General features: G+C 71.4%; 98 protein-coding genes, 1 tRNA gene and 1 pseudogene (2 of these 100 running past the window's edge). 48 read left to right on the forward strand and 52 right to left on the reverse strand.

Annotated features, from left to right (window positions below; translation table 11 throughout):
* The 6 genes from QEZ54_RS17690 to QEZ54_RS17715 all read right to left on the reverse strand — a co-directional run.
* Positions 1–677, reverse strand: partial view of a DUF3488 and transglutaminase-like domain-containing protein gene (locus QEZ54_RS17690; protein ID WP_281305734.1) — the 5' portion only. It extends 1,558 nt beyond the left edge of the window; the window shows 677 of its 2,235 coding nt (coding positions 1–677); the start codon lies at positions 675–677; the stop codon falls past the left edge of the window.
* Entirely contained in the window at positions 671–1,861 is a 1,191-nt protein-coding gene (locus tag QEZ54_RS17695) for a DUF58 domain-containing protein (protein WP_281305735.1), read from the reverse strand. The genes QEZ54_RS17690 and QEZ54_RS17695 overlap by 7 nt, the downstream gene beginning before the upstream one ends.
* Positions 1,861–2,886, reverse strand: a complete 1,026-nt coding sequence (locus tag QEZ54_RS17700; protein ID WP_281305736.1) for a MoxR family ATPase — start codon at positions 2,884–2,886, stop codon at positions 1,861–1,863. Before QEZ54_RS17700 ends, QEZ54_RS17695 begins: the two co-directional genes overlap by 1 nt.
* 22 nt (positions 2,887–2,908) lie before the next feature.
* Positions 2,909–5,554 (reverse strand): fibronectin type III domain-containing protein, encoded by a 2,646-nt coding sequence (locus QEZ54_RS17705; RefSeq protein ID WP_281305737.1) that lies wholly within the window; start codon positions 5,552–5,554, stop codon positions 2,909–2,911.
* 120 nt (positions 5,555–5,674) lie between these two features.
* Entirely contained in the window at positions 5,675–7,324 is a 1,650-nt protein-coding gene (locus tag QEZ54_RS17710) for a tetratricopeptide repeat protein (protein ID WP_281305738.1), read from the reverse strand.
* Positions 7,325–7,385: 61 nt separating this feature from the next.
* A complete protein-coding gene (locus QEZ54_RS17715; RefSeq protein ID WP_281305739.1) occupies positions 7,386–7,655 on the reverse strand; it encodes a Smr/MutS family protein in 270 nt (89 codons plus the stop codon).
* Between the two features lie 181 nt (positions 7,656–7,836).
* On the opposite strand from QEZ54_RS17715, the pseudogene QEZ54_RS17720 reads away from it, so the two are divergent.
* From QEZ54_RS17720 to QEZ54_RS17740, 5 genes and pseudogenes are all read left to right on the forward strand, one after another.
* Positions 7,837–9,114, forward strand: a pseudogene (locus QEZ54_RS17720) (M14 family metallopeptidase); the annotation flags it as partial.
* Positions 9,115–9,340: 226 nt separating this feature from the next.
* On the forward strand, positions 9,341–9,757 hold the full coding sequence (locus QEZ54_RS17725) for a helix-turn-helix transcriptional regulator (RefSeq protein ID WP_281305741.1): 417 nt from the start codon (positions 9,341–9,343) through the stop codon (positions 9,755–9,757).
* 132 nt (positions 9,758–9,889) lie between these two features.
* Complete coding sequence (locus QEZ54_RS17730; protein WP_281305742.1) at positions 9,890–11,350, forward strand: APC family permease; 1,461 nt, start codon at positions 9,890–9,892, stop codon at positions 11,348–11,350.
* Positions 11,347–12,351, forward strand: coding sequence for an acetamidase/formamidase family protein (locus QEZ54_RS17735; protein WP_281305743.1), 1,005 nt, complete (start codon positions 11,347–11,349; stop codon positions 12,349–12,351). The genes QEZ54_RS17730 and QEZ54_RS17735 overlap by 4 nt, the downstream gene beginning before the upstream one ends.
* Before the next feature lie 64 nt (positions 12,352–12,415).
* Positions 12,416–13,054, forward strand: a complete 639-nt coding sequence (locus QEZ54_RS17740) for a GPP34 family phosphoprotein (RefSeq protein ID WP_281305744.1) — start codon at positions 12,416–12,418, stop codon at positions 13,052–13,054.
* Here the strand turns inward: QEZ54_RS17740 and QEZ54_RS17745 are convergent.
* On the reverse strand, positions 13,002–14,228 hold the full coding sequence (locus QEZ54_RS17745) for a cation:proton antiporter (protein ID WP_281305745.1): 1,227 nt from the start codon (positions 14,226–14,228) through the stop codon (positions 13,002–13,004). The genes QEZ54_RS17740 and QEZ54_RS17745 overlap by 53 nt on opposite strands.
* A 177-nt stretch (positions 14,229–14,405) precedes the next feature.
* Between QEZ54_RS17745 and QEZ54_RS17750 the strand changes: the two genes are divergently transcribed.
* The 3 genes from QEZ54_RS17750 (at position 14,406) to QEZ54_RS17760 (ending at position 18,191) form a co-directional block, all read left to right on the forward strand.
* Positions 14,406–15,992 carry an NAD(P)/FAD-dependent oxidoreductase gene (locus QEZ54_RS17750; protein ID WP_281305746.1) on the forward strand — a complete coding sequence of 529 codons (1,587 nt, stop codon included), beginning with the start codon at positions 14,406–14,408 and terminating at the stop codon, positions 15,990–15,992.
* Positions 15,989–17,131 carry an aromatic ring-hydroxylating dioxygenase subunit alpha gene (locus tag QEZ54_RS17755; protein WP_281305747.1) on the forward strand — a complete coding sequence of 381 codons (1,143 nt, stop codon included), beginning with the start codon at positions 15,989–15,991 and terminating at the stop codon, positions 17,129–17,131. The genes QEZ54_RS17750 and QEZ54_RS17755 overlap by 4 nt, the downstream gene beginning before the upstream one ends.
* An 88-nt stretch (positions 17,132–17,219) precedes the next feature.
* The gene (locus tag QEZ54_RS17760; RefSeq protein ID WP_281305748.1) at positions 17,220–18,191 is read left to right on the forward strand and encodes a hypothetical protein; all 972 of its coding nucleotides are present in this window, start codon (positions 17,220–17,222) and stop codon (positions 18,189–18,191) included.
* A gap of 77 nt (positions 18,192–18,268) precedes the next feature.
* On the opposite strand, the gene QEZ54_RS17765 is transcribed toward QEZ54_RS17760, so the two are convergent.
* Positions 18,269–18,877, reverse strand: a complete 609-nt coding sequence (locus QEZ54_RS17765; RefSeq protein WP_281305749.1) for a glyoxalase — start codon at positions 18,875–18,877, stop codon at positions 18,269–18,271.
* Between the two features lie 126 nt (positions 18,878–19,003).
* Here QEZ54_RS17765 and QEZ54_RS17770 point away from each other — a divergent pair, with 126 nt between their 5' ends.
* From QEZ54_RS17770 to QEZ54_RS17780, 3 genes are all read left to right on the forward strand, one after another.
* Positions 19,004–19,126 (forward strand): hypothetical protein, encoded by a 123-nt coding sequence (locus QEZ54_RS17770; RefSeq protein WP_281305750.1) that lies wholly within the window; start codon positions 19,004–19,006, stop codon positions 19,124–19,126.
* A 114-nt stretch (positions 19,127–19,240) separates the two neighbouring features.
* Positions 19,241–21,145, forward strand: coding sequence for a DNA/RNA helicase domain-containing protein (locus QEZ54_RS17775; protein WP_281305751.1), 1,905 nt, complete (start codon positions 19,241–19,243; stop codon positions 21,143–21,145).
* A gap of 54 nt (positions 21,146–21,199) precedes the next feature.
* Positions 21,200–21,694, forward strand: a complete 495-nt coding sequence (locus QEZ54_RS17780; RefSeq protein WP_281305752.1) for a hypothetical protein — start codon at positions 21,200–21,202, stop codon at positions 21,692–21,694.
* 177 nt (positions 21,695–21,871) lie between these two features.
* Here QEZ54_RS17780 and QEZ54_RS17785 read toward each other — a convergent pair whose 3' ends face one another.
* Complete coding sequence (locus tag QEZ54_RS17785; protein ID WP_281305753.1) at positions 21,872–22,432, reverse strand: AAA family ATPase; 561 nt, start codon at positions 22,430–22,432, stop codon at positions 21,872–21,874.
* Positions 22,433–22,564: 132 nt separating this feature from the next.
* On the opposite strand from QEZ54_RS17785, the gene QEZ54_RS17790 reads away from it, so the two are divergent.
* Positions 22,565–22,651, forward strand: a tRNA-Leu gene (locus QEZ54_RS17790).
* 826 nt (positions 22,652–23,477) lie between these two features.
* Here the strand turns inward: QEZ54_RS17790 and QEZ54_RS17795 are convergent.
* From QEZ54_RS17795 to QEZ54_RS17810, 4 genes are read right to left on the reverse strand one after another with little or no spacing between them, the layout of a single operon-like run.
* Entirely contained in the window at positions 23,478–24,146 is a 669-nt protein-coding gene (locus QEZ54_RS17795) for a 4Fe-4S single cluster domain-containing protein (RefSeq protein ID WP_281305754.1), read from the reverse strand.
* Positions 24,143–25,573, reverse strand: coding sequence for a hypothetical protein (locus QEZ54_RS17800; protein WP_281305755.1), 1,431 nt, complete (start codon positions 25,571–25,573; stop codon positions 24,143–24,145). Before QEZ54_RS17800 ends, QEZ54_RS17795 begins: the two co-directional genes overlap by 4 nt.
* Complete coding sequence (locus QEZ54_RS17805) at positions 25,570–26,328, reverse strand: hypothetical protein (RefSeq protein WP_281305756.1); 759 nt, start codon at positions 26,326–26,328, stop codon at positions 25,570–25,572. The genes QEZ54_RS17800 and QEZ54_RS17805 overlap by 4 nt, the downstream gene beginning before the upstream one ends.
* Positions 26,329–26,330: 2 nt before the next feature.
* On the reverse strand, positions 26,331–27,032 hold the full coding sequence (locus tag QEZ54_RS17810; RefSeq protein WP_281305757.1) for a hypothetical protein: 702 nt from the start codon (positions 27,030–27,032) through the stop codon (positions 26,331–26,333).
* Between the two features lie 136 nt (positions 27,033–27,168).
* Here QEZ54_RS17810 and QEZ54_RS17815 point away from each other — a divergent pair, with 136 nt between their 5' ends.
* Genes QEZ54_RS17815 through QEZ54_RS17850 form a run of 8 tightly spaced genes read left to right on the forward strand, consistent with a single transcriptional unit; the run spans position 27,169 to position 38,871 of the window.
* Complete coding sequence (locus QEZ54_RS17815) at positions 27,169–27,408, forward strand: hypothetical protein (RefSeq protein WP_281305758.1); 240 nt, start codon at positions 27,169–27,171, stop codon at positions 27,406–27,408.
* Positions 27,405–29,954 (forward strand): protein kinase, encoded by a 2,550-nt coding sequence (locus QEZ54_RS17820; RefSeq protein WP_281305759.1) that lies wholly within the window; start codon positions 27,405–27,407, stop codon positions 29,952–29,954. Before QEZ54_RS17815 ends, QEZ54_RS17820 begins: the two co-directional genes overlap by 4 nt.
* A gap of 50 nt (positions 29,955–30,004) precedes the next feature.
* Positions 30,005–31,369 carry a hypothetical protein gene (locus QEZ54_RS17825; protein ID WP_281305760.1) on the forward strand — a complete coding sequence of 455 codons (1,365 nt, stop codon included), beginning with the start codon at positions 30,005–30,007 and terminating at the stop codon, positions 31,367–31,369.
* Entirely contained in the window at positions 31,366–33,348 is a 1,983-nt protein-coding gene (locus QEZ54_RS17830; RefSeq protein WP_281305761.1) for an AAA family ATPase, read from the forward strand. Before QEZ54_RS17825 ends, QEZ54_RS17830 begins: the two co-directional genes overlap by 4 nt.
* Positions 33,345–33,926, forward strand: coding sequence for an FHA domain-containing protein (locus QEZ54_RS17835; RefSeq protein WP_281305762.1), 582 nt, complete (start codon positions 33,345–33,347; stop codon positions 33,924–33,926). Before QEZ54_RS17830 ends, QEZ54_RS17835 begins: the two co-directional genes overlap by 4 nt.
* On the forward strand, positions 33,923–37,558 hold the full coding sequence (locus QEZ54_RS17840) for a CHAT domain-containing protein (RefSeq protein WP_281305763.1): 3,636 nt from the start codon (positions 33,923–33,925) through the stop codon (positions 37,556–37,558). The genes QEZ54_RS17835 and QEZ54_RS17840 overlap by 4 nt, the downstream gene beginning before the upstream one ends.
* Positions 37,559–37,571: 13 nt before the next feature.
* The gene (locus QEZ54_RS17845) at positions 37,572–38,219 is read left to right on the forward strand and encodes a hypothetical protein (RefSeq protein ID WP_281305764.1); all 648 of its coding nucleotides are present in this window, start codon (positions 37,572–37,574) and stop codon (positions 38,217–38,219) included.
* A gap of 1 nt (position 38,220) precedes the next feature.
* Positions 38,221–38,871: an RES family NAD+ phosphorylase gene (locus QEZ54_RS17850; RefSeq protein ID WP_281305765.1), complete on the forward strand. Its 651-nt coding sequence runs from the start codon at positions 38,221–38,223 to the stop codon at positions 38,869–38,871.
* Positions 38,872–38,892: 21 nt separating this feature from the next.
* Here QEZ54_RS17850 and QEZ54_RS17855 read toward each other — a convergent pair whose 3' ends face one another.
* The 4 genes from QEZ54_RS17855 to QEZ54_RS17870 all read right to left on the reverse strand — a co-directional run bounded on the left by QEZ54_RS17855 (position 38,893) and on the right by QEZ54_RS17870 (position 43,111).
* Positions 38,893–39,705 carry a hypothetical protein gene (locus tag QEZ54_RS17855; RefSeq protein WP_281305766.1) on the reverse strand — a complete coding sequence of 271 codons (813 nt, stop codon included), beginning with the start codon at positions 39,703–39,705 and terminating at the stop codon, positions 38,893–38,895.
* A gap of 29 nt (positions 39,706–39,734) precedes the next feature.
* Positions 39,735–40,565: a hypothetical protein gene (locus tag QEZ54_RS17860; protein WP_281305767.1), complete on the reverse strand. Its 831-nt coding sequence runs from the start codon at positions 40,563–40,565 to the stop codon at positions 39,735–39,737.
* 411 nt (positions 40,566–40,976) lie between these two features.
* Positions 40,977–41,957, reverse strand: a complete 981-nt coding sequence (locus QEZ54_RS17865) for a hypothetical protein (RefSeq protein ID WP_281305768.1) — start codon at positions 41,955–41,957, stop codon at positions 40,977–40,979.
* Between the two features lie 95 nt (positions 41,958–42,052).
* The gene (locus tag QEZ54_RS17870; RefSeq protein WP_281305769.1) at positions 42,053–43,111 is read right to left on the reverse strand and encodes a hypothetical protein; all 1,059 of its coding nucleotides are present in this window, start codon (positions 43,109–43,111) and stop codon (positions 42,053–42,055) included.
* 653 nt (positions 43,112–43,764) lie between these two features.
* Between QEZ54_RS17870 and QEZ54_RS17875 the strand changes: the two genes are divergently transcribed.
* The 4 genes from QEZ54_RS17875 to QEZ54_RS17890 all read left to right on the forward strand — a co-directional run bounded on the left by QEZ54_RS17875 (position 43,765) and on the right by QEZ54_RS17890 (position 46,456).
* Entirely contained in the window at positions 43,765–44,049 is a 285-nt protein-coding gene (locus QEZ54_RS17875) for a hypothetical protein (RefSeq protein WP_281305770.1), read from the forward strand.
* Positions 44,050–44,294: 245 nt separating this feature from the next.
* Positions 44,295–44,825 carry a hypothetical protein gene (locus tag QEZ54_RS17880; RefSeq protein WP_281305771.1) on the forward strand — a complete coding sequence of 177 codons (531 nt, stop codon included), beginning with the start codon at positions 44,295–44,297 and terminating at the stop codon, positions 44,823–44,825.
* Positions 44,826–44,908: 83 nt separating this feature from the next.
* Positions 44,909–45,571, forward strand: coding sequence for a hypothetical protein (locus QEZ54_RS17885; protein WP_281305772.1), 663 nt, complete (start codon positions 44,909–44,911; stop codon positions 45,569–45,571).
* 207 nt (positions 45,572–45,778) lie between these two features.
* Positions 45,779–46,456: a hypothetical protein gene (locus tag QEZ54_RS17890; RefSeq protein WP_281305773.1), complete on the forward strand. Its 678-nt coding sequence runs from the start codon at positions 45,779–45,781 to the stop codon at positions 46,454–46,456.
* Between the two features lie 217 nt (positions 46,457–46,673).
* Here QEZ54_RS17890 and QEZ54_RS17895 read toward each other — a convergent pair whose 3' ends face one another.
* Entirely contained in the window at positions 46,674–49,499 is a 2,826-nt protein-coding gene (locus QEZ54_RS17895) for a LuxR family transcriptional regulator (protein ID WP_281305774.1), read from the reverse strand.
* A gap of 178 nt (positions 49,500–49,677) precedes the next feature.
* Here QEZ54_RS17895 and QEZ54_RS36390 point away from each other — a divergent pair, with 178 nt between their 5' ends.
* The 5 genes from QEZ54_RS36390 (at position 49,678) to QEZ54_RS17915 (ending at position 53,790) form a co-directional block, all read left to right on the forward strand.
* Entirely contained in the window at positions 49,678–49,971 is a 294-nt protein-coding gene (locus QEZ54_RS36390; RefSeq protein ID WP_348650552.1) for a hypothetical protein, read from the forward strand.
* Positions 49,968–51,905 (forward strand): M4 family metallopeptidase, encoded by a 1,938-nt coding sequence (locus QEZ54_RS17900; protein ID WP_348650553.1) that lies wholly within the window; start codon positions 49,968–49,970, stop codon positions 51,903–51,905. Before QEZ54_RS36390 ends, QEZ54_RS17900 begins: the two co-directional genes overlap by 4 nt.
* A 126-nt stretch (positions 51,906–52,031) precedes the next feature.
* Complete coding sequence (locus tag QEZ54_RS17905; protein WP_281305775.1) at positions 52,032–52,949, forward strand: hypothetical protein; 918 nt, start codon at positions 52,032–52,034, stop codon at positions 52,947–52,949.
* Between the two features lie 173 nt (positions 52,950–53,122).
* Positions 53,123–53,539, forward strand: coding sequence for a phage holin family protein (locus tag QEZ54_RS17910; protein ID WP_281305776.1), 417 nt, complete (start codon positions 53,123–53,125; stop codon positions 53,537–53,539).
* Positions 53,540–53,541: 2 nt separating this feature from the next.
* Positions 53,542–53,790: a DUF3618 domain-containing protein gene (locus QEZ54_RS17915; RefSeq protein ID WP_281305777.1), complete on the forward strand. Its 249-nt coding sequence runs from the start codon at positions 53,542–53,544 to the stop codon at positions 53,788–53,790.
* Between the two features lie 80 nt (positions 53,791–53,870).
* On the opposite strand, the gene QEZ54_RS17920 is transcribed toward QEZ54_RS17915, so the two are convergent.
* The 6 genes from QEZ54_RS17920 to QEZ54_RS17945 all read right to left on the reverse strand — a co-directional run bounded on the left by QEZ54_RS17920 (position 53,871) and on the right by QEZ54_RS17945 (position 57,666).
* Positions 53,871–54,563: an LPXTG cell wall anchor domain-containing protein gene (locus QEZ54_RS17920; RefSeq protein ID WP_281305778.1), complete on the reverse strand. Its 693-nt coding sequence runs from the start codon at positions 54,561–54,563 to the stop codon at positions 53,871–53,873.
* A 287-nt stretch (positions 54,564–54,850) separates the two neighbouring features.
* Positions 54,851–56,059 (reverse strand): cell wall anchor protein, encoded by a 1,209-nt coding sequence (locus tag QEZ54_RS17925; protein ID WP_281305779.1) that lies wholly within the window; start codon positions 56,057–56,059, stop codon positions 54,851–54,853.
* A gap of 194 nt (positions 56,060–56,253) precedes the next feature.
* Positions 56,254–56,592: a YnfA family protein gene (locus tag QEZ54_RS17930; protein WP_281305780.1), complete on the reverse strand. Its 339-nt coding sequence runs from the start codon at positions 56,590–56,592 to the stop codon at positions 56,254–56,256.
* A gap of 26 nt (positions 56,593–56,618) precedes the next feature.
* Positions 56,619–56,882: a hypothetical protein gene (locus QEZ54_RS17935; protein WP_281305781.1), complete on the reverse strand. Its 264-nt coding sequence runs from the start codon at positions 56,880–56,882 to the stop codon at positions 56,619–56,621.
* A complete protein-coding gene (locus QEZ54_RS17940) occupies positions 56,879–57,316 on the reverse strand; it encodes a MerR family transcriptional regulator (protein ID WP_281305782.1) in 438 nt (145 codons plus the stop codon). Before QEZ54_RS17940 ends, QEZ54_RS17935 begins: the two co-directional genes overlap by 4 nt.
* On the reverse strand, positions 57,313–57,666 hold the full coding sequence (locus QEZ54_RS17945) for a hypothetical protein (RefSeq protein ID WP_281305783.1): 354 nt from the start codon (positions 57,664–57,666) through the stop codon (positions 57,313–57,315). Before QEZ54_RS17945 ends, QEZ54_RS17940 begins: the two co-directional genes overlap by 4 nt.
* Positions 57,667–57,966: 300 nt before the next feature.
* On the opposite strand from QEZ54_RS17945, the gene QEZ54_RS17950 reads away from it, so the two are divergent.
* Positions 57,967–58,743, forward strand: a complete 777-nt coding sequence (locus tag QEZ54_RS17950) for a M15 family metallopeptidase (protein WP_281305784.1) — start codon at positions 57,967–57,969, stop codon at positions 58,741–58,743.
* Between the two features lie 54 nt (positions 58,744–58,797).
* Here QEZ54_RS17950 and QEZ54_RS17955 read toward each other — a convergent pair whose 3' ends face one another.
* The 6 genes from QEZ54_RS17955 to QEZ54_RS17980 all read right to left on the reverse strand — a co-directional run bounded on the left by QEZ54_RS17955 (position 58,798) and on the right by QEZ54_RS17980 (position 64,031).
* On the reverse strand, positions 58,798–59,472 hold the full coding sequence (locus QEZ54_RS17955) for a cytidylate kinase family protein (RefSeq protein ID WP_281305920.1): 675 nt from the start codon (positions 59,470–59,472) through the stop codon (positions 58,798–58,800).
* A gap of 51 nt (positions 59,473–59,523) precedes the next feature.
* Positions 59,524–60,465, reverse strand: coding sequence for a hypothetical protein (locus QEZ54_RS17960; RefSeq protein WP_281305785.1), 942 nt, complete (start codon positions 60,463–60,465; stop codon positions 59,524–59,526).
* Positions 60,466–60,582: 117 nt separating this feature from the next.
* Positions 60,583–61,005 (reverse strand): DUF4259 domain-containing protein, encoded by a 423-nt coding sequence (locus QEZ54_RS17965; RefSeq protein ID WP_281305786.1) that lies wholly within the window; start codon positions 61,003–61,005, stop codon positions 60,583–60,585.
* A 144-nt stretch (positions 61,006–61,149) separates the two neighbouring features.
* Positions 61,150–62,460: a Dyp-type peroxidase gene (locus QEZ54_RS17970; RefSeq protein ID WP_281305787.1), complete on the reverse strand. Its 1,311-nt coding sequence runs from the start codon at positions 62,458–62,460 to the stop codon at positions 61,150–61,152.
* A 12-nt stretch (positions 62,461–62,472) separates the two neighbouring features.
* Positions 62,473–63,486 carry a hypothetical protein gene (locus tag QEZ54_RS17975; protein WP_281305788.1) on the reverse strand — a complete coding sequence of 338 codons (1,014 nt, stop codon included), beginning with the start codon at positions 63,484–63,486 and terminating at the stop codon, positions 62,473–62,475.
* Between the two features lie 11 nt (positions 63,487–63,497).
* Entirely contained in the window at positions 63,498–64,031 is a 534-nt protein-coding gene (locus QEZ54_RS17980; RefSeq protein ID WP_281305789.1) for a hypothetical protein, read from the reverse strand.
* 220 nt (positions 64,032–64,251) lie between these two features.
* Between QEZ54_RS17980 and QEZ54_RS17985 the strand changes: the two genes are divergently transcribed.
* From QEZ54_RS17985 to QEZ54_RS17995, 3 genes are all read left to right on the forward strand, one after another.
* The gene (locus QEZ54_RS17985) at positions 64,252–64,554 is read left to right on the forward strand and encodes a hypothetical protein (protein ID WP_281305790.1); all 303 of its coding nucleotides are present in this window, start codon (positions 64,252–64,254) and stop codon (positions 64,552–64,554) included.
* A 145-nt stretch (positions 64,555–64,699) separates the two neighbouring features.
* Positions 64,700–67,840: a DEAD/DEAH box helicase gene (locus tag QEZ54_RS17990; protein ID WP_281305791.1), complete on the forward strand. Its 3,141-nt coding sequence runs from the start codon at positions 64,700–64,702 to the stop codon at positions 67,838–67,840.
* 10 nt (positions 67,841–67,850) lie between these two features.
* Positions 67,851–68,681: an SWIM zinc finger family protein gene (locus QEZ54_RS17995; protein ID WP_281305792.1), complete on the forward strand. Its 831-nt coding sequence runs from the start codon at positions 67,851–67,853 to the stop codon at positions 68,679–68,681.
* 27 nt (positions 68,682–68,708) lie between these two features.
* Here the strand turns inward: QEZ54_RS17995 and QEZ54_RS18000 are convergent, their stop codons facing one another.
* The 4 genes from QEZ54_RS18000 to QEZ54_RS18015 form a co-directional block, all read right to left on the reverse strand.
* Entirely contained in the window at positions 68,709–70,961 is a 2,253-nt protein-coding gene (locus QEZ54_RS18000) for a heavy metal translocating P-type ATPase (protein WP_281305793.1), read from the reverse strand.
* Positions 70,961–71,911, reverse strand: coding sequence for a hypothetical protein (locus QEZ54_RS18005; RefSeq protein WP_281305794.1), 951 nt, complete (start codon positions 71,909–71,911; stop codon positions 70,961–70,963). Before QEZ54_RS18005 ends, QEZ54_RS18000 begins: the two co-directional genes overlap by 1 nt.
* The gene (locus tag QEZ54_RS18010) at positions 71,908–72,120 is read right to left on the reverse strand and encodes a copper ion binding protein (protein ID WP_281305795.1); all 213 of its coding nucleotides are present in this window, start codon (positions 72,118–72,120) and stop codon (positions 71,908–71,910) included. Before QEZ54_RS18010 ends, QEZ54_RS18005 begins: the two co-directional genes overlap by 4 nt.
* A gap of 102 nt (positions 72,121–72,222) precedes the next feature.
* Complete coding sequence (locus QEZ54_RS18015; RefSeq protein ID WP_281305796.1) at positions 72,223–72,540, reverse strand: metal-sensitive transcriptional regulator; 318 nt, start codon at positions 72,538–72,540, stop codon at positions 72,223–72,225.
* A 159-nt stretch (positions 72,541–72,699) separates the two neighbouring features.
* On the opposite strand from QEZ54_RS18015, the gene QEZ54_RS18020 reads away from it, so the two are divergent.
* The gene (locus tag QEZ54_RS18020) at positions 72,700–75,090 is read left to right on the forward strand and encodes a copper-translocating P-type ATPase (protein WP_281305797.1); all 2,391 of its coding nucleotides are present in this window, start codon (positions 72,700–72,702) and stop codon (positions 75,088–75,090) included.
* Positions 75,091–75,104: 14 nt separating this feature from the next.
* On the opposite strand, the gene QEZ54_RS18025 is transcribed toward QEZ54_RS18020, so the two are convergent.
* A complete protein-coding gene (locus QEZ54_RS18025) occupies positions 75,105–75,878 on the reverse strand; it encodes a methyltransferase domain-containing protein (protein ID WP_281305798.1) in 774 nt (257 codons plus the stop codon).
* Positions 75,879–76,010: 132 nt separating this feature from the next.
* Positions 76,011–76,709: a methyltransferase domain-containing protein gene (locus tag QEZ54_RS18030; protein ID WP_281305799.1), complete on the reverse strand. Its 699-nt coding sequence runs from the start codon at positions 76,707–76,709 to the stop codon at positions 76,011–76,013.
* Positions 76,710–76,935: 226 nt separating this feature from the next.
* Between QEZ54_RS18030 and QEZ54_RS18035 the strand changes: the two genes are divergently transcribed.
* The gene (locus QEZ54_RS18035; protein WP_281305800.1) at positions 76,936–78,444 is read left to right on the forward strand and encodes a hypothetical protein; all 1,509 of its coding nucleotides are present in this window, start codon (positions 76,936–76,938) and stop codon (positions 78,442–78,444) included.
* A gap of 245 nt (positions 78,445–78,689) precedes the next feature.
* Here the strand turns inward: QEZ54_RS18035 and QEZ54_RS18040 are convergent, their stop codons facing one another.
* Positions 78,690–79,355, reverse strand: coding sequence for a Tat pathway signal sequence domain protein (locus tag QEZ54_RS18040; protein WP_281305801.1), 666 nt, complete (start codon positions 79,353–79,355; stop codon positions 78,690–78,692).
* An 80-nt stretch (positions 79,356–79,435) separates the two neighbouring features.
* On the reverse strand, positions 79,436–80,344 hold the full coding sequence (locus tag QEZ54_RS18045) for a hypothetical protein (RefSeq protein WP_281305802.1): 909 nt from the start codon (positions 80,342–80,344) through the stop codon (positions 79,436–79,438).
* A 264-nt stretch (positions 80,345–80,608) separates the two neighbouring features.
* Between QEZ54_RS18045 and QEZ54_RS18050 the strand changes: the two genes are divergently transcribed.
* The 4 genes from QEZ54_RS18050 to QEZ54_RS18065 all read left to right on the forward strand — a co-directional run bounded on the left by QEZ54_RS18050 (position 80,609) and on the right by QEZ54_RS18065 (position 83,953).
* Positions 80,609–81,370 (forward strand): TetR/AcrR family transcriptional regulator, encoded by a 762-nt coding sequence (locus tag QEZ54_RS18050; protein WP_281305803.1) that lies wholly within the window; start codon positions 80,609–80,611, stop codon positions 81,368–81,370.
* Positions 81,371–81,549: 179 nt separating this feature from the next.
* Entirely contained in the window at positions 81,550–82,185 is a 636-nt protein-coding gene (locus tag QEZ54_RS18055; protein WP_281305804.1) for a DUF6230 family protein, read from the forward strand.
* Between the two features lie 2 nt (positions 82,186–82,187).
* Positions 82,188–82,634 carry a DUF6114 domain-containing protein gene (locus QEZ54_RS18060; RefSeq protein ID WP_281305805.1) on the forward strand — a complete coding sequence of 149 codons (447 nt, stop codon included), beginning with the start codon at positions 82,188–82,190 and terminating at the stop codon, positions 82,632–82,634.
* A gap of 188 nt (positions 82,635–82,822) precedes the next feature.
* The gene (locus tag QEZ54_RS18065; RefSeq protein WP_281305921.1) at positions 82,823–83,953 is read left to right on the forward strand and encodes a YncE family protein; all 1,131 of its coding nucleotides are present in this window, start codon (positions 82,823–82,825) and stop codon (positions 83,951–83,953) included.
* A 27-nt stretch (positions 83,954–83,980) separates the two neighbouring features.
* Here the strand turns inward: QEZ54_RS18065 and QEZ54_RS18070 are convergent, their stop codons facing one another.
* Entirely contained in the window at positions 83,981–85,159 is a 1,179-nt protein-coding gene (locus tag QEZ54_RS18070) for a serine hydrolase domain-containing protein (protein ID WP_281305806.1), read from the reverse strand.
* A gap of 282 nt (positions 85,160–85,441) precedes the next feature.
* On the opposite strand from QEZ54_RS18070, the gene QEZ54_RS18075 reads away from it, so the two are divergent.
* A complete protein-coding gene (locus tag QEZ54_RS18075; protein ID WP_281305807.1) occupies positions 85,442–85,783 on the forward strand; it encodes a metalloregulator ArsR/SmtB family transcription factor in 342 nt (113 codons plus the stop codon).
* A gap of 3 nt (positions 85,784–85,786) precedes the next feature.
* On the forward strand, positions 85,787–86,269 hold the full coding sequence (locus tag QEZ54_RS18080) for an SRPBCC domain-containing protein (RefSeq protein ID WP_281305808.1): 483 nt from the start codon (positions 85,787–85,789) through the stop codon (positions 86,267–86,269).
* Positions 86,270–86,372: 103 nt separating this feature from the next.
* On the opposite strand, the gene QEZ54_RS18085 is transcribed toward QEZ54_RS18080, so the two are convergent.
* The gene (locus QEZ54_RS18085; protein ID WP_281305809.1) at positions 86,373–89,453 is read right to left on the reverse strand and encodes a DUF3427 domain-containing protein; all 3,081 of its coding nucleotides are present in this window, start codon (positions 89,451–89,453) and stop codon (positions 86,373–86,375) included.
* A 195-nt stretch (positions 89,454–89,648) separates the two neighbouring features.
* Between QEZ54_RS18085 and QEZ54_RS18090 the strand changes: the two genes are divergently transcribed.
* The 3 genes from QEZ54_RS18090 (at position 89,649) to QEZ54_RS18100 (ending at position 93,748) form a co-directional block, all read left to right on the forward strand.
* The gene (locus QEZ54_RS18090; RefSeq protein WP_281305810.1) at positions 89,649–90,173 is read left to right on the forward strand and encodes a GAF domain-containing protein; all 525 of its coding nucleotides are present in this window, start codon (positions 89,649–89,651) and stop codon (positions 90,171–90,173) included.
* A gap of 36 nt (positions 90,174–90,209) precedes the next feature.
* Complete coding sequence (locus tag QEZ54_RS18095) at positions 90,210–92,279, forward strand: GGDEF domain-containing phosphodiesterase (protein ID WP_281305811.1); 2,070 nt, start codon at positions 90,210–90,212, stop codon at positions 92,277–92,279.
* Between the two features lie 95 nt (positions 92,280–92,374).
* Positions 92,375–93,748 carry an FAD-dependent monooxygenase gene (locus tag QEZ54_RS18100; RefSeq protein WP_281305812.1) on the forward strand — a complete coding sequence of 458 codons (1,374 nt, stop codon included), beginning with the start codon at positions 92,375–92,377 and terminating at the stop codon, positions 93,746–93,748.
* 93 nt (positions 93,749–93,841) lie between these two features.
* On the opposite strand, the gene QEZ54_RS18105 is transcribed toward QEZ54_RS18100, so the two are convergent.
* The 3 genes from QEZ54_RS18105 to QEZ54_RS18115 all read right to left on the reverse strand — a co-directional run bounded on the left by QEZ54_RS18105 (position 93,842) and on the right by QEZ54_RS18115 (position 96,030).
* A complete protein-coding gene (locus tag QEZ54_RS18105) occupies positions 93,842–94,663 on the reverse strand; it encodes a DUF1295 domain-containing protein (RefSeq protein WP_281305813.1) in 822 nt (273 codons plus the stop codon).
* A gap of 90 nt (positions 94,664–94,753) precedes the next feature.
* Positions 94,754–95,623 (reverse strand): permease prefix domain 1-containing protein, encoded by an 870-nt coding sequence (locus QEZ54_RS18110; protein ID WP_281305814.1) that lies wholly within the window; start codon positions 95,621–95,623, stop codon positions 94,754–94,756.
* Complete coding sequence (locus tag QEZ54_RS18115) at positions 95,623–96,030, reverse strand: PadR family transcriptional regulator (protein ID WP_281305815.1); 408 nt, start codon at positions 96,028–96,030, stop codon at positions 95,623–95,625. Before QEZ54_RS18115 ends, QEZ54_RS18110 begins: the two co-directional genes overlap by 1 nt.
* 198 nt (positions 96,031–96,228) lie before the next feature.
* On the opposite strand from QEZ54_RS18115, the gene QEZ54_RS18120 reads away from it, so the two are divergent.
* Complete coding sequence (locus QEZ54_RS18120; RefSeq protein ID WP_281305816.1) at positions 96,229–98,538, forward strand: immune inhibitor A domain-containing protein; 2,310 nt, start codon at positions 96,229–96,231, stop codon at positions 98,536–98,538.
* Between the two features lie 89 nt (positions 98,539–98,627).
* Here QEZ54_RS18120 and QEZ54_RS18125 read toward each other — a convergent pair whose 3' ends face one another.
* The 3 genes from QEZ54_RS18125 to QEZ54_RS18135 form a co-directional block, all read right to left on the reverse strand.
* Positions 98,628–99,149 (reverse strand): M15 family metallopeptidase, encoded by a 522-nt coding sequence (locus QEZ54_RS18125; protein ID WP_281305817.1) that lies wholly within the window; start codon positions 99,147–99,149, stop codon positions 98,628–98,630.
* A gap of 92 nt (positions 99,150–99,241) precedes the next feature.
* The gene (locus QEZ54_RS18130) at positions 99,242–100,831 is read right to left on the reverse strand and encodes a CHAP domain-containing protein (RefSeq protein WP_281305818.1); all 1,590 of its coding nucleotides are present in this window, start codon (positions 100,829–100,831) and stop codon (positions 99,242–99,244) included.
* 57 nt (positions 100,832–100,888) lie between these two features.
* Positions 100,889–103,897, reverse strand: a complete 3,009-nt coding sequence (locus QEZ54_RS18135) for a BTAD domain-containing putative transcriptional regulator (RefSeq protein ID WP_281305819.1) — start codon at positions 103,895–103,897, stop codon at positions 100,889–100,891.
* Positions 103,898–104,069: 172 nt separating this feature from the next.
* On the opposite strand from QEZ54_RS18135, the gene QEZ54_RS18140 reads away from it, so the two are divergent.
* Positions 104,070–104,288, forward strand: coding sequence for a hypothetical protein (locus tag QEZ54_RS18140; RefSeq protein ID WP_281305820.1), 219 nt, complete (start codon positions 104,070–104,072; stop codon positions 104,286–104,288).
* A 42-nt stretch (positions 104,289–104,330) separates the two neighbouring features.
* On the opposite strand, the gene QEZ54_RS18145 is transcribed toward QEZ54_RS18140, so the two are convergent.
* Positions 104,331–106,073 carry an ABC transporter ATP-binding protein gene (locus QEZ54_RS18145; protein ID WP_281305922.1) on the reverse strand — a complete coding sequence of 581 codons (1,743 nt, stop codon included), beginning with the start codon at positions 106,071–106,073 and terminating at the stop codon, positions 104,331–104,333.
* Between the two features lie 35 nt (positions 106,074–106,108).
* On the reverse strand, positions 106,109–107,794 hold the full coding sequence (locus QEZ54_RS18150; RefSeq protein ID WP_348650554.1) for an ABC transporter ATP-binding protein: 1,686 nt from the start codon (positions 107,792–107,794) through the stop codon (positions 106,109–106,111).
* Between the two features lie 217 nt (positions 107,795–108,011).
* Here QEZ54_RS18150 and QEZ54_RS18155 point away from each other — a divergent pair, with 217 nt between their 5' ends.
* On the forward strand, positions 108,012–109,019 hold the full coding sequence (locus tag QEZ54_RS18155) for a cellulose binding domain-containing protein (RefSeq protein WP_281305821.1): 1,008 nt from the start codon (positions 108,012–108,014) through the stop codon (positions 109,017–109,019).
* A 26-nt stretch (positions 109,020–109,045) separates the two neighbouring features.
* On the opposite strand, the gene QEZ54_RS18160 is transcribed toward QEZ54_RS18155, so the two are convergent.
* The 4 genes from QEZ54_RS18160 to QEZ54_RS18175 are packed head-to-tail and all read right to left on the reverse strand — an operon-like array spanning position 109,046 to position 112,486.
* A complete protein-coding gene (locus tag QEZ54_RS18160; protein WP_281305822.1) occupies positions 109,046–109,663 on the reverse strand; it encodes a response regulator transcription factor in 618 nt (205 codons plus the stop codon).
* Positions 109,660–110,829, reverse strand: coding sequence for a sensor histidine kinase (locus tag QEZ54_RS18165; RefSeq protein ID WP_281305823.1), 1,170 nt, complete (start codon positions 110,827–110,829; stop codon positions 109,660–109,662). The genes QEZ54_RS18160 and QEZ54_RS18165 overlap by 4 nt, the downstream gene beginning before the upstream one ends.
* A complete protein-coding gene (locus QEZ54_RS18170; protein ID WP_281305824.1) occupies positions 110,826–111,638 on the reverse strand; it encodes an ABC transporter permease in 813 nt (270 codons plus the stop codon). The genes QEZ54_RS18165 and QEZ54_RS18170 overlap by 4 nt, the downstream gene beginning before the upstream one ends.
* Complete coding sequence (locus tag QEZ54_RS18175; RefSeq protein ID WP_281305825.1) at positions 111,635–112,486, reverse strand: ABC transporter ATP-binding protein; 852 nt, start codon at positions 112,484–112,486, stop codon at positions 111,635–111,637. The genes QEZ54_RS18170 and QEZ54_RS18175 overlap by 4 nt, the downstream gene beginning before the upstream one ends.
* A 212-nt stretch (positions 112,487–112,698) precedes the next feature.
* Between QEZ54_RS18175 and QEZ54_RS18180 the strand changes: the two genes are divergently transcribed.
* Positions 112,699–113,952: the 5' portion of a hypothetical protein gene (locus QEZ54_RS18180; protein WP_281305826.1), read on the forward strand. Its footprint extends 147 nt past the window's final position; the window shows 1,254 of its 1,401 coding nt (coding positions 1–1,254); the start codon lies at positions 112,699–112,701; its stop codon lies beyond the right edge, outside the window.

Below are 113,952 nucleotides of genomic sequence, written 5' to 3' on the forward strand. Positions count from 1 at the left end.
AGGGCGGCGGTCAGGCCGACGATCAGGAGCAGGCCGACGGCGCCGGCCAGGGCGGTGCGTACCCGCAGGGCGCGGCGGGTGGCGGTGTCGATGCCGGTGTCGGGGGTGCGTACCCGGCCGGTGAAGACCAGGGCGGCGACGGCCAGGCTCGCGAAGGCGAGCACGGGCCAGGTCAGGCGGGGTGCGGCGGGGCCGACCAGCCACAGGGCGGCGGCGAACAGCAGCACCGGCGGGGCGAGTCCGATGAGGGTGCGGCGGGTGCGGGTGGCGAGTTCGGTGGCGGCGAGTCCGGCCAGCCACGTGGCCACGACGGGCACGGCGATGGTGTCGGGCTGCGGTTCGACCGGCAGCAGTACGGCGATGAGCCGGGGGATCCCGTCGCGCAGCGCGTCGGCGGCCAGCTGCGCCAGCGGGCCGTCGACCCCGGCCCGCTGGGCGGACAGGTGCAGCGCGTAGGCGAGGTAGCCGGCCAGGGCCAGCACGGACAGGGGTGCGACCAGCCAGGCCCGCAGCCGGGTGCAGGCGACGCTGACCAGGACCGAGCCCGCGGCGGCGCCGGCGACCAGCTGCAGGAACAGGGTGCCGGAGTAGATGCGCCCGGCGACGGTCCCGGCGAGCACCAGCATGGCCAGGATCAGCAGCGGCAGGGTCAGTGCCCGTAGCGCTCGGATCACCACCGGGTCACTCCATCCCATACGGCGGCGAAGTCCTCGCCGTCGTGTGCGCGCAGCAGCAGCACTCCGGCGGCCTGGGGCTCCTCCAGGACGCGGGGGCCGAGCAGGCCGACCACGACCGACGGGAACGGGCCGCGCAGGCCGCTGACCAGGCCCAGGTCGGCGGCGCCGCCGAGGCCGGTGAGGTAGACGAGGGTGTCGCCGGGGCGGTGCTGGCGCAGCCGCCGGGTGGCGTCGAGCAGCCGGGTGTCCTCGCCGCCGGTGGCGGGGGCGGGTTCGGCTTCGGCGAGCAGGTCGAGCAGGGCGCGGGCGGCGCCGCGGATGCGGCCGCCCCCGGCGGCGGTGCCGCTGGCCAGTTGCAGGGTGATGGGCAGGTCTTCGCGGGTGGCGGCGGCGACGATGGAGGCGGCGGCCTCGCAGGCGGCTTCGAACGCCTCGGACCGGGTGCCGGCGCGGTCGGGCCACGAGTCGGCGCGGTCGTCGAGCAGGACGACGAGCTGCGGCAGGCTGGTGTCGAGGTGTTCGCGGACCATCAGCTCGCCGACTTTGGCGCTCGTACGCCAGTGGACGTGGCGCAGCTCGTCGCCGATGACGTATTCGCGCAGGGTGTCGAAGGTGATGGCGCCGTGGGGGACCCGGTCAAGGCGGCCGTCGAGGCTGCGGGAGACGCCGGCGGGGACGGCGCGGATGGGGTGCGTGCGGGGGTAGACCCAGATGCGGCTGGTGTCGCCGTGGCTGCGGGCGGCGGTGATCAGGCCGAGGGGGTCGCGGCGGACGACCTGCAGGGGGCCGACCTCGATGACGCCGCGCCGGTCGGTGGGCACGGGGTAGCTGACGTCGGTGTCGCGGCCGGGGCGCAGCCGCAGCAGCGGCACGGGGACGGTGCGGGCGGGCTCGTCGGCGCGGCCGCAGCGGTCGTGGGCGATGAACGTGGCGGCGCCCAGGCGGCTGGTGTTGCGTACGGTCAGGGTGACGGTGCTGCTCTCGCCCCGGGCGAGGCGGTCGGGTTCGACGGTGCGGGTGACGGCCAGGCGCGGGCGCAGCGCGGCGTGCCCGAGGGCGTAGCCGAGTGCGGCCAGCGCGGTCGAGCCGAGCACGGCCAGGTCGGGGTAGCCGAACCGGTACCCCGCGCCGAGCAGTGCCGCACCGCCGATTCCGAGACCGGCCCCCCGCAGTGTGATGCGCATCAGGCGGGCCGCGCGCCGACCGGCCGCTTGGTGTCGTCGACCGGTCCGGCCTGGCCCGGCAGGGGCACGGGGACCGTTTCGACGGCGTCGCGCAGCACCTCGTGGGCGGTGACGCCGCGCAGCTGGGCGTCGGGGGTGAGCAGGATGCGGTGGGCGAACACCGGCTCCAGCAGCACCTTGACGTCCTCGGGCAGCACGTGGCCGCGGCCTTCGGTCAGCGCGTAGGCGCTGGCGGCGCGGGTGAGGGCGATGACGCCGCGGGGGCTGACGCCGACGCGGACGTGCTTGTGCTCGCGGGTGGCGGCGGCCAGGCGCACGGCGTACGTGTAGAGCGGGTCGGCGATGTGGACCCGGTTGGCCAGGGCGATGGCCTCGCCGATGGTGGTGACGTCGGTGACGGGGGTGATCGCCTCGGGGGAGCGCAGGGCGGCGCCGCGCAGCACTTCGATCTCGACGGCCTCGTCGGGGTAGCCGACGGACAGTTTCATCAGGAACCGGTCGAGCTGGGCTTCGGGCAGCCGGTAGGTGCCGTCCATCTCGACGGGGTTCTGGGTGGCCACGACGAGGAACGGCCGGGGGACGGCGTGGCGTACGCCGTCGACGGTGACGTACCGCTCCTCCATGACCTCCAGCAGCGCCGACTGGGTCTTGGGCGAGGCCCGGTTGATCTCATCGGCGATGACGATGTTGGCGAAGATCGGGCCGGGGTGGAACTCGAAGCCGCGGTTGGCCTGGTTGAAGATCGTTACGCCGCTGACGTCGGAGGGCAGCAGGTCCGGGGTGAACTGGATGCGCCGCCAGGCGCCCTGCACGGACGCGGCGATGGCGCGGGCCAGGGTGGTCTTGCCCACCCCGGGCACATCCTCGAGCAGGATGTGGCCCTGGGCGAACATGGCGACCAGCCCCAGCCGCACCACCTCGGGCTTGCCGAGCACGACGGTGCTGATCACGCCGCTGAGCTTGGCGGTCAGGTCGGCGAAGGCGCGGACCTGCGCCGGGGTGAGCGGCGGCTGGGGCTGGTTCACTTACTGCGTCCTTTGTGCTCGGTCAGCATTGCGGGAGGAGGTCGTAGTTGTTGCTGGTGTTGCCCGAACTCTCCAGGTTCACGAAGGCGAACGGCAGGTAGTTGGTGCTGCTGACCTTAATCCACTTGTCGCTCTTCTTGTTGCCGTTGTTGCCGGCCGAGTTGAGGGTGGCCGACCGGTTCTGCGAGTTGGCGGTGACGCCGCCCTGGTACCAGCAGATCGGCGTGACCTGGGTGTTGTGGCTGTAGTACTTGTTCATCGCGCAGCAGCCGTTGTCCTGCGCCAGCACCCCGGAGCCGTTGGGCTTGTACGCCCACACGCCGTCGCCGCAGCCGCTGCAGCGCGCCCACGCGCCCAGGTCGGGCGTGCTGGGCCGCTGCGCGGCGGTGCTGGCGTTGCCGGCGTCATTGGTGATGGTGACGGTCCAGGTGTAGGCGTTGCCGGGGGACAGGCCGCTGACGGTGTAGCCGCCGGAGCCGGTGTTGCAGCCGATGCCGCGGTCGGCGCCGTTGACGGTCAGGGTGCAGGTGGCGCTGCCGCCGCCGTCGTCGTAGGCGAAGTGGACGACCAGCGAGTTGTAGGTGATGTCGCTGGTGCTGGGGTTGGAAACGGCCGGCGCGGCGATGGTCTTGGCGCTGGTGGTGTCCTTGGCGCCGGTGCCGGCCTCGTTGACCGCGGCGACCTCGACGGTGACGACCTCGCCGTCGCCGAAGCCGTTGAGGTTGACGCTGGTGCCGGTGACGGTCTGCGTCTTGCCGCCCGCGGTGACCTTGTAGCCCTCGATGGGGCGGCCGTTCTCGGCGGGGGCGCCCCAGGTGACGCGGATGGTGCCCTTGGCGGTACCGACGGTGCTCGCCGAAAGCGATCCGACCTTGCCGGGCTTGTTGAACGGCACGACCGTGTCGCTGGCCGGGGACGGCTGCGAGCCGGCGCCCTTGTCGTTGACGGCCACGACGGTGAACGCGTACTGCGTGCCGTAGTCGAGTTCGCCGTCGGCGATGGTGAGTTTGACCGCGCCGGTGGTGGTGCCGATGGCGACTGATGATCCACCGGAGACGGCGGTGACCTCGTACCGGGTGATCTTCCGGCCTTGGCCGTTGGCGGCGGGCCAGCTCACGTCGACCGTGCCGTCGTTGCGCGCCTCGGCGGTGACGGCGGTCGGGGCGTCGGGGACCTCACCGGTCGGCATGACCGCGTTGCTGCGCCGGTCCGGGCCCGCGCCCTTGCCGTTGACCGCGTGCACGCTGAACGTGTACGTCTGCCCGTTGACCAGCCCGGTCGCGACGTACGTACGCTGGTTGGCGCCGACGGTGACGGGCGTGGCCAGCCCCGGCCACGAGATCACGTACTTGGTGATCTTCGAACCGTTCTCGGGGGCCTTGCCCCAGCTGAGCCGGACCTGCTTGTCACCGGCGGCGGCCGTGACGTTGCGGGGCGAGCCGGGCTTGCCGATGGTGGGCTTGGGCGGCGGCGGGGTCACCGGCGCGGGCGGCGGCTCGGCGCCGAGCACGTCGCGGGCGAACTTCTCCACCACCTTGATCTGGTTGTGCTCGTCGACCACTCGCGCGGTGGAGGAGCCCGGTGCGTTGATGAACAGGTGGTTCTCGCGCACCTCCAGCTCCAGCGGGCCGCCGGGCTGCTTGAAGGTGATGGTCTCCACGGGGTTGCCGTTGCCGTCCAGGACGTATACGGCACCGGCGAGGTCGTCGGCGACGTAGAAGCGGCCCGCCCACGGCACGGCCGCGCGGAGCCTGTCGCCGGTGCCCGGCACGGTGAACTCGCGGACCTGGTCACCGGTGATGACGTAGACGTGGCGCCCCTCGCCGACGGTGACCGGGATGTCCGGACCGGTCGAGGCGCCCGGCACGATGCCGCCGCTGGCCTGGTCGACGGTGACCGTGCGCAGGTCCTCGGTGCCGCGCACCGTGGTCAGCGTGCCGGTGGTCTGGTCGAGCACCGCCACGCCGTTGTCCAGCACCGACAGCGCCAGGTCGTGCGACGGGGAGGCGACGGCCTCGGTGCGCACCAGCGACGGGCTGCCGCCGCCGGCGCCGCCCGCCCCGGCGGTGCCCAGCGACTTCGCGGGCGTGATCGCCGAGACGGTGCCCTGGCTCGGCACGGCGATCCACAGCCGGCCCTCGCCGTCGAAGACGCCGCCGGTGATGCCCGGCGGGTAGTGCAGCTCCTCGCCGATCGGCTGCAGCGTCGCCGGGTCGAGCTGGCTCACCACGCCCTGCACCGGGTCGATGATGAACGCGTACGGCCCCTGCAGCGCGATGGTCACCCCCAGCCCCTGCTGCGACTCCTGCTGCGCCGTGATCTGCAGCGTGGCCGGGTCGATGGCGCTGATGCGGCCGGTCGACTCGTCGCGCACGATCAGGTACCGGTCGGACTGGTTGACCTGCACGAAGTGGCCCTGCGCGGCGGTCAGCGCCTGCGAGCGGGTGTCCACTTTGCCGGTCAGGCCGTTGACCCGGGCGAGTTCGCCCTTGGTCAGGCTCCACAGCCACGCGCTGGCGTCGTAGTTCGCCGACACCTGGTCGTTGGCGCTCAGCCCGAACCAGGTCAGCCCCATCGCCGCCACGAGCGAAAGCACCGTCACGATGGTGACGATGCCGCCCTTGGTCCGTGCTTTACGTGTGATCGCGCCTGGTGACAGATCCGCCATGGATCGGCCCCTCCCCCTAGAGCGCGGGGCGCTGGAGACCCCGCAGAAATGGCGTTCCTCCGTGAAGCCGTCGCTCATCCTAGGCGGTGTATGTGACAGGCGAAAGTTCGGTGGGGCTGGTCAACTGCTCGCCGAGGGCGCGACCGTCCGTTCTGTACACTTCTCCTTCGACCGAATGCCGTCTTTGGACGAGTAGATGGTCATCACGGCGAAGCAGTAGTCGTACTTCGGGTTGAGGCCGTCGAAGGTGAACTCGGTCACCCCGTTCTGGGGCGAGGCCCAGCGCTGCAGCTCCTCGCCGGGGCGGCCGACCAGGATCCACTGCGCCGCGACGCCGCGCGACGGGTCGTGCCAGCTCAGCGTGATCTTGTCGCCGTGCTCGGTGAGCAGCAGATCGGTGGCGGCGCCCTGGATCTCGACGCCGGGCTGCTGCGGGTCGTCCTCCTGCTGCGGCAGCACGACCATCACCAGCGTCACCGCGGCGGCCAGTACGGCCACGACGGCGGCGGTGACGGCCGCGATGACCGGGCCGCGGCCGCGCGGCGCGGGCGGTGCGGGCACGGGCCCGGCGGGCGCGACGACCACCGGTGCGGGCAGCGCCGGGAGCTGCTGCTGCACGTGGCGTACGGAAGCCTCCGGCGGCGCCGGCACCGGGGCGACGGCGGGCTGCTTGGGCACGGGGTCGGCGTGCACCCGCGAGGGCGCCACGGACTGCTGCGTCGGTATCGGCTGCATCGGCGCCGGCATGGGCACGGGCGGGAACGGTGCGGGCGGCTGAGGGCTCGTCCGCGGCAGGGCCTCCGGCTGCGGCAGGGCTTCCGGCTGCGGCGCGGCCTCGTACGCGGCGGGCCGGTACGGCGGGGGCGCGGCCGGGTCGGGTGCCTCGGCCGGGGCGTGGCCGCCGGGCCGGTGCAGGTGCGGCAGGTCCAGTTCGGGCAGCGGCTGCAGCAGGCGGGCGGGCAGCGGCGGGTCCTCCGATGCGGCCTCGTGCTGGTGGCTCGGCGGGGCGGGCTCCTGCGGCGCGGCGGGCAGCTGCGACATCGGGGTGAACCGCTGCGCCAGGGTGGGCCGCTCGGCTTCGGGGCGGTGCTCTAGTTCGGGGCGGTGCTCGGGTTCGGGGCAGTGCTCGGCGGCGGGCAGCGGCGGCCACGGCGGCAGCGCGCCCGGACCATCGGGCGCGAGTTGCGGTGCGGCGTGCGCACCACCAGGCAGAGGCTGCGGTGCGGCGGGCGAGGGCTGCGGTGCGGCGGGCAGGGGCTGCGGTTCGGCCGGGGTGGCGGGCAGCGGCGTGAGCTGCTGCGGCGCGACCGGTTGGGGCCGGTCGGAGGTGGCGGGCGCGGGGGTCGGGGCGGGGCCGAGCCAGGCCTGGGCGGCCGCGACGCGCTGCGGGTCGAAGCCCGCGTTCGGACCGTACGACGCGACGCGGGCGTAGTGGCGGCGGGCCTCGTGCCGGTTGCCGAGCTCGTCGGCGATCTCGGCGAGGTCGTAGGACATCGCCAGCAGCATCGGGTGGTCGTCGCCGTGCCGGTTCGCCCCGGCGTAGAGGGCGTTCTCCAGGACCCGGCGGGCGGCGGACAGGTCGCCGGACTGGCGGTGCAGCCCGGCGAGCAGGTGGCCGGTGACCAGCACCTCGGGGTGGTCCTCGCCCGCGCTCATGGTGGCGGCGTCCAGGGCCTGCTCCAGCAGGGCGCGGGCGCTGCTCAGGTCGCCGCGGTCGCGGCGGGCGAGTGCTTCGGCGCGGATGTCGGACAGCGAAGTGGGCGAGGGCACGCGCCCCATGCTGCCGTACGCCCGCCGCCGACGCCACCCCGCAAGATCGCGCCGGGAGGGGCTACTTGCGGCCGGGCTTGGTGTGCTTGAAGTGCACGAACAGGCGGCCGAAGTTCTTGGAGTCCTTCTCCACCCGGTGGTACATGGCCTTGATCTCCTTCTGCTCCAGGAAGCGCAGCACGGTCTTCTTGAGCGCGCCGGAGCCCTTGCCGGGGATGATCTCGACCAGCGGCGCCTTCTTGGCCACCGCCTCGTTCATGATGTCGTTGAGGGCGCGCTCGATGTCGCGCCCCTTGTTGAAGATCTCGTGCAGGTCCAGTACTAGTTTCATCGCCGCCGAGCCTACCCGCTGCGCCTGGCCGCCGCTGGGCGGATTTCCCCTTTTGGCCCGCTCAAGCCTGCCGGGTCCGGGCAACCATCAGTGATCATTATGATAAATTGACATATTGCAATGACCATGTTCCTGATGGTCTGCTGAGTGCCTCCTCAACACCCCCGTATAGGAGGCATTCATGCGACGACGGTTGACCGTCCTCGTATCCGCTGCCGCGCTGCTCGGCGCGCTGGTCCTGACCGGACCGGCCGACGGCGCCCCGTTCACCGGAGAGGCGATCAGCAGCTCCGCGCAGTACCTGGTCAACGGCCCCAAGACGTTCGCCGACCGCGACGCCATCGCCCGCACCGGTGCGGCGATCGACGCGATCGCCGACGGCAAGATCGAGATCACGGCCACCGCGGCCGAGGCCAAGGCGATCAAGGCGCTGGGCTTCACGCTGACCTCGCTGGCGGCGCAGCCCACCGCGCCGGACGCGCAGGCCCAGGCGTTCCCGTCGGCCGACTCGAACTACCACGACTACAACGAGATGGTCGCCGAGATCAACGCGCTGGTCGCGGCGAAGCCGGCGATCATGTCGAAGTCGACCATCGGCAACTCGTACCAGGGCCGGGCGATGCCGCTGATCAAGATCTCGGACAACGTCGGCACCGACGAGAACGAGCCCGAGATCCTGATCAACGCGCACCAGCACGCGCGCGAGCACCTCACCGTCGAGATGGCGCTGTACGTGCTGCACCTGTTCGCCGACAACTACGGCACCGACTCGCGGATCACCAGCATCGTCAACAGCCGCGAGATCTGGATCGTGCCGGACATGAACCCCGACGGCGGCGAGTACGACATCGCCACCGGCTCGTACCGCTCGTGGCGCAAGAACCGCCAGCCCAACAGCGGTTCGAGCTACGTCGGCACCGACCTCAACCGCAACTGGTCCTACCAGTGGGGCTGCTGCGGCGGCTCCAGCGGCTCGACGTCGAGTGAGACCTACCGCGGCCCGTCGTCGTTCTCGGCGCCGGAGACGACGAACCTGCGCAACTTCGTCAACAGCCGGGTGATCGGCGGCGTGCAGCAGATCAAGGCCAACATCGACTTCCACACGTACTCGCAGCTGGTGCTGTGGCCGTTCGGGTACACCACGGCCAACACCGGCAGCGGCATGACGGCCGACCAGTACAACACGTTCGCCACGCTGGGGCAGCAGATGGCGGCGACGAACGGGTACACCCCGGAGCAGTCCAGCGACCTCTACATCGCCGACGGCACCTCGATCGACTGGATGTGGGGTCAGCACAAGATCTTCGCGTACACGTTCGAGATGTACCCGGGGTCGTCCGGCGGCGGCGGCTTCTACCCGCCCGACGAGGTCATCCCGGCGCAGACCAGCCGCAACCGCGAGGCGGTGCTGATGCTGGCCGAGGCGGCCGACTGCGTGTACAAGGTGATCGGCAAGCAGTCGACGTACTGCCCGTAGGCCGGGGGCCGCGCGCGGTCACGATGTGACCATCCGGCGGCAGCCTGCTGTTGAGCAGATCAGGGCACCTGGTTCACCCAGGTGCCCTGATCTTTGTGTCTCGGTCGCCTTGGCCGTGGTCCGGTGGATGTTGTTTACTGTCAGACGATTCTCGGATTGATCACGTGGGGCCCGAGTTGTCTGCTCTGGACATGGCCTTGGAGGAACAGTGACCCAGACCTCCGCCCGCGTGGAGACCGTCTCCGCGGCGCGCGACTTCGCCGACCAGCTGCGCTGGTGGCGCGGTGTGCGCGGGCTGTCGCAGGGCAAGCTGGCGCTGGCGATGCCGCACAGCGAGGCGATGATCGCCAAGGTCGAGTCGGGGGAGCGGTGGCCGACGGAGGATCTGGCACGCCGCTGCGACGAGGTGCTGCAGACCGGCGGGGTGCTGGCGGTGCTGTGGCCGCGGGTGCGGGCCGAGCAGCAGGCCAGTGACGGGCGGCGGCGCAGGCGCAAGGACGCCGATGGACTTCCACCGGCGGACGCGCGGCAGTTGCTGGCCATGGTGTTGGCCGACGCCTCAGCGGCGCAGACTCATCCGTTCGTACGTGATGCTTTGGCCGCTTTGGATGCCACGGACAACTAGCCGTACCGGATAGTTGTCCGGATCGGAGATCTACCCGACCAGCCAGACGTACTTGCAAATGGGATCGCAGGCGTGCGCGCCGCGCCACACTACGTCGAACATCAGACACAACCGATTCCAGGAGGCACTGCCATGTCTGTCCTGACGCCGCAGGCGGAGGGGTCGTTCGCGGCCACGCCGCCCGGCGACCCTGAGCTCAGCAAGTTCGGGTACACCCCGCAGCTGCGCCGGTCGCTGACCTTCACCGACCTGCTGTTCTACGGCCTGATCTACATGGTGCCGATCGCCCCGTTCGCCATCTTCGGCCAGGTCTTCCAGGCCTCGGGCGGCATGGTCGCGCTGGCGTACCTGGCGGGCCTGGTGGTCATGCTGTTCACCGCCTCCTCGTACGCGCAGATGGTCAAGGCGTTCCCGATCGCGGGCTCGGTGTACAACTACGCCGGGCGCGGCATCCACCCGTCGGCGGGCTTCCTGGCGGGTTGGGCGATCATGCTCGACTACTTCCTGGTGCCGGGCCTGCTGTACCTGGTCGCCTCGGTGACCATGCAGGGTGCCATCCCGTCGGTGTCGCCGTGGGTGTGGCTGGTCGCGTTCGTGGCCATCAACGCGATCATCAACTACTTCGGCATCCGGCTGACCGCCGTCGCGATCAACATCATGATCGCCGGTGAGCTGATCGTGCTGGGCATCTTCCTCGTCATGGGCATCACGGGCCTGGCCTCCGGCCGCGGCAACGGCGACTGGACCAGCGCGTTCTTCAACGGCGACAACTTCAGCCTCTCGCTCGTGCTGGGCGCGGTGTCGGTGGCGGCGCTGAGCTTCCTGGGCTTCGACGGCATCTCGATGCTGTCGGAGGAGAGCAAGGGCGGCTCGCGCAGCGTCGGCCGGGCCATGTCGGTCGTGCTGATGCTGGCCGGTCTCATCTTCATCGCCCAGACCTGGGTCGCCTCGCTGTTCACCGACTCCAAGGCGCTGCTGGAGACCACCGACGCCGGCGTCATCGGCTCGGCGTTCTACGACGCCGCCGCGGCGGCCGCCGACGCGCCGTGGCTGGCCACGCTGTGCCTGGCCGCGACCGCGATCGCGTGGGGCCTGCCGGACTCGATGGTGGCCCAGACCGCGCTGTCGCGCCTGCTGTTCGCCATGGCCCGGGACAGGCAGCTGCCGAAGTTCCTGGCGAAGGTCTCCACCAAGCACGCCTCGCCGGTCAACGCGGTGCTGCTGACCGCCGTGGTGTCGCTGGCCATCTCCGGCACCGCCCTCTACGCGCTGACCGAGAACGAGTACGACAGCATCACCCTGCTCGGCACCATGGTCAACTTCGGTGCCATGTTCGCCTGGCTGCTGCTGCACGCCTCGGTGATCTGGCACTACGTCGTCCGCAACGGCAGCAAGAACTACCTGCTGCACCTGGTCGTGCCGATCGTCGGCATCGCCCTGCTGGTCGCGGTCCTGATCAACATGAAGGTGTACACGCAGGTCTGGGGCAGCATCTGGGTGCTGGTCGGCCTCATCGTGCTGGTGGGCCTGTACCTGGTCGGCCGCCGTCCGAAGCTGTCCGGCCTGGGCGGCAGCGAAGGCGACGCCGCGTGAGCGAGTTCTACGAGGTGAACCCGACCCCGGAGCAGTACGCGTACACCTTCGGCCCGAACAAGCCGCTGGCGCACGTACGCCCCGGGGACGTGCTGAAGATCCGCACCGAGGACTGCTTCGGCGGCCTGGTGCGGGGCTTCGGCGACCTCCCCTCGCAGGTGTGCACCTTTCCGTACCTCAACCCGGTCACCGGGCCGTTCTACGTGGAGGGGGCGCAGCCGGGCGACACGCTCGCGCTGCACTTCGCCTCCATCACCCCGGCCCGCGACTGGGCGGTGTCCAGCACCTTCCCGCACTTCGGGGCGCTGACCGCCACGTCGCACACGGCCATGCTGCACCCGCCCCTGGAGGAGCGGGTCTGGCTGTACGAGATCGACAAGGCCGCCGGGACCGTGCGCTACTCGGCGCGCAACTCCGACTTCACCGTGGACCTGCCGCTGGACCCGATGCACGGGACCGTCGGCGTGGCCCCGGGGGCGTTCGAGTCCCGGATGACGATCACGCCCGACGCCCACGGCGGCAACATGGACACCCCGGAGCTGCGGGCCGGCACGACCGTGTACTTCGGCGTCAACGTCGAGGGCGCCCTGTTCGCCGTCGGTGACGGCCACGCCCGCCAGGGCCAGGGCGAGGTCTCCGGCGTCGCGGTCGAGGCCGCGATGGAGACCGTCGTCGCCGTCGAGCTGATCAAGGGCGTGGCCACGCCGTGGCCGCGCATCGAGTCCGACACGCACCTGATCTCGACCGGGTCGGCGCGGCCGCTGGAGGACGCGTACCGCATCAGCCAGCACGACCTGGTGACCTGGGTGTCGGAGCTGACCGGGCTGGACCTGCTGGACTCGCTGCAGCTGGTCTCCCAGGCCGGGGAGGCGCCGGTCGGCAACGTGGTGGACACCAACTACACGATGGTCGCCAAGCTGGCCAAGCAGTACCTCGGGCGGACCAGCGTGTACGACGGCGTGCACGCGCGGCTGAAGGCGCTGGGCGCCGGCTACCGCTGACAACCTCACCGTGGTGTGGCCGGGTCTGACCCGGCCACACCACACCCGTTTTCGGAGGACAGCCATGGAACTCGCGCTCGCCGACGAGCTCTTCCTCATCGGGCACGACGAGTACAGCGGCAAGACGAAGATCAACAATGACGTGCTGTCCTGCGGGCTGGCCGCCGCGGCGCTCGGTGAGCTGATGCTCGCCGGGACCCTGGTGGTCGAGTCGGGCCGGGTCGCGGCGTGGTCGGCGCGGCAGAATGGCGACGCGGTCAACGACCAGGTGGTGGCGGAGCTGCAGAAGGTCGGCACGGGGCATCCGGTGCAGAACTGGATCCAGCATCTGCGTACCGACATCAAGGAGGTCGTGGCGCACCGCCTGGGCCTGCGCGGGATCGTGCGCCGCGAGACCTCGCGCAGCCTGACCGGCCGCACCCAGGTCCGCTACCCGGCGGCCGACCCGACCGAGGCGACGCGCTCGGTGGTGCGGCTGGGGTTCCTGCTGGGCCGCCCGAGTGAGGCGCTGGACCTGCCGGCGGCGCTGCTGTCGTCGCTGTCGACCGCGGTCGGGGTGGCGATCGTGGTGCCGATGCTGAACAACGGGCAGACCCGCGACCGGCTGGAGCAGGTGCGCCTGGGGCTGCCGCAGGAGCTGCGGGAGCTGGTCAAGGGCGTCGAGTCGGCGATCGCGACGGTGGCCCTGCAGGCGCGGGGCTGAGCACGGCCCCCTCCCGGCGGGCCCACCGGTCGGCGAACAGCCGGGTGCTCAGCCCGTGTACGACGATGCTCAGCCCGACCACGACGACGACCATGTCGGCGACCCAGTCGGCGTCCAGCCCGCGCAGCTGCTCCAGGGCGATGATGCCGAGCACCATGCTGTCCAGGCCGCGCGGCCCCCAGTAGCCCAGGGCGAGCACTTCGCGCCGGGGCAGGCGGGTGCCGATGAGGGCGAGGGCGACGGGCACCATACGGATGACGGTGAGGCTGGCGAAGGCGTAGAGGAACACGCGCCAGTCCAGGCCGTCGGTGAACGACGGCACGACCAGGGACCCGAAGACGAACCAGACCGCGGCCGACAGGACGGCCACGGCGTCCTCGCAGGTCTGCAGTGCGGTGCGGGGCAGTTCGGGTGCGGTGGCGCGGCAGGTGAGCCCGGCGGCGAACGCTGCGACGAAGCCGTTGCCGTGCAGGGTGTAGGCGGCGGCGAAGGTGGCGATGGCCAGGGCGAGCAGGCCGACGCGTTCGGCGTCGGCGGTGCTCCAGCCGCGGTGGCGGGCCAGGCGCAGCAGGCGGGCGCCGGTGTAGCCCAGGGCGATGCCGACGGCGACGGCGATGAGCAGTTCGAGCAGCACTTCGGGGATGGTCTCGCCGCCGACGGCTCCGGCGAGCACGATGAGCAGCAGCGGTGCGGCCAGACCGTCGTCGAGGCCGCTGGTGACGGTGATGGTCTGGCGCAGGTCGGCGGGCAGGCGCTGGTCGTGCAGCAGCGGGGTGATCGGGGTGGAGTCGGTGGCGGCGAGGATGACGGCGGTGATGGCGCAGACCCACCAGCCGGCGCCGGCCAGCAGCGGGACGGCGGCGAGGAACCCGAAGAGCACGGTGAGCGGGAACGCGATGAGCAGCATGCGCAGGGTGACGCCGGTGTGGGTGCGCAGCCACGGTATGCCGATGTCGGTGGCGTCGGTGAACAGGACCACGGCGAGGGTGAGTTCGACGAGGTGGCGGACGGTGTCGCCGGTGAGTTCGACGTCGACGAGGGGGTGGGTGCCGCTGGTGAGGATCATGCCGGAGGCGGCCATGGCGATGGGGACGGTGACGCTGTAGCGCTGGGCTGGCCGGGCGATGACGGCCCAGGCGACCAGGACCAGGCCGAGCATCAGTACGGCGAGCACGGGCGGTTCCTCACCCTGTCCATTCAACCGGGCGGGGGGTGGTGCCGGGGTGCAAAGCGGTGATCCGGTGAGGGCGGAGATTGTTGCCGGGTGCGCCATATTAACTGATCGGCGTAAATATTGCGCATGTCGAACGTGCTCTTCCCAACTGAGTGATCAGTCAGGCACACTCTTCGGGTGACGTACGACGTGATCATCGTCGGGGGCGGGCACAACGGACTGGTGGCCGCCGCCTACCTCGCCCGCGCCGGGCGCCGGGTGCTGGTGCTGGAGCGCCGCGAGATCGTCGGCGGGGCCGCCGTCTCCGAACGCCCGTTCGGCCCGGACTTCCTGGTGACCTCCCTGTCCTATGTGGTGAGCCTGCTCCCACCCGACATGGTCCGAGATCTGCGGCTGGCCGAGCACGGCTACCACGTCTACCCCCAGGGCCCCTACTTCGCGCCGCGCCGCGACGGCCGCTACCTGCACCTGGTCAGCGAACCGGGCCGGCGCTGGGCCGAGATCGCCAAGTTCGCCAAGGCCGACGCCGACGCCTACACCCGCTGGGAGCAGTGGCTGGGCGCGCTCGGTGCCAAGGTCGGGCCGTTGCTGGACGCCATACCCCCGAAGCTCGGCTCGAAGCGGCCCGGCGACCTGCTCGCGCAGGCGGCGCTGCTGGGCAGGGTCCGCGGCGTGGACACCCGCGCCGCGTTCGACCTGACCCGGCTGTTCACCGCCAGCATCGCCGACCTGGTCGAGCAGCGGTTCGAATCCGACGCGATGCGCGGCCTGCTGTCGGTCTCGGGCGTGATCGGCACCTGGGGCGGGCCCCGCAGCGCCGGGACCGCGTTCGTCACCCTGCACCACCACCTCGACCAGACCGGCGGCCAGGCGGCCGCCTGGGGCTTCCCGCGCGGCGGCATGGGCGCGGTCACCGCCGCCATGGCCGCCTCGGCGCGGGCGTTCGGCGCCGAGATCCGCACGCAGGCCCCCGTGGCCCGCATCGACGTGCGCGACGGCCGCGTCACCGGCGTCACCCTGCAGTCCGGTGAGGAGCTGACCGCGGCCACGGTCATCACCACCGCGCACCCGAAGACCTCGTTCCTGGACCTGGTCGACCGGGCCGAGCTGCCCGCCGACTTCGTCGAGGACATCCAGGCGTGGCAGACCCGCTCGGGCACCGTCAAAGTCAACTTCGCCGTCGACCGGCTGCCCGTGTTCACCAGCCACCCCGACTTCGACCCCGACGTGCACGGCGGCACCATCGTGCTGTCGGAGTCCCTCGACGACGTCGAGACCGCGTTCCAGGAGGCCGCCGCCGGGCGGGCGTCGACCCTGCCCTTCGCCGACATCTGCATCCCGTCGGTGCTCGACCCGACCCTCGCCCCCGAGGGCAAGCACGTGGTCAGCATGTTCACCCAGTACGTGCCGCACACCTGGGCCGCCGCCCCGCACGCCGCCGAACTGCACGCCTACGCCGACCGGCTCACCGCCCGGATGGAGGCCGTCGCCCCCGGCTTCACCGACTCCGTCATCGGCAGGCAGGTCATCGGCCCCCACCAGATGGAGACCGAGTACGGCCTGATCGGCGGCAACATCTTCCACGGCGAACTCACGCCGGGCCAGATGTTCCACTGCCGCCCGGCCGCCGGCTACGCCGACCTGCGCACCCCGATCCGGGGCCTCTACCAGGCCGGATCGGCCACGCACGGCGGCGGCGGCGTCACCGGCATACCCGGACGCAACGTCGTCCGGCAGGTCCTGCGCGACCGGGGACGCCGATGAGCGCCGCACCGCTGGACGACGAGGGCCTGGCCGCCGCGCTGCGCCCGTTCGGACAGTCGCGGATGCTGCCCGTCGCCGCGTACACCGACGAGCGGGTCCTGGCGTGGGAGCGGCGGCACCTGTTCGCCGGATCGTGGACGTGCCTGGGGCGGCGCGGCCAGCTCGCCGCCGAGGGCAACCAGCAGGAGGTCACCGTCGGCGACGTGTCGGTGGTGCTGACGCTGGGCGAGCAGGTGCGGGCGTTCGCCAACGCGTGCCGCCACCGCGGGCACGAGCTGCTCGGGACGGGGGAGCGGTGCGCGCGCCGGGCCATCGTGTGCCCGTACCACGGCTGGTCCTACGACCTGGACGGGGCGCTGAAGGCCGCGCCGCGGATGGGCGAGGAGTTCGAGGCGCGCGCGTTCGGGCTGTTCGAACTGCCCGCCGTCGACTGGCACGGATGGGTGTTCGTCAACGCCGGCGCCTCGGCGATGCCGTTCGAGCAGCACCTCGGCACCCTCGACGACCTCGTCGCGCCGTACGCGGCCGAGCAGCTGACGGTCAAGGCCGTGCACCGGTACGAGGTCGCCGCCAACTGGAAGATCATCGCCGAGAACTACCACGAGTGCTACCACTGCCCCCTGATCCACCCGGAGCTGTGCGCGGTCACCCCGCCCACCTCCGGCGACAACTGGCACGAGCCCGGCCACTGGCTCGGCGGCTCCATGCGGCTGCGCGAGCACGCCGAGACCATGTCGCTGGACGGGCGCTCGCGCGGGATCATGCTGCCCGGCGTCGACCCGCGCGAGGTCCGCTACCTGGGCCTGTTCCCGAACGTGCTGCTGTCGCTGCACCCCGACTACGTGATGGCGCACCGGATGGTGCCGCTGGCGGCCGACCGGACGTTCGTGGAGTGCAGCTGGCTCTTCGACGACAAGGTCACCGACCCGTCGTACGCGGTCGACTTCTGGGACGTGACCAACCGGCAGGACTGGGCGGCGTGCGAGTCGGTGCAGCGGGGCATGTCCTCGCCCCACTACACCCCGGGGCCCCTGGCTCCGAACGAGACCGCGATCTACGACTGGGTGACGCTGCTGGCCCGCGCCTACCGCGACCCGGCCGCTGTCTTCGGCCGGCAGATGGCGGAAAACCGGATATAACGCCTCGCTGGTGCTGCTAAGCCCTATATGGTGCGAAACGGCGCGTGCCGGACGGTCGGCGCGCACGACACCACCACGGGGGCAGCTCATGGCAGGTTTCACGGGGGCAACACGGCGGCGGGCGGCAGCCTGGTCGACCGCGGGAGCGGCGCTGGCCGCGATGCTGGCACTGACCGGACCGGCGGCCGCCCACCAGGCCCCCGACGCGGACGCCGCCGGCGCCGCGCAGACGCCGTGCGAACCGCTGACCAAGTTCCGCCCCAGGAACTTCCGCGACAGCGCCGAGATCACCAACCGGTTCTACCCGCTGGTCTCCGGCTACGAGTACACCCTGCAGGGCTTCTCCGACACCGGCGGCGGCCTCCAGCCGCACACCGTGGTCCTGTTCGTGACCGACTTCGTCAAGGACGTCGCGGGCGTCACCACCCGCGTGCTGTGGGACGTCGACACCAACGACGGGGTGCTCGCCGAGTCCGAACTGGCGTTCCAGGCCCAGGACAAGGACCGCAACGTGTGGGTGCTGGGCGAGTACCCGGAGGAGTTCGACGAGAACGGCCAGTTCACCGGCGCCCCCAGCACCTGGATCACCGGGCAGGAGGACGCCAGGGGCGGCGTGCTGGTGCCCGGCAAGCCCAAGAAGGGCAAGGAGTTCCTCGAAGGGTACGCCCCGGAGATCGACTTCCTGGACTGCGGCGAGGTGCACCGCACCCACCAGGACAACGTCTGCACCCCCAACGGCTGCTACGACGGCGTCCTCGTCATCGACGAGACCAGCCCCCTGGACGAGGAGGGCGGCGTCCAGCGCAAGTTCTACGCCCCCGGCGTCGGCAACGTGAAGATCACCGCGATCGACGACCCCGAGGGCGAGACGCTGGTGCTGGTCAGCAAGCGCAAGCTGCCGCTGGCCGAGCGGCTGCGGGCCGACCTGGAGGCGCTGAAACTGGAGAAGCGGGCGTACGAGATCAGCGAGGTCTACCGCAGCACCGACCCGATGCAGCTCGACCCGAGCAGCCCCGACGTCGTCAAGCAGAAGATCGTCGCAGCACCCTCGGCGCACTGAGCCGCCCGGCACAGGGATGGTTAAGCGAGGGGTCCGGAACCCGGGCCCCTCGCTCTGTTGTGATCCGCTGGCCGTACCTAGGCGGCCGCGGCCTCCCAGCGGAAGCCGTCGAGGTCGACGAAGCCTCCGGCGTCGCTGCCCACGGTGATGCGGTGCGAGCCGGAGCCCTCGGGCGACACACCCGAGTCCTTGGCGGCGAACTTGCGGCTGTAGAGCGCCATCTTGATGGTCGAGGTGCCGAACTCGACGTACTTGCTGCCGAAGCTCTTGGCCACCGGCAGGCCGCGGTCGGTGTAGAACTGCTTGGTCGCCTTGACGTTGTCGACGCCCAGCAGCAGCACGAGATCGTTCACCTGCCGCGTGGCCGGGCCGGAGTTCTTCTTCTCCGCCGACGCCAGCTTCCAGATGGTGCCGAACGGGTCCTGCAGCGTGCCGCCGTACCCCCAGAAGCTCCTGCTCGCCGGCTTGAGCGTCGTCGCCCCGGCGGCCAGGGCGGTGGCGAAGAAGCTGTCCACGTCGCACGGCTGCGGCACGACCAGCGAGATCGCGTAGCCGCGGAACCCGGCCGACGGTTCGTCGGCGGCCCGCACGCGGATGCGCTCGCCCAGCCCGAAGGCCGCGGTGTAGAACGAGGCGGCGGCGGCCGGGTCGGTGACTTCGAGGGTGAGGTGGTCGATGGAGGTCATGGGGTGCTCCTTCGGGAGGCTGTCGTGGCTCGCTGTGTCTGAGAACAGCCTCGCCTTTGAGGCCGTCCGCCCACATCCGTGGTGACCACGGAAGCCGCCACGGAGCCCGCGTACGGAGACACACGCGTGGGTGAACATCGACCTCGCCAGCACGGCATCGGCAGCCGCTCCTGCGGCCCCGACACCCTGCCCCGGTACGAACTCCACCCCGCGCCCGTGGCGCTGACCGTCCTGCTGCGACCGCGCTGAGCCGTCACCACCGGGCGGCGGCCGCGGTCGCCGCCCGGTAACCTGTTCGGGCGGCCCGCCGGGCACCGCTTCCACGCGTAGAGCCCCCACCCGCACGTGATGACACGTGCCCAGGTGGGAGAACGTTCGGTGGCGCTGGTCCGTAGATCCGCCGCGGCATTGCTCGACGACGCCCGCGCGGGCACCCTCATCTCCGTGCTCGAAGAGCAGGCCCGCATCGCCCTCAACAGCGGCATCTCCGTCGCCGAGGTGCGCTCGTGGGACCGCAGCCTGCCCGCCTTCCTCGGCGACCTGGTCGACGCCGGGCTCGGGCACGTCGAGGTGCTGCTGGAGCACCAGCTGCCGTACAGCCCCAAGCGGGCCGACGTGATCCTGTGCGGCACCCACCCGCGCACCGCCCGGCCGTCGTACGTCGTGGTCGAGCTCAAGCAGTGGAGCAAGGCCGAACCCGCCGGCGAGGACCTGGTGCGGATCGACCACTACGCCCAGCCGGTGCTGCACCCCGTCGAGCAGGTACGCCGCTACTGCCAGCAGCTCGTCGACTTCACGCCGATGCTCGCCGAGCAGCCCGACAGCGTCCACGGCATCGCCTACCTGCACAACGCGCTGGACACCGGGGTGTGGAGCATCCGCCAGTACCGGATGGACGAGTACGGGACGCTGTACACCCTCGGCACGAAGGACGCGCTGGTCGAGCGGCTGCGGGCCCGGCTCGATCCGGACGCGGACCGCGACCGGGCGCGCAAGGCCGCGGAGGAGCTGCTGGCGGCGGAGGTGGCGCCGTCGCGGAAGCTGCTCGCGGTCGCGGCGAAGGAGATCCGGGACCGGGAGCAGTTCGTGCTGCTGGACGAGCAGCAGGTCGCGTTCAGCACCGTGAAGGCGGCGGTGGAGCGGTCGCGGACGGCGCGGCAGCAGACCGTGGTGATCGTGCTGGGCGGCCCGGGGTCGGGCAAGAGCGTCATCGCGCTGAGCCTGCTGGGGGAGCTGAGCCGGCAGGGGCACCGGGTGCTGCACGCCACCGGGTCGAGCGCGTTCACCAACACCATGCGCAAGGTCGCGGGGACGCGCAGTACGCAGGTGCAGGGCCTGTTCAAGTACTTCAACAACTTCATCGACGCGCCGCCCAGGTCACTGGACGTGGTCATCTGCGACGAGGCGCACCGGCTGCGGGAGACCAGCGTCAACCGGTACACGCCGAAGGACAAGCGGCTCGCGGCCCGGCGGCAGATCGAAGAGCTGATCGACGTGGCGCGGGTGCCGGTGTTCCTGCTCGACGAGAAGCAGATCGTGCGGCCGGGGGAGATGGGGTCGGAGTCGGCGATCCGGCACGCGGCCGAGGGGCTGGGCTGCCGGGTCGAGGTGGTGCGGCTCGACGGGCAGTACCGGTGCGGCGGGTCGGAGTTCTACGACGCGTGGGTGGCGCGGCTGCTCGGGCTGCGGCGGGATCCGCCGATGCCCTGGTCGAAGCTGGTGACGCGGGACGACGAGCACTTCGTGGTGCGTACGGCGCGGACGCCGGCGGAGCTGGAGGCGTGGCTGGTGGCGCGGCGGGAGGAGCACTCGGGGACGGCGCGGATCGCGGCCGGGTACTGCTGGCCGTGGAGTGATCCGCGGCAGGTGGGGGACCGGAAGGTGCTGGTCGACGACGTGGTGGTCGGGGACTGGGCGCGGCCGTGGAACGTCAAGCCGGAGCAGCGGGTGCCGGATGCGCCGGAGTCGTACTTCTGGGCCTCTGACGAGCGCGGGTTCGGGCAGGTGGGGTGCGTCTACACGGCGCAGGGGTTCGAGTACGACTGGGCCGGGGTGATCTTCGGGCCGGACTTCGTGCGGCGGGGGGACGGGTGGGTGGCCCGGCCGCAGTACTGCAAGGACCCGGCGGTGAAGAAGGCGGACGGGAGCCGGTTCACGGAGCTGATCCGCAACACGTACCGGGTACTGCTGACCCGGGGCATGCGCGGGGTGATCATGTACTCGACCGATGCGGAGACGCAGGCGTACCTGGAGCGGATGGCTGCCTAGCCGGTGCGTCGACGGCCGTCGCCTCCCGCGGACGGGTGCCGGCGAGGTGAGGCCGTGCCGTACCGTGGCCAGGTCCGTCACCCCGATCAACCGGAGCAGTCGATGCGCATCCGTGCCGCCGTCCTCGCCTTGGCCGTGCTCGTCGGTCTGGCCGCCTGCAGCAGTACGTCCGACGGAGACAAGGCGGGAGTACCGCCGAAGACGTACGACACCGCTGCCGCGCTCATCGACGACATCCGCGCAGCCGGTATCGCCTGCGCCGGGTACGAGATGATCGCCGTCGAGGATTACGACGTACGGGCGCGGGAGAGTGCCTTCTGCAGGACGCCGGACGAGTTCGAGCTGAACGTGTCGGTGTATGCCAGTGGTGAGGATGCGAAGTCGTCTGTCCAGCGGATCTTCGACAGGCCCGCGCAGAGTACGTACGGCTCGAACGGCGTGGTCGGGGCGAACTGGTCGGTGATGGGCCCGGCAGAGGGCCGGGCCTGGCTGGTGAAGGTGCGGGACGCGCTCGGCGGCGAGCTGATCGAGATCCCGGCTGTTCCGTAGGTGTTTCGGCCTCGGCGCTACGGGTTGTCGCGGCGGTGGGATCAGAGGGGCGCGTTGCGCAGAATCGGACAAAAGCTAACTTCACACTTTGCCTGATCGGCGCGTAGTCACTTCTCCTGGTTGACCGATGCTGCGGCTCGCGGCGCTGTGGCTGGCGTCGGCAGGTAGCGGACCTCTTCAGCCGAGCAGGTTCGCTAACTGTTGGTCGAGCGGAGGCGCGCCGAGGCGGTTGTCGATGGTCAGGTGGGGGACAAGGGGTTCGACGCCTGCGCGGATGTTGGTGAGGTAGGTGTCGAACTCGGCGAGCTTCTTGGCGTCGCGGGGGAGGGCGCGGGCGGTTATCCGGGCGTGCAGGGTGGCGGGGTCGGTGCGTACCCAGACCAGGTGGACGGGGTCGCCGCCGAGGTCCTTTACCCAGGTGGTCCAGTGGTCGGGGTTGTGGATCTGGCCGGTGAAGGGGCCGTCGAGGAGGACGGGGCAGCCGTGGGAGCGGATGGCTCGGGCGGTGGCGGTCATGCCGGCGTACTCGTGGATCTTGATGTGGGCGTCGTACCAGGGGCCTTCGCGCTCGCTGAAGGGGCGGCCTGCCGCCTCGAGGGTGGCGGCCACGAAGCCGCCGTAGAGGACGTCCTTGTCCAGGTGGGCGGGGGTGGGGGTGAGGGCCTTGAGGAGCAGGTCGGCGATGGTGGACTTGCCTGCGCCGGGTGGGCCGGCGACTACCCAGATGTCGGCTGTCACGGGTGGGACGATAGCCGGGTGGTAACCCGATGTGCGTGATCAACCCTGGCCGTGTACAGTTATGGCTCGTGCGGCTGACGCCGGACACCAGCGGAAATGCGGGCTGGTGGACGGGGAGGTCGGACACCACCGGTCCGGGTGGCGGAATGGCAGACGCGCTAGCTTGAGGTGCTAGTGCCCGTATAGGGCGTGGGGGTTCAAGTCCCCCCTCGGACACCACAGAATCGCACAGGTGCGCATTCTCGCGTAACGATGTTCAAGTACACTTGAACATCGTTAACACTCCTCTGTAGTTGCGACGTCGCGGTAAGTTGCCGTCTTCCGGCCTGTCGCCTGCTGATTGCCGATCTCTGTTGGTAACTGCCTGTAGTTGCGGGCTGTTCACCACAACGGCAGTTCATTACGCGACCTTGCGTTTCTTTCGTTTTGCCGAGGTGGGCTGCGTTTGGAGGTGGCCACCATGACGGTAGTGCCAATGAGTGGCGATGTTTCAGATGCGGCGGAGCTACGTCGTTTTGCGCGGAGAACGCTACGCGGCCGCCGTCTGCGCCTGGTTGTTGACGACGAGGCTCCGGTCGACGTGCCGGAGGCAGTCGGCGATGCCCTCGCCTTTGCCTGCGAGGGTCGGTCAATGAACTTTGCGAGAACGCTGACGGAAGCATCTTTATTGCCTCGTATTATGGTGACGGATCGGACATGCCGATCGCGGTCGGCCGTCTGTCGCTCGCACTGATTGGTCGACCGACCGCGTCTACTCTGGTAGCCCAAACTGACTCGCTAGCTTTGGGCGGAGAAGCGTTACCCGGTCACGCGCCTGATGGATCGGTCCAACTGCAGATGTCCTTCGATGTTGCGGCGGGTCAACCCGGATCGTTCGCGTCTGGATCGTCAATGATGGCTACGAGTGCGAATCCAAGACGCGCGGCCATCGGCAATGTCGTTGGCTCAATGCAATCCACAAGCTCGCATCTCACTGTGGTTGACCTGTTCTCCGGTAGTGGTGGCCTCGCGGTAGCGGACGGTCACCGCCGCCGCGAGGCCGCACTCACGACCAGTTCCGCCAGCTGGCTGCCTCGACTGTCATGCCACTGGCGCGCAACCAGCGCTCTAGCCTTGCCAGGTCTCGATGGCGCGGCACCCCGATCAGCCAAACTCGACCGTCGTCCTCCACCGTCACCTGTAGCGGGGTCTGCTCCGGCGCCGCGTCCACGAAGGCCGCGAACCGCTCCCGCCCGAGATCTGTCCGCAGCCAGAACGTCTGGTTCGACGAACCACGCCAGATCAGGCGGGTCGGCTTCGCGGCGTCGTACCGGCCGGTGACCACGACGTCGGCGTGGCGCAGGGCGGCCAGCTGCACCTCGGAAAGATCGTCGCGCTCATAGCCGGTGTAGACCATGATGTCGGCGACCGGCTGCCGGGCGGGGTCGCGCAGTGCGGCGACCCCGCTCAGGAACTCCCCGAGGCTCTCCGGCTGGGCGAGTGGCTCTCCACCGCTGACGGTCAAGCCACAGGCACCGTCTGCCAGCCGTCGGCGCCACACCTCGACCAGGTCGGCTACGGCTACCTCGGTGCCCGAAGTGGGGTCCCAGGTGTCGCGGGCCATGCAGCCGTGGCAGGACAGCGGACAGCCCTGGACCCAGACACCCAGCCTTCGGCCAGGTCCCAGCACCTCCACCGGGTAGCGGACCCGACTGACCCGCAGCACGTGAGTCATACCAGCTCCTCCTGGGGATTCTCACGCTGGTTGGCGACCTGGTCCGACAACCGCGCGATGGACTCGGTCGCCGCCGGATTGCCCAGGGCGCGTGCAAGCCTGCCCAGGTAGGCATGCTCGGCTGCCGCATAGCCGGCCTCGATGGCCTCGCATCGACGGTCCGCGCGCTCCCGCAGCTCCTCATCACTAGGCGGCTGCCCAGTGGCGATCACAGGGCGGATCCGTGCCAGCCTGCGTTCCAGTCGGTGCCGTTCCCGGTTGGCCCGCCCGAACGCGTCCTGCAGCGGATGGGTACGAGCCAGGCCGAGTAGCAGCCCCAGCCCGCCGGTGATGAACATCATCGAGATGAAGATCGCGGCGATGGTCGATTCGCCGACGCCCATTCGCTCGATGACAGTCGGGTAATGTACCTGGCCGGGAGCAGGAGGCATCGCGATGATGGCGGCCCGAAGGCTACCCAGCCACCAGGCCACGACCGCCCACGGAACAATGAGTACAGCGCACAGCGAGATGGCGAACCATTCCCGGCCAGTCGCATGCCGATAGCGGTAGAACCGGCCCGTGAAATGCGGCAGCAGGATCATGGCACACGCGACCGGCAATGCGATCATCGCGGTCATGACCAGGTCGATGCCGGTTCTTCCATGGAACTGCTGGAATACCCGGAAGGTGATGGGCAGCTCTACCAGTATGAGACCGAGCAGGGTTAGCGCCCGGAAGGCCTTGCCGATGACCGGAGCCTGCGCACCCTCCCAAGGCACCCTCTCCGGCATGGGATCAAGGCCTAGCCGGCCGATCGTGCCTTCAACCGGCTCCGGGTTCAGGTCCCGATCTGCCAGCACCCGCGCTGTGCTCGGGTCCTGACGGGACCGCCCGAAGAAGCGGAAGACCTCGCGTCGCCAGGCCTGGCGGTTGGCTAGCCGGTCCAGTCGTACGATGGCACGCCGCGACATCGTCGCGGACTCGTCGCGCAGCTGCGTGACGAGTTCCAGCCGGCTCCGCAACACCGCCTCGTCTGAAGTCCGGACGTGGAAGTGGTCCCGCTCGAACTGCGCCAGATCGGCCAGCGCCAGCCGGGCGGCCGCCACGTCCTGTGCGGCGAACCGCCGCAGTGTCTTGAGGTGCGGCGGCAGTGAGGTGGCGGTGCCGAAGGACCACTCGTCGAACATGCTTGACCGCGCGTCAGCAAGCGCCGCGGCCTCGGCCCGGCCGACGAGGGCGTTGCGCCAGCGCAGCTGAGCGGCCTCGGTCGGCAGCACCGCCGCTCGGCGGCGGGCCAGTTCGCGCGCGGCCGCACGCTGACGCCAGGCCCAGACCCAGCTCGACGGTTCGAACAGGGACCAGGTCGCCGGGCGCTGCTGGTCTGCGTCTGTCCGGCCGCGCCGCCACCAGCGTCGCGGTCGCGGCGCCATCTGGACGTCGGTCATGCCGCACCCCCGGCCGCGCCGAAGTCGTGCAGTCGCGAGGCCTTCCCCCGGTTGACCACGACCTCCTGCCAGAACGCCTCCAGCGCCTGCATCCGTGTGGAATCGTTGCTGAACAGTTTGCCGAACCCTGCCCGCGTTACATCGCTGCCGTTCAGGTCGGGAATCCGCGAACTGATCGAGGCGATGATCCGCCCCCGCCCGGCGGGCGTGACCAGATCCGGTCCGAGGATCGGCGCCGGCGGCGTGGTGTCGATGAAATCACTGATGATCAGGAGTCGATACTCCCCGTCCTCAGTCGGACGCTGCCGCATGAGCAGCCGCATCCCACCGAGCACGTCGGTGGAACGCTCACCCTGGGTTTTGACGATGCACTGGTAGAGGCCCTCCACGGAATCGAGGGCCTGCTTGCGTAGCTGCGGGCGCACCTGGTCCGTGTCCAGCTGGGCACCGTTGTCGTCGGGATCGAGGTCGAGAGTGGGCGCTCCGCACTTGATGCTCTCGGGCGCGGTCGAAATGGGCGCGAAGGTGACGTACCGGCACCCCGCCTGATCGAGGAACTTCTCGACGGTGTTGTGAGCCTCCTTCATCGCATCAAACCCCCTGCTGCTCGCGTTCGCCGACCCGGAGCCGTCCACCGCGATCCCGCACGCGCCGTTGAGTCTGCCTATGTCCGCCAGGTCGTCGAGCCAGGCGCAGCCGCCGAGGAGCGCCGCCACCGCTGTGAGCAGCGCCGTGGCGCGGATACCAAACTTCATGATCATCTCCGTTCGTCATCCGAGGACAGCGGAGTGCCGCCCTCCGGTTCGTCGGGCGTGGGCCGGTGGTCCAGTGGTTCGCCGATGATGTCTAGGGCTTGCAGGAAGATCCGGGCGGCCTTCGACGACGCCTCGTCGTCGTCCAGGCCGAACCGCAGCAGGAAGTACGTGCCGGGCTTGGTCCAGACCGGCTCTAATACCGCTCGCGGCGGGCGCAGGCCCTGGCAACGCCAGCGGTCGGCCACTCGGCTCAGGTGGTTGCGCATCAGCGCCTGCCAGTACCAGTCGACGTACAGGTCGGCATGCTTCACTGCTGCCTCCGCCCGCTCGCGGCAGCCCTGCACCCTGGAGCGCCAGTCGGTGAGGGCGGCGTTGAACCGGCCGCGGGCCGCGGCGCTGGCGCCATCCGGCCGGGCGTGCTCATACACCAGCGTCTGCGCATGGGCGTATAAGCGCAGGACCAGCGGGCGGCTCTGCTCGGTCAGCCAGGACAGCATCTGGCTGGACGTCGCGTAGGCGACGCTGTGCCGCTCGCCTACGAATGGCGTCCAGGCGGTGCCGACCACCTCGTTCGAGGGGCCGGCCGGGATTTCCCGGAGGCCCAGCCCGAACCTGCGCTGGGCCAGGCTCAGCCGCCGATGGTCGGAAACAGGGCAGTGCAGGCCCAGGGCACCGTCCCGCGCGCCGTTGACGCGGGCGAACATTCGTTCCCGCGACCATAGCTCAGCAATTCTGAATTCACTGCGAATGGGCTCGCTCTTAGGCATTGAATTCCGCTTCCGTCGGGGTTCGGACGCATGCTCTAATAACGCCGTTCGACACTGTCCGAAATCTACATACGTGGTGATTTTCCAAGGTCTGCAGGCAATTTTTGGAATCGCCCTCCAGGCGCCAGGTCTGGCGCTCTTGCTGTTTTACGGTATTGTGGCACGCACCCGCAAAAGCGCAATGGTTATATTTTCCAAGCTTCAGTGCGATTTATTGGAAACGCAATTCCAAGAAGGTGTCGATAACTATGGAAACGGCATTCCAGCGCATGTCTCCGGCAGCTGTGCAGGTCGGTACGGGGTGCTTGCATGAGCACCCCTGACGGTCCGCGTGACGACGACGACCGGCCCGACGGCCCAGCTGTCGCGCCATACGAACCGACCGAGCTGGTCGTCGGCCGACGCCTCCGGCACGATCAGCCACCTGCCTATGAGCCGACCGAGCTCACCCCAGGTAGGCGCCCCCGGCACAACCCGGCAATCGCCTATGCGCCGACTGATCTCATCCCGAGCCGCCAGCCGCAGCCCGCAGGCTTCGATGAGACCGATGACGCCTGGACTGTTAGCCGGTTGCCCCACGCCCTGGCTCTCCGCTTTCCCGACGCTCGGCTGCTGCGGAGTCAGCCCAACCAGGCACAGGTCTTCCTTGTGCACGACGAGCGGACTGCCGCGCGTGTGCTCAAGGTCTACCGGCCTGATCACCAGCCGGATTCGGCGGTCGCGGCCGCGCTGCCCCGGCTTCACCACCCGCATGTCGTCCAGGTCTACGAGACCGGGTTCGCCGACAAGCGCTACTACGAGCTGCTGGCGTATGTGCCCCCGTTGCGGGAACCCGGCACCGACCCCGATTCGCTCACACCCGCCGTCACCCTTGCTGACCTGCTCCGTCCCCGGAAGGATGGAAGGCTGGCCGCTGACGAGGTCCGGCACCTGGTGGGCCAGATCGCACCGGCGCTGGCGGCGGCGCACGAGCTATCGATCGTCCACCGCGATGTGCGCCCGGCGAACCTCCTCGTCCGCGTGCCGCACCCGCTGGATCTGGCGATCACCGACTTCGGCATCAGCACAGCCGTGCCCGATGGTGAGATGTTCAGCCCGGACCAGGCCGGCTCGATGCTCTACTGCCCGCCCGAGTTCCTCAGCGCCCGCATCGTCACCGCCGCCAACGACTGGTGGGCGCTCGGCATGACCGTGCTGGAGACCTGCCTCGGCGGACATCCCCTCGCCCGGTATGACGAACGGGTGGCCCGCAAGCACATCACACGGCTGCCGATCCCAGTCGCGGTCGAGGATCCGGACATCGCATTGCTCTGCAAGGGCCTGCTCACCTTCGACTACGAGAACCGCTGGGGGATCGATCAGGTGCAGGCGTGGTTGCGGGGTGAGAGCCCGCCGGTACACGCAGCCGACTCCCCGAGCGCCCCGGTCGTATGGCCGAACCCGCGCATCAAACCGCTTCCGTTCCTGGGAACAGACCACTACGACCGAGGGCGACTCGCCGCGCACATGGTGAATCACTGGTCCTCGTCCGCTACCCGACTGTTCGAGTCGCCGGCTCAGGCCTGGCCGCAGTTCACCGAATGGCTGCGCCAGTTCGACGAGGAGGAGCCCGACCAGGCCGCCGCCAGGCGCAAGGAGCTGCGTCGCATCAAGCGCAGCAAGGAGGCCAGCACGGTGCGGCTGCTCTCGGTGATCGCCCTGCTGGACCCGCTGTGCGAGTCCCACTACCGCCTGCCTGGGCGTCCGATCACCGCCACGGCACTGCCGGAGATAGCACAGCTCGCCTTCCGGGCGGGGCGTCTCGAAGGCAGGCAGGGCTGGCTGGAGCGTGAGGTGGTGGCCGAGCTCTACAGGTATCGGCTGCTGCCGCTCCTGTCGACCAGGCGCGGCGGCCAGGATCTGACCGCCATCGACGACCGGTGGCGCAGCCTCGCGCAGGACTGGATGCGCGTGATCGTCAATCTCGAACCGCAGCACAGGGGCGCGGCTTCCGACCTGCGCGGCGAGGACTCGGGCCTGGTGCGGTCCATGCTGCTGTGGCTGACCGTAGACCGGCTCGGGGCACAGAGCTGGCTACGCAAGGACCTCCAGGCCAGGCGGGACAGCGTCTATCCACCGGAGGATCGGGCCAGGACGGTACGCCTGCCCTGGTTCGAGCAGCTCGCCGACTCGCCGGATCCGCTGGAGCAGCTGGCAGCCAGCCTGCTCATCACCTGCGCCAAGAACGCCGCGAGCGATGAGTGGCGCGAACAGGTCGCTCGGGCCGACGCGGCCGAGGCAGCGGCCAAGGTCGCGTCGGTGTACGGCCTCATGCGCGAGTACAGCCGGCTCGAATCGGCCGGCTGGGCGGTCGTCGGCGTGACGTTCTCGGCCGTGTTCTGGGTCGCCGCCCTCGTCGGCGCAGGGCTGATCGGCTGGGCCGACCAGAGGGCGACCATCCTCGGCTGGGGAATGCTCGCGATCGTCCTGCTGGTCGTGGGCGCGACCGAGACGGCCATGGCCGGCATCATCGGCGGCCCGTACTGCGAGACCTACTCGCTCCTGCGGCGGATGGTCGCGTCCGGAGCCGCCGCGGCTCGGCCGGTACAGCGGCGTGGCGGAGTCATCGTGCTCGCGCTGCTCGCCGCGTACGCCGTGCTGGTGGTCAGCGCCGCGTGGCTGCCGGTGATGCTGCCCGCCGTTGCCCTCATCGCTCACCTGACCTGGACCTGGCGGCGCTTCCGGAGGTGGCAGTCGGAGCGGCAGCGGCACCTGATGGCGGAGGAGGGCAGCTGGTCGGAGACCACGGGATGGCCCGACACCGCCGACGAGCGACTCGGCACGGAACCGACGACACAACCGGAAGGAATGGACGAATGAGCACTGGAGTAGTAGCGGTCGCGGCGGCACCACACGTGTCGGTGGCGCCTGTGGCCGCTCTCACGGGCAAGACACTGGTAGCCGCCGCCACGGGGGCGGCCGCCGTGGTCGCGGCAGGAGCGGCCGCCTTCCTGCTCGCCCGCGCCGCGGTGGCGGGGGCGCAGGCCGGCGCCGAGGCGCTGATCCGGCTCGACGAGGCGATGAAACGCAAGGAGGAAGACCGGATCGCCGTGATGGAGATCGCCCGGGACTGGCAGGCTGCCGTGGCCGCCAGCGCCTGGCGCAACTCGCGGCTGCGCACCCTGGCCGGACAGGCAGCGCGGGCCGGCGTCGACGTGCCGCTGCCTCCGCCGCTGGACCTGGCCGGCAAGAACCTGTGCCAGGTGCGGGACTGGTGCCACGCTGCCGACGAGGCCGTCGCCGCGTCCCGTCAGATCGTGCTGGCAGCGGAGCGGGCCGCGCTGTCTCGCCGGCGTGAGGCCGCCCCGCTCAGCGGAGTGGAGCTTGAACGACTCGCCCAGCTCGACGAGCGGTACAGCGGCACGCTGCTGATCGACCAGCCCGAGGTCATCCCCGCGACCGGCGCCGTCCCCGCTCGCGCCAGCAACGCCGTGTCCAAGCTGGTCGACGACCTCCTGCGCAAGCTGGCGCCCGGCATGGCCGCCGACACCTATACGGCGATCACCGCGCAGGCGGCACGAGCGCTCGACGCGCCGCAGTTGGGCGTGGCCAAACTGGAGGTCGACCAGCTGAGGATCATGGTCGACGAGGCGAACGAGGCCACGCTGCTGCACGCCGAGGAGCGGCAGTTCGCCCTGCGGTACCTGGACCTGCTGATGGCCGAGCCGATCGTGCGCGCCTTCCGTCCAGCTGACGCCCAGACTGTAGCCGACCTGGAGCGGGTGGCCAGGGGTGACGAGCGCCTGGACCAAGGGCTGCGCAGCCGCGCCGAGGTGCTGATCGACCGCGCCGGCCGGCAGGCGCAGCGGGCGTTCATGTTCGAACGGGTCCAGGAGTTCCTCCTGGAGAACAGCTACGACATCAAGGGCGAGATTCGTGACCTGGATGGCGAGCTCGACTCCCTGCGGTTGGGCCACGGCGACCTCGGCACCGACGAGATCACGTTGCGTATCGGGCAGAACAAGATCGACTGGCAGTTGCTCCGGGCGCACGGCGAGCAGGGCACCCAGGGCGAGCTACTGGATCACCTGCACTGCGAGTTCCTCCAGAACCAGGCCGCCGCGCTCAGCCAGGCCCTCACCAACATCGGCCTTGCCGGAGAGAAGACCAGCACCGGTGGTCCCGAAAGCATCATCCCGATCGTCGGCGAGCAGCCCGCATCGCGTCAGAACACAAGCGCCAGCGCGACCCTACAGGCCATGCAGGCACAGCCGCACCGGGAGGCCGGCCGATGAAACCGAACAGCGTCGACTACACCGTTACCGCATGGCCGGCGTTCAGCCGGGAGATCGAGGGCACCCTCGCCGTCCATGCGCAGTTCGTCGTGCATGGCAACGTGCACGACCAGTACGCCGTACCCGCTCCCGCGAGTCCCGACCTTCCGGGGCACGTGCGGCAGCTGCCGTGTCACCTGCTGCCGATGAAGGAGGTGCTCTGGGAGCGCCTGCGGCTCAGCGGCTACGCCTGCCTGATCACGTTCGACCCGGTCGCCGGATTCGATGTCTTCCCGCCCGACGACGACGCGGCGCGTCAAGCCGCGGAGAGACTGCTCCCCGGGGTGCTGGGGACCCGACCCCGGTGGGAGCAGATGCGCGCCCACCTCGCCGCCATCACCGGTGCCCCGCCGCCGGGGCGGAACGCGACCGAGGGTGCGTTGGACTCGCGGGCGACCACACCTTGCGTGCGCGCCGCGCTGCTGATCGACCTGGCCTCGCGGATCTCCGCCACCCCTGCCTCGCTGACGGTGCAAGAGCACGAGTTCTTCCTGTACTGCCTCAAGGCCGCAGAGCTGGCGGTGCCCGTCTCCGGCGGCGGCCGACGACCGTTCCGGCTTTTCAACCCCGTGATCTGGCTCGTGGACAAGGAGCACGATCTGCCGGGGTGGTTCACCAACGGCAGCGAGCGCGTCCGTGACGTGGCTGTCCCCAAGCCGATGCTGGACGTCCGCGGTTCGGCGGCGGCGAACCTCGCCTACGAGGTGTTCCGTGTCCAGGAAGACCTGCACCGCCTGCCCGCCGACCATCCGGACAACCACCGGGTCAAGGCGTTCGCCGACAGCACCGACGGGCTGACCCTGCGCGCGATGGAGGAGATCAGCACGCTGGCGCAGGATCGGGGCCTCTCCTTCGCCGAGATCACCGACGCGATCCGGATCTACAAACTGGGTGTCGACGAGAACCCCTGGCGGCGGGCGGTCATGCGCCGCCAGATCCAGGACGGGCAGGAGATGATCCAGAAGCGGGTGCTGGGGCAGCCCCGGGCCGTCAACCGGACCCTGGACATCCTCAAGCGCGCGGCGCTCGGCCTGTCCGGCGCTCAGGCGCCGAGCGCGGTCAACCGGCCACGCGGGGTCATCTTCTTCGCCGGTCCCACCGGCGTCGGCAAGACCGAACTGGCAAAGAGCGTCGCCGGCCTGCTCTTCGGCGATCAGAACGCCTACCTGCGGTTCGACATGAGCGAATTCGCTGCTGAGCAGGCCGTGGACCGGCTGACCGGCGCCCCGCCCGGGTATGTCGGCTACGACCAGGGCGGCGAGCTCACCACGGCGGTACGGGAGCGGCCGTTCCAGGTCGTGCTCTTCGACGAGATCGAGAAGGCGCACCCGCGGCTGATGGACCGGTTCCTGCAGATCCTGGAGGACGGCCGACTTACCGACGGCCACGGCGAGACTACCCACTTCTCCGAGTGTGTGCTCATCTTCACCTCGAATCTCGGCGTCGTGCACCACGACGAGCACACCAAGGAGCCGGTGTTGCTGGTGGACCCCAGCGACGGCCCCGAGGAGCTAGAGAAGCGGGTGCTCGCGGCGATCCGCGACCACTTCAGGCTGAAGCTGGGCCGCCCGGAGCTGCTCAACCGCTTCGGCGACAACATCGTGGTCTTCGACTTCATCGACGAGCGGACCGCCATCCAAATCTTCGACCTGCAACTGGGGAACATCGGGACCCGCCTGGCGTACGAGCACCGACTGCGGCTCGAGCTCAGCGACCAAGCGCGCGCGCAGCTGCTCGAGCAGTGCATCGCGGACCCGCTTAACGGGGGCCGTGGCATCGGCAACGCGCTGGAGGCGAATCTGATCAACCCGCTGGCGCGGGCGCTGTTCGACCGGGAGGAGACCGCCGACGGCGTAGTGGTGGTCGACTCCATCGGTCGCGACGCAAACCGTATCGCCACCCTGCAGCTGCGGTTCCGGCCCGGATCGGCGCCGGCATGAGCTGGGTCTGCCCGGTAGACGGGGAAGAGTTCACTCAGCCGACGGGCCAGCGGTGCCCGAACCACAACACGGAGAAGCTGGTCCGGGCGAAAGAGTCCCGCGGTGTGGGCGACCCGGCGCCCGAGCCAGCGCCCCCGTCGCACGCACCATCGGAGAGCGGTTCCTGCTGGCGATGCCGCCGGCCGTATCCCGATGCCGCGGTTGATACGTGCCCGGACTGCCTTTCGCCCGTCGCCGTCCCCGCGCTCGCGCTGCGCAGCGGTGACGGCGGTCTACTCACCGCCGAGCGCGGCACTACCGTACGACTCGGGCGAGATCCCACCTGGACCGAGAACACCGATTTCATCGGCAAGCACGGCACCGTCCACGGTCGACACGCGATCGTCGAGGTCGCTGCAGACGGAACCGTCACGGTGCGTCCGCTGATGCCCCCGCGCGGCTACAGCAACGGCACCTATGTCAATGGACGGGAGATCGTCGAGAAGGTGGCCCACCCGGTCAGCGACGGCGCCGAGCTGCGATTGGGCGAAACCTGCGTCATCACCATCCAGATCTTCGAAAGGACGGACCTGGAATGACTCCGATCGAAGGCGAGCTCGAGCTGTTCACGCGGGAGCTGGCGGCACGGCAGGAATCCGGCCGGGCCGAAGACGCCATCGCCGTCGCCGACCGAGGGTGGGAACTGCTGGGCGGCGACCGGCTCGCGGCGGCCGCCGATACCAGCCCACTCCTCGACGCCATTCTGCCAGCGATGAGCTGGGCAGAGGCGCAGCTGCCGGCGACCCACCCGCGCCGGGCGGCGGTCACCGGGCGGCTGGGCACGCTGCTGGCGCTGCGGTATCTGACGGGAAGCGGGCGCGCCGACGACCGCGACCGCGCGCTCGTGCTGCTTGCCGAGGCAGGACCGGGTTTCCCCGGCGGCCAGGTCATGAGAGCCCTGGTGCTGCTGATCAGCTCGTTTCCTACCGGCGCGCTGGCTCCGCTGCGCGACCTCGCCGTCAACGCCCGCTCCGGGCACCTGGTCGACAACGCCGCACTGCACGACTTGGCGATGGCCATGACCGACGGTGTACGCGATGCGCGGGTCCGGGAGGCATTGACAATTCTGACTCAACCGACCGATGAGGTTATGCCGCCAGAGCTGGCGGACTTCGCAGACGGCCTGCGCGGCCTGGCGGCCTTGATGCTCGACGACGAGCAGGCCCCCGTCGGAGACTCGGTGAGCCGCCTCGCCGAGAACTGGGCCGGGCCTGGACGTGACGAACTCGCGGCCCTGGCCGTTCTCGCCCAGATCCGCCAGCCGTCGCGGTTACCGGCTCACGAGGAGCTGACCGAGACGCTGTCGGCTGCGGTATTGGGTCTTCCGCCGGGGCACGCCATGCGGGTGCTCCTTCAGTCCGAGCTGGCGGAAGCGCTGATGCGGCAGGCGATGCGGAGCGGGACGGGCCCCGACATCGAAGCGGCCGTGGCGGCCTTCGCCGACGGCTTCGCCGAGGTCGAGGAGGGACACCTGCTCTACGACCACATGCTGCGCAGCCTGGCTGGTGCCATGGTCAGCCACGCCGCTGTGGACGCGAGCGATGCCGACGTCGATCAGGCGATGGCACTCGCAGCCCAGGTCGCGAGCAAGACGGGCACCGATCCGGTGCAGGCGGGCCGCGACCGGTTTCTCGTCGGCATGGCACGTATGCTGCACGCCGTACGCACCACCCGCTACGCGGACATGGCGGCGGCAATCGACGAGATGACCGCGGCGGCGGCCGCACTCCCGCCCGGCGACGAGCTGGCTCCCACGGTGCAGGCAACCCTCGGCGCGGCGATCCTCGACCGGTACCAGCTCCACGGTGCGCTGGAGGATCTCGACTCCGGGATGGAGAGACTGAACGCGGCTCTAGCGGAGAGCCGGTCTCGCGGCAGTGACGACTGGGGGACGACCACGCTCCAGGGGCTGGCGGCGTACAGCCGGGTGCTGCGGGCGCTGCGCCTGCCCGGGGAGGTCGACCTGGCCGGGACAGTCGACGAACTTCGCCACGTCGTCGGCTCGCTGCCGCCGGGCAACATGGCGCGGGGGCGCGCGATGTCGGGGCTGGGGCTGGGCCTGTTCGCCCTCGCTGTCGACGGCGAGTCCGTCGACCTGGACCGCCTGGCCGAAGGCTGCCGCCTGCTGGCCGAGGTCGCTCTGGTGGAACCAGGACCGGCGTCGGAACGGTCCGCGACGCTGGCCCGGGCTGGGCTGGCCCACCTCGCCCAGGCCCTGCTCGCCGGCGACTGTGAGCAGAGGCCCGCTCTGTTCACGCGTGGTATCGATCTGCTCCATGCTTCCGTCGAACAGCCGGGGATGCCCGGCTGGAGTATGTGCCGAAACCTCTGCGGCCTGGCTTTCGGGTACGAGCTGCGAGCGGCGGTCACCGGTTCGGCGGCCGATCTCGATGAGGCGATCGAGCAGCTCGAACTGGCCTACTTCTTCAGCGGCGAGCAGGCCGGCCACGCGGCCACGGCAGCTTTGCTGAGGCAGTTGTCGCGGGCGTACTGGAACCGCAACGCGCGACTGGGCGAGGACCGGCGGTCGGCGGTGGTGTTCGGACTGGAGGAGCTGCGCGCCCGTACCGACGAGGTACTGCTGCAGTCCGGAACTCAGGACGGTCTGCTGGCCGCGCGCGGTGCGGCCGAGCGGGCGTACGAGATCGCCCGTTGGTGTGGGGAGCTTGACCCCCCGCTTCCCACTGACGCGGTCGAGGCCCTCGAACTCGGTCGCGGCCTGGTGCTGTACGCAACCACCGTGGCCGTGGAGGTGCCGGAGCTGCTGCGCCGGTATGGCCACCCTGACCTTGCCGAACAGTGGCTGGCCGAGCGGCGCCAGGCAGAGCCGCAGTGGGACGGCTTCCAAGCGTCCGCCGCGCAGCGCGATCCTCGCCTCGATGCGTCACATCTGGCCGCAGCTGCCCGGCTGCAGGCCCAGCCGCCCTCGGGCATCCGGCTGAAGGTCGTGTCGGCGTTGATGAAGGAGTCGGTCCTCCGTTCCGTTCCCACCGCGGTCGAACGGGCGGCCGCGCTGGCCTCTTGCCGCGCCGACGCGCTGGTGTACCTGGTCCCTGAGCACGACGGCCAGGCGGGATTCGCGATGGTCCAATGCGCTGGCGACGACCCGGTACGTGTCGATCTGGAAGGCCTGCGCGAGGCCAGCACCTTGACCGCGTACGGCGAAGCGGAAGCTGCCGTCCGCACGGCGCAAGACGGCAGAGCGGCTCGTCGGCGGTGGCGTGAGGCGCTGGGTGAGCTGTGCGACTGGGCGTGGCCGACGGTGATGGAGCCCGTGCTGTCGGCCGTCTGCGAGCTCACCGGGCGGGTACAGCCCGCTGTGGTCCTGGTCCCCTGCGGCACGCTGGCGGCAGTTCCCTGGCACGCTGCTCGTTCGTCCGGCGGATACGCCATCGCACGGGCGGAGATCACCTTCGCGGCGTCCTGTCGTCAGCTGTGTGACGCGTCACGGCGGGAGCTGTTGGAACTCGGTACCCAGCCGGTTCTTGTGGGCAACCCGGGGGGCGACCTGATCTACGTGCCGTTGGCGATCGAGGGGATCCGCGACGCCTGGTACCCCGATGCGGTGATGTACGGCCAGTTTGCCTGCACCGTTGCGGGCCGCGGTACCGCAGCGCAGGTGCTGGCGCACATGCCCGGTGCCGCCGGGGCAGCCTCGCTGCTGCATCTGGGCTGCCATGCGAAGGTGGTGGACTCGGCGACTGGTTCCTATCTGGACCTAGCCGACGGCCAGCAGTTGTCGATGGCGGCGATCCTGCATCAGGCCGGAAGGGCGGCCCGGTCTGCTCCTGGCGGGTTGGTCATCCTCAGCGCGTGCACGAGCGACCTGACCGCCACCGACCCGAACGAGGCGCTGACGCTGGCGAACGCCTTCATGGCCGCGGGGGCCGGTGCGGCGGTGGGAACACGCTGGAAGGTACAGGAGGTGCGCACGGCGATATTCACGTACGCCCTGCACGCCTTCCTGCGTGAAGCGCCCGTGACCGACCGCCCGGGAGTGCGGCGGGCACTCCACCAGGCACAGCGCTGGATGGCTGATCCGGCCCGCCGCCGCCTGCCCCGGATGCCCGACGCGTTGTGGGATGAGGTCGTCCTGGCCGGGAGTGGCCAAGGGCTTGGCGATCTTGAACATCCCGAATCATGGGCCGGATTCATTCTGCAAGGCGCCTGACCGGAGGAAGATCATGGCAGTAGAGAACGTGATACGAGTACTGGAGGAGTACGCGGTCGACGTCGTGGTGCGGCTGACCGGCTCCGCCCGCGCCGAGCTGCGGGATCTGGTCGCGGCGGTGCGCGTGCCCTCCGCGGACCCGGCGGAGGGGCGGATGCGGGGGCTGCAACGCCTGATGGTGTTCTTCATCAGGCAACTGCCGGCTGAACATCCGGTGCGGCGCGCGGCGGCTGACGACGACACTGACCTGAGCAGCGCGGCAGTGACCACGGCGCTGGACGAAGCGCTGCGAACCCTGGCGGAACTTCTCTTCGAATCCACCGTCGCGGTGGACGACATTGGCGCCCGGGTCCGGGAGCGCCTGCTAGCCGAACCAGCCCACGAGGGTCAGGCGGAGCTGCCGGCGCCGCAGGGAGTGATCGTGCTGCCGTCGGGTCCGCACGGGCGTATACCCGACTTCCAGTTCACCGGGTCGCAGCAGGTGTGGCCGGTGGTGCAGCAGGTGAACCGACTCCTGCTCGCCGACCGCGATCCCTGGGGAGCCACCTTCTGGTGGCTCACCACCAACGGCTGGCTGAACTGCCGTCCAGTCAGCCTGATCGGACGCAACTACGACGCCGAGCTGGTCGCTGCCGCTCGGGCCGTCAGCGAGAGGGTGTGACATGCCGGCCAGCCCACCACCAACCGGTCCGGTCCTGCCTCGTCACTTCCTGCTGCCGTCCGGGACGATGGTCTGGCGGGTGCACGAGGATCGATGGAGCTCCGATGCATTCAACCCCAGCCGAGCGGATCCGCATTTTGGCGGATCCCGTTTTGACAGCACGCCGGATGACCCATACGACTTCCTCTACCTCGCCGGCTCCGAGGAGGCGGCGCTGAGCGAGGTACTGGCCAGGGACCTATGGCCCAACAGCGACGGGGACCGCCTGCTCGCTTACGCGTCGGTGGCTGGCCGCTGCCTGTCTGCGCTGGTCACGACCCGCGAGCTGCGCCTGGTGTCGCTGCGGTCGACACTGGACCTCGCGGCAGTGGGTCAGGACGAGTGGCTGGTGAACACTGATCCCAGCCACTACGGGCAGACCCGGGCGTGGGCGCGCTGGCTGCGTCAAGCCAGTGATACGGCGCAGGGTCTGGCCTGGCAGTCGAACCGCCATCGCCCCACCTCGGCGTTCGTACTCTTCGGCGACCGCTGCCTCGCGGGTACCCTGGCGGTCCTGCACAGCCATACGCGTCCGCTCTACTCACCGGACGGTATCGAGTGGCTTAACGATCGGCTGCGCGCCTACCGGATGCGGGTAGAGCCGCCACGTTAGGCCGCAGCCACTGGCTGAGTCTCATAGCGTCGGCCAGGCCGGCTCCACGTCGATGCCCCAGTTGTGAATGGCGGCCCGGACATACTCAAGGTCCCGGGCCGCCTCCGCAGAGCGACCGCACAGCCGAAGTGCTTGGGCTCGGAGCATGTAGGCGGTCAGAGTCGTCCGGTGATGGCGGCCGAGCCGCTGCTCGTGCTGGCCGATCAGCGAGGACACCAGGTTCAGTGCCTCAGTCGCGTGAACATCGCCGTCAGGGGTCACTTCGTGAAGGCTCAGCAGGGTTCGCACCTGGTTCGTCCGAGCCTGCTGGGTGAACTCGTGGTGGGCACCACACATGGCCGTCCGTGCGGCGACCTCCTCCCGCAACAGCCCCAACGACCTCTTCAGGTCGTCGGCGGTACCGCGGTCACGCAGCGCGACAGCCAGGTTCGCGCGGGTGATGCAGGTGCGGTAGTTGTGAGCGCCGAGGATCTCCGTACGGAGGGCGAGTTCCTTCTCGTACAGCCGGACCCCCTCATCCAGGTCGCCGACAGCTCCTCGCGCACGCACATACCGTGCCTCGTACGACCGGATGCTCATCATGGTGGTGTGGCCGTCCTCGAGGTGCCGCCCTGCGCGGTCGTGCAGCTCGCGCCAGGCCGTGACCGAAGCCGCGGCGCTGCGGGACTTGCTGCGAATCTCCTCGATGGTGCATTCGACGAGGAAGCCTGTGACGCAGTCCTCGCCTAGCTCCGTACGCGCCTCGTTCAGCAGCACGAGCAGTTCGTCAACTTGGCCCGTGCGGTCGGCTAGGTGCTGGGCGACCTCCAAACGTGCGACGAAGTAATCGGGCATCTGCGCCTCCTCCCGCTGATCAGCCACCGTCATCGCACACGAGCCCCGAGCAGGTCGAGCAGTAGCCGCAACTGGGGTGAGAGCTGATGCTGCAGCCTGTCCCGCTCGTCCTCGGGCATGTCGCCAAGGCGACAGGCCAGGTGCGCCAACGATTCATTGATGAGCGCCGCTACGCTCGGAGTGCTGTCGATAGCTTCCCCGTCGAGCAGTGCGAACAGCTCACCGCGTACCCCGTTGAGCACTGCCAGCGCGGAGAGGCCGAGTGGATCGACAGCCCGGCGCACGACCTCACCGAGCAAGGAGGTGATGCGCGGCACAAGAGAGTCGTCAGCGCAGATCACCAGTAGGTCCTCGATCACCGCTATCGGCGGTGCGGCCCCCAGCGCAGTCGCGAGGGCCGGATGTCCCTGCGCCCAGGAGGCCGTGACCCGCACGAGGGTCTCTGCGGCCAGGCGACGGTCGTGATGGTTGGTTCGGCTGAGCTCGAAGAGCCAACCCTGCCGAAAAGGCCAGTAACTCCAAACCTTCGCCTCGGCGACCAGGCCCATACCGATCTGGAACGGCCCGGGCTGCTGACTGCGACCGATGTCGTCTCGACAGGCGTGCAGCAATGAGGTATCCGCGGACGGACCGAACTGGTGGTAAAGCGTCGACTGCGGCAGGCTCACGCTGGCCAGCACCTCATCGCGGTGAAGAGGCACCAACCCCGTCGTCGCGATGTGCACAGCGAGTGCACGGATGTGCAACGCCCTGGTACGGCCCGGTGCCAATTGCTTGGTATACCAGTTTGCGGTGCTTGTGGAGGCAAGCTCGTGAGTCAGGCAGGCTGTCGTCATACCGGGATCACCGGAGCCTTCCATAATCCGTTCGTATGGTGGGGAAGCCGGCTTCGTGTGTCTCTCCTGTGAGACGGCACGACCTTAAGCGACATGCGCTCGAATGTCCGGCGAACGCTGGGTATCGGTAAAGTAACACCCCGTTAGGGGTGTCGGATCGTCTTAACGGGCGGCGCGGCGGTCGTTGTAGGCGCGGTGGCCGAGCCGGATTACTCCAGCACCCGGCACTTTTTGTCCAACACTTCTACCAGTCCGGCAGCTATTGACCTGTCATCCGACGTGCTGTCCATTTTCTTGCCTGTGGCGCCCCGTCTATCGATGCGATCGTGCAGTTGCAAGAGCCGTTCACCGATAGATGGAAACCACAGGAAGGAGATGTCCCATGTGTATTCGACGGTCGGGTCCCCCTGACGGTGAGAGCGAGTAACGTTTCGGTCATCCCGATCCGGCCGGCAGCCATGCAGCCCCATAGGCCAGCCCGGGTCGCAGATGGGTGAAATCGCACCGGAACATGCCGAATCGGTCGCCCGCGATACGGCTTCCGACGGGCACTGGATCGTCCAGGACCCGCGGGGACAGCCCATCGACCCGCTGCACGTGCGCGCCGTGCAGACCGGGCGGCAGTTGGAGCAGTAGCCGGAAGCTGCGGCACGGACGCAGTGGCGTCAGTACGTAGTGCGGCGCGATTGGACGATCGACCCCGAGACGTATCCGCACCGCGACATCGTGGCACTCCTGAACTTCCAATGGCCGCGGTAGCTCCAGCGTCCAACGGAAGAACCTCAACCCGACCCGCTCTATCTCCAGTACCCGCATACCATGCAAGGGCTCGAGTTCGATGCCGTCCGCGCGACCGGAATCCAGGCGGTGCGGCGGCACGCACAAGGACAGCTCGATACGCTCCAGGCCGTTCCGGGCGGCGCGGACGGTACGACGTTCGATGACCTCGACCCCTAACTGGTCCAGGCGCACCACGGCCTCGACCGCGTCCAGCACCCAGTCAGCCGCATCCGGATCCGACCGGGGCATGCTTTCGTCCGTGGTGTCGGCGAGGTCGGCTAGCAGGCTTAACGCCTCGTCGGCACGTCTGCGCACCGTCCTGCTGTCACAGAAGCGCATCGAGGAGACTTTGGACAGACGATCCTTCAGGAAGGGGTCCTGTGGCCCGGGCGGCAGGCTGAAAGACGCGAGCAGCAACTGCCGCATGTCCTCGGGCATGGATTCGGTCAGCGTCATCAGGCGCAGGTGCACCTTGCGCCGTAGGGCTGCCGGAGAGTCGGCATCGGCCACTCCGCACAGTCGCCGCAACTGCGGCCCTACGCGGTCGGCTATGTCCGAGGCGAGCAGAGCTCGCCCACGGCGGCAGCGAATCAGTTCGTCCCTGAGGTCCTGGCCACGCATCGACATGTCAGCCATGAGGCGAGGCTAGTCAGCCCAGCAGTCCTAGCGATATGTCGTGGCACCCGATGTCCAGGACCCGCCCAGGAATGGTCCCGATTCCGCATGACGGGTCAAGCCGCGCTGGAGAGCCCGCGTTTGATCAGGTCCGCCTCTCTTGGATGGACTGCCGCAAAGTGAATCTGCCAATCGCCGTCGCCGCGCAGCTCCTCCTGTACGGTCTGCCAGATTCTCAGGAAGCTCTGCGCCGGGTCCAGGCCGCCGCGTCCTGCGCCCAGCAGCGGAAAGCATATCGAGGACAGCGAGGGCACGTGCCGGTCTCGTTCTGCTCGCGCCAGGGCGAAGACGTTTCGAACTGCTCGCTCCAAGACCGACAGCGCCACGTGGTATTCGTTCGTACCCACGCGCGGTTGTGCGATCGCGGCATGATAGATGCGCCGGTATGCCAGCTCGGCTGCCGGGTCGACGGAGGTGCCGGCGACCGTGCCCGGCACCACCTGCCCGGTCACGCCGTGCGTCACCCGCCATTCCCGCAGCGCATCGGCGACCGAGTCGACCAGAATGCCTTCCTCGGCGTCCTTTGGGGCCCCGGCCCACCGTAGCGTGGCCGCTACCGACTTCTTGTAGACGCCCGCCAGCTCCATGTAGGTGTTGGTGGGATTAACCACGATGTCGACTCCGCGGATCAGGTCAATGGAGGTGCAGTGCACCTGGACCAGATGCACTGCCGCGTCGACCCGCACCCGCAGGACCACCGGGCTGGCCAACCATTCCGCCACGCCCGTGTCGGTGAGCACATCGGGCCACAGTGCTATCACTTCCGCGACCTGATCCAGCACGATGGGCTCATAGTGCTTGCGAAAACGATCGACACCCACGCTGTAGGACCGGGCTGCCGCCTTCCGGCGATCCTGCGCGGCCTTGTCGCGGTCGCCGGGCAGCAAGCCGAACGTGTGCTCTGCCGCCGACCGCAGCCGGACGCTGTCTAGCAGCGCGACGGCCTGCCGGAGCATCTCCTCCAGGTCCGCGGGAGAAGAGCCGCCGACCCGCGAGGATGCGAGTGCCGCCAGAGCCGGTACCACAGCCGTACGCAGCCGGACCAGCCCCAGTACCCGGACCTGACGCAGATCGGCCACCACCTCATCGCGGGTGGGTACGGCATGAGGCATCATTGACCGAGCATGCGGCACCCCGGACCGTTCGGCAATGCCGAGATCGGCAGGGATCGACCCATAGGCTGTGCGTACGACGACGTCTTCTCAGTACCTGGCACGCCGGTGTTGCGGCTGCCGGCGGTCCGACGGGAAGCTGGGTGTCGGGCGCGGCGGGGAGTGCGCCGGGCGATACCGGGCTGCCGAACCGGTACACGCCCTTCCAGTTGCCGATGAGGCGGAGTGGTTTGTCGGGCGTGCCAACCCAGGTGTTGAGTTGGCGGTCGGCGTCGAGGTATGTGATGCGTACGCCGAACTCGTATAGGCCCTGGCGGGCGTTGACGTCCATTTTGATGCCGGCGTCGTCCCCACGTGAGGCCGTGAACGTCGGTCCGAACGGAGCAGCTCTGGCTCACGGGATGTCGGATCGCCGCCCGGGGTTGGGAACCCCGCATCCTGGTCGGTGACTGTGCCGACCGAGTCCGACTGCGGCGTCCCGAGTGAAGTTACCGACCAGGCGCCTGAGGTCACGCAGTGCAACAATCCGGTCACGCAAGGCCCGACCGCGACCCGCACCCGCAACGGTGTGACTACCAAAGCGTGGATCACCAACAGCGACGTCGCCCGTGCCATGCGCGACGGCACCGTCACCAGGACCAAGCGCGCGGAATGGGGTGTACGACACCCTGGCAAACGGCAAGGGCAAGCTGAGCTCGGCGATCCGATACTCGGGCAGCAACGCCTACACCGTGCAGACCGATGCCTACGACGTCTACGGCCGCCCCACCTCCACTTCGGTGGTGCTGCCCGCGACCGAGACGAACCTGTGCACGGCGCCGACTGGACCAGTCCGGCGCAACCTTCGAGTGAGCGCCACAACCGTGAGCCGATCCGACCGACAGGCGCTCACCCTGCGACTTCAGGTCCAGCACGCGGCACAGACGTACAGCGAACCCTGAGAGGCTGGTATTTGCTGAGCCTTTGGCCTGGCACTCCGATCGCAGGACTGGCGCGGATGGCCAGCCAGTGCACGATGTCGCTCACGCGGGCTGGATGTGGGGATTGGACGGCACTACTGTCATAGTGCCGCGCCCGTGCTTCGCCTGCGGTCACGGAGAGACGGCTTCGGGTGGTACGCAGCGAGGAGGACGCGGACGTGTGGGGCACTGTTGCGCTGATCGTCTCCGGTCCCGTCATCTGGGGGATGCTCCGTAGGACCGCGGCCCCACGTACCCCGGCGGCCGCCTTCCTCAGTTCGTGGGTGATGCGCCTGAGTCTGCTGCTGTACGTGGTGGCCGACGTGATCCTGGTCCTGTCCGACACGCACAGCGCGGCCAACACCGTCGGCGCGGTGCTCTGGGGCGTTGCGGGGGTCCTCGCCGTCTGGGCGACAGCGCGCTGGCGCTACGGGCTTCCGGCCATCGTCGACCGCGGGTCAGCCAGGCAGGAAGCGGCCTGGCAGGCCGACGCCGAAGCCGGGAACCCGTACGCGGCACACGCCCTGGGGACCAGCCTCAAAGTGCGAGGCGAGCTCGACCCCGCCCGCCGGTGGCTGCAGGCCGCCGCCGAGGCCGGGTTGGCCGACGCCCAGTGGGACCTGGCGCGCCTGATCGACCAGGTGGAGGGCGCTGCGGCGGCTAGGCCGTGGGTCGAGGCCGCAGCGGCCGGTGGCCATCCCGCCGCGCGCGAACTGCTGCAAGCCGGTGGGGCGTACGGCACCGAAGTCGCGAGTTGACCCGGCCAGCCCGCCGGATCCCTGTGGCGTCACGTGCTTGAGATGGTCGTCCCATGCTGAGGCCGGGCGGGCGGGACAGATCCGTGCAGTTCATCGGGCTGGTCGGGCTCTACGCCCTGCTGGTCGCTCTGCTGGGTGCTGCGCTGGTCCTCGCCGTGCTGGTGGGGCGGGCGCAGCGGCAGGCGACGGCAGCCGAGTCCGCCGGACTCTGCGCGTCCACGGCCCAGCGTGACTGCCGGGTCGTGGAGGAGACGGCGGTGAGCCGCCGGACTGCGGCACCCGGCGGCGAGGGCGACGCGGACTCCTACGCCATCGCCACCGAGGCGCACCCCCAGCAGATCGCCGTCGACCACGACGTCTACCAGGCCGTCCACGTCGGCGACCAGGTCCGGCTCACCTCGTACAACGGGAAGATCACCCATGTCTTGATCGGCGGCAGGGACTGGGCGACGGGTGCCTACACCGACGCCGTCATAGGGCGAACGACGGTGCTGTGGGTAGCCGTGGCGCTGCTGACCAGCGTCTGCTGCGCCACGGCCAGCCGGCACCGGACCGGTCGGTTCCAGGGCTTCGCGCTGCTCCTGTCGGTGGTGGCCGCCGCGCTCATGTTCCTGCTCAGCGTGCCGCTGCGGACGGCACTGGCATCCGTCCTGGGCGCGGCACCCGCCGCGTACGTCGGGGCCGCTCTCATCGCCGCAGCCTGGGCCGTCGGCTGGATCCGGATCACCCGGCGCCACCACCTCTGACGAGTCGTCGCGCACAGCGCGACGCCCGGCCGCCTCGCCGTGCCAGCCCGGCAGCGCCGGCCGCAGGGTCACCCATCCGAGTGAACAGGGAGAATGAGTCGGGCGACGATCCATTCGCGACAGACCGTCGTGGCACCGTCAGCTGTCAGGCTCCGCCGGTTGACCGACCACTGCTGATCTGCCTGACCGTGACGGAAGGGAACTACCATGTCGCTCCTCCGGCGTGGCGCCGTGATGCTGGCGCTGGTGCTCGGCACCGTGGGTGTCGCCGTGCCCGCATCCGCGGCCGCGCCCCAACCCCGGGCGGTGTCGATCGCACAGGCGCGGACGTTGCCGGTCGGCAGCACCGTCACGGTCACCGGAACCGCGACCACCCCCTCGGGCTGGGCCGAGTCCAGCTCCTTCGACAAGGGATTCGGGCTGCAGGACCTCACCGCCGGCATCTACGTCAGCACCGCGGTCGACCCGCACGTCGCCCCCCGGGACCGGGTCCGGGTGACCGGCGAGCTGCGGGAGAGCTACGGCCTGCTCATTCTGGTTCCGGCTGGTCCGGCCGGGGTCACGGTGTACGGCCCAGGCTTGCCGGTGCCGCCCCGCTGGCTGGCCACCGCGGCGGTCGGCGAGAGCAGCGAGGGAAGCCTGGTCCGGGTGCTCGCGACGGTCGTCCAGGCGCCTGAGTCCGACCTGCCGTACGGGTACAAGTTCCTCGTCGATGACGGCTCCGGCGCACTCACCGTCTTCGTGACCACCCAGCCCGGCATCGACCTGTCCCGGGTCGCGGTCGGCCGTGCCGTCGTCGTGACCGGCTTCAGCAGCCAGTTCGACACCCACTACGAGATCATCCCCCGTTTCCAGTCCGACATCCTCGTCCTGCCGACCAGCTGAAGCAGCCCGTCGGGCCGGAGCTGGCCGCCGCGAATACGCGGCGACCGGCTCCGGCGGCTGCTGACCGAACCCGAGCGGGCTACCGCGGCCCAGCCCGAGGGGTCACCCCGGGCTGCCCAGGCCGCAGGACGCCGGCACCGTCCCCGGTGGGGGCGAAGGCTGCAGCGGGTACTGCTGACACCCGCGCAGGCGTGACCCGGCCGCAGGACGGACCGGGTCACGCCGGGCGGGACAGGTGGCGTACCAGCTGGGTGCGCGAGGTGACCCCGAGTTTGGCGTACACCCTGGTCAGATGCGCCTCGACGGCGCTGACGCTGATGAACAGCCGGTCGGCCGCCTGCCGGTTCGTGCACCCGGCCACGACCAGGTCGACCACCTGCTGCTCGGTCGCGGTCAGCCCGCCGGCCGTCTCGGCCCGCTCGGCCACCCGCCCGCCGACCCGCCCGGCCTCGGCCCGCGCCGCCGCGGCGAGCCCGACCGCCCCCAGCCGCTCGAACCGCTCCGCGGCGTCCTGCAGCAGCGCCCGCGCCTCCCGGAACCGCCGCTGCCGGCGCCGCAGCGTCCCGAGCGCGACCACCGTACGGGCCTCGTCGAACGGCAACCCCAGCTCGCCATACCGGCCGAGGGCGTCGGTGAGCGCGGCCTCGGCCGCGTCCTGGCCACCCGCCGCGTCCGCGGCCTTCGCGGTGGACACGCCCGCCGACAGCAGGATGCCGCGCGCCCGGGCCGCCCCCGCCCGCGCCCACGGATGGTCCAGCTCGGCGGCCGTATCGTCCAGCTTCTTCAGCACATCCCGGGCTTCGTCGAGCCGGCCTGCCTTCACCAGCGCCTCGATCAGGTCCGGCACGGCGGGGAACACCCCCGGATCCAGGTACTCGCCGTCGGCGGCGTCGGCGGCCACCCGCGACAGCAGCGCCGCAGCGGTCTCCGCGTCGCCGTCGAACAGCGCCGCCTGCCCCGCCGTACGCCTGCTCTCCAGCTGGTGCCAGAACACCGGCCCGGCGGCAGGGTCGGCGGCCAGCACCTCCACCTGCCGCAGCGCCTCGTCGGCGAGCGCCCGGTCGCCGGTGCCCGCCGCGACGGCCCCTCGGGCGCGCCACAGCACCTCGGCGGGCAGGATCAGCGCTTCGCCGTCGGCGAGCTCCGACAGGATCCGCGCGGCGTCGATCCAGTCCCCGACCCGGATCGCGGTCTCGAACCGGTGCAGGGTGAAGATGGTCGCCGACAGGTCCTCCTCCCGTTCCCGGGCGAGCTGCTGCAGCGCGTCCAGCAGCCGCTGGGCGCGGCCCACCTCGCCGCGCCACATCGCCCGCACCGCGCGTACCCGGTCGCCCTGGTCGTGCAGCGGCAGGTCCGGCAGGGTGCTGGGGTCCATCGTGGCCAGCCGGGGCTCGGGGTCGATGCCGAGCAGCGCCTCCATCCAGCCGGCCTCGCTGACGGCCTGGGCCCGCGCGGCGGGGTCGTCGAGCCCGGCAGTGATGTCGGCGGCCTCGGCGGTCCAGCGCAGGCCCTGCGAGACCGGCACGATCCCGTACGCCACCCCCGCGTTCGCGCGGTGGGCGAGGGTCTCGGCCCGCAGCCGCGGGTCCGCTTCGGCCAGGACCTCCTCGTACTGCTCCGGGGACAGCTCGGCGGCGGCCATCTGCGAATGGTGGAGCCGGGCACGGGCCCGCAGCGGACCGGGCGGTAGCGCCGCCAGGTGCGGGGCGAGCAGCGCGGCGCCGGTCTCGTGCTGCCCGGCCCAGTAGTACCGCTCCGCCGTGGCCACGAGGCGCTCGTCGTGGCGCGGATCGGTCCGGGGCGTGAACCGCCAGGCCTGCTCGGACAGCTCGGCCGTGGCCCGCATACCGCCCCGGTCGACGGTCGCCTCCGCGACCCGGGCGAGCTCGTCGGCGATCGCGGGATCGGGCGGGATGGCGCCGAACGCGGCGTGCTGGGCCCGCTCCTCGGCGTCGACGACCGTACCGGCGAGGATCCGGTGCAGGTGACGGCGGTCCGCGGGCGGCGCCTCGGCGCGGGCGACGGCACCGAGCAGCGGGTGCGCCAGCCGCACGTGGTCACCGCGGACGACCAGCAGCCCGGCGGCGGCAGCGTCCTCGACACCCCCGTCGTCGGATCCGGTCCGGTCGGCGCCGTCGCGGCGGAGGACCTCGCGGATGAGCCCGAGGCGCGGGTTGCCCACCAGCGACGTCACCAGCACGGCCCGGCGGGCGGCGGGGGAGGCCGCCGCCAGCCGCCCGCTGACCAGGGCGTGCAGCGACGAGGGCAGCGGCAGCTCGTCCCCGGCGCCGATCGGGTGGTCGGTGCGGCGCAGCGCCCGCGCGATCTCCAGGGCGAAGAACGGGTTGCCGCTGGACAGCTCGTACACCCGCTGGGCCAGGCGGGCGGGCAGCCCGTCGTCGACCAGGCGGCGGATCGCGTCCGGGTGCAGCGGCGGCAGCTCCTCGGCCGTCACCTCGGCGCGCAGGTCCGCCAGGTGCGGGGCGAGGCCGTCGCCGCCGTACGCCGCGCCGGGCCCGCCGGTACGCCGGGTCAGCAGCACGGTCACCTGCTCGTCGCGCAGCCGCCGCAGCGCGTACGCCACCGCGGCGGTGCTCGCCGCGTCGAGCCACTGGTCGTCGTCGATCGCGACCAGCACCCCGCCCGCGGCGGCCAGGACACGGATGATCGCCAGGAACCCGGCGCCCAGCGCCCGCGGGTCGACGGGGCCGCTCTCGTCGCGCAGCAGCGCGGCGTCCACCGCCCGCCGCTGCGGCGGGGCGAGCTGCGCCAGCACCTCGGGGCCGATGTGTTCGAGCAGGTCACCGAGGCCGCCGTGGGACAGCCGGGCCTCGGACTCGCACGCGCGGGTCTGCAGGACCGCATGCCCGCGCTGCTCGGCGTCGGTGACCCCGGCCTCCCAGATCGCGGTCTTGCCGATACCGGCCTGCCCGGTCAGCAGCACGATCCGGAATCCGGCCCCGGGCCGGGCGATCACGGAGCGTACGAGGGTGATCTGCTCGTCGCGGCCGAACAGCTCGCGCCCGGGTGGTGCACCGCTCACGTCATCGCCTTTCAAGATCCGTGGCGTGACTGTATCGGAGCAGCCGCCGGGGGCGGCAGCGGCAAACGTAGGGCAACCCCCACTACCGAGGGTCCGATCTTCGGCGGAGGGTGTGACTGCGTGAACGCGGCCCAAAAAGCACCCGCCGGCCGCGACCCCTCGGTTTAGGAGCAATCAGGTGAGGAAGACCCTCGCAGCTGTCGGCGTCGCGGTCGCCGCGGCCGCGTTCGTGGCCGTACCGGCGTCGGGAAGCGCCGCGGTGGCCGACGCGGCAGCCAGGGCCGGCTCGGTCGGCGCGAACGCCGCGGACATCCACGCCTCGGCTGGGGACGGCTACACCGTGACCCGCGTCGTGCGCGACCCCGACGGCACCACCCACACCCGCTACGGCCGCACCTACCGCGGCCTGCGGGTCTCCGGCGGCGACTTCGTCGTCCGCACGGCCGCGAACGGTCGTGGCGCGGGGCGATGAGCGCGCTGCGCTCGTCGCTGACGCTGAGCACCACCCCGAAGATCGGTGCCGACCGGGCCGCGACCTCGGCCAGGGCCCGCTTCTCCGGTTCGGTCACCGCCGTCGGCAAGGCCGAGCTGTTCGTCGACGCGTCCACCGGCACCGGCCGCCTGGCCTGGGAGACCGTGGTAGAGGGCTGGCAGGCCGACGGGCAGACCCCGTCGAAGCTGCACGTCGTCACCGACGCCGTCAGCGGCGCCCACATCGGCCAGTTCGACGAGATCGAGACCGTCGCGGGCACCGGCGCCAGCCTGTACAGCGGCAGCGTCACCGTCGACACCGCCCTGTCGGGCTCGACGTACGTGCTGGTCGACCAGGCGCGCGGTAACGCCCGCACCTGCGACATGAACAACGGCACCAGCACCTGCGCCAACTTCACCGACGCCGACAACAAGTGGGGCACCGGCACCACCGCCAGCCGCCAGTCGGCCGCCGTCGACGCGCACTTCGGCGCGGCCAGGACGTTCGACTACTTCAAGAACGTCCATGCCCGCAACGGCGTCTTCGGCAACGGCATGGGCGTGCCCAGCCGCGTCCACTACGGCAACGCGTACGCCAACGCGTTCTGGGACGGGGCCCAGATGACCTACGGCGACGGCGCCGGCAACGCCCGCCCGCTGGTGGCCCTGGACGTGGCCGGCCACGAGATGAGCCACGGCGTCACCGAGGCGCTGGTCTCCGGCGGCCTGACCTACTCGGGCGAGTCCGGCGGCCTCAACGAGGCCACCTCCGACATCTTCGGCACCGCCGTCGAGTTCTACGCCGCCGCAGCCGCCGACCCGGGCGACTACCAGATCGGCGAGAAGATCAACTTCAACGGCAACGGCACCCCGCTGCGGTACATGTACCAGCCCTCGCTGGACGGCGCGTCAGCCGACTGCTGGTCCACCAGCACCAGGAACCTCGACGTCCACTACAGCTCCGGCGTGGCCAATCACTTCGTCTTCAACCTCGCCGAAGGCACCGGCGCCACCGCGTACGGCACCAGCACCCCCTGCGGCACCGCCCCCGCCGTCACCGGCATCGGCCGCGCCAAGGCCGAGAAGATCTGGTACCGCGCCCTGGACGTCAACTTCCTGTCCAACACCAGCTACGTCAACACCGCCACCCCCGCCAACACCGCCCGCGCCCACACCCTCACCGCCGCCGCCTACCTCTACGGCAGCTGCTCCGCCGAGTACAAGGCCGTCCAGGCCGCCTGGACCTCCGTGAACGTCGCCGGCAGCGACACCGCCTGCCCGGCCGCCAACGACTTCACCCTCACCGCCACTCCGGCCGCCGGCACGGTCGCCCAGGGCGGCTCGCTGACCATCGCGGTCGCCGCGAAGCTGATCAACGGCGCCGCCCAGACCGTGGCCCTCACCGCCACCGGCCTGCCGACCGGAGCCACCGCCACGTTCAGCCCCGCCTCGATCACCTCCGCCGCGGGCACCGCCACGCTGACCGTCAAGACCGCGTCGACGACCCCGGCGGGCACGTACCAGGTGACCGTCACCGGCAAGGGCACCGGCGCCACCCGCACCACCACCTACGCCCTGACCGTCTACAGCCCGGGCTGCACCGCCACCAACGGCACCGACGTCACCATCCCCGACAACACGACCGTGAACAGCGCCATCGCCCTCACCGCCTGCGCCCGCAAGGCGTCGGCCACCAGCGCGGTGTCGGTGTCGATCTACCACCCGTTCCCCGGTGACCTGGTCGTGGACCTGGTCGCACCCGACGGCTCGGTCTACAACCTGGCCAACCGGACCGGCGGCAGCATCGACAACATCATCAAGACGTTCACCGTCAACCTGTCCGCCGAGAACGGCAACGGCACCTGGACCCTGCGCGTACGGGACGCCGCAACGGGCGACACCGGCCGCATCGACACCTGGACGCTGAGCCTGTAACCGGCTGCCGCACCGCGCCAGGCGCCACCCGCGAGCCGGGTGGCGCCTGGCGCGCATCCGCCCGCGGTGCTCCCGCGAGCGGGCTGAGGATTCCTCGGCTTTGCGTAGATGGAGTTCAATCGCCTCGTGAGCGGAGAACGCGATGACCAGGCCGGCGCGGCGCAGGCCGCACCGAGCAGGAAACAGGACTACCTGGCGCCTCTGTGTACTTGGGCGCTCGCCGGACTCGTCCTCACACTCATGGTCGTCGACGTCTTCGACCTGTACCAGGTGCCCTGGCTCAGCAAGCTGCTCAGCGCGTTCAACGACGCCGCGAGCCTGCTGCTGGGAGTCGGACTGGCCGGAGGCGCGGCTTTCCTCAGTTTCGGGCGGATGCGGGACAGGAACGTGAAGCCATGGCTGGCCATCGTTCCAGGCCTCTGCGCCGGAGTGCTGACCGGCGTCCTGCTGTGTGCCACGGTCGACGCGTCGCAGCCCACCCCGGACCTGGGCCTGCCGCAGACGACGCCGACATCGCCCACGCAGTCGGCCACCCCGCAGCCCGCTTCGACCAGCCGACCGCCTTCGACCTCCCCCACACCGTCGGCGACTCCGTCGCCCACCACCTCGCCGTCGAAGCGAACCGAAGCGTCGACTGAACCCAGCCCGGTGCCATCAGTAGCGGAAGACCCCGACCGCCACGTCAACGTGCAGCACGAACAGGTCGTCGAGCTGGACCAGATTCCGAAATACAACTGGGTGGACATCGAAAACTGGCGCCACGACGCCACAAAGCCCGGCGAGCTGCAGATCGACGCGCAAGGCGTGACCACCGCCCTCGGCGCGAAACTGGCGATCATGCCAGACACCCCGCTGCCCAACGAGGCGCGCTGCTCGCGGGTGACCGCCTGGCAGGACCGCGTGGAGTTCAGCTCCCTGCATGTCGGCAGCCAGCTGTGCGGTCGGAGCAGGGACGGGCGCTTCGCCTCGCTGGACGTGCGCCTGCTGCCGAACCCGGCTTCCGGCGACGGCCGGTTCATCTTCTACGGCATCACGTGGAACTGATCACCCAGAAGCAGCTCCTTCCCCGACGGTCGGCCGTAGCGGCTGGGCAGAACACGGCCCGGACCCGCTGACCGCCCCGCCGATGCCGCCGCAGCGCGCCAGGTCCGGCACGGGCCGTGGTTTCGGCGCAGAGCCGGACGGGCATCGGCTCATCGACAGGACAGGAGGAGCCGATGACGACCACCGCGCAGCAGTCGACACCGGAGCTGGTCAGACAGGCCGGCGAGCAGCTGTCCCACCTGGTGCGGACGGAACTGGCACTGGCCCAGGCAGAGCTACGTCACAAAGCCGGGCAGGCGGCCGGCGCGGCCGGACTGCTCGGCGCAGCCGCCTCCGCCGCCTTCTGGGCCGGGGGAGCGCTGACCGCCGCGGCCGTACTCGGCCTCACGCTGGTCGTCCAGCCGTGGCTCGCCGCGCTGATCACCGCCGCCGCGCTGCTGGCCGTAGCGTGCGTGATCGCGCTGGCAGGCCGGTCCCGGCTGCGCCGCCTCGGGCCGCTGACCCCGCAGCGCGCGCTGCGCGGGCTGCACACCGACGTGTCCGTGCTGACCCACCCGACGGCTGTCGCGACACACCCGGAAAGGACGTAGCCGTGGACCCGACCCAGGACGTCACCCACCTCGACGCCCAGGCCGCGGCTGCCAGAGCCGCGCTGGGCCAGACGCTGGCGCAGCTGGCCGACCGCGCCGACGTACCCGCCCGGCTCAAGGCCAAGTCGGCGGAGGTCGTCCACGAGACGTGGCAGACGGTCAACCGCCCCCAGACCCGGATGACCCTGGCGCTGGCCGCCGGTGCGCTCGCCGCGTTCGCGCTGGTACTGCTGGCCCGCCGCCGCCGCTGACCGCACCGGACACGGTGCCCGGAGACGGGCGAGGCCGCCCGGCCGTGACGGCCGGGCGGCCTCGCTGTCAGCAGGTGCGGTTACTCCGACGCCTCCAGGCGCCGCCGCCGCTGCAGGATGATCAGCGCGGCGCCACCGGCGACCAGCAGCAGACCCACCGTCGTGATGCCCAGCACCGCCGTACCGGTCTTCGGCAGGTGGTCGTCCGGGCTCGGCGTGACCACCGGCACCGACGGCGAGCCGGGCACCGACGGGTCAGGAGTCGGCGTGGCACTGGCCGAAGCGCTCGCACTGGCCGAAGCGCCGGCGCTGGCCGACGGGCTGGCGTTCGGGCTGCTCTGCGTACCGGGGCAGGTGTGCGTGAGCACGAACTGCGTCTTGGCGTCCTTCGAACCGCTGATCACCGCGGTGGCACCCGTCAGCGTCCAACCGGCGGGCAGCTTCACCCATGCCTTGCTGGTGCCGATCAGCACGATGCCGCTCGGGCTGTACGTCGGGATGGTGATCGACTGGTCGCCGCCCGGCGTGCTGAACTGCGCCGTCACGCTGACGAACACACCTGGGTCGGGGGTGCCCGACGGCAGGTTGAACACCCACACGTCGTAGCCGGCGAAGGGGCCGCCGCCCTGGTTGGCGCTGCACTCGTGCGTGCCGAAGCCGGACGCCGTGGTCGGCACGTTCCCGGGGTTGATGCCGATGTTCTCGTTCGCCGAGGCGGGCGTCGCGAACGCGAGCGCGACAGCGGCGCCGAGCACCGCGAACAAGCTGCGCATGAGGGGAAGCCGACGGCTGCCCATATACGTCCTCCGAGGTGGTAGCGGGTCACGGCCCGAGTGACGACACGCGGGTCCCGACCCGTATAGCGGCGTCCAGCCTTCACCCGTCACAGCCCGTCCCGGCGGTCCTGGCCACCCGACCGGCTGACCCGACCTGCCACGCCGCGATGCGGCACCCTAAACGGGCCCGGGTGCCCAAGGACCTCGCCGCTTCGACGGTTCTCCCTCCGGTGTCGGCCCGGTCGTCGCGCACGGCCGAGCCGACACCGTCCCCGCTGCCAGGATCAGCCTGCGGCGAGGCTGTGCCGCCGTCCGGCGGCGAGGTGGTCGACGTGGCTGAGGGTCGTCTGCGCGATGACCGGCGTCGTATTGATCAGGTTGCCGTAGGTGCCGTCGCCGAGCTGCCCGTTGAGGTTGGTCCCCCAGCCTTTGACGATGTCGTCGTCACTGTCCAACAGCGCCAGGACGTACTGGTCCCCGACCGCGATGGTCCGTACCCCCGACAGGTCCAGTACGTCGTCGGTCGGCCTGTTCCGCGAGGCCCCCGGCCCACCGGCGAAGCCGAGCCCCAGGTTGCCGAAGCCGTTGGTGCCCCAGCATTTCACCTTGCCGTTGCCGCGCAGCGCGCAGCTGAACGAGTTCCCCGCGCCCAGGGCCTGCACGCCGCTGAGGCCTAGTACGTCCACGGGCCTGTTGCTGAAGTCGCCGAAGACGCCGTTGCCGAGTTCGCCGTTCGTGTTGGAGCCCCACGCCTTGACGGTGCGGTCGTCGTTGCCCAGCAGCGCCAGCGTGTGGTGGAGATAGCTGGAGATCGCCTTGACGCCTGACAGCCCCACCACCTCCTCCGGCCGGAAGTGATCGCCGCCCGTGACGCCGATGCCCAGTTGCCCGACTTCGTTCCAACCCCAGGCCATCACCTTGCCGTTCTCGAGCAGCGCCAAGCTGTGGGACTGGCCCGCGGCGATCGCCTTGACATTGCTGAGCCCCGGGATCTCCACCGGCCGCAGCCGCGGCTCGCCCCCCGTGTCTCCGATGCCGAGCTGCCCATACGAATTGTTGCCGAAAGCGAGCACCTTTCCGCTGGCGAGCAGGATCAGGCCGTGGTACTCGCCGGCGGCGACTGCCACGGCTCCTTCGACTCCAGCCACCGCCACCGGGCTGAGGCGGTCGTCGCTAGAACCGTCGCCGAGCTGACCGGTGCCGTTCTCACCCCACGCGCGCACGGTTCCGTTGTCCAGCAGGGCTAGGCTGTGATCGCCGTTGGCGGCCAGCGCCTTTACCCCCTCCAGGCCGATGACGACTCCCGCCGTACGCCGGTCGGCCAGCGTGCTGTCGCCCAGCTGCCCGTGGTCGTTGATTCCCCAGGACACGGCCTGGGCCTGTGACAGCGCTGCCGCCCTCGCCGATGTGTCGTGCAAGACGACCGGCAGCGCCAGCAGGGAACTGGCGACGATCGCCCCTACCCGGCGCCTGCTGATCCCGAACGTTTCCATTGACGTTCCCCCGTTTATCCGAGCACTGGACCCGCAGTTCGCGCAGACGAACACGCAGGTCACGGACAGTGACAGATGTATCAGCAGGGCAGTGCGGCCTGTCCGCGACGCGCCAGCCGAAGAACCCGCGCCGGTGGTGGAACACCAGCCCAGAACCCGGTCACGGCAGCGATGAGTTCCAATGGTTCGCCGGCTCAGCCTTGGGCGCGTGGGGCGTACATGATGACGACGACGCCGATCAGGCAGATCGCCGCACCGATGATGTCGTACCGGTCGGGGCGGAACTTGTCGACCAGCACGCCCCAGGCCAGTGATCCGGCGACGAAGACGCCGCCGTAGGCGGCCAGGATGCGGCCGAAGTTCGCGTCGGGCTGGAAGGTCGCGACGAACCCGTAGGCGCCCAGGGCGATGACTCCGGCCGCGATCCACCAGAGGCCGCGGTTCTCCCGCCAGCCCTGCCAGACCAGCCACGCCCCGCCGATCTCGAACAGGGCGGCGAGGGCGAACAGCAGCATGGAACGGGCGACGGTCATGGCAGGCAGGGTATCGGCTCAGCCGGTCAGGACGGCTGGGAGCAGGAGCAGGCGCCGCCGGTGCAGCCGGTCGCATGGGCGCGGCGGCGGCTGGCCCACCACCAGGCGAGGCCGGTCAACGCGGCCAGGACCAGGGCGATGCCGGGCATCACGTCGCCGAGGTACGCCCAGCCCGCCCCGCCGAGGACCCCGGCGGCCACCAGGAGCGGGATCAAGCAGCACAGGGCGCAGGCGATTCCTGCGAGGCTGCCCAGGCTGCCGGGCAGGAGCCGGCGCAGAGTGATCTTCATCGGGTGGGTTCTCCTCGGTCGAGTGCGGCCAGTGGAATGGGGCAGCACGCGCTGGTGGCGCAGGTGGCCAGGTCGTCGCATCCGGCGTCGAGCGCGGCGCGCAGACTGGACGCGATGGCTTGCAGGTCGGCGATCTTCGTTTCGATCTCGGTCAGCTTGGTGGCGGCCCGCCGTTGCAGGCTGGTGTCGGCGCGGCGGCCGTGCCGGTGGGTGCCCAGGTCGACCAGTTCGGCCACCTCGTCAAGCGTGAACCCGAGCCGCTGCGCGGTCTTGATGACCCGCAGGAGTGTCAGCGCCTCGGCGGGGTAGAGGCGGTGCCCGCCGGGGCTGCGCCGAGGCTCGGCCAGCAGGCCCCGCCGCTCGTAGTAGCGCAGCGTCTGCAGGTTCACCCCGGCCGCCTCGGCCAGCTCCCCGCTGCGCAGTCCCGGATTCACCGCCGGGTCCGCTTCTCGTCGGCCCGCGCGGTCAGCGCGTCGAGCACGTCGACATGAGCAGGCGGCACTTCTATGTCCAGGACCACGTGCCCGGGGTCGACGGGCGTGATGCCGAAGACGAAGAAGGAGCAGCACCGGGATTCGCGGGCCGTCAGGTCCCGTACGGCGACGTCAAGGTCCGGGCCGCCGGTGAGCTGGAGACGCAGGTGCGTGGGGCTGTGCCGGGAGCTGTCGCGGACAGCCGCAGTGAACAGGTCATCGAACTCGGCCAGGCGCAGCGGTTGCTCGGCCGTCGGCAACGTGCACGCCTCAGGCACCCACGCCAGGCCCTTGGCGGGCTGATCGGTCATGGCATCACGGTAAGCCTGTACCCGGGTACCGGATGCAACCCGCGACCACCGGCGGCAACGCCGGCAGCCCAGCCGGACGGGCCCGACAATATGCCGTTCACCAGGCAAAACGCTATCCTTGCCGAAATGTGCGCCCCCGACAGCCCTTCGCCGTCCGCCCGACCCGCAGCCCGCCCGGCTGCGGTTCTCCGGCGCCGTCGCGGCGGTCGGGCAGCGGGAGCGGTCGCTCTCGCCATGCTGGTGAGCTACGCCCTGTCGGGCTGCTCAGGCGCTACGGCCGCGCCGGAACCGGACGAGAAGGTGCGAACCTCGACGGCGGAGACGGTTCGGGACACCGCGTCGGCGAGCCCGACGCCGCTGGCGGCCGGAACCGCCACCGCGGCCCCGGCCTGGCTGGGAACGCGAGTGCTCCCGGTAGGGCCGGACGGGTTCGCGGCAGCCCAGCAGACCCCGGCCGAGCTGCGCAACAGGTCGATCGCCACCGTCGACGACCTGCCCCCACCGGCAGACGGCCGCTTCCACGCCACCGTCCAGGCGGTGCCGGCCGACGTACTGGCCCGGTCCAGCTGGACCGACCACTGCCCGGTCGACGCCGCCGACCTGCGCTACGTCACGGTCGGCTTCCGCGGGTTCGACGGACGGGCCCACACCGGCGAGCTGCTGGCCAACGCCCGGGTAGCCGACGACCTGGTCACCGTGTTCAAGCGGCTGTTCGCCGCCGGCTTCCCGATCGAGCGGATGCGCATCTCCACCGCCGAGCAGCTGAACGCGCCGCCGACCGGCGACCTCAACACCACCGAGGTGTTCGCCTGCCGCCCGGTACGCGGGCGCAAAGCGTGGTCCCAGCACGCCTACGGCCTGGCCGTGGATCTCAACCCGTTCCAGAACCCGTACCGCAAGGGCAAGGTCGTCCTGCCGGAGCTCGCCACCGCCTACCTGGACCGGGCCGACGCCCGGCCCGGCATGGCGCAGCCCCGCGAGCAGGCCGTCCAGGCGTTCGCCGCGATCGGCTGGAAGTGGGGCGGCGACTACCGCTCCCTGAAGGACTACATGCACTTCTCCGCCACCGGCGGCTGAGCGACCGCGGCCGGATCGGCCGCGAACGGCGCGCTGGACCGCCGATCGGTCCGGTCAGTCTGCGCGGGTCTGCCAGAGCGGCCGCCCCGGCTCGTCGTTGTACACGATGATGTCGGCCAGATCCGTCGGGCGGACCGTGGCGAGGTACAGCTGCTGGGAGGGCAGGTAGCGCTCGCGCCAGCGCCGTCGCACGTCGGCGGGGGATGAGACGCCGCGCTCGCGGAGCACCGCGCGGTCGACGGTCTTCTCGAGCGCGGTCGACACGAAGACGCGCAGGTCCCACCGGTCGATCAGCTCCGGGCGCAGGAGGAAGACACCGTCGAAGACCAGCACGGCGTCGGCTGCGGCGGTCGTGACCGGCGGGGACAGCGCGGTATCGGCGGTGCGGTCGTAGACCGCGTACTGGAAGCGCCGGTCGCCGCCGGGGCCGAGCGGATCGAGCAGCACCCGCGTCAGCGCGTCGTGGTCGTGGGCGTCGAGGTAGCAGCCCTCGGCCGAGTACTCCCCGCGCCGGTAGCGCCGCGCCCGGGGTACCAGGAAATCGTCGATCGTCGCGCGGACGACGTCGCGGCCCCGCGCGCGCAGAACCGCGGCCAGCTCGTCGGCGAGCGTGGTCTTGCCCGCGGCGGGCGGTCCGTCGACCGCGACCCGCGTGGGGTGCGCGGCGGCGACGGACCCGACCGCCTGCGCCAGGCGGCCGATCAGCTCCGCCCGGGTGCCCCGCTCCACGCCGCGCCACGTCCTCATCTCGGGAGACGCCACCGTGATCCCGCCGCCCCGCTAGGCGGCGATGTAGCCGTTGAACACGTGGACGCCGTCGAAGGCGCCGTCGGCGTTCGCGCGGTTCGTGTTGAAGTACAGCTTGCCGTCGCTGATGCCGACGCCCTCGATCTCGAACTTCGTCGAGTACGCCGAGGACGTGATGCGGAACGACAGGTCGGTGGCGGCGGGCGCGGTCCCCGTCGTCGTCGGCGACACGTTGCGGTACACCAGCACGATGCTGCGGTTGTCCTTCGTCAGCGGGTTGTACAGCACCTTCTTGGCCGCGTCGTAGAAGAACCCCTGGTTGGCAAAGGTGTCCAGGTCCGGCACGGTGGCGCCGTTGACCAGGGCACCTGCGACCTGCAGGTCGAACGCCCTCGTCAGGTCGATGGTCCCCGACGAGGCGCGCAGCGGAAGGCTGCCGTTGTACACCGTCCTGCCGCTCTTGAACATGAACGTGATCGTGGTGCTGCTGACCGAGACCCGGTTCACCCCCGACGGCGCCGCCACGGCCCCGTTGAGGCGCAGCTGGTACGACCCCGCGTGGTAGTACGTCGTGCCGTCGTAGCGCAGCCGCACGAGCTGCGCCCCGCTCGAGTTCATGGTCACGACGAACATGTGGTGCTGTCCGTCGATGTCCACGATGGTCATGTCGTTGGCGTGCCCCAGCCAGGTGTTGGTCGTCCCGCCGCTGGTGCCGTTGGTCATCAGCACCCGCTCCCCGGTGGTCTTGTGCACCCGGTAGATCACCGACACGTCGTCGTAGTTCGTGTGGTTCTTGATCGAGTACAGGTAGGTGGATCCGGCCGCGAACCCTTGCGCGCCGGTGCAGCAGCCCGTGTCGGGCGTGCTCGCTATGTCGCTGTACGTGTTGTAGTAGGCGGCCTGAGCCGCCTGAGGCACGGCCAGCAGGCCGAGAATCATCGCGGCCGCCATGGCCAGCCGTCCGCCAACCCGCATGTCGTCCTCCCCAGGACTTCCGCCGACCCGGGGCCAGGCGGGCCCGGGCGTCATCGATTGCAGGCTATTGGTCGACGGTAGGCCGGTCAACGCGACGACGGCCGAGACGCCGTACGGTCAAGGCGCCGTTGCGTGCAGCTCGGCGCGCAGACCGCGGACCACCGCGAAGGCGGCGTCGCGATCGTTGGTCTCCTCCCACAGCTCGGCCCACTCGGAGTCCGCGGCCAGGACCCGGTCCAGGGCGCGGACCGCCAGCGTGGGCAGATCCGCCGGCACCTCCACCCGGTCGCCGCCGACCAGGAAGTCCGGCGCGTATGACGACGCCAGCGGCGCACCGCCGGGCAGCTGCGACCGGATGACGGCGGCGGCGGCGATGGCCCGCTCACCCTCGCGGGAGTCCAGGAAGCCGGTCTCCTCAGCCGCCTCGCGCAGCGCCTGCCGGATGAGGCCGACGCGTTCGGCCGGATCGGCATCCTCCAGTCCGTCGCACCAGTCCGCCGCGCAGTCGTTGTCGAACGGGCCGATGTCCCAGGTTCCCATGCCATGCCTCCCGGCTCACGATGTCGCGCGACTGTAGTGCCCAGGTGCGACACCGGGCCCGGGTGCGGGGCCACGGCGAAGTCGGTTGTCTGACCTGGATCGGCGATCTTCGCGGGAGATCACTGGGTGCGGTCGGGATTCGGGTCAGGCGGTTGGGTCGGCGAGCCAGCGCAGGGCGGACAGGCTGGGCAGGAACGCGTACTCGCCGCCGCGGGTGGTCACGAACCGGGGTACGTCGCACAGTTTGCGGCGCAGCGGCCGGCGCGGGATGACGTAGTCGCCGGGGCTTTCACCGGTGGCCGCGATCGGGTCGCGGGCGTCGCCGGAGCCGAAGAACACCCCGTCGTTGAGCCACTGCGTCTGCGCGAACTCGAACTGCCTGCCCAGGTGCGCCCCCACGAACGCGAACATCAGCCCCCGCTCGACCCCGTCGTCGTCGAGGACCCCCTCGGGCAGCAGCGGCCCGTACGCGGTGCCGCGGCGGATCATGCGGTGCAGGCGCACCTCCCCGGCCACGACGGCGTCGCGCGGGTTCGCCCGCCGGATGTGGCACGCCCCCGGGGTCACGAACCCGTCCGGGTCGTCGGTCTCGTACCCGAAGGTGTTGTTGCGCAGCCGGTCGGCGCCCAGCACCGGGTCGTCGCGCTCGGGCGCCAGGGCCAGCGGCGCCCCGCTGCGCCAGCGGCCCATCATCTTGGCCGCCAGCAGCTCCCGGTCGGCGTCGTCGGCCGAGTTGCCCGCCAGGAACCGGCGGAACGCCGCGACGTCCTGGTGCAGCTTGCGGAAAGCCACGTAGCTGCCGTTGCGGCCCAGGATCTCCGGCCGCGTCGTCTGCGTACCGCCGAGCTCGTCGGGGTAGCCGAGCACGAACTCGCCCGGGGCCAGGGGCTTCTCCAGCGGGTTGGAGCCCGCGACGCCGCTGCCGTCGACGGCGGGGTGGCTGATGCCGTCGCGGTAGCCGAAGTGCTCGGTCTCGGTCGGCGGGGCGTAGCAGTCCTGCCGCCAGATCGCCGTGATCCCGGTCAGCTGCTCGTACGCGGGCCGGGCCCGGTCCAGCGCCGCCTCAAGCCGCTGCTCGTCCGGGGCCAGCGCGACCAGCACCACGTGCACGTCGAGCGAGCCCAGCGGTTTGTCCCAGTGCTCCGGCGCGCTGGGCCCGACGTCACCCAGCGCGGTCGCGCGCGCGGCCATGCCCTGCCGGAACTCCCACGCCATGCTGTCCAGCGCCTCCTGCGGTACCCCCAGCGCTTTCAGGCCCTGGCAGGTGACCGCGACGCTGACCCACGTCTCCCCGAGCGGGCTGGCGGTGTCGGCGGCGGAGGTGACCACGGCCGCGCAGCGGCGCATCAGCTCGCGGCCGTGCGCCGGGTCGTCGATGCGGAACAGGATGTAGGTCGCCGCGTACGGCGACGGCCGCGGGCTGAGCACCCCGCGCTGGATGTCGTGCAGCTCCACCCCGGGCTCCGCTCACTTGGTGACGATGTTGCGCCAGAAGTTGCGCAGGCTGTCGTCGGCACCGAACAGCGTGCTGAAGATCGTCGAGTCGGCCATCAGGATCTCCCCGCCCCGCTCACCGGCGGCGGGCAGCCACAGGAACATGTTGAACTCGGTGTTGCCCGCCTCGGTGAACGGATGCGGCCGCGCCAGGTCGATCGGCTGGCGGCCCAGCACCCGCACGCTCTTCTCGTCCCCGCCGGTCACCGCGTAGTGCGGCAGGTGCATGTGGAAGTTGAACGTCTCCACCCCCGTCAGCCAGCCGCGCTCGTCCAGGTCCCGGTCGATGTTCAGCGCCGCGATCTTGCCCGGTTCGCGTACGGCCGGACGCAGCCCGTACCGGTTCTCCACCGGCACGCCCAGGCCCTCCATCAGCGAGCGGGTGTAGCGGCCGAACCGCTGCTGGCGCGGCACCAGGGCGTCGCCGTGGTGCAGGTACTCCATGTTGCGCACGGTCAGGTCGTCGTCGGCGCCGACGTCGTGGTGCGGGCCCAGCACCAGCCGGTTGCCCTCCCGGCCCGCCCACGCCCGGACCGCCTCGATCTCCTCGCTGCTGGCCTCCTGCCCGGTGACCATGTGGTCCAGGCCGAACACGAACAGGGTGTCGGTGTCGGCCAGGATCCGCTCGTCCAGCGGGGTGGTGAACCCGGCCTGGTCGACGCGCTGGTACATGGCCACCGGATGGCCGGTCGTCTCGGCGGTGAAGTCCTGGAACGGCGTCCACGCCCAGAAGAACAGCTCCAGCGTTCCGGCGATGGTCTGCTGGAACCGCATCGGGTCGGCGAACTCCGGCTTCTCGTACGCCGGCCAGGTCACCCGGCGCACCTCCGGCATGGTGGAGAACCGGTTGTCCAGCTTCAGCGGGTCGGCCCCGGACTCGGCCGGGTAGCTCCACGCCACGTAGACGCTCACCCGCCTGCGGCCGGGCGTGTACGGGCGGGGCTGGTGGCGGGTGTTGTACACCCGGGCGGTCGGCTGCTCGCTCATCGATCGGACCCCTACTGCATCTGGTCGAGCATCTCGGAGAAGGCGTTCCTGGCCCGCAGCGCCTTCTTGACCTCGTCGGCGGTCACGTACGGGTACTCGCCGTACTCCATGAAGCTGTTGGCCTGGTGCTCGCGCACGAACTTCACGAACGCCTCGGTGTTGGTCTTCCAGTCCTCGGGGAACCCGACCAGGTGCTCGAACACCGTGTCGACGCCGGCCTTGCGGAACAGCATCACGGCGTCCTCGGTGTACTTGTCGAAGTCGGTGTCGAAGATGCCCTGGTACATGAACCGGGTGTCGTCGTCGAACAGCACCCACCGCAGGTAGTGCAGCTTCAGCGGCTCCAGCAGGTACGGGTCGGTCTCCAGGGCCTTGGCCAGGGTCGCGCCGTAGCCGCGGATCGCCTCGGCGTGGCCGGGCTTGACCTCGGCGATGACGGTGAAGCCGTAGCAGGCGGGCGTGCGTGGGAAGATCGGCCCGTACTTGCCCTGCTCCAGCTGGCTGGTGTCGGCTGGCAGCACCATCGCCGCAGGTTTGATCTCCATGGCACCCCTATCGGGTCGAGTGACTGCACGGCTATCCGTAACCGGCAGTATGCCGCCGATGGGTACCAGAGGCGCTGAATATGCATCATTCACCTCCTCAACGGGGCTTATCAGCGGCGGCGATGCACCGAAACCCCATCGAATCCTGGAAAAGCTTGCTCATTCGCCGTCACGCAGGTCATAGTTCGAGGAATCCGCCCCCTCAGTAAGGATCGCCACCGTGTCTGCTGACGCCTTTCTGCCTGCACAGCCCGATCTGGGCGCATCCACCGAGATGACCCACGAGGCGATGGTCGCCCGATGGCAGCAGGGCCTGGTCACGCCGATGTCCTCGACGATCGACACCTTCGCCAAGACCGACGGCAGCTGGTGGACCGGCGGCCAGGGCGGGTGGCAGCGGGTCGCCGAGGCCGACCGCAACGAGCGGCTCGACTACCACCACAACCGGTTCGGGTCGACCAGCCAGGCCAAGGGCCCCGTGGCGGTCAGCCCGCAGTGGGGCGGACCCGCCCGGCGCGGGTGACCCGCGCCGCTGCACCGCGAACCCGAGCTGTCCCCGAACGCGCATATCGCTCCTGGGTGGCATAGCCGCCGGGATGGATTGTGCGAGGATCTGCCGGTGGCCGTCCGCGGCGACGGGTGCTGACCGACAGGGGTGGGGGTCGCGCGTGCAGGTCGCGCACTGCGTATACAACGGCGAAGGCAGCTGGGAATTCTGGCTGGAGGACGCCGCCCGGCTACAGGGCCTGCCCACCCAGCGCGGAGCCCGCCCGACCTCAGCCGCCCCCCGGCCGCACCCCTTCGCCGTCCCCGTCGCCGCACTCAAGGACGCCCTGGGCACCCCGGCCGGCACCGCGTACGACGAGGTCGGCTCCTCTGTGCTCGCCCTGCCCGCCAAAGGCGCCCGGCCCTGCCCCTCCCGCGAGCTGACCGACCGAGCCCGGCTCACCCGCACTGTCGCCCCACCGGCCGACCACCTCGCCGCCTGGGTCGTCCCGACCCTGCGGCTGCGCCCCGCCGCCGCGATCCGGCTGCTCGACCGGTGCGCCGACACCGGCGGCGCCACCGTCGGCTACGCCGCGGCACTGGTCGCGCTGGCCCGCCGCGTCGTCTCCGAGGGGCTCGTCGTCCCGTCCATCGACCACGACGAAGACGACCATCGCTGGTACGCCACCTGGGAGCCGATGCCGTCACTGCGGCTGACCGGACAGCGCACCCCGCTGGTCGCGGCCATGCCACCCGCGTTCCGCTGCTGGCAGTTCGACGGCGAACTCACCCTCGCCCCCGCCGCCGAAGTCTTCGACCAGGCCCTGGACTCCCTCGTCGACACCTTCGCCAACGAAGCCCTCGCCACCCGCGCCGACACCCTGCTCCCCGCCTCGCGCGGCCGCCGACCGGCCCGCACCCCCGTGGCCGAGCAGTGGCTGCAGGCACTGACCGCCGACGACAACTCCATCGGCGGCGACGACGTCGACGACCGGGCCGCCCGCCAGTTCGCCCAGCAGCTCACCCGCTGGCGCACCGGCGCACACGGCGGCACCCCCGCCCTCGTACGCACCTGCCTGCGGCTGCGCGCCCCCGCCGACGCCGACTCCATCGGCGAACCCCTCGCACCCGACCTCGACCCCACCGACCCGGCCGCCAGCTGGCAGGTCGAACTGCTGCTGCAGTCGGTCGAAGACCCGTCCCTGGTCGCCGACGCCACCGACGTATGGCGCAACGACGGCAACGCCCGCCTGTTCGCCGACGCGGGCCTCGACCCGCAGGCCGAACTGCTCGCCGGACTCGGCCGCGCCGCCCGCGCCTTCCCACCCCTGGCGCAGGCGCTGCGCCACGCCACCCCCGTCGCCGTATCCCTGGACGCCGACGGGGCCCTGGAGTTCCTGCGCACCCAGGCCGTCGAACTGGCCCGCCTCGGCCTCGGCGTGCAGCTGCCGTCCTGGTGGAGCAGCCGCCGCCCGCAACTCGGGCTGAGACTGGCCGCCGCCACACCCCAGCAGCCCGGCATCGTCGACAAGCCCGCCGCGTTCGGCATGGACCAGCTCGTCGACTACGCCTGGCAGGTGTCCCTCGGCGACGACATCCTCACCGAGCAGGAGCTGGCCGCCCTCGCCGAGGCCAAGACACCCCTGGTCCGCGTACGCGGCCAGTGGGTCGAAGTCGACCAGCGGCGCCTCGCCCACGGCCTCAAGCAGCTCGCCGGGCACCGCCGCCGGCCCATGACCGCCCGCGACGTGCTCCGGGCCGGCCTGCTCGGCGACAACCCCGACACCGACCTGCCGCTCCTGGCCGTCCACGCCACCGGCTGGCTCGGCGACCTGCTCGCCGGGACAGCCGCGAACGCCTTCGCGCCGCTGCCGACGCCGGCCGGGTTCGGCGCCCAGCTGCGCCCGTACCAGGAACGGGGCCTGGGCTGGCTGGCGTTCATGGACAGCCTCGCCGTCGGCGCGGTCCTCGCCGACGACATGGGCCTGGGCAAGACCATCCAGGTCCTCGCCCTGCTCGAACGCGAACGCCAGCACGGCAGCCCCGGGCCCACCCTGCTCGTATGCCCCATGTCGCTGGTCGCCAACTGGCAGCGCGAGGCGGCCCGGTTCGCCCCGCACCTCACCGTGCACGTGCACCACGGCGCCGAACGGCTCACCGGCGAGCAGTTCCAGCAGGTCGCCGCCGGAGCCGACCTCGTCCTCACCACGTACGCCCTCGCCCTGCGCGACCAGCAGCAGCTCGCCGACGTCGACTGGCGCCGCGTCGTCGTCGACGAGGCACAGGCGATCAAGAACGCCGCGGCCAAGCAGTCCCGCGCCATCCGCGCCCTGCCCGCCGCCCGCCGCATCGCCCTCACCGGCACCCCCGTCGAGAACCGGCTCGCCGACCTCCACTCGATCATGGAATTCGCCAGCCCCGGCCTGCTCGGCGGCCCCGAAACGTTCAAGAAGCGCTTCGCCACCCCGATCGAGCGCGACGGCGACACCGCCACCGCCGCCCGGCTGCGCCAGGTCACCGGCGCGTTCATGCTGCGCCGCCTCAAGACCGACCCGGCGATCATCTCCGACCTGCCCGACAAGTTCGAGATGAAGGTCGTCTGCAACCTCACCCGCGAACAGGCCTCGCTCTACCAGGCCGTACTCGACGACATGCTGCGCCAGGTCGAGCACGCCACCGGCATCGACCGCCGCGGCCTCATCCTGGCCACCCTCACCAAGCTGAAGCAGGTCTGCAACCACCCCGCCCAGCTGCTCAAGGACGGCTCCCGCGTCGCGGGGCGCTCCGGCAAGGTCGCCCGGGTCGAGGAGCTCTGCGAGGAGGTGCTCGCGGCGGGGGAGAAGGTGCTGCTGTTCACCCAGTTCGCCGAGTTCGGCACCATGCTCGCCGAGCACCTGGCCGCGAAGTTCGACCAGCCGGTCCCGTTCCTGCACGGCGGCGTACCCAAGAAGGCCCGCGACGCCATGGTCGCCTCGTTCCAGCAGCCCGGCGGCCCGAGCATGTTCATCCTGTCGCTGAAGGCGGGCGGCGTCGGGCTGAACCTCACCGCCGCCAACCACGTCATCCACGTCGACCGCTGGTGGAACCCGGCCGTCGAGGACCAGGCCACCGACCGGGCGTTCCGCATCGGGCAGCGCCGCGACGTGCAGGTACGCAAACTGCTGTGCGCGGGCACCCTGGAGGAGCGCATCGACGAGGTGCTGGAGCAGAAGAAGGCCCTCGCCGAGGCGACCGTCGGCACCGGCGAGGCCTGGCTGACCGAGCTGTCCACCCAGGCCCTGCGCGACCTCGTCGCGCTCGACCGCGACACCGTCGTCGAGTAGGAGGACCCGCATGCCCCGCCGCCCGACCACCGCCGCCGACATCTGGGAGAACTTCCCGGCGGCCAAGCCGCGGCTGCCCGCCGACGGGATCAGAGCCGTCAGCCGGCGCGGCGCCATCGCCACCACCTGGTGGTCGCGCCGGTTCCTCGCCGCGATCGAGTCGCCGCAGACCAGCGGCAGGCTCACCCGCGGCCGCTCGTACGCCCGAACCGGCCAGGTTCTGTCCCTGGCCATCACCGCGGGCAAGGTCACCGCGCCCGTGCAGGGCTCCCGGCAGCAGCCGTACGACGTCGTCCTGTCCGTGCCCGTCTTCCGCCCCGCCGACTGGAAGCGCATCGTCGCGGCCCTGGCCGGGCAGGCCGCGTTCAGCGCCGCGCTGCTCGCCGGCCAGATGCCCCAGGACATCGAGGAGGTACTGGACGACCTCGGGATCTCGCTGTTCCCGACGCCGAGGCAGCTCAAGAACGAATGCTCGTGCCCGGACTGGGGCAACCCGTGCAAGCACGCCGCCGCGGTCTGCTACCTGCTGGCCGAGCGCTTCGACGCCGACCCGTTCGCCATCCTCGCGCTGCGGGGCATGGCCCGCGAACCCCTGCTGGCCGCGATCAGGGCCCACCGCGAGCGGAGCACGGGAGGCGGCACGGCCGCAGCGCCCGCCGCCGACGAACTGAGCGGCTTCTGGGACGCGGGCCCGCTGCCGCCGCTACCGCCACCGGGGGAGGGCGCCGCGGTCGGCGTGCTGGACAGGCTCGGCCCGACCGGCGTCACGGTCCGCGGCCGCGACCTGGCCGAACTGCTGGCCCCCGCGTACGAGGCGATGACTCTGCGCCCCGGCCGGTAGCGAGCCGCCACCGGCCGGGAGCGGCGGTCAGCCGGCGACGGGCTGGAAGCCGCGCAGCCGCAGGCTGTTGGAGACGACGAACACCGAGGACAGTGCCATCGCCGCACCGGCGATCATCGGGTTGAGCAGCCCCAGCGCCGCCAGCGGCAGCGCCGCGACGTTGTAGGCGAACGCCCAGAACAGGTTCGTCTTGATCGTCGCCAGGGTCCGGCGCGACAGCCGGATCGCGTCGACCGCCGCCATCAGGTCGCCCCGGACCAGGGTCAGGTCGGCGGCCTCGATCGCGGCATCGGTGCCGGTGCCCATCGCCAGACCGAGGTCGGCCTGGGCCAGCGCGGCGGCGTCGTTCACGCCGTCGCCGACCATCGCCACGACCTTGCCCTGGTCCTGCAGCCGCTTGACGACGTCGACCTTGCCCGCCGGCAGGACCTCCGCGACCACCTCGGTGATGCCGACCTCGGCCGCGATCGCGTGCGCGACGGTGGCGTTGTCTCCGGTCAGCAGCACCGGCGTCAGCCCGAGCGCGCGCAGCCCGGCGACCGCGGCGGCACTGGTCGGCTTGACCACGTCCGCGACCGCGAACACGGCCCGGGCCTGACCGTCCCAACCGGCGAGCACCGCCGTACGCCCCGCCCGCTCGAAACCCTGCCGGGCCTCGTCCAGCGCCGCGGGCACGGGCAGCCCGTGCTCGGCCAGCAGCGCCGCCCGGCCCACCACGACAGCCGTGCCGTCGACGGTGCCGGTGACCCCCAGCCCCTGCGTGTTCGCGAAGCCCTCGACCGCCGGAAGGCCGCCGGCCTCGTCGGCCGCCGCCGCGGCGATCGCCTGGGCGATCGGGTGCTCAGAGGCGGCCTCGGCCGCCCCGGCCAGCCGCAGCGCCTGCTCCCGGCCGACCCCGTCGGTGGCCACGTCGACCAGCGTCATCCGGCCGGTGGTGACGGTGCCGGTCTTGTCCAGCACGACCGTGTCCACCTGCCGGGTCGACTCCAGCACCTCCGGGCCCTTGATCAGGATGCCCAGCTGGGCACCCCGGCCGGTGCCGACCAGCAGCGCCGTCGGCGTGGCCAGGCCCAGCGCGCACGGGCACGCGATGATCAGCACCGCGACCGCGGCGGTGAACGCCGCCGCCACCCCGTTGCCCGTGCCGAGCCAGAACCCCAGCGTCGCCACGGCCAGCGCGATCACGACCGGCACGAACACCGCCGAGATCCGGTCCGCGAGCCGCTGCACGGCCGCCTTACCGGTCTGCGCCTGCTCGACCAGCCGCGCCATCTGCGCCAGCTGCGTGTCCGCGCCCACCCGCGTGGCCCGGACGACCAGGCGGCCGCCGACGTTCACCGTCGCGCCGGCCACCGCACCGCCGACACCGACCTCGACCGGCACCGACTCGCCGGTCAGCATCGACGCGTCGACCGCCGACGCGCCGTCCTCGACGACACCGTCGGTGGCGATCTTCTCGCCGGGGCGGACGACGAACCGGTCGCCGACGGCCAGCCCCGTCACCGGGATGCGCTGCTCGCGGCCGTCGCGCAGCACGGTGGCGTCCTTGGCGCCCAGCTCCAGCAGCGCCCGCAGCGCCGCACCGGCGCGGCGCTTGGACCGGGCCTCGAAGTACCGCCCGGCCAGGATGAACACGGTCACGGCGGCGGCGACCTCGAGGTAGATGCTGCCGGTGCCGCCGGAGCGGGAGACCGCGAGGCTGAACGGGTGCGTCATGCCGGGCTCGCCCGCGGTGCCGAAGAACAGCGCCCACAGCGACCACCCGAACGCGGCCAGGGTGCCGACCGAGATCAGCGTGTCCATGGTGGCCGCGCCGTGGCGCAGGTTCACCCACGCGGCCCGGTGGAACGGCGCACCGCCGTACACGACGACCGGCGCGGCCAGGGTCAGCGACAGCCACTGCCAGTTGGTGAACTGCCAGGCCGGCACCATCGCCAGCACCACCACGGGCAACGCCAGCACCACCGAGGTCCACAGCCTGCGGCGCAGGGCGGACAGCTCGTCGGGTGCGGTCGCCTCGGCCGGTTCGGCCTGCGGCGGGGCGGGCAGCGCGGCGGTGTAGCCGGTCGCCTCGACGGTGGCGATCAGGTCGTCGGTCGACACCGTGTCGGGGAACGTCACCGACGCCTTCTCGGTGGCGTAGTTGACGCTGGCCGTGACCCCGTCGATGCGGTTGAGCTTCTTCTCGACGCGGGCGGCGCACGAGGCGCAGGTCATACCGCCGATGGTGAGCTCGATCTGCCGGGGGGCGCGGGCGAGCCGGATGGTGGGCGTGCTCATCAGTGCCCTCCTGAGTGCCCGTGGCCGCTGGGGCTGGGCACCGGGTCGGTCGGCGCGGTCGCGACGGCTCCGGCGGCGGCGGTGAACGCGGCGGTGCGCACGACGCCGTCGTGCTGGAAGTCCAGGTAGAGCCGGTAGGTGCCCGCGGAGGGGACCTCGGCGTGGAAGACGATCCGCGGCCCGGCCTGGGTGCGGCCGTCGCCGGGCGCGCCGTCGGGGTGCACGTGCAGGTACGCCAGGTCGCCGTCGCGCAGCGCCACGAGGTGCCCGTAGGCGGCCAGGTACGGCTGCAGGTCGGTGACCGGGGCGCCGTCCTTGGCCACACTCAGCGTCAGCTGCGACGAGGTGCCCGGCACCAGGTCGCCGTCGAGGGTGACCGTGTAGCCGTCGACCGACGCGGTGCGCGCCGGGGAGGGCAGCGACCGCGGCCGGTAGGTCCCGGCGGCGGGGACGTCCACGCCCAGGGTCAGGCCGCGGCCCAGGGCGGCGGGCTGGAAGTCGGCGAACAGCCGGTACTGCCCGGCGCCCGCGGTGGCCTCGACCGGGATCTGCCACACGCCGTCCTCACCCAGGGCCGGGTGGACGTGCTGGAAGCCGGCCAGGTCCCGGCGGACCACGATCAGGTGCAGGTCCTTGTCATGGGTGCGGGTGTACGCGGTGACCGGTGCGCCGTCGGGGCCGAGGATCTGGAACCGCAGCGGCCGAGCGCGGCTGGTGGACAGCTCGTCGGTCAGCGGCCGCAGCCGGTAGCCGTCCTGGGCGACCTGGAGCCCGCCGGGGACCTGCGCCTGCGCGGCCGGGGCGGGGTGGGCGCCGTGGCCGCTGGCGGGGGAGTGCTCGGGCTCGTTCGCGGCGGGTGCGGGGCCGGCGAGTCGGCCGGCCCCGAGCGACGCCGCGAACACCGCGACCAGGCCGAGCCCGTACAGGCTCAGCTTGAGCGGGGTGTTCATGAGTGTGCTCCGATCAGTTCGTAGCCCGCCTCGTCGACGGCGGCGGCGACCGCGCTCTGCGCGACCGGCTCGCTGCTGGCCACGGTGACCGCACCGGCCGCGAGGTCCACCTGCACGCCGGTCACGCCGTCGATCTTCCCGATCTCGGTGCTGACCGAGTTGACGCAGTGCCCGCAGGTCATGCCCTTGACGGTGTAGACGGTCTCCATTGCGACTCCCATCGGAATGATACCCCCTCGGGGTACCTTGAGCCGACCGTAGCATACCCCCCGGGGGTTTATGCGAATGGCGGCGGTCACATCTTCCGGGTGTCAGCCGCGCTTCATGAGTCTGCCGACCGCGGCCATCATCTCGGTGGCCATCTCGTCGGCCCGTCCCTCGGCGGCCCCCTGGTGCATGCAGTGGCGGGCGTGGCCGTCGAGCAGGCCCAGGCCCACCTTGTCCAGCGCGGCCTGGATCGCCGAGATCTGGGTGAGGACGTCGATGCAGTACCGGTCCTCCTCGACCATCTTCTCGATGCCGCGCACCTGGCCCTCGATCCGCCGGATGCGCGTGAGCAGCTGCTCCTTGGATGCGGTGTAGCCGCGGGTTGGCGTGGTCGCGGCGGCGTCGGTATTCGGCGTGGTCATGCAACCAGCATAGCGAAACCCCCAGGGGGTATGTTACGGTCAGCGGGTCAGATACCCCCAGGGGGTATACTTGAGGCTAGGTCAGGCACCGAGAACACGCTGGGTGTACCCCCGAGGGGTACGTTCGGGACAAGCCGGTGAGACGGGACTGGGGCAGCCATGACGGACCACCATTCAGGCCACGGCCACGCAACCGCACATGTCGCACAGGTCGCCCTCGACCAGTGCTTCTGCGCCACCGAACTGGCCGCCATCGAGCGGTTCCTCACCGGCCGGCCCGGCATCGTGGCGGCACACGCCGACCGCACCCGCGCCGTCGTACATGTCTCCTACGACCCGGCCCGCACCGACGCGACGGCCATCGCCCGCCTGCTGACCGGCCACGACTACGACTGCCAGTGCACCGAGTGCCCGGCCTCGTGCTGCCAGCCCGGCCACCCCGCCGCCGGCCGACCCGACCAGGCAGCCGCACACGGGGAACACGAAGGGCATGACGAACACGAAGGGCACGACGAGCACGCCGGTCACGGCGCCGACATGGCCGACTCCATGCTGCGCCGGTTCGTCGTCAGCGCGCTGCTGACCGTCCTCGTCGTCGCGTTCTCGCCGATCGGCGCGGCCCTGGGCCTGCCCGAGCAGCCGCCGTTCGGGCTGACCATGGGCTGGTTCGGGCTCATCCTGGCCACCCCGGTCGTCTGGTGGGGCGGCTGGCCCTTCATCTCCTCGGCCGCCAGGTCACTGCGCATCGGCGACGTCACGATGATGACCCTCATCGCCGTCGGCATCCTCGTCGCCTACCTGTACTCCGTCGGCGCGACCCTGCTCGGCGCCCACGACGTGTTCTTCGAAGCCGCCGCGATGCTGACCACCCTGAGCCTGCTCGGCCACTGGCTGGAGATGCGCTCCCGGTTCGCCACCGGCCGCGCCGTGGCGGCGCTGCTGTCGCTGGCACCGCCGACCGCGATCGTGCGCCGCGACGGCACCGACACCGAGATCCCGCTCGACCGGGTCGCCGCGGGCGACGTCATCGTCGTCCGGCCCGGCGCGAAGGTCCCCGTCGACGGCACCGTCACCGACGGGCACTCGTACGTCGACGAATCCATGATCACCGGCGAGCCGGTGCCCGTGGCCAAGCAGACCGGCGACGCGGTCGTCGGCGGCACCATCAACACCACCGGCGCGTTCACGTTCACCGCCACCGCGGTCGGCGCCGACACCGCCCTGGCCCGCATCGTCGCGATGGTCCGCAACGCCCAGGCGTCCAAGGCGCCCGCGCAGCGGCTGGCCGACACCGCAGGCAGGTACCTCGTGTACGTCGCGCTGGGCGCCGGTGCCCTCACGTTCGCGGCCTGGATGCTGTGGGGCGGGCACGGCGCGGCGTTCGCGGTGACCGCCGCCGTGTCGGCGATCGTCATCGCCTGCCCCGACGCGCTTGCCCTGGCCACCCCGACCGCCATCACCGTCGGCGTCGGGCAGGGCGCCCGCGGCGGCGTACTGTTCAAGAACGCCTCCGCCCTGGAAGCCACCGCGGGCGTCGACACGGTCGTGTTCGACAAGACCGGCACCCTGACCGCCGGCAGGCCGGCCGTCACCGACGTCGTACCGGCCGACGGCTCCGACCGCACCGAGTTGCTGGCCCTGGCCGCCCGCGCCGACCAGCCCTCCCAGCACCCGCTCGCCGCGGCGATCACCCGTGCCGCCCGCGAGCGCGGGATCACCGTCGCGCCGCCGTCGCGGTTCGACTCGATCCCCGGCCACGGCGTCCAGGCCACCGTCGACGACCGGCGGATCCTGCTCGGCAACCTGCGGCTCATGCAGCGCGAAGGCATCCCCGTCGACGGCCTCACCGCCTCGGCGACGGCGCTGTCGGCGGACGGCAAGACCGCCGTGTACGTGGCCGCGGACGGTACCGCCCTGGGCGTGGTGGCCGTGGCCGACCCGATCCGCGACTCGGCCGCCGCCGCGATCGCCGCCCTGCGGCACGCCGGGGTACGCACCGTCATGCTCACCGGCGACCAGCGCGGCGCCGCCGAGGCCGTCGCCCGGCAGCTGGGCATCGACACGGTCATCGCCGAGGTCCTGCCGGGGGACAAGGCCGCCCACATCGCCGAGCTGCAGCGGCGGGGCGCGAAGGTCGCGATGGTCGGTGACGGTGTGAACGACGCTCCAGCGCTGGCCCAGGCCGACATCGGCGTCGCGATCGGGGCGGGCACCGACGTCGCCGTGGAGACCGCTGATGTCGTACTCATCCGCGACGACCCTGCCGACGTCGGGTACGCGCTGTCCATCGCCCGCGCCGTCCGGATGAAGATCAAGCAGAACCTGTTCTGGGCCGCGATCTACAACCTGCTGGCGATCCCGGTCGCGGCGGGCGTGCTCTACCCCAGCCTCGGGCTCCTGCTGCAGCCGCAGTGGGCCGCGCTGCTGATGAGTGCCTCCACCATCATCGTCACCTTCAACGCCCTGCTGCTGCGCCGCCACGACCCGGCGCGGCAGCAGCCCGGCAGCGCCGTATCCGCGACCCGCGGGCGGTCACCGGGCACGCCGTGACCTGCTGAGAGAGGTCAGGCCTCAGCGATCACCAGATAGAAGGTGAAGCCGGCAACGACAGGACCGCTCGCCAGCCGCTCCAGCCATGCCTCGCCGTCGCTCTCCGCGAGCCTGCCCGCCTGTACGGCGCGGGCCGTGTTGCGCCGAAGCCCCAGGATCTGATCCGCCGTGCCGAAGTCGCGGAACAGCACTGCGATGGGATCGACGGATCGCACCCGCATCCCGGCCTGGACGCACAGGCGCGCCAGGTCGCGGCCGATCGTCGTGTTCCGCACCTGACCTGCGACGAAGCCGGCGAAGCGCCGGCTGGTCTCAAGGTCGTCGTCGGAAACGGCGAGAGTGTCCCAGTCCGGCTCGGCCATCCCGAACAGTCCGCCCGGACGAAGCACACGGCGGACCTCAGCCATCGCCTTCGCCGGGTCGAGCACGTGCTGCAGCACACGATCGACTCGGGCGCGGTCGACGCTGGCGTCCTCCAGCGGCAGGTCATGGATGTCGCCCGATCGAAGCTCGACATTCGGGCGGAGAGCCAGTCGGCGACGCGCCTCGTCCAGCATCCGCGCCTCACGGTCGATACCGACTACCGAGCCCCGCACGCCCACCGCATCTGCCAGTCGGGCAAGGTCGGTCCCCGGGCCGCAGCCGATGTCCGCCACCGTCTGCCCATGCCGGACATCGAGAGTGGCGACGAATCGCCGCTTGTAATCCAGGCCCACCGCCGTGCCGGCAGCGGTATCCATGTACGTGATGTTGTCTGGAGCGGTTACCGCCGTCGTGAGCTCACCCATTCGTCCATCCAACCGGGAGACGAGCCGCGGTTGGTGAAGATACTGCGGAGAAACCTCCTCGGCTGCGCGGCTGCCGCCCGCGTGAATGCGGCAGGCGGGCGACCGTCGGTTCGAGGTGGGAGTGCTGCGACGTCAGTGTGCGTGCAGGACGAAGAAGAGGAAGCAGATGAAGGCTGTCCGGTCGCCGATGTGGGGCGGGATGAGTTCGCGGGGGGTGTCTGGTGAGAAGGGAGGCTCACTGATGATCGAGATGCGGAAACCTGCCTCGGTGAACGCGTCGGTCATGGCGTGCAGAGGCCGGTGCCAGAAGGTCAGCACCGCGCTCTGACCGGCGAAGGTGTACTCGTCCGAGTACTGCGTGACGGAGAAGTAGTCGGCACCGGGGTCGCTCGACTCGAGGATGCGGGGGTGGTTGACCGACAGGAGGAGTCGGCCACCGGGCTTCAGCACGCGGCGCAGCTCGGCCAGGGGTGCCTTCCAGTCCTGCAGGTAGTGCAGCACGAGCGAGACGACGACATCGTCGAACGTGCCGTCGGCGAACGGCAGTGGCAGGCTGAGGTCGGCTACCCGCAGGTCGGCATCCGGGCCCAGCCGCTCGCGGGCCAGCTCGACCATGGCCGGGCTGGAGTCGAAACCGGTCACGACGGCCCCCCTTGCCCGGAGGGCTTCGGACAGGGGTCCGGCGCCACACCCGGCGTCGAGCACCCGACGACCGCGGACATCGCCGGCGAGCGCGAGCATCGCCGGTCGCTCGTAGTAAGCGGTGAAGAGGCCTGACTCGTTGGCCTTGGCGTAGTTCTCGGCGAAGCTGTCGTAGTGGTCGGCTCTCATCAAGACCTCGCTTCTCGCGTACCCCCGGCGGGAGGCGACCCGGCTAAGGGTGGCACAGCTCCCAGCCCCGCGGTGCCCCGAACCGGCGCGCGGCTACTCGATTCATCGACGGTGGTCCCGGGCACGGCCAAGGCTTCCTAGGGACTTCCCCAGTACCTCGACCGCCGCGAGCCGCAATCCCGACTTCGACGGGCGTACCCGGGCGGCCGTTGAGATCGTCTCTGGCATGTTGCGAAGAACTCTCGCCATCACTGCCGCCGCGCTGCTCACAGCGACGGCCTTGACCGGACTCCCGGCCTCGGCCGCACCCGACCAGCCGCCGGTTCTGAAGTCCCTGCGCCTGTGCGACGCCACCGCCTGCTACATCGCCTGGCGGGTCGTCGACTCCGACGGCGACGGCGTCTGCGACGCCGACGAGATCGTGGCGGGCACCGATCCCTACGACGCGCGCAGCTACCCCGGAATGCCGCTGCTGGTGGAGTTGACCGCCGCCCGTACGCTGCCGTCCTTCGAAGCCGGTCTCGGCACGTTCGCCGTCATCCCGGCCGACGTGCTCGCCGCCTGGGCCAAGGACGGCAGATCCGCCGAAGGCGTCTTCGCGTACGCCAGGCGCGCCGACGCGCTGGCCCGGATGGGCGTCAGCGCCGAACTGCTCGCCGAGTTCGGCCTCCACCCGGGCCGGGGCCTCACCATCGGCCTGGGCGCCGTGGCCAAGGAGGGCCGGCCCGCCCCGATCGGGGTCGGGACCCTGGCCGTGGTCCGTGCCTCGACCGGCTTCGGGCAGCCGTACGGCGCGTCCGCGCTGACCGCGATCAAGGGCGATGACGGGCTGCCCGCGCAGCTCATCGCCTACGCCAACGGCGTCAAGGGCATCGCCGCCTACGCCGCCGGGGGAGCCGGCGACATCTCGTACGCCAACGGCTCGGGCAGCGGCATCGGCAGCAAGACCACCATCTCCGGCAAGGATGCCGACGGCAACCCGTCGGTCACCGAGATGGTCACCGACTCCGACGGCCGCGTCGAGTCCGTTGTACGAACGAGCCGCGTGGACGGAGGCAGCTGGTCGCAGACCTACACCGAGTCCACGCAGTACAACCGGGACAGCTCCGGCAAGGTCACCAGCATCATCATCACCCGTACCACGACGACGTCCACGCAGTACGGCTCGGGCACCGGCCGTACCGTGCACCAGTGCGACGGCAGCGGCGGGAACTGCCAGGACATCACGTACCCGGCGCACGGCGACGCCGGTCACGACGCCCCGACCGGTGACCACGGCGGTGCGGGCCACGGCCCGGCCGAGGGCATCGAACCCGACCCGGCCACCGGCGACAACCCCGGCGGGCACGGCGAACCCGGGGACAGCCACGACCCGGACGACCCCGCCGACGGCGGGCCCATCCACCACGATCCTGACGACCACGGCTACATCGAGTCCGACTACGCCGGGCCTGCCTTCATCAGCCAGGAGCAGGTCGATCAGACGCTGCGGCTGCGCGGGGCGGCCGTCAACGTCGTCGAGGGCTGGCGGTCGCCGGGTCTGGACCGGGACCCGCAGTTCCCGAACCTCGGCACGATCATGCTGGTGACCGACGCGGGCGACACGTTCACCGTGCTCACCGAGCCGGTGCGGGTCACCGAGGCGCAGCCGGAAGGGCGGCCCGACCTGCCGCAGCCCGGCCTGCCGGGCGAGGGCATCCCGCCGGGCGGCTGCCTGTACTGCTACGGCGCCTGACACAGGCGCGGCTGCAGGGCCGGCTCGCGCCGCCTTTACCGCGGCGGCGCACCGCGCCTTTCGTCCGCAGGCGGTGATCTCCACGTGGAGATCACTGCCTGCGGTCACGGCTGGGCTTTGCGCCCTACGTTCCGACCTCGGCCAGCGATCATTCCCGAAGATCACTGCCTCTGGGGCGGCGTGGGGCAGCCGCGGGGCTCCGTCCGCGAGGAACAGCGGAGCGCCCGCGGCTGCCGGTCAGGGGATCACTGCACGTAGACCAGTGGGGCGGCGGCCACGCTGGTGTCCCGGACAGGCGCGTACTTCGCGGTGAAGTAGCCGTTGGCGAAGCAGGTGCCCGGCCCGGAGAACCGGTTGAACTTCTGGCTGGTGAAAGTGATCGAGTTGTCGGTGTTGGAGGTGGCACCGGCGACCGTGTTCAGGTCGGCGCGGTACACGCAGGTCACCGTACCCAGCAGGGTGCACAGCTTGATCGTGGTCTGGATCGGCGCGGCGGCCGAGCCGGTGATGGTGATGGCCTTCGTGGTGCCGTTGACGCTGGCGCTGTACGGCAGGTTGTTGACGGCGATGCTCTGCACGCAGGTGGTGCCGGGGATGTTGCTGGTGCAGCTGCTGAAGCTGTGCGCGGTCACGCTCTCGGTGGCGACGCCGCCCGCGCCCGGGTTGGTCAGCACGGTGCCGCTGAAGCTGGACGCGGTGCAGGTGACGCCGGTGGTACCGGCGGCGGTGGAGTAGAACGTGGCGGTGGTGCCGGTCTTGAGGTTGGACTGGATCACGTGGCCGACCGGGACGGCGGTGCCGCCGAGCGAGCCGTACGTGAGCACGGCGCCGGCCGCCTGGGCCGGGGTGGCCGAGAGGGCGAGCAGGGCCGCGACGGCCGCCGCACACGTGAGGAGCAGCTTCTTGCGCATGGTGGATCGTTCCCTTCTTCATCGCCTGCCTGGCCGGCAGGCGTACTGGGGGTGATGGGACCTGCGGAGCTGGAGCGAGGTCAGCTGGCGGCGAGCGCGGCCGCCAGGTCGGTGAGGCTCTCGTCGACGGCCAGCGAGGTGTTCGTACGGTCGAAGACGACGGCGTTGTGGCCGGCGCCGGCCTGGGACAGGCCGAAGGCCTGCTCGACGAGGCCGTTGAGGATGCCTGCGAGGCCGCAGCCGCTGGCGCCGGGGGCGGCGAACTCGTTGTCGACGAGCCTGGCGCCGGCGAAGGAGGCGACGACGGCGCTGTGGCCGTTGGGGTCGGCCTGGACGTCGATGACGCCGGGGTCGCCGGTGACGGGGCCGTTGGGCGGCTGCGGGTCGGTGGTGCCGGTGGTGGGGCGCAGGATCAGCGGGTGGCTGTTGGAGCCCAGGTAGCAGTTCAGGCCCAGGACCGCGTTGATGAGGCGCAGCTTGATCGGCAGGACGAACACGGGGTACGACTCGCCGGTGGCCAGCGGGACGAACCGGGTGATCGGTCCGGCCAGTTCCACCTGGGCGAAGACGCTGGTGACGCCCGGGATGATGTTCCAGATGCCGGGGATGGCGACCTGGATCGGCGCGGCGGTCAGGGTGCGGCCGTTGGCGGGCGGGACGACGCTGTACACGTTGGCGCTGCTGCCGTCGGGGAACTCGACGACCGGGGCGCCGGCCGGCCAGTACACGCCGAACTGGAGGGTGATGGGCGAGCTGAGGGTGACGTCGGTGGTGCCGATGCGGAAGCTGCCCGCGTTGGTGACCGAGTAGACGCAGCCGACCTGCAGGTTCGTGGTGTCGCGCATGGCCGGGGCGGTCAGCGGACAGTTGCCCATCCCGGTGTAGATGCCGCCGGGTGCCCTGGCCGCGGCCGGGGTGGCGCCGAGGGCCAGCACGGCCGCCAGGGCGGCGCCGACCGTCGCGATCCTTCGGGTATGGGTGGAGATCATGGGAGCTCCCTGTTCAGCTGGTGGAGACAGGCAGAGGTGGATGGCCTCTGCGCGCTGCTCCCGGTCATTCCGCAGCTGAGCCGGGTACGCGGTGCCGCCTGGACGGCCGGCCGGTCGATACTGGTGCCGGGCCGGATCGCGGGCGGTGCCGCCTTCCGATGTGGTCACAAGGCGACGATGCTCTTGTAACATCATCGAAATAAAAACCTACCGATGTTATAAACCTCTCGTGCTCCTCAGGTCAAGTGAAAGAGTTGAATGCCTGTGACCTCACCAGACGCAGCCGGCACTCATCCGCCACTGCCCGGGGCCCGCGCCGGCCGGGACCCCGACCGCGCCATCAAGCGCGGCCCGAGCCGCGTGCCGCCCGAGGTGGTGGCCGCCACCCAGCGCGACCGGCTGTACGACGCGCTGGTGCACACCGTGGCCCAGAAGGGCTTCGCCAACGCCCGCGTCGGCGACATCTGCCAGGCCGCAGGCGTCACCCGGCCCGCCTTCTACGCTCTGTTCGAGGGCAAGGAGGACGCCTTCCTGGCCACGTACCGGCACGGGATCGGGGTGCTCTGGGAGGTGATGGAGGCCGCCTACGCGGCGGCGCCGGACTGGCGCACCGGCATCCGCGCCGGGATCGGCGTGCTGCTGTCGGTGCTGGCCGGGGTGCCCTCGTTCGCGGTCATGGCCGTCGTCGAGATCGACGCCGCCGGGCCGGCCGCCCGGCGCGAGCGCGAGGAGCTGCTGGAGCGGTTCCACCGGTTCTTCGCCGAGGCGCCGCACCGCGAGCAGGTCCCCGCCGAGCTGGTCAGCTCGATCATCGGCGGCATCTACTCGACGATCTACCGGGCGGTGGCCGGGGGCCGGGTGGCGGCGCTGCCGGACCTGCTCGCCACCCTGACGTACTTCGCGCAGGTGCCCTTCATCGGCCGCGAGGAGGCCGCGGGCGAGCTGACCGGCCGGGTCGAGGCGGTGATCGTGAACGCGCCCTGCGTGCCGGCGGTCGTCGAGCGGCCCGCGGGGGTGATCGAGTGACCGGATGCGGACGCTGGGTATTGACCAGACCTGTACCGGGGGGTAACTTCCTCACCTGAGATCGATGTATGGATCTCTATAGATGAAGATCCGTTGCCGACGGCCCTGGTATTTCATCCGCAGTGATTCGCCACGCCGAGACAAGGGTCTGGTCAAGCACCCCTCCGAAGGGAGCAACCATGCCTGCAGAATCGCACCGAAGCGAAAAACCCGATCACCCCGAGCACGGCAGGACCCACTGGCGCAGGTTCGCCGGTGCCATCGCCCTCACCGGCACCGCCGCCGCCACCCTGGTCGTGCTGACCGCCCAGGGCGTACTGGCCGCCCAGTTCTCCGTATCGGGCATGCCGTTCGTCGTCACCGCCGACTCCCTGCAGGGCGAGGGGTTCGAGCAGTTCGCCACCCTCGACACGATGGTCCCCGGCAGCCCCAACGAGGGCGACACCGGCGGCCAGCTCGTCCTGATCGTCTCGGCGGTCCGCGAAGCCCGGCTGACCAACCTCTGCCAGGCCATCAGCCTCGGCGGCATGAACCTCAAACTCACCGCCGGCGACGCCGGCACCCCCGTCACGGCCAGGAACCTCGTCGTCGACTCCGACGCCATCAGCGGCAACGCCTCGTTCGACGACATCAGCATCGGCCAGGACGCCAGCACCCTCGACCAGGTGCCCGGCGTCACCGGCGGCATCGGCGTCCTCGGCCAGCAGGCCCGCACCGTCGTCATCAACGACCTGCGCCAGAACAACTACGCCACCACCGCCGTCGCCTTCAAGCTGCCCAACCTGCACATGAGCTTCACCGAGGACGGCTGCTGACCGTGTCCGCACCCGACACCGGCATGGACTCCACCGGGCCCGACCCGGTGGAGCCCGCCACGGCCGACCCGAGCCCGGCCGCCGCCCCGCGCGGCTTCCGGCACTGGCGCCGCACCCGCCCCTTCTGGAGCGGCCTGCTGGTCACTCTCGGCGGGCTCGAGATCACGCTCACCGTCCTCGCGCCGCTGCCCGTCATGCTGCGCGTCGGGCTGCAGGGCACCGCCGGATACCTCATCCCGATCGTGCTGACCCTCTGCGGCCTGCTGATCATCTTCACGCCCGCCCAGCGCATCTTCAACGCCTGCGTCGCGATGGTCCTGGCCCTGGCCAGCTGGCTCACCTCGAACCTGGGCGGCTTCCTGATCGGCATGCTGCTCGCGCTGGTCGGTGCCTGCCTCGCCTTCGCGTGGGGCCCGCGCCGCACCCCGGCGGCCCACCGCCGGCGCTGAGCCCGGCGCGTCACCACGGCGGTGCCCCGGCCCGCCGCACTTCACCAACGGCGATCCCACGCGCCCTCTGGAGGAAGACCATGCGCATCCCACGGTCCCTGCTGGCCGCCGCCATGGCGGCCGGCCTGCTCACCTCGCTCGCCAGCCCCGTCCACGCCGTCCAGCCGGCCGGGGGCCTGCGCCGGGTGATGTTCGTCGGCAACAACTGGGACGGCACCGCCGACGTCATCAACCCCAGCGGCGACTACGCCCGGATCGCCCGCGTCAACATCGTCCCGGACAAGGCCCTGCGCCTGGCCGAGATCTACCTCAACCCCGTCCGGCTGGCCTTCTACCTGGGCATCCAGCAGGGCCCGGGGGAGGGCCACGACCAGCTCGTCGACGACATGTACGCCACCCCCGACGGCACCGCCCTGGTCGCCTCCCGGCCCAGCTTCGCCGACGTCGTCTCGATCAACCTCGCCACCGGCAAGCTCAAGTGGCGCTTCCCGGTCTCCGGGTTCCGCGCCGACCACATGGCCGTCTCACCCGACGGCACGAAGCTCGCCGTATCGGCGTCGACCTCCAACACCGTCCACGTCCTGGACATCTACACCGGCCGCCAGCTCGGCTCGTTCGGCACCGGCGACAAGCCGCACGAGAACCACTTCAGCGCCGACGGCCGCTACCTGTGGAACATGTCGATCGGCGAGGTCAACACCGACCTGGACGACCCGATCTGGGACTGGACCAAGGGCGACCGGCGCATCACCGTCGTCGACGCGGTCACGTTCCGGCAGGTCAAAGTGATCGACATGCGGCAGCGGCTGGACGCCTTCGGCCGCGGCGACCTGTCCGACGCCGTACGGCCCGTCGCGTTCACGCCTGACGAGTCCAAGCTCTACTTCCAGGTCTCGTTCTTCAACGGCTTCCTCGAGTACGACGTCGCCACCGACCGGATCACCCGGCTCAAGACCCTGCCGAAGAACCCCGCCACCAGCGAGGACCGAACCACCTGGGTCAACGACTCCCGCCACCACGGCCTGTCGATGAGCCCCGACGGCAGCAAGCTCTGCGTCGCCGGGACCATGGACGACTACGCCACCGTCGTCGACCGGGCCACCCTGCAGGAGGGCCCGCTGGTGCCCGCGTCCAAGCCGTACTGGGCCACCGTCAGCGACGACGGCAAGGACTGCGTCATCTCCGAGAGCGGCGCCGACAGCGTCACCGCGATCAGCTTCGCCACCGGGCAGAAGGTCGCGACCGTCGCCGTCGGCGACCACCCGCAGCGCGTACGCGTCGGCAACGTCCCGGCGACCTGGACCGGCCCGGCCGCCTGACCGGCCGACCGCCCGCCGCGGGCGTGCTCAGACCTGCGGCGGGCGGTCCGGGACCAGCATCGTGGCGATCTCCTTGCCCAGCGGCAGCGCGTTGTCGACGTTGGCGTCCGAGGTCGGCCCCAGCGTCACGTAGGCGACCACCAGCGTCTTCGAGACGGTGTCGTAGTAGACGACACCGTGGTAGCCCCCGTAGGCCGGGTTCATGAAGATCCAGTCGCCGGCGTGCGCGACACCGTAGGCGAAGAACTTGTCCTTGGTCAGCGACCCGAGCCCGGCGGTCGACGGCGCCATCATGGCCTGGTGCTGCTCCTTGCTCAGCACCTTGCCGTCGGCCAGGGCCCGGACCCAGGTCGCGACGTCGGCCACGGTCGTGTTCATGTTGCCGCTGTGCCGGAACGCCGTCGGGTTCCAGAACGACGAGTCCTCGAAGACACCCCGCTCATTGGTGTAGCCGTGCAGGAACGGCTCGTTCAGCTGCGGCGTCAGCACGACCTTGCTCGCGCGCATCCCCAGCGGGTCCAGGACGCGCGTCTGCAGCAGCTCGCCCAGCGGCTTGCCGGTCGCCTTCTCCAGCACCTCGCCCAGCACGACGAGGTCGCTGTGCGCGTACGCGAAGCTCTTGCCGGGTTCGAACAGCGGGGGGCGCTCGTTGGCCAGCGCGAGCAGCTGCTCGCTGGTGAACCCCGCGATCGGGTCGGCGTAGAACTGCTTCTCGAAGTTCGGGTTCGTCACGTAGTCGGAGATGCCGGAGGTGCTGGAGGCGAGCATCCTCGGGGTGATCTGGCCGGCGCGCGGGAAGTCGGGCAGCCATTTCGCGATCGGTTCGTCCTGGTCGAGCACGCCCTCGCCGTCCAGCTGCAGCAGCACCGTGGACAGCATCGGCTCCATCGGCTGCCCGATGCGCACCTGCATGTCGGCGGTCGCGGGAACGCCGACCGGTGACCCGCCGACCGCACCACTGGCGATCAGCTCGCCGCCGCGCCATACGCCGTAGACCGCGCTGGTGAGGTCCTGCTCCTTCATCCTGCGCGCGACGATGTCGGCGATCTGCTGCGCCTGCGGACCGGCGGGCTGGGAGGCGGAGAGCTCCTTCGGCACGCCTGCGCCGGTGGCGGTGAAGGCCGCATCGCACGAGGAGAGGCCGAAGGCGAGGACCGCGGCAGCGGCTGCGCACGTCCAGCGCTGCCACTGGTTCGAGACGCTCATGGCGGCCGTCCTTCGGGTACGAAAGGTGTGCGCTCCTCAGCGAAGGTATCCCGGACCGTGTCACTGATGAGCCGGTTTCGGCCTATTCGCTCCGATCGCGGACCGGCCTGCCCGGCACCGGGGCCGGGCAGGCCGGTGCCGGTCAGCCGGGCAGGTGGCGCTGTCGGTGGAATCCTGGATGTCTTCAGTGGAGGGGCGAAGGTATCAGGCCCGGCGCCGGTGGGAAAGACGATCAGCGGGTACGCTTGACAACGTACAACCGAATGGTTGTATGTTGTAAGGGTGACCGACCAGGGCGAGGACCAAGCAGACGCCTTCTTCCACGCACTGGCCGACCGCACCCGGCGCGACATCATGCGCCGCGTGCTGGCCGGGGAGCACTCGGTCTCCGCACTCGCGGCGAAGTACGAGATGAGCTTCGCCGCCGTGCAGAAACACGTCGCCGTGCTGGAGAAGGCCGGCCTGCTCGCCAAGCGGCGCAGCGGCCGCGAACAGCTGGTCAGCGGCGACGTCGCGGCGGTGCGGTCGGTGGCGTCCATGCTCACCGAACTCGAGCAGATCTGGCGCGGCCGCATCGCCCGCATCGACGAACTCATCACGACCGAACCCGACCAGGAGGACTGACCCATGCCCGTCACCGACGTCCGGCAGGACCTCGACAACCTGACGCTGACCATCACCGCCGACTTCGCCGCCCCGGTCGAGCGCATCTGGCAGGTGTACGCCGACCCGCGCCAACTCGAGAAGGTATGGGGACCGCCGACCTACCCCGCCACCTTCGTCGAGCACGACCTGCGGCCCGGCGGCCGCGTCACCTACTACATGACCGGACCCGAAGGCGACCGGTACGCCGGATACTGGCTGGTCACGGCCGTCGACGAACCGACCGGCCTGGCGTTCGACGACGGCTTCGCCGACCAGGACCTCAAGCCGAACCCGGACCTGCCCGTCTCCAAGAACGTCTACACCTTCACCGCCCACGGCGGCGGCACCCGGGCCGTCTACGTGAGCACCTTCGACACCGCCGAGGAGATGCAGAAGGTGCTCGACATGGGCGTCGTCGAAGGCTCCACGGCCGCGATCAACCAGATCGACGACCTGCTCAAGTAGCCCGTCGGTCCGTCCCGGCCACCGATCGAGCCTCAGGCGACCGGGACGGACCGACCGCGTCGCGAAACTGGACGTCTGGCTCAGCGGGCCTGATCCGCGCTGGTCAGGCCGCCACGGCAGCGCGGCGGAACAGCTCTTCGGGCATGGGCTCATCCAGCCGCCAGGTGACCGCCATCGGCTTGTCGCCACGGTGCTCGACGTACCGGGCGGTGCCATGGAAGACGTACGGCTCCGGGTGGCCCGCGTCGGTGGACTTCGCCTCCCGAGTGAACAGCAGCACGTGGCTGCCGTCGCGCACATGCGACTGGTACCGCAGCCCCACCGGCGACCGCTCCGACGTGCTGTGCTGCGACTCCCAGTGGAACAGCTCCGGGCTGAGCGCGTAGTCGCGGTACATCGTCTGCGGCGAGAACTCCTTCTCGCTCTTGCGCAGCGTCACCAGCAGCGCGTCGCACCGGGTCGCCTCCGACCAGGCCACTCCCTCGCGCATGTGGGCCGGCACCCGCCGTCCGAGATCCGCCCAGTCCAGCGCGGCGAGGATCTCGTCGGCGGAGTAGCGGGCGTTGACCGCCAGCGGCACCCGCGACAGCGTGTCGCCCAGCGGCCTGGCGACCCGCCGAGGCCGCTGCGCGGTGTACTGCACGATCTGGCGCAGCTCGTCGCGCACATACTCCAGGCCGCGAAGCTGCGCCAGCGCCGCGTCGTAGTCGGCGAAGCCGCCGCCGTCGCGCCAGATCGAGAACACGAGCATGCGGGCGTACGCCCGATCGGCGGCCGACAGGTCCGCGTACGCGACCGACCCGGTCACCAGCCGCGCGTACGCCCCGGCCCGCGGCTCGTCGTCGACGTGCAGGAACGCCCGCATGCGCTTGCCGACCGCGGCCTCCAGCGCCGATCCCTCACCCGGCACCACGCCCGCGTGGCGCAGCAGCCACGTCCAGGACCGGTCCCGGCGGTAGACGTCGGTGATGTCCCGGCCGCTGGCCTCCAGATACTCTGCCAGCCGCGGCTGCGCGTGGGCGCGGATCTCCTGCGACAGCACGTTGACCTTGACGCTCAGGTGCTCCCGCAGGCTGCCCAGCAGCCGCTCCTTGGCGACGCGGTCGAGCACCACCTGGCAGCCGGGCGGCAGCAGCGGGAAGTCGGCCTCCACCTGGTCGGCCAGCCGGCCGCGCGCGAACCCGGTCAGCGCCTGGAAGCGGTTCTCCAGCCGGAACTCCGACCGGTGCAGGCCGACGAAGTCCAGCACCGTCAGCACGTCCTTGTCCGGCGTGCGCCGCAGCCCGCGCCCGAGCTGCTGCAGGAACACCGTCGCGCTCTGCGTCGGCCGCAGCATCAGGATGGTGTTGATGTCAGGGATGTCCAGACCCTCGTTGAAGAGGTCGACCGCGAACAGGAACGCGATCCGCCCCGCCCGCAGCGCCGCCAGCGCCTCGCGCCGCTGCTGCTCCGGCGTGCTGCCGTCGACCGCCAGCGAGACGATCCCGTGCTCGGTGAAGAACTCGGCCATGTAGTGGGCGTGCGACACCGAGACGCAGAACCCCAGACCCCGTGCGGCGCCCAGGTCGCCCACCTTGTCCCGAACCGCATTGAAGATCAGCCGGGCCCGCTGCTCGTTGCCGGTGTACGCCGCGTCGAGGGCTTCGCCGTCGTAGGCGCCCCGCACCCAGGCGACCCCGCTCAGGTCGGTCTCGTCGTTGATGCCGAAGTAGTGGAACGGGCACAGCAGATCGGCGTGCAGCGCATCCCACAGGCGCAGCTCGGAGGCGATCCGCCCGTCGAAGAACTCGTCCTGCACCCAGGTGCCGTCGGCCCGCTCCGGCGTCGCGGTCAGCCCGAGCAGCTCGCGCGGCTGCAGGTGGTCCAGGATGCGCCGGTAGGTGGTGGCGTGCGCGTGGTGGAACTCGTCGACGACCACCACGTCGAACCGGTCCGGCGCGAAGTCGGTGATCGAGCGGTGCAGCGACTGCACCGAGGCGAAGACGTGCCGCCACTCCCGCGCCCGATCGTCACCGACGTGCAGCTCGCCGAAGGCGGGCTGGGCCAGCACCTGCCGGTAGGTGTGCAGCGCCTGGACGAGGATCTCGCGCCGGTGCGCCACGAACAGCAGGCTCGGCAGTCCGCCCAGCCGCTGCCGCAGGTTGCGGTAGTCGAACGCGGCCGTGACCGTCTTGCCGGTGCCCGTGGCCGCCACCAGCAGATTGCGGTGCCGGTCGTGCGCCGTACGCTGCAGGTCCAGGTCTTCGAGCAGCTCCCGCTGGTGCGGGAACGGGTGCGGCACCAGCGCCGGCACGTCGATCAGGCGCTTGCCCGAGGCGGTGACCGCCAGCGCCTGGTCGAGCCGGTCGGCGTCCTTGCCGGGGTCGTAGAGTTCGAACTCGGCCCGGTCCCAGTAGGAGTCGAACGTCGCCCGGAACTTGTCCAGCAGCCGCGGCGTCGTGACAGCCGAGAGCCGCACGTTCCATTCCAGCCCGTCGAGCAGCGCCGCCTTGGACAGGTTCGAGCTGCCCACGTACGCGGTGTCGAAGCCGGTGGCCCGGCGCAGCAGCCAGGCCTTGGCGTGCAGCCGGGTCGAGTTCTGCTCGTAACTGATCTTCACCTGGGCGCCGAAGTCGGTCACCAGCCGGTCCAGCGCCCGGCGCTCGGTGGCACCCATGTACGTCGTCGTGATCACCCGCAGCGGCACCCCGCGCCGCCGCAGCTCCTCCAGCCGCCGCTCCAGGATGCGCAGGCCGGACCACTTCACGAACGCGCACAGCAGGTCCACCCCGTCCGCGCTGGCCAGCTCGGCCGCGAGCTCGTGTGCGAGGTGCGGATCCTCCCGGGCATTGGTCAGCAGCGCCGCCTCGGCCAGCGCGGTCGACGGCCGCACCGGTGGCTGGGCGTCGGGCGTACCGGCGAAGACCGCGAGCAGCTTGCGCGGACCCTCGTCGATGAACTCCGGGTTTTGGAGATTGCGCAGCAGCTGGTTGGCCAGCTCGACCTGCGCGTCGGTGCCGCGAACGGCGGCCAGCGCCCGCGCGGCCGCCTCGCCGATGTAGCGGCCCAGCAGGTGGGCGGCGTCGGCCTCCTCGACCTCGCCGAGATGGACCAGATGGCCGTCGGCTTCCCACCCGGCTACCCGGTCGGTCAGTCGCTGGGTCAGCAGACTGTCGTAGAGCCCGAGAACGGGGGAGTCGGCCACCACGAGATCGTAGCTACGACGGCCGCTGCCCGGTGTCCCCTCGACGGGTCTTGAAATACCCCTAAACCGCCCAATCGGTATGGTGAGATGCGGTCGGCCGCCCCTGAACGACGGCATCATTCGGGGCTCGCAGACTTATACTGGATTAACCCGGTTTTCGCGTATTCGACCCGAAGAGGCTAGGGGAAAAGGGCCATGGTCCGGAATCCGAGCAGCCCGATCGACTGGGTGATCGACCTGCTCGACACGGCGAACACCGTCGAGGACGTGCAGACCGCCCTACGCTGCAGCGTGCGGGCGGCAGTCGGCGCCCAGGGCGCGACCGTCGTCCAGCTCCAGGACGGCCAGTGCTACTACGCCGACGAGGACGCGATGAGCCCGCTGTGGAAGGGCCAGCGGTTCCCCGCCACCGAGTGCATCAGCGGCTGGGCCATGCTCCACGACGAGACCGTCGTCATCGCCGACATCCGCACCGACAGCCGCATCCCGCAGGCCGCCTACCGTCCCACCTTCGTCCGCAGCGTGCTCATGGTGCCCATCCGCGCCACCGGAGCCCCGGTCGGCGCCATCGGTGCGTACTGGGCCGACGTGCACACCGCCTCGGCCGACCAGATCGCCGTACTCGAAAGGCTCGCCGCCGCCGCCGGACGTGCCCTGACCAGGATCGGCACGTCGGCGTTCGACCGAGCGCAGAACCCGGTCCCGCTGGCCGCCGTCTGACGCCGCGGCAGGCTCGGACAGGCGCCGGCGGCCACGATGAGCGCCAACCCAGCAGACGCGCACCCGCACCGACCGGTGGAGGTCGAGCTGGTGCTGCGCGACGCCGCCGCCGCCCTGGCCGGCGCCACCGGCACCGAAGCCGTCCTCGAGGCTGCCGACCGGGCCCTCGCCGCGCTCACCCTGCCGGACTGCCGCTACAAGGTGCGCATCCGGGTGGCCGAGGACAAGGCTCCGCCCGCCGACCTCGTACCGATAGACGTCCCGGCGCCAGACGCCGAGTCGGTGGGTGTGCTCCTCGTCGACCAGGACACGGCGGCCAGATCCGAGCTGAGCCTGCCGCTGCAGATACTGTCGGCACTGGCCGCGCAGGCGGTCGAGCGGATCTGCCTGGCCGACGAACTCCAGCGCTACCGCAGCCTCCACGAGATGGAGGCGCTCATGGAGCGGATCTGCGACGCCGTCCTGATCGTCGACGCCGGTCACCGCATCCGCTACGCGAGCCCGTCCGCCCGTACCGTGTTCGGCACCTCGGCGCTGCAGGACCGCGACCTGCTCGCCTTCGTCCCCGCCGAGCAGCGGCCCGCCGCCGGATCCCTGCTGCGGCATGTACGCTCCGGCGCCGCCGGCACCGAACCCGGCCACGCCGACTGGACCATCGAGGCAGCCGACGGGCGCACCCCCACCGTCGAGGTCACCTGCACCACGCAGCAGCCCGCCGACCCGACCGGCACGGTCACCGTCACCCTGCACGACGTCACCGCCCAGCGCCGGCTCGAGCACGAGCTGACCGAGAGCATGTTCCACGACACCCTGACCGGGCTGCCCAACCGGGCCCTGTTCGCCGAACGGACCGAGCACGCGCTGGCCACCAGCTCCGGCCTCACCGCCGCCATCATCCTCGACCTCGACGACTTCGGCTCGATCAACGACACCTTCGGCCACGCCGTCGGCGACGAGGTCCTCCGGTCCGCCGGCCGACGCGTGGCCGAGGCCATCGGCCCCGACAACGTCGCCGCCCGCTCCGGCGGCGACGAGTTCGCCGCCCTCATCCACGACGCCGGCACCCCCGAGGACATCGCCGCCATCGCCGAGCACCTCAGCCGACTGCTCGCCGAACCGGTGCGCACCAGCGGCGGCACCGTGGTCGTCAGCGGCGCCAGCATCGGCGCGGCCACCACCGCCGACACCGGCAGCGCCCACGAGCTGCTGCGCAACGCCAACCTGGCCCTGCGCGAAGCCAAGTCGGCCGGGGTCCGGCAGTGCCGCCACTACGAGCAGTCCATGGCCGACCGCATCGCCCAACCGCAGCTGCACTCGGCCCTGGCCGCCGCCGTCGACGACGGCTCCCTCCTACTGGAGTACCAGCCGATCGTGGCGCTGGGCACCGGCCGCACCGTCGGATTCGAGGCGCTGCTGCGCTGGCAGCACCCCGTCCGGGGCCGGCTGTACCCGGGCGAGTTCATCGCGCTCGCCGAGGACTGCGGCCTGATCGTGCCGATCGGCGAGTGGGTGCTCGCGACCGCGACGGCCCAGGCGCAGCGCTGGCCCGCCTCGGTCCGGGGCAACGCCCCCTACCTCAGCGTCAACGTCTCGGCGCACCAGTTCCGGTCCGACGGCTTCCTCGACACCGTCGGGCGGCTGCTCGCCGGTACGGAACTGCCGGCGCACCGGCTCGTACTGGAGATCACCGAGAGCCAGCTGCTGCCCGACGACGACAAGGTATGGGGCGCGCTGGCGCACCTGCGCGGCAGCGGGATCAGGATCGCCATCGACGACTTCGGCACCGGCTACTCGGCGCTGGGCTACCTGCGTCAGATCCCCCTGGACATCGTCAAGCTGGACCGGTCGTTCGCCAGGGGCCTCACCACGTCCCGGCGCCAGCGCGACCTCATGCAGGGCACCGTCACCCTGATCCGGACCCTCGGACTGGACGTCGTCGCGGAGGGGATCGAGACGGAGCACCAGCGTGAGCTGTCGGCCACGGTCGGCTGCACCTACGGACAGGGCTACCTGTTCGCCACGCCGATGCCCGAGTCCGGAGTGGCGGACTGGCTGGCGCAGGCCGGTGCCGCATCCTCTGCACCGCCCGTCGGTGGCAGGCGGTGACGGTGGAGATACGCACGATTGCTCAGTGCCGTGCGCGCAGTCGGCTCCGCATCGGATGAGAAGCGGCCGGGCCGTCGCCGCGCCTACGGTTTGGCATGGCTTCAGACCATACGGCTGTCGTGATCGGCGCCAGCATGGGCGGCCTGCTCGCCGCCCGCGCGCTCAGCGACAGTCACACCCGGGTCGTGGTCGTTGACCGCGACGACCTACCCACCCTCCCCGCCGACCGGCGCGGCGTCCCGCAGGGCAGGCAACTGCACGTCCTGCTGTCCCGCGGGCGCGAGGCGCTGGAGGAACTGTTCCCCGGCCTGACACAGCAGATGCGGGACCTGGCCGTGCCGCTGATGGATCTGCACGGCCAGGTCACCTGGTACAACGACGGCCATGTGATGGCCCGGGCCGAGTCCTCGATCATCGCGGCGGGGATGAGCCGCCCCCTGCTGGAGTACACCGTGCGCAGCCGCGTGGCCGCGCTGCCCGGGGTCGAGTTCCTGCCCGCCACCGAGGCGCTCGGGCTGGTCGCGACCCCCGACCGGCAGCGCGTCACCGGGGTACGGCTGCGCCACCGCGACGGCACCGAGCAGACGATCACCGCCGACCTCGTCGTCGACGCCTGCGGCCGAGCCTCGCGCACCCCGACCTGGCTCGGCGACCTCGGCTACGACGCACCCGCCGAGGAAGAGGTCCGCATCGAGGTCACCTACGTCACCCGCGTCTACCGGCACGAACCGCACCACCTCGGCGGGCTGCTCGGTGTCCTGACCAACCCGGTCCCCGGCGCGCCCCGCGCCGGCGTCGCCGGAGTGCTGCAAGACGGCCAGATCGCGGTAGCGCTCAGCGGCGTGCTCGGCGAGCAGCCGCCGACCGACGACGAGGGCATGCTGTCGTTCGCCGAGTCGCTGGCACCACCGCAGATCGCCGAGGTCGTCAAGTCGGCGCAGCCGCTGACCGACGCGGTCGCCATGCGCTTCCCGGCCAGCCGACGCCGCAGATACGAGCGGCTGCGCCGGTTCCCGGCGGGCTACCTGGTCGTCGCGGACGCACTGTGCAGCTTCAACCCGCTCTACGGACAGGGTATGACAGTCGCCGCGCTACAGGCACTACTGCTGCGGCGGCTGCTCACCACCGGGGACGCGCAGCTGAGCCGGCGGTTCTTCCGGGCCAGCGCCCGGGTGATCGACGCGCCCTGGGCGATCGCCGTCGGCTCCGATCTGCGGTTCCCCGAGGTGGAAGGGCCGCGCCCGGCACCGGTGCGGTTCTTCAACGCCTACATCCACCGGCTGCATATCGCCGCGACCGCCGACGCGACACTGGGGGCGGCGTTCCTGCGCGTGGTGAACCTGGTCGACCCGCCCACGGCGCTGCTCGCGCCGGGGACGGTGCTCCGGGTGCTGCGCGGCTTCTGGCGGGGCCGCGGCGGCGCCCGCCGCGTTCCGGAAAGTCCGCGGTCGACGCACCCGGGCAGCTAGGGCCGGCGTACTGACGTGGACGCGCGGCTTGTCACCGGGGGAGGCGGGCCGCGCGTGTCGGACCCGGCAGACTCGGACGGCTCGGGCCGTTGATCAGACGCTGGCCTGGCCGGGTTCGCGGCGTGGGGGCCAGGGGATGATCGGCGAAGTGAGCGCCTGGTAGTCGGCGTACTCGGGGTAGCGGGAGCGGGTGATGCTCTCGGTGAAGACCGTCGAGCCGACGAACAGCGCGGTGAGCAGGACCGCACCGATGACCGTCCACTGCGGAAGCGAGGCGGCCGCGACCGCGCCGAACCCGAACACCACCCACCACTGGGCCTGCTCGAAGAAGTAGTTCGGGTGGCGCGAGTACTTGAAGAGTCCGCCGCGCGCGAACCGCGACTCGGGCTCCTGGCCGGCCGCGAGCGCGGCGTGCTTGCGCCGGTGGAAGTCCCACTGCTGCTGATCGGCGACGGTCTCACCGGCGAGCAGGCCGAGGAAGACCAGGGCGAGCAGCGCGTCGAGCGCCCCGAACGGCCGCGGGTGGGTCAGCGCCGTGTACGCCGGCAGCGTGATCAGCAGCAGGATGATGTTCTGGTACACCGTGATGAAGCCCAGGTTGAACAGCTGGAACTGCCACGGCGCCAGCCGTGCCCGCAGGATCGCCCAGCGGTAGTCCTCGCCGCCGGGGGCGTACCCGCCGCGCCGGGCGAAGTTGAACGTCAGCCGCGCCCCCCACAGCAGCACCAGCGCGGTCAGCACGTTCAGCCGGGTGTCGCCGAAGTCGGCCGCGGCGGCGAACACCGCCACGTACACCACCGGGACGATCGACCAGATCCGGTCCACCCACGAGTGCTCGTTGCTGATCAGGGAGGCGATCCAGGTCGCGGCGCAGGCACCGGCGCAGATCCACAGGCAGACGATGAGGGCGTCCATGATCGGGCACTGTAATCCTGCGGCGGGCCCGCGTACACAGGCCGACCGGCCGGATGCCGCGGCGGGCATCCGGCCGGTGCCGGGAGGTGCTCAGCCGCGCGGTCGGAACAGGGTGCGCGCCATCAGGACCAGCATCGCCAGCAGGCCGCCCAGCAGGGCCAGCCACGACCACGCCCAGCCGGCGGTGAGCGTCAGCAGCACGAACCCGCCGAGCGCCGCGATCCAGATCGCCGCGGTGTAGATCCCGAACCGGGCCGCCGCGGCCGGGTCCCCGGCGAACGGGTCGCCGAGTTCGTGGTGCTCGCGCTGCATGCGTACCACCCATGGCTTGTGCCGGTTGGTCTGGGTCACGCCCAGCCAGGTGAACGCGACGGCCGCGACGACCAGCAGCACCCCGGCCGCGACCAGCGGGCCGACGGGCCACTCGGGGTAGGCGGTGGCGACGATCCCGGCGCCCGCCAGGCCCAGCGCGGCGGCCGCGCCGTAGCCCAGCGCCCGGCCGGTGGGCAGGGGGTAGTTCGTGGTGGTCTCCTGCCGCAGCGCGTCGGCGGTGATCAGGCCGCCGGTCGCCGCCAGCACCGCGACCGCGAGGATCTCCCAGATGATCCCCATGGTGTGCAGGACGGTCAGCACCAGGATCGCCAGGGCGGCCGTGGCCAGCAGCGACAGCAGCAAGGTCCGTAGGACGAACGCGGGTCGGGGCCGCACCCGCTGGTCCAGCCACGGCGCCGCCGAGGGTGCCCCGGCGGTCTCGGCCACGATCGACCGCACGTCGCCGAGTTCGGCCATGGCGCGCCGCGCGGACTCGTCGCCGCCGACGCCGGACTGCTCGAGTTCGGCGACGCGGGCGACCAGGTTGGCGCGCATCTCCTCCTTGAGGTCGCGGGCCTCGGCGGTCATGTCGATGCCGGCGAACGCTTCGTCGAGGAGGCGGTGGATCGCCAGGCTGCTGTCGGTCATCACGGCCGCCTTCCGGTACGGGTGGTGCCCGGGTCGGACTTGCCGAGCCGGAGCAGGGAGTCGATGAGGCCGCGGGTGATCTCCCAGGCCTGGACGTTGTGGCCGTAGACGGCCCGGCCCGCATCGGTGATGCGGTAGTACTTGCGGCGGCCGCCCTGGGTCTCGTCGCCCCAGAAGGCCTCCACCAGGCCGTCCTTGAGCAGCCGCCGGTAGCTGGCGTAGAGGGTGGCTTCCTTGATCTCGTACGCCCCGCCGGTGGCGTCGCGGATGGTCTTGAAGATCTCGAAGCCGTAGCTCTCGCCCTGGCTCAGCACCGCCAACACGATCGTGTCGGTGTGCCCCCGCAGGAGGTCGGCTGCGAACGCGTCGCTCGCCAGAAATGTATCGCTGTCAAACTTCTCGGGCACGACTAGTACTGTAACAGATAAAGTACTCGACGACGCAAGTATGAGCTGCGGCGGCGGACAGGCCGTCCACAACGACGTCAACACTGTTGACGGATCACCGGCCGGGCGGCTGCTCCCGACCCCTCGTGATCACGTGTGAAACTCCGGCAGGTGGAGCCTCAACGCTCCACCTCACGCGTTCCTGGGGAGGGACCCACGATGAGAAAGCCGATCATCGCCGCGGTCGGCGCGGCCGGTGCGGCGGTGCTGGTCGCCGCAGCCCTGCAGTGGCCGGCCGGTGCGGCACCCGCCACGAGCGGGAACGCCGCGCGACCCGCGGCGGACAACGCGACCCACCGGTCCGACAACCGGCCCGGCCCGCGCACCAAGCAGTGGACCGACAAGCGCAAGGCCGCCCTCGACCTGGTCGGGCGCGGCAAGGCGCACATCGACGCCCGGGGCAACGTCACGGTCGACGCCGAGACGGACAACGTCGTCGAGGTGGCCTTCGAGAAGACCGACAAGATCTTCACGGTACTGGCCGAGTTCGGCACCCAGAGCGCCGGCAAGTACGGCACCGCCCCCGGCCCGCTGCACAACCAGATCCCGCAGCCCGACCGCAGCACCGACAACTCCACCGGCTGGGCCGCCGACTTCAGCACCGCCCACTACGAGAACCTGTTCAACGGCTCGGGCGAGTCGATGAAGAGCTTCTACGAGCAGCTGTCCTCGGGCAGGTACTCGGTCAGCAACACGGTCAGCGACTGGGTGCAGGTGCCCTACAACGAGTCCTACTACGGCGACAACGCCATCGAGGACAACGGCGGCTCCTGGGCGTTCATCGCCGACACCGGCAACGCCTGGTACCGGCACGCCCTCGCCTCGATGACCCCCGCGCAGATCGACGCCTACCTGGCGCAGTTCGACGTGTGGGACCGCTACGACTTCGACAGCGACGGCGACTTCGACGAGCCCGACGGCTACCTCGACCACTTCCAGGCCGTACACGCCGGTGAAGGCGAGGACGCCGGCGGCGGCGCCCAGGGCGAGGACGCCATCTGGTCGCACCGCTGGTACGTCAACGCGACCGACTTCGGCCTGACCGGCCCGACCGTCAGCGGCCGGCAGAACCTGTCCGGCGGCGCCCGCATCGGCGACTCGAACTACTGGCTGGGCGACTACACCACCGAGCCCGAGAACGGCGGCCTGGGCGTGTTCGCCCACGAGTTCGGCCACGACCTCGGCCTGCCGGACTACTACGACACCAACAGCGGCGACAACAGCACCTCGTTCTGGACCCTGATGAGCTCCGGCTCGTGGCTCGGCCACGGCGCCGAGGCCGACGAGGGCATCGGCAACACCCCCGGCCTGATGGGCCCGGAGGAGAAGCTGTTCCTCGGCTGGCTGGACTACCGCGAGGTCGCCCCCGGCCAGAGCGGCACCATCCAACTGGACCCGGCCCAGGACGCCAACGCCGCCAACGCGCAGGCGATCAAGGTGAACCTGCCGCCCGCGACGACGTCGACCACGTACACCACCCCGGCCTCCGGGCAGTACGCGTGGTGGACCGGCAGCGCCGACCAGCTCAACGAGGCCCTGGCGCACGCCGTGCCCGCCACCTCCAAGGTCACCGTGACCGCCAAGGCGTGGTACGACATCGAGTCGGGCTACGACTACCTGTACTTCGAGTACTCCGCCAACGGCGGCGCCACCTGGACGCAGGCCGGACAGCCGATCACCGGCTCGTCGGCCGGGAAGTGGACCACGCTGCGGTACTCCTACACCGCGGGCGGCGCGGCCACCCAGTTCCGGTTCCGCTACCAGACCGACGGCGGCGTGCACTTCGCCGGCGCCTTCATCGACGACATCACGGCCAAGGCCGGCAACGCCACGGTGTTCACCGACGACGCCGAGACCCCCGGCACCTGGACCGCCACCGGCCAGTGGCAGCGCTCCACCGGCACCGTGTCGACCTCGGCCGAGCGGTACTACCTGCTGGAGAACCGCCAGTACACCGGCTACGACGACACGCTGCGCACCGGCCCGTACCAGTTCAGCTACGCCTACAGCGCGCCGAACAAGGTCGAGTTCTTCCCGTTCCAGCCCGGCATGCTCGTCTGGTACGTCAACCACGGCCAGGAGGACAACAACACCTCCCAGCACCCGGGCACCGGCCTGTCGCTGCCGGTCGACGCGCACCCCGCGTCGATGCTCTACTCCGACGGCACCAGCCCCACCAACCGCCGCCAGCCGTTCGACGCGACGTTCGGCATCCAGCCCGTCCCGCAGGTCTGCCTGCACAAGGAGGCGCTGGTCGGCAGCGGCAAGACGCAGACCGTGCAGACCCTGGCGGCCTGCGCCCCGGCGAACGCGGGCATCCCGGTGTTCGCCGACGCCGATCCGCTGGCGTACTACGACACCGCCAACCCGACCAACAGCGTCAAGGTCGCCGGCCACGGCGTCACCGCCACGGTCACCGGCCAGACGGGCAACATCCTGACCGTCAGCGTGGTCAACCCGGCCGCCTGACCGGCACAGACGAAAGGCACCAACCGTTCGGCCGGGCGGGGCCGGGAGTCGATCTCCCGGCCCCGCCCGGCGTCCAGCCCCCGATCCGGTCAGGACGGACCGGCCACCCGGGCGTAGCGGGCGGCGGCCCGGGTGGCCAGGGCCCACAGGTGCTCGCCGTAGGACCAGTGCCACCACGCCGCCGGATGGTTGACCATCCCGGCGGCCGTCATGGCCCGGCCCAGCAGCGCCCGGTGCGCACCGGCCCCGTCGTCGGCGACCTCGTCGGCCAGCCGGCTGGGCCCGCCGACGTCGGGCACCTGCGTGCCCAGCCACAGGGGCGTACCGTCCGCGCCGCACAGCGTCACGTCGACCTCCCCGCCGGTGGCGTGCGGACCGTGCGGCGTCCCGTCCGTCCGGTGCCCGGCCACGACCAGCAGCCGCACTCCGCGCGGCAGCAGGCTCTGCGCCACCACCAGCCGGTCGGCCACGGCCAGCCGCACCCGCACCGCCCGGTCCGGACCCACCTGCAGCACCTCGCTGCCGGCCAGGTCGACCAGCGGCTCGCCGCACTCGGCGACCGGCACGTCGATGTGCCAGCTGTCGACGTCGACGAGGCACTCCGATGTCATCTCTGCTCTCCTTCCATGTTCGTGCTGGAACGACCGGGAACCGGACCGCCGCGAGGCGACCCGGTTCCCGGTCGTGGTTCAGGTTGCGGCTGTCACAGCCAGGAGCCGACCAGCAGCCGGTTGGCCACCGGGGCGAGGCTCATCGGGCCGGAGGTGTACCAGTCGACCGGCGCGATGGTCCCGTTCAGGAACACCTTGTACGTGAAGGAGGTGTCCGCGTTCTGGACCGCGATCACGGTGTCGTCCATGCCGTCGCCGTTGACGTCGCCGGCGGCCATCCGCGAGCCGGCGTTGTCGAGGTCGATGTTGTAGTAGGTCGCGGTGGACAGGTTGCCGAACGAGCTGCCGTTGGAGTACCAGCGGTACAGGACCAGGTAGGTGCCGCCGTCGTAGCCCAGGATCGGCTCGGCCTTGCTGTCGCCGTTGACGTCGGCCAGGATCAGCCGGTCACCGACCGGGGCCAGGCTGAACGGGCCGGAGGTGTACCAGTCGACCGGCGCGGTCGTCCCGCTCAGGAACACCTTGTACGTGAACGAGGTGTCGGCGTTCTGCAGCGCGATGACCGTGTCGTCCCTGCCGTCGCCGTTGACGTCGGCGGCGGCCATGCGGTTGCCCACGTTGTCCAGGTCGATACCGGCGTAGGTCGCCGTCGAGTAGCTGCCGAAGGAGCTGCCGGTGGAGTACCAGCGGTACAGGATGGTCGTGGTGCCACTGTCGTAGCCGAGGATCGGGTCGGCCTTGCCGTCGCCGTTGACGTCGGCGAGCACGAGCCGGTTGGCGACCGGGCCGAGGTTGAACGGGCCGGAGGTGTACCAGGTCTGGGGCGCCGCGGTGCCGTGGAGCAGGACCTTGAAGCTGAACGTGCCGTCCGGGTTCTGCATGGCCATCACGGTGTCGTCGGTGCCGTCGCCGTCGACGTCGCCGGAGGCGACCCGGTCACCGACCCCGTCCAGGTCGTACCCGGCGTGCGTGGCGGTGGAGTAGCTGCCGAACGAGGTGCCGTTGGAGTTCCAGCGGTACATGACCGTGTAGTTGCCCGCGTCGTACCCGAGGATCGGGCTGGCCAGCGACGAGCCGCCGCCGCCACCGGCGCCGACCGGAGTGGTGAACCCGACGATGTCGGAGTTGCCCGTGTAGCTGGTGTAGGTCTTGGCCTTGATCGAGTCGCTGGTGTTGCCCTCGATCGTGTACAGGGTCGTGCCCGACACCGACTTCACGATGCCGACGTGGTCGATGACCCCGTCGCCCTCCCAGTCGAACACCACCGCGTCGCCGGGCTGCGCCACGTAGCCGCTGCTGCGGGCGTGCCAGGTGCCGTGGTTCTGGCCGTACGTCTTGAACGACCGCGCCATGCCGGTCACCTCCGACAGGTACGAGGTCACCCCGCCCTCGCGCCAGGTGTACTTGGCGAACGCCGCGCACCAGGCGTAGTCGTCGCCGCCCCCGCCCCAGCCCGACCGGCCGCCGCAGGCCGGCCAGCCGAACATCTGGCCGCCGTAGTAGGTGCAGTTGTTGCCGATCTCCACGTTGCGCAGGCTGTCGTTGAGCTCGCGCTGCGCGATCGTGACGATGCCGCTGCCGACGGTGGCGTGCGCGGCCGTGGGGGCCACGACGACTCCGAAGGCGACCGCCGCGGTCGCGACGACAGTGGTGCCGATGCGCTTGAGGAGTGCGATGGACATTGTCCCGTTCCTTTCGGTGTCTTCCTTGCTGACACCGAAAGGTTCGCGGCGGGTCCTCTAGCTGTGCTTCAGCCCGCCTTCAACGCCGGTTATAGGGGGCGTGAGCTCGTCATACTCCCGGGTTCCGTGCTCGTGGAACACCTTGCGCGCCCCCGCCACCAGCGCCGCGGCCGCGGCCTCGTCACCCTGCGCGCGGCGCAGCAGGGCCAGGTCGCGATCGGTGCGCGCCTCCCACAGCGGCAGCTCCAGCACCGACCACAGCTGCCTGGCCGCGACCAGGAACTCCTCCGCCAGGTCCAGCCGGCCCGCGGCCAGGTGCAGCTCCCCGAGCGTCCGCAGGCTCGACGCCTGCCCGAACCGGTCCTGCGCGATCCGGCTGGCCGCCAGGGTCTCCTCCAGCGGCGCCAGCGCCTCGCCGAGCCGCCCCTGCCGCAGCCGCGCCTTGGCCAGCGACCGCACCGCATACGTGCGCAGGAACGGGTGCCCGATCTGCTCGAAGATCTCCACCGCCTCGGCGCATGCCCGCTCGGCGGGCCCGTGCTCGTCCCGCGCCCGGTGGTAGAGGCCCAGGGTGCGCAGGCTCAGCGCCTCACCGCGGCGACTGCCCGAGCGGCGGTACGCCGCCACCGACTGCTCCAGATTGGTCCACGCCTGCTCGTAGCGGCCCTGCTCCAGCCGCACCGACCCGATCAGCCGCCGGGTGTAGCCGATGCCGGTGTCCTCACCCAGCCCCTCCAGCAGCGTCGCCGCCTGCTCCAGGAAGTGGACCGCCTCGGCCAGCCGCCCGGACTCCCGGCACGAACCGCCGAGCCCCGCCAGCGCGGCCGCCTGCCCGCGTACGTCGCCGACCTCCCGGAACCGGCCCAGCGCCTGCCCGTACACCTGCTGCGACTCGGTGTAGCGGTCCTGCATGTAGCGCAGCCCGCCGAGGTCGGCGAGCATGACCGCCTCCCGGAAGCCGTCCCCGGCCCGCCGGGCCGCGGCCAGCGCCGCCCCGACCACCCGCTCGCGCACCTCGAACCGGTCCGCGCCGCTGAACACCACCGAGTACTGCTCCGGGGCGAACGCGCAGGCCAGCTCATGCAGGCCGAGACCGGCGGCCCGTTCGACCGCGGCGGTGAGCGACACCTGCTCGGCGGCGAACCACGCGGCGGGATCGGCCCGCACCGCCCGCGCCAGCTCAGCCGAGACCGGGGCCGTGACCACCTCGGGCCGGGGCCAGCGGATGTCGTCCGGCGGCGAGGACGCGTGCACCTGGTCCACCAGCGACAGCCACGACATCAGCGCCCGGGCCACCGCCGCGGCCAGCGCCTCGGGCGCCTCCTCCGCGGCGGCCCGCTCCCGGGCGTACAGCCGGACCAGATCGTGCATCCGGTAGCGCAGCTGCCCCAGCTCGTCGATCCCGGCGAACTCGACCAGCTGCGCGTCGACCAGCGCCTCCACCAGCTCCTCACCGTCGGCGTCGGCGACGTCGAGCAGCCAGCCGGCCACCCACGGGCCGAAATGGGTGACGCCCAGGTAGCCGAGGCGCCGCAGCGCGGTTCGCGCCGGATCGGACAGCCCCACGTAGCTGAGCGCGATGCTGGCCCGCACCCCCTGGTCACCCGGGCTCAGCTCGTGCAGGCGGCGGCTCTCGTCGCCGAGCCGCTCAGCCAGCCAGGACAGCGGCAGCCGCTGCCGCGCCGCCAGCCGCGCGCCCGCCACCCGGATCGCCAGCGGCAGCCGGGCGCAGTGGTCCACGATCGTCCGCGCGGCCGCCGGCTCGGCCGCGACCCGGTCGGCACCGACGATGCGGGCGAGCAGCGCCACCGCCTCCTCGACGGTGAGCACGTCCAGCTCCGTCAGCTCCACCCCGGCCAGGCCGACCAGCCGGTCCCGCGAGGTGACCAGCACCGCGCAGTCCGGCCCGCCCGGCAGCAGCGGCCGCACCTGCTGCTCGGTCGCCGCGTCGTCGAGCAGCACGAGCACCCGCCGCCCCGACAGCAGCGCCCGGAACCGCTGCGCCCGCTCGTCCGACGTGCCGGGCACGTCGGCGACCGGGACGCCCAGCGCGCGCAGGAACCCGCCCAGCACCTCACCCGGCTCGGCGGGCAGGTCCGCCATCCCGCGCAGGTCGGCGAAGAGCTGCCCGTCGGGGTAGGAACCGCGGGAGTCCTGCGCCAGCCGCGCCGCCAGCGACGTCTTGCCGGTGCCGCCCGCACCCGCGATGACCCGCAGCCCGGCCAGCGGCAGCAGCGCGGCCAGCACCTCGTCCCGGCCGGTGAAGTCCGCGGGCACCGGCGGCAGCTGCGCCGGCACCGGCAGCGCGGCCCCGGCGGTCCGCGGCGCCTCGACCTCGGGCAGGTCACCGCGCAGGATCGCCGCGTGCAGCCGGTGCAGCTCGGCACCCGGCTCGACCCCCAGCTCCTCGATCAGGACGTCGCGGCCCTCCCGGAAGCACGCCAGCGCGTCGGCCTGCCGACCCAGCCGGTAGTACGCCAGCATCAGCTGGCCGCGCAGCCGCTCGTTGGCCGGGTGCCGGCCCACCAGGCCGGTCAGCTCCGGCAGCAGCCTGCCGTGCTGCCCCTGCGCCAGCTCGGCCGCGATCCGCTCCTCCGTGGCGGTCAGGCGCAGCTCGTTGAGGCGGGTCGCCTCACCCGCCAGCACCTCGCTGTCGATCCCGGTCAGCGCGCCGCCGCGCCACAGCGCCTCGGCGGTGCGCAGCGCCTCGATCGCGGCCTGCCGGTCGCCGTCGGCACTGCGCGCCCGCGCCTGGGCCAGCAGCAGTTCGAACCGCGCCAGGTCGAGGCGCTCCGGGTCGACCTGCGCCGAGTACCCGGCCGGTTCGGTCTGGATGACCGACGCCAGGCCCTGCCGCCGCAGCGTGGAGACGTACGTCTGCACCAGGGCGCGGGCGCTGTCGGGCGGGCTCTCACCCCAGACGATGTCGATGAGCCGCGCCGCCGGGACCACCCGCCCCCGCTCCAGCAGCAGCGTCGCGAGCAGCGTCCGCGGCTTCTCGCCGCCGAGCTGCACCGCCCGCCCGTCCACCTCCGCCTCGACCGGCCCGAGCAAGCGGAAATCCATCGGTGTCCCTCCCCGTGACGGTCACGGCCGCCAGCGTAGACGGCACCCCGGGACCCGCGGTGCCCCGAACGCCGCACCTGCCCGCCAAGCCGCTCCCAAGCCGACCCCAAGCCGGGCGTACGAACCTGATGCCGTGCCGCGGGAAGGTCCCGCCGCACGGAAGGAGACTCCGGTGCGCAAGCTCGCCCGCCTCGCCGCCCTGGCCGCCGTCGTCACGGTCGGCGCCCTCGCCACGGCCACCGCCGCCTCCGCCGCCGACGGCGACCCGTCGCAGTGGGGCCAGGCCGCGGCCGTCGACGGCGACCCGTCGCAGTGGGGCGCCGCCGTCGACGGCGACTCGTCGCTGTGGGTGGACACGGCAAAGAAGGGCGCCAAGGTCACCCTGGGCTGAACCGGGGTGCCGGGAGGCGGCCGCCGCCTCCCGGCCCTGCGCTCAGGCCTGGTCGCCGTGCCAGGAACGCCACAGCGCCGCGTACGCCCCACCCGCGCGCACCAGCTCCTCGTGGCTGCCCAGCTCGCTGATCCGGCCGCCCTCCAGCACCGCGACCCGATCGGCGTCGTGGGCGGTGTACAGCCGGTGCGCGATCGCGATGACCGTCCGCCCCGCCAGCACCGCACCCAGCGACCGCTCCGTCCGCCGGGCGGTGGTCGGGTCGAGGGCGGCGGTCGCCTCGTCCAGGATCAGCGTGTGCGGGTCGGCCAGCACCAGCCGCGCCAGCGCCAACTGCTGCGCGTCGGCCGGGTTCAGCTGCCGCGCCCCGTCGCCGAGCTCCGTGTCCAGGCCGTCGGGCAGGTCGGCGTACCAGTCTGCCCCCACCGACACCAGCGCCGACAGCATGTCCCCGGCGGAGGCGCCCGGCGCGGCGAAGGCGAGGTTGTCGCGCAGCGTGCCGATGAAGACGTGGTGCTCCTGGGTGACCAGCGCGATCCGGCGGCGCCGCTCGGCCGGGTCCAGTTCGGACACCGGCACCCCGCCGAGGCTGACCGCGCCCTCGCGCGGGGCGTCGATCCCGGCCAGCAGCCGGGCCAGCGTCGACTTGCCCGCCCCGGACGGGCCGACCACCGCCAGCCGCTCGCCGGGGCGCACCTCCAGGTCGATGCCGTGCAGCACGTCGCCGCCGCCGGGGTAGGAGAACCGCACCCCGCTGGCGACCAGCCGCCGGCCGGGCGGGGCCGCGGCGCTGCCCCGCGGCTCCGGCGGGACCAGGCCGATGCCCAGCACCCGCGACAGCGAGGCCACGCCGCGCTGGGCCTGCTCCAGGAACACCATGATCCGGTCGAGCGGGTCGATGGTCTGCTGGGCGTACAGGGTCGCCGAGACGACCGTGCCGAGGGTGACCCAGCCGCGGTCGAGGAAGAACCCGCCCGCCAGCAGCATCGCCGCGGCGGGCAGCGCGTACCCGGCCTCGGTGATCGGGAAGAAGACGCTGCGCAGCCCCAGCGTGGCGCGACGGGTCTGCCACTGGCGCGCGATCCGGGCCGTGCCCTCGCGCACCCGCGCCGGACCCAGCCGCAGCGCCTCCACCGTCCGCGCGCCCTCGGCGGTCGCGGTCAGCGACTCGGTCAGCTCCGAGGTCGCCTCACCCTCGGCCAGGTACGCCCGCGGCGCCCGCCGCAGGTACCAGCGCGCCACCGCGGCCGTGGTCGGCACCCCGGCCAGCACCGCGAACCCCAGCACCGGCTCCAGCAGGAACACCGCCGCCACCACCAGGACCAGCTGGATCGCCGAGATCAGCACCGTCGGCACCACCTCGCGCACGGTGTTGCCGACCGTGGCCACATCGACCGAACTGCGGGTGGCCAGCTCGCCCGTGCCGGCCCGCTCCACCACCGAGATCGGCAGCCGCAGCGTACGGGCGACGAAGTCCTCCCGCAGCCGCGCGTTGGCCCGCTCGCTGGCCCGGTTGCCGATGTTCTGCGCGGTGCGCGACAGCAGGACCTGCGCCACCACGCAGGCGCCGATGGTCAGCGCGAGCCGGTCCACGTGCGCGGCGCCCTGGCCGCTGCTCACCCGGTCGACGATCTGCCCGATGAGCCACGGCGAGGCCAGCCCGGCGACCGCCGCGGCCACGTGCAGCGCCAGCGCCAGGAGCAGCGCCCCTTTCTCGGCGCGGGCCAGCTCGGCCACCGACCGGCGCACGGTCGCGCCGTCGGCGACGGGCAGGGCCCTGGCCACCGGCTGCTCCGGTGCGGTCGTGGCGGTGGTGGCGGTCAACGCAGTGCTCCCATTCCGGCGGCGTCGGTCTCGGGTTCGTCGGCCTCGCGGGCCACCAGCGCCCGGTAGCCGGGCTCGGTCTTCAGCAGCTCCTCATGGGTGCCGACGGCGGCCACCCGGCCCTCGCGCAGGTACGCCACCAGGTCGGCCCGGTCCAGCAGCAGCGGCGAGGTCGCGCAGACGACCGTTGCCCGGCCGGCGCGGTGCTCGCGCAGCCGTGCCGCGATCCGGGCCTCGGTGTGCGAGTCGACGGCCGAGGTCGGGTCGATCAGGATCAGCACGTCCGGCTCGGCGAGCAGGTGCTGGGCGAGCCGGATGCGCTGGCGCTGGCCGCCGGACAGGTTGCGGCCGCGCGCCTCGACCACCGCGTCCAGGCCGCCGGGCAGCGAGTCGACCACGTCGTCGGCCGACGCGGTACGGATCGCGGCGGCGACCTGCGCGTCGGTGACATCCGCGCGCAGCCGCAGCACGTCGCGCAGCGCCCCGCTGAACAGGTACGAGTCGTGGTCGGCGACGAGGATCCGCGCCCGCACCTGGGCCGGGTCGACCGCGGTCACCGGCAGCCCGCCCCAGGTCGCGTCACTGGGCACGTAGCCGCCGAGCCGGTCGGCCAGCGCGATCGCGTCCGCGGGGTCGGCGGCCGCGACGCCGATCATGCCGTGCGCCGCGACGGTCAGCCCGGAGTGCGGATCGTGCAGGTCGGCGGGGCCGACCGGGGCGGGGCGGGCGCCGGGCACCAGGTCGGGCTCCAGCCGGAGCAGGGCGATGATGCGCCGGGCGGCGACGATGCCGCGTACGGCCATGAAGCCGCCCTCGAGCAGGAACCAGACCGGCACCGCCAGGACGGCCACGTAGCCGTACACGGCGACCATCTCCCCGACGGTGATCTGCCCCTCGGCGGCCATCCGCGCGGCCAGCCACACGATCGCGGCCAGGAACAGCGCCGGGATGCCGATCGTCAGCGCGTGCACCCAGCTGGTGATCGCGCCGACCCGGTAGCCCTGCCGCAGCAGCCGCTGCGACCGGTCGGCGTAGCGGCGCGCGAACAGGTCCCGCCCGCCGACCCCGGCCAGCACCCGCAGCCCCGACACGATGTCGCCGGCGCGGGTCGTCAGCAGCCCCAGCTCCTGCCGGTAGCCGGTGTCCACCCGCTGCAGCCGGTTCAGCAGCGGCCCGACCACCAGCGCCACCACCGGCACGCCCAGCAGCACGAACAGGGCCAGCATCGGATCGACCGACCAGAGCACGACCGCACCCGTCGCGTACGACAGGACCGCGCCCACGCCCGGCCCGGTCATCGTGAGCGACCAGGACGTGTGCGACACGTCGGTGCCCGAAACCGTCGCCACCTCACCCGCGGCGACCTTGCGCGGCAGCACCGCCCCCAGCCGCGCGATGTGGTGCAGGATCACCTGCGACGAGCGCGCGGTCGCGTCCTCGCGCAGGAACGTCATCGTCCGGTGCCGCGTGATCCCCAGGTACGCCACCACCACGCCGGACGCGACGATCGCCGCCACCCAGTCCAGCAGCGCCCCGGCGTCCCCGGCGCGCAGCCCGTCGTCGATCGCCCGCGCGATCAGGTACGGCCGGACCGCCAGGCCGATCATCCACGCGGTGGCGACCGCGCCCGCCCGCAGCGCCCGCGGCCACTGGCAGCGGATGAGCCACCACAGGTAGCGCACGGGCCCTCTCGTGTCCGGAACGCCAGGGTCAGGATGCGGCAGACGTGGGGGCATGCGGCCAATCTACCGACGGGCCAACGGGCCTGGCTTGCTGTTATTCCGACCGGGTGACGTACCGCACGGCCCTGTCCAACCGTGTCCAAGAACCGCCCCCGCGCGGCGCCGATCCCGCCACGATGGACCTCCCGGCCGCTGCGGCCCGTCTCCCGGAGGCGCCATGTCCAAAGTAATCCGATATCGCCGCGTATTGACGGCGGCGCTGCTCGCCTGCGGGCTCGCCGTCGGCACCGGCCTGCTGGCCGCCGCGCCCGCCCAGGCCGCCGTCCTGTTCGCCGACGACTTCGAGCAGCCCACCGCCAACATCTGGCTGACCGGCAGCGGCGGCACCTGGTCGGTCGTCAGCGAGGACGGCTCGAAGGTGTGGAGGCAGTCGGGCACCACGCTCAGCCCGACCGCCTGGGCCGGCTCGGGCTCCGGCACCGGCACCACCGTCACCGGCCGGATCAAACCCACCAGCACGCTGAGCCCGGCGAACCTGGTCAGCCTCACCGGCCGCGTCGCCAACCCGAACAACCTCTACTACGCGGGCCTGCGCGGCGGCACCACGTTCGAGATCGGGCAGGTCTCCTGGGGTACGACCATCGTCCTGGCGTCGGTGCCGTTCCCGCACACCCTCGGCACCTGGTACGGGCTGAGCCTCAGCTTCCCGACCGCGGGCACCGTCACCGGCAGCGTCACCGCGCCCGGCGGCGCCACCGCCACCCTCAGCGCCGCCGACCCCGGCGGCATCCAGCAGGGCGACCGGGTCGGCTTCTACATGCGCACGGCCACCGCCTCGCTCGACGACATCCGCCTCACCGACAGCCTGCCCGAGCCGTCACCGCCGACCGGCCCCTGCGTCGCCGAGATCAACGTGACGGCCAGCGTCATCTGGGGCAACCTGTCCAACGTCACCCTCACCTTCAAGAACATCTCGGCGGCGCCGATCGCCCCGTCGTGGTCGATCAGGTTCAAGTGGGCGGACGGGCAGACCATCACCAGCGTGCGCAACGCCAACTGGTACCAGGTCGGCCCGAGGCTGACCCTCACCAGCTCAGGCTGGTACCCGGCCGTGGCACCGGGCGCGACGAGCAATCCGCCGGTCGGGTTCACGCTCACCGGGCCGCTGGTCGCCCCGTCCGAGGCAACCTTCAACGGCGTGCCCTGCCCGATCACGCTGTCCTGACCCGCCGGCCCGCGGCCTGCTCCTGATCAGAGCAGCCCGCGGGCCATCGCGGTGGTCACCGCGGCGGTCCGGTCGGCGACGTCGAGCTTGGTGAAGATCCGCAGCAGGTGCGTCTTCACCGTCGCCTCCGAGATGAACAGCTCCCGCCCGATGTCACCGTTGGTCAGCCCGCGCGCCACCAGCCGCAGCACCTCGGCCTCCCGCGCCGACAGGCCGGGCTGCGCGGGCTGGCGCACCTGCCGCAGCAGCCGCCCGGCCACCGACGGCGCCAGCACCGTCTCCCCGCGCGCCGCCGCCCGCACCGCCGCCGCCAGGTCACCCGGCGAGGCGTCCTTCAGCAGGTACCCCGACGCCCCCGCCTCCACCGCCCGCAGGATGTCGGCGTCACTCTCGTACGTCGTCAGCACCACCACCCGGCTGCGCGAACCGCCGCGCAGGATCCGCTCGGTGGCGCTGGCACCGTCCCCGCCCGGCATCCGCAGATCCATCAGGATCACGTCGGGCAGCAGCGCCGCCGCGGCGGTGACCGCCTCCGGACCCGACGCCGCCTCACCGACCACCCGCAGGTCCGGCTCGGCCTCCAGCATCCCGCGCAGCCCGGCCCGTACCACCGGATGGTCGTCGGCGAGCAGAATGGTGATCATGACGGCACCTCCAGCGTGACGGCCGTGCCCCGGCCCGGTTCGGTGTCCACCGTGAGCACCCCGCTCACCTGCGCCGCCCGCGCCCGCATCCCCGGCAGGCCGAACCCCTGCGCGTCCCGTTCCGCGTCGAAGCCGCGCCCGTCGTCCTGCACGCTCAACGCCACCCCCTCGGCCCGGTAGTCCAACCGCACCAGCACCACCGCCGCCCCCGCGTGCCGCCGTACGTTGGCCAGCGCCTCCTGCGCCGCCCGCAACAGCACCACCTCCACCGCGGTGGGCAGCGGATACGGCTGCCCGCCGACCGCGTACGACACCTCGACGCCGATCTCCTCCGCCAGCCGCTCCGCCTGCCGGCGCACCGCCTGCTCCAGCGACCCCGCGTCCAGTGCGGCCGGCTGCAGCGCCGCGATCAGCGCCCGCGACTCGGCCAGGTTCTCCCGCGCCGTACGCACCGCCAGGTCCACGTGCTCGCGGGCCCGCACCGGATCGCGCTCCAGCTCCGCGCCCACCGCCTGCAGCAGCGTCACGATGCTGGTGAAACCCTGTGCCAGCGTGTCGTGGATCTCCCCGGCCAGCCGCGACCGCTCCGCGGCCACCCCCGCCTCCCGCGACAGCCGCGCCACCTCGCCCCGGCTGGCCTCCAGCTCGCCGATCAGCTTCAGCCGCTCCTGGCTCTGGTTCAGCACCCGGATGATGAACACGCCCATCAGTACCGACAGGCTGACCCCGAAGACCGACATGATGGCGGTGGTGTGCAGGTCCGCCCCGTCGGCGCGCCGCCCCAGGGCCAGGGCCAGCGGCATCAGGTTGGCGACGGTCGCACCGGCGATGGCCTGCCCCAGCGGCAGGCTCATGAACATCAGCGGCGACAGCGCGAAGTCGATGTACGCGGTGACCGGCACCGCCGCGATCGCCGCGATCTGCAGCACCAGCAGCGCACCGATGAACGGCCACACGCGCCCCGAGTCGGCGTCGCAGGCCACCAGCGGCCGCCCCCAGCACGCGTACAGCACGGCCATCGCCGTCAGCGCCCCCGCCGCGACAGCGCCGCGCGCCGTGCCGATGCCCTGGTCGGCGACCACGAGCACCAGCACGACGACGTACGCGATCGCGAAGTACAGGTCCCACGTCCGCAGCGTCGTGGACCAGGACTCGCGGCGGCTCATCTGTCCTCTGTGGTCCAGCGGAAGGTCGTCAGGCACAGCGCCAATCCGATCACACACCAGGCGCCCAGCACGAGCGCGATCCGGCCGTGCTCCCAGCCGCCCGCCAGCTCCTGCGCGGCAAGCGTTTCGGGCAGGAACACCGACCGGAACCCCTGCGCCATCCACTTCACCGGGAAGAACGACGCCACCGTCACCATCCAGCCCGGCAGCGAGCTGATCGGGTGCACGAAGATCCCGGACAGGAACTGCAGCGCCACCACCGGCACGTTCAGCACCACCCCGGCGCTGCGCGAGTTGCGCACCAGCGCGCTGGCCGCCACCCCGAGGGCGGTGCTGGCCACCACCGACAGCGCCAGCACCCAGGCGAAGGTCAGCCACCGCCCGGCGTCGTCGGGCAGCTCCATGTCGAACGCGAGCACCCCCACCGCCAGCAGCAGCGCCACCTCGGCCAGCGTGGTGACCACCACGACGACGAGCTTGCCGATGAAGTACGCCAGCGCGGTCATCGGCGTGCCGCGCAGCCGCTTGAGCGTGCCGTCCTCGCGATCGGTGGCGATGCCGGTGCCGATCGAGATGAACGCGGTCGACACGATCCCGTACGCGATCATGCTGGCCGAGAAGACCTGCGCCACCGACGCCGCCGGATGCTGGCCGGAGTCCTTGAAGATCGAGCCGAGCAGCACCAGCAGCAGCGCCGGGAACGCCAGGCTGAACCCGACGGCGGCCTTGCTGCGGAAGAACTGGCGCAGCTCCACCGCGCCGCGGGCCAGGCCAAGGCGGCCGCTGGAAGGCAGGGAGACACTGGTCACCGGTCTGCTCCGATCAGGGTCAGGTAGGTCTGCTCAAGGGAGGGGCGGGTCACGCTCAGGTCGGCCACCGGACCGGCGGCGGTCAGCGCGGTGATCAGGGCGGCCGGGTCGGCGGTCTGCTCGGTGCGGCGGCCGGTGGCGTCGGTCCAGGCGACGGTGGCCAGCTGGGTCTCGCGGCCGCCGACGGTCGCCGGGGTGCCCTCGGCGACGATCCGCCCGCCCGCGATCACCGCGAGCCGGTCGGCCAGCACCTCGGCCTCGTCCAGGTAGTGGGTGGTGAGCAGGATGGTGGTGCCCTCGGCGTTGAGCAGCCGGATCAGGTCCCAGAACTGGCGGCGCGCCTCCGGGTCGAACCCGGTCGTCGGCTCGTCCAGGAACAGCAGCTCTGGTCGGCCCACGATGCCGATCGCCACGTCCAGGCGGCGGCGCTGGCCACCGGACAGGGTCCGTACCCGCGCCTTCGCCTTGCCGGTCAGCCCGACCAGCTCGACGACCTGGCCCACCGGGCGCGGATTCGGGTAGCAGGTCGCGAAGTGGCGCACGGCCTCGGTGACGGTCAGGTCGCCCAGGTCGTGGGCGGACTGGGCGACGATGCCCAGCCGGGCCCGCCAGCCGCGCCCTGCCGTGCCAGGGTCCTCGCCGAGGACCGCGACGTCGCCGCCGTCGCGGCGGCGGTAGCCCTCGAGGATCTCCACGGTGGTGGTCTTGCCCGCGCCGTTCGGGCCGAGCAGGGCGAAGACCTCGCCCGAGGCGACGGTCAGGTCCAGGCCCGCGACGGCTTCGCGGCCGCCGTACGCCTTGCGCAGGCCGCGCAGCCGGATGGCCGGGGGAGGGGGAGTCGATGTCATGTCTCAAGCGTCGCGGCGGCGGGGGTGCTCCAGGGACGACCGGCGGACTGAATCCAGCTGTCCACCGACCGGTGGACACCGGCACCGACGGCCCGGGCAAGGCGGAGCAGTGGCGCGGCCGTGGGGCTTATGCGGTGCCGGTAGAGTCGCGCTGATCGCGGAGCCGGGTACCCGCGGCCACCAATGCCGACAGACATATGGAGCGCACAGGCATGAGTGACATCCGGCCGCCCCGCAGCAGGCACCGCAGGAGGATGCCGACCTCCCGCCGCATCGTGATCGCCGCCGTGGCGGTCGCGGTCCTCGCCACCACCGGCATCGCCGCGAACGCGTACCTCGCCGACGCGCCCGCGCAGACCGGTCCCGTGTCCGGGTTGGAGACCGCCGGTTCGGCGGCGCCGGGCACCACCCCGGCCGGTGCCACGCCGACCGCCGCACCGTCGCCGTCGCCGACGACCTCCGGCGAGTGCGCCCGGCCGGTCGGCACCGCCCCGAAGGTGAAGGTCACCGAGGTCAACGTCGGGGTCAAGGTCACCGGCTACGGCCGCGAGGGCGACACCGAGCCGCTGCCCATGGCCATCGCCGCGACCCCGTCCGGCGGCTCCTGGCTGGCGTGGCTGGGCACCGACGGCAAGGTCCACCTCGGGCGCCTCGACTGCGACGACCGCCTCGTCGGCAAGCCCACCAGCTTCACCGGCGTCGACCTGCAGGACGTCCAGGCCGACGCCACCGGCGGGGTGCTGCTGCTCACCCGCAAGGGCGACTGCCGCACTGGCCCGCTCTGCGGCGGCTCGTCCAGCCCGTGCCGGACCATGTTCATGGTCCGCTTCGACGACTCCGGCCACCAGGTATGGGAGCGGCAGGTCACCAACCTGACCGGCGGTCGGGGCGGCTACGACGCCGGCGCCCGGTTCGTCTGGTGGTACCAGCACCACGGCCGCCTCGCCTCCGACGGCAGGAACTACGCCGCGTACTTCGGCGTCGCCATCACCGTGCGCAACGGCGACTGCGTCGACATCCACGAGGGCGACCGCATGCAGGTCGTCGACGCCGCGGGCAAGCTGCTGTCCGGGCACGACAGCTTCGAGGTCGGCTGCAGCCACGCCTGGACCTCGCGCATCGTCTGGGATCCGCGCACGAAGCACTTCGTCATGGTCTGCGCCACCGACAACGCGTGCCGCATCGCCCGCCCGGACCCGTACCGCACGGTCGCGAGCGGCGCCTGCGACGGCACCCTGTTCGGCGGGGACCTGGTGCTCGCCGCGACCAAGGGGTACTGGACCGCGTGGAGCCAGGGCGGCCAGGTGCGGCTGGAGCACTTCACCACCGGGCGCTCGGACACGACGGTCAAGACGGGGGCCAGGTCGAGCCATCCGCACCTGGTCGGCTACGGATCGGGGCGGATGCTGCTGGCCTGGGCGTCGGGCTCCGGGCTGGCCGCGCAGGCGTACGACGCGGGCACCGGC

Source organism: Catellatospora sp. KI3, from assembly GCF_029948125.1.
In the GTDB taxonomy this organism is placed as follows: Bacteria; Actinomycetota; Actinomycetes; order Mycobacteriales; family Micromonosporaceae; genus Catellatospora.

What these genes read in the sequence shown, in the direction of transcription:
- QEZ54_RS18015 (WP_281305796.1), bottom strand. Translation starts at nt 72,540, where the DNA reads ATGACCACGCCGAATACCGACGCCGCCGCGACCACGCCAACCCGCGGC.
- QEZ54_RS18155 (WP_281305821.1), top strand. Translation starts at nt 108,012, where the DNA reads ATGTCCAAAGTAATCCGATATCGCCGCGTATTGACGGCGGCGCTGCTC.
- QEZ54_RS18025 (WP_281305798.1), bottom strand. Translation starts at nt 75,878, where the DNA reads ATGGGTGAGCTCACGACGGCGGTAACCGCTCCAGACAACATCACGTAC.
- QEZ54_RS17705 (WP_281305737.1), bottom strand. Translation starts at nt 5,554, where the DNA reads ATGGCGGATCTGTCACCAGGCGCGATCACACGTAAAGCACGGACCAAG.
- QEZ54_RS17980 (WP_281305789.1), bottom strand. Translation starts at nt 64,031, where the DNA reads ATGGAGATCAAACCTGCGGCGATGGTGCTGCCAGCCGACACCAGCCAG.
- QEZ54_RS17865 (WP_281305768.1), bottom strand. Translation starts at nt 41,957, where the DNA reads ATGGCTGACATGTCGATGCGTGGCCAGGACCTCAGGGACGAACTGATT.
- QEZ54_RS17840 (WP_281305763.1), top strand. Translation starts at nt 33,923, where the DNA reads ATGACTCCGATCGAAGGCGAGCTCGAGCTGTTCACGCGGGAGCTGGCG.
- QEZ54_RS18055 (WP_281305804.1), top strand. Translation starts at nt 81,550, where the DNA reads ATGCCTGCAGAATCGCACCGAAGCGAAAAACCCGATCACCCCGAGCAC.
- QEZ54_RS17930 (WP_281305780.1), bottom strand. Translation starts at nt 56,592, where the DNA reads ATGACCGTCGCCCGTTCCATGCTGCTGTTCGCCCTCGCCGCCCTGTTC.
- QEZ54_RS17755 (WP_281305747.1), top strand. Translation starts at nt 15,989, where the DNA reads ATGAGCGCCGCACCGCTGGACGACGAGGGCCTGGCCGCCGCGCTGCGC.
- QEZ54_RS17800 (WP_281305755.1), bottom strand. Translation starts at nt 25,573, where the DNA reads ATGACCGACGTCCAGATGGCGCCGCGACCGCGACGCTGGTGGCGGCGC.
- QEZ54_RS17795 (WP_281305754.1), bottom strand. Translation starts at nt 24,146, where the DNA reads ATGACTCACGTGCTGCGGGTCAGTCGGGTCCGCTACCCGGTGGAGGTG.
- QEZ54_RS18030 (WP_281305799.1), bottom strand. Translation starts at nt 76,709, where the DNA reads ATGAGAGCCGACCACTACGACAGCTTCGCCGAGAACTACGCCAAGGCC.
- QEZ54_RS18125 (WP_281305817.1), bottom strand. Translation starts at nt 99,149, where the DNA reads ATGACATCGGAGTGCCTCGTCGACGTCGACAGCTGGCACATCGACGTG.
- QEZ54_RS17920 (WP_281305778.1), bottom strand. Translation starts at nt 54,563, where the DNA reads ATGCGCAGCTTGTTCGCGGTGCTCGGCGCCGCTGTCGCGCTCGCGTTC.
- QEZ54_RS17715 (WP_281305739.1), bottom strand. Translation starts at nt 7,655, where the DNA reads ATGAAACTAGTACTGGACCTGCACGAGATCTTCAACAAGGGGCGCGAC.
- QEZ54_RS17845 (WP_281305764.1), top strand. Translation starts at nt 37,572, where the DNA reads ATGGCAGTAGAGAACGTGATACGAGTACTGGAGGAGTACGCGGTCGAC.
- QEZ54_RS17860 (WP_281305767.1), bottom strand. Translation starts at nt 40,565, where the DNA reads ATGGAAGGCTCCGGTGATCCCGGTATGACGACAGCCTGCCTGACTCAC.
- QEZ54_RS18040 (WP_281305801.1), bottom strand. Translation starts at nt 79,355, where the DNA reads ATGCGCAAGAAGCTGCTCCTCACGTGTGCGGCGGCCGTCGCGGCCCTG.
- QEZ54_RS17850 (WP_281305765.1), top strand. Translation starts at nt 38,221, where the DNA reads ATGCCGGCCAGCCCACCACCAACCGGTCCGGTCCTGCCTCGTCACTTC.
- QEZ54_RS18005 (WP_281305794.1), bottom strand. Translation starts at nt 71,911, where the DNA reads ATGAACACCCCGCTCAAGCTGAGCCTGTACGGGCTCGGCCTGGTCGCG.
- QEZ54_RS17805 (WP_281305756.1), bottom strand. Translation starts at nt 26,328, where the DNA reads ATGAAGTTTGGTATCCGCGCCACGGCGCTGCTCACAGCGGTGGCGGCG.
- QEZ54_RS18020 (WP_281305797.1), top strand. Translation starts at nt 72,700, where the DNA reads ATGACGGACCACCATTCAGGCCACGGCCACGCAACCGCACATGTCGCA.
- QEZ54_RS18120 (WP_281305816.1), top strand. Translation starts at nt 96,229, where the DNA reads ATGAGAAAGCCGATCATCGCCGCGGTCGGCGCGGCCGGTGCGGCGGTG.
- QEZ54_RS17695 (WP_281305735.1), bottom strand. Translation starts at nt 1,861, where the DNA reads ATGCGCATCACACTGCGGGGGGCCGGTCTCGGAATCGGCGGTGCGGCA.
- QEZ54_RS18110 (WP_281305814.1), bottom strand. Translation starts at nt 95,623, where the DNA reads ATGACCGACAGCAGCCTGGCGATCCACCGCCTCCTCGACGAAGCGTTC.
- QEZ54_RS17820 (WP_281305759.1), top strand. Translation starts at nt 27,405, where the DNA reads ATGAGCACCCCTGACGGTCCGCGTGACGACGACGACCGGCCCGACGGC.
- QEZ54_RS17925 (WP_281305779.1), bottom strand. Translation starts at nt 56,059, where the DNA reads ATGGAAACGTTCGGGATCAGCAGGCGCCGGGTAGGGGCGATCGTCGCC.
- QEZ54_RS17965 (WP_281305786.1), bottom strand. Translation starts at nt 61,005, where the DNA reads ATGGGAACCTGGGACATCGGCCCGTTCGACAACGACTGCGCGGCGGAC.
- QEZ54_RS18095 (WP_281305811.1), top strand. Translation starts at nt 90,210, where the DNA reads ATGAGCGCCAACCCAGCAGACGCGCACCCGCACCGACCGGTGGAGGTC.
- QEZ54_RS17765 (WP_281305749.1), bottom strand. Translation starts at nt 18,877, where the DNA reads ATGACCTCCATCGACCACCTCACCCTCGAAGTCACCGACCCGGCCGCC.
- QEZ54_RS18160 (WP_281305822.1), bottom strand. Translation starts at nt 109,663, where the DNA reads ATGATCACCATTCTGCTCGCCGACGACCATCCGGTGGTACGGGCCGGG.
- QEZ54_RS18090 (WP_281305810.1), top strand. Translation starts at nt 89,649, where the DNA reads ATGGTCCGGAATCCGAGCAGCCCGATCGACTGGGTGATCGACCTGCTC.
- QEZ54_RS18000 (WP_281305793.1), bottom strand. Translation starts at nt 70,961, where the DNA reads ATGAGCACGCCCACCATCCGGCTCGCCCGCGCCCCCCGGCAGATCGAG.
- QEZ54_RS18010 (WP_281305795.1), bottom strand. Translation starts at nt 72,120, where the DNA reads ATGGAGACCGTCTACACCGTCAAGGGCATGACCTGCGGGCACTGCGTC.
- QEZ54_RS17960 (WP_281305785.1), bottom strand. Translation starts at nt 60,465, where the DNA reads ATGCGGGTTGGCGGACGGCTGGCCATGGCGGCCGCGATGATTCTCGGC.
- QEZ54_RS18070 (WP_281305806.1), bottom strand. Translation starts at nt 85,159, where the DNA reads ATGAGCGTCTCGAACCAGTGGCAGCGCTGGACGTGCGCAGCCGCTGCC.
- QEZ54_RS18165 (WP_281305823.1), bottom strand. Translation starts at nt 110,829, where the DNA reads ATGAGCCGCCGCGAGTCCTGGTCCACGACGCTGCGGACGTGGGACCTG.
- QEZ54_RS18045 (WP_281305802.1), bottom strand. Translation starts at nt 80,344, where the DNA reads ATGATCTCCACCCATACCCGAAGGATCGCGACGGTCGGCGCCGCCCTG.
- QEZ54_RS17870 (WP_281305769.1), bottom strand. Translation starts at nt 43,111, where the DNA reads ATGATGCCTCATGCCGTACCCACCCGCGATGAGGTGGTGGCCGATCTG.
- QEZ54_RS17730 (WP_281305742.1), top strand. Translation starts at nt 9,890, where the DNA reads ATGTCTGTCCTGACGCCGCAGGCGGAGGGGTCGTTCGCGGCCACGCCG.
- QEZ54_RS17835 (WP_281305762.1), top strand. Translation starts at nt 33,345, where the DNA reads ATGAGCTGGGTCTGCCCGGTAGACGGGGAAGAGTTCACTCAGCCGACG.
- QEZ54_RS17945 (WP_281305783.1), bottom strand. Translation starts at nt 57,666, where the DNA reads ATGACCGATCAGCCCGCCAAGGGCCTGGCGTGGGTGCCTGAGGCGTGC.
- QEZ54_RS18065 (WP_281305921.1), top strand. Translation starts at nt 82,823, where the DNA reads ATGTTCGTCGGCAACAACTGGGACGGCACCGCCGACGTCATCAACCCC.
- QEZ54_RS17760 (WP_281305748.1), top strand. Translation starts at nt 17,220, where the DNA reads ATGGCAGGTTTCACGGGGGCAACACGGCGGCGGGCGGCAGCCTGGTCG.
- QEZ54_RS17855 (WP_281305766.1), bottom strand. Translation starts at nt 39,705, where the DNA reads ATGCCCGATTACTTCGTCGCACGTTTGGAGGTCGCCCAGCACCTAGCC.
- QEZ54_RS18105 (WP_281305813.1), bottom strand. Translation starts at nt 94,663, where the DNA reads ATGGACGCCCTCATCGTCTGCCTGTGGATCTGCGCCGGTGCCTGCGCC.
- QEZ54_RS17975 (WP_281305788.1), bottom strand. Translation starts at nt 63,486, where the DNA reads ATGAGCGAGCAGCCGACCGCCCGGGTGTACAACACCCGCCACCAGCCC.
- QEZ54_RS17900 (WP_348650553.1), top strand. Translation starts at nt 49,968, where the DNA reads ATGAGCGCGCTGCGCTCGTCGCTGACGCTGAGCACCACCCCGAAGATC.
- QEZ54_RS17890 (WP_281305773.1), top strand. Translation starts at nt 45,779, where the DNA reads ATGTCGCTCCTCCGGCGTGGCGCCGTGATGCTGGCGCTGGTGCTCGGC.
- QEZ54_RS17830 (WP_281305761.1), top strand. Translation starts at nt 31,366, where the DNA reads ATGAAACCGAACAGCGTCGACTACACCGTTACCGCATGGCCGGCGTTC.
- QEZ54_RS17910 (WP_281305776.1), top strand. Translation starts at nt 53,123, where the DNA reads ATGACGACCACCGCGCAGCAGTCGACACCGGAGCTGGTCAGACAGGCC.
- QEZ54_RS17995 (WP_281305792.1), top strand. Translation starts at nt 67,851, where the DNA reads ATGCCCCGCCGCCCGACCACCGCCGCCGACATCTGGGAGAACTTCCCG.
- QEZ54_RS17810 (WP_281305757.1), bottom strand. Translation starts at nt 27,032, where the DNA reads ATGTTCGCCCGCGTCAACGGCGCGCGGGACGGTGCCCTGGGCCTGCAC.
- QEZ54_RS17740 (WP_281305744.1), top strand. Translation starts at nt 12,416, where the DNA reads ATGGAACTCGCGCTCGCCGACGAGCTCTTCCTCATCGGGCACGACGAG.
- QEZ54_RS17935 (WP_281305781.1), bottom strand. Translation starts at nt 56,882, where the DNA reads ATGAAGATCACTCTGCGCCGGCTCCTGCCCGGCAGCCTGGGCAGCCTC.
- QEZ54_RS18080 (WP_281305808.1), top strand. Translation starts at nt 85,787, where the DNA reads ATGCCCGTCACCGACGTCCGGCAGGACCTCGACAACCTGACGCTGACC.
- QEZ54_RS18175 (WP_281305825.1), bottom strand. Translation starts at nt 112,486, where the DNA reads ATGACATCGACTCCCCCTCCCCCGGCCATCCGGCTGCGCGGCCTGCGC.
- QEZ54_RS17880 (WP_281305771.1), top strand. Translation starts at nt 44,295, where the DNA reads ATGCTCCGTAGGACCGCGGCCCCACGTACCCCGGCGGCCGCCTTCCTC.
- QEZ54_RS18130 (WP_281305818.1), bottom strand. Translation starts at nt 100,831, where the DNA reads ATGTCCATCGCACTCCTCAAGCGCATCGGCACCACTGTCGTCGCGACC.
- QEZ54_RS18135 (WP_281305819.1), bottom strand. Translation starts at nt 103,897, where the DNA reads ATGGATTTCCGCTTGCTCGGGCCGGTCGAGGCGGAGGTGGACGGGCGG.
- QEZ54_RS18035 (WP_281305800.1), top strand. Translation starts at nt 76,936, where the DNA reads ATGTTGCGAAGAACTCTCGCCATCACTGCCGCCGCGCTGCTCACAGCG.
- QEZ54_RS18100 (WP_281305812.1), top strand. Translation starts at nt 92,375, where the DNA reads ATGGCTTCAGACCATACGGCTGTCGTGATCGGCGCCAGCATGGGCGGC.